We start from the raw sequence: 114,391 nt of genomic DNA on the forward strand, positions 1-114,391 counted from the left end.
AAAAATAAGATGCAAATGATTGGTCATGATACACCAAGCATGCACTTCCATTCCCTTATTGTTCTGGCAAAATTCTAAACTTTCCAATACTAAATCCTTGTACTCGCTGCGGGTAAAAACATCCAGCCACCCAACCACGGCAAAACTAACAAAATAGAGTCCTTCGGGATTATGGAATTTATAATTTCTACTCATTTTTTAATTCAAATATAATAAAAGGCATTCTTTTTTAATGACCGGATAGTAGAAAATATAGTCACCACGTGAAGGGATTCGCGCGGTAGCGGGGGTGTATAGTTGTTGTAGGATTAAAAATTAGAGTTGTATAACTATATCAGGATTTATTCATTAATCTGTATAGCTAAATTAGGACGGGACAATAGTTATTTTAGGACGGGTCACATTCCCAGATGCTCCCTATCCGAGGTATAGATAGTGCATGGCGAGTGTATGAAAACAATTATGTAAAATACAAAATCCTTCATCTAAAATCTAAAACCGCGATGGCGCGGATTTGCACCCGACGCGCCAGCCGAACTGACGAAGGACTCCGGGCCCGCAATCTTTTTAAAACAAATGCTGCATAGTGATGCGCCCGCAAAAAAAGGCTCCCGCAGGTATAAAATCTATAAATTTGAAAGACTGGTTCTTGGTTTTGGCGGATGGCCAAAAGGTAATGCCACCAGAAGGCTTACAGCAAAGAATCAAAGAGAATTTTAAAAAGGCATTTTGCCAATAAATTTGATTTAATCGTTTAATTTCCTTATTTTTATTGAAGGCTTCTCATTTTTTGGGAAGCTTTTTTTAGTTTAACATAAAAATAACCCCAATCTAGTATGCGTGCATAATATTTTTCCCTATATTTGAAATAACTAAAAACACATGAAAGACAAAACGATAGACTATATTCTGAGAGCGACCTGGCAGGCTGTCGCAAGAATGTATAACGAAGAAGCCGCTAAATATGGCGCAACAATGTCCACCGGATTCGCATTGTTGAGCCTTGACAAAGATAAAGGTTCTCCCTCCACCACCTTGGGTCCAAAAATGGGAATGGAAGCCACGAGCTTGACCAGAACCCTAAAATCAATGGAAGACAAAGGCTTGATTACCCGAAAAAAAAATCCGGTTGACGGACGGGGCGTTTTGATCAACTTGACCAAATTTGGGAAAGAGAAAAGAGAATTGTCAAAAAACACGGTTTTAAAATTCAACGAAACGATAAAAGAACACATCTCAGAAGAGAAATTACAGCATTTTATTGAAGTGGCAGAAACCATCAACAACCTGATTGCTGAAAAGAAAATCTTTTTTGAGGATGACAAATTGATACAAACAACAAACAAATAATAGAATGAAACGACTGATTAAAAAAGTTGCTGTCATTGGTTCGGGAATTATGGGGTCGGGCATTGCCTGTCATTTTGCAAATATCGGTGTAGAAGTGTTGCTTCTGGATATTGTGCCTCGTGAACTCACCGATGCCGAACAGAAAAAAGGATTGACATTAGAAAGCAAAGTGGTTCGAAACAGAGTGGTCAGCGAGCATTTGGCGAATGCCTTGAAATCGAAGCCCTCGCCTATTTACCACCCCAAATTTGCCAACCGGATTACAACAGGAAACACGACAGATGATTTGGCTGAAATTGCCAATGTCGATTGGATTATCGAAGTGGTAATCGAAAGATTGGACATCAAGAAGCAAGTCTTTGAACAGATTGAAAAATACAGGAAGCCGGGTACACTGATCACTTCCAACACCTCCGGAATCCCGATCCACTTCATGAGCGAAGGCAGAAGCGAAGACTTCCAAAAGCATTTCTGCGGCACGCACTTCTTTAATCCGGCACGTTACCTAAAATTATTCGAAATCATTCCAGGGCCAAATACGGCAACAGAAGTAGTAGATTTCTTGAATGAATACGGAGAAAAGTTCTTGGGAAAGACTTCGGTCGTAGCCAAAGATACTCCGGCATTCATCGGAAACCGCATCGGTATTTTCGGAATCATGAGTATGTTTCACCAAGTCAAGGAAATGGGCTTGACAATTGAAGAAGTCGATAAATTGACCGGACCTGTTATTGGCCGTCCAAAATCGGCTACGTTCAGGACCGTTGACGTGGTTGGATTGGATACTTTGGTACACGTTGCCAGCGGAATCTATGAAAACTGCCCAGAAGACGAAGCGCACGAATTGTTTAAGCTCCCGGATTTCATCAGCAAAATGATGGAAAACAAATGGCTGGGAAGCAAAACCGGACAAGGTTTTTATAAAAAAGTAGACAAAGACATCTTGTCGTTAGATTTAGATACATTAGAATACAGAAGCGCTAAAAAAACATCTTTTGCGACGTTAGAGCTGACAAAAACCATCGATAAACCCATCGACCGTTTCAAGGTGTTGGTAAAAGGAACAGACAAAGCGGGAGAATTCTACAGAAAAAACTTCACAGGAATGTTCGCTTATGTAGCCAACAGAGTTCCTGAAATTACTGAAGATTTATACAAGATTGACGATGCGATGAAAGCCGGTTTCGGATGGGAAAATGGCCCGTTTGAAATCTGGGATGCTATCGGTGTTGAAAAAGGAATCGAATTGATGAAAGCCGAAAATCTAGAACCTGCAACTTGGGTTACAGATATGCTGGCTTCTGGAAATAAATCTTTTTATACCATTAAAGACGGAGCGTCTTATTATTATGATATCGCATCAAAATCTCAGAAGAAAATTCCGGGACAAGATTCGTTTATCATTTTGAATAATATCCGCGAAAGCAAAAAAGTTTGGAGTAATTCTGGTGCTGTAATCACTGATTTAGGTGACGGAATCTTAAACTTAGAATTCCAATCGAAAATGAATACCATCGGAGGCGATGTATTGCAAGGCATCAACAAAGCCATCGACTTGGCCGAAAAAGAACATGCAGGTTTGGTTATCGGTAATCAAGCCGCCAATTTCTCTGTGGGAGCCAACATCGGAATGATTTTTATGATGGCAGTCGAGCAAGAGTATGACGAATTAAATATGGCCATCAAAATGTTCCAAGATACCATGATGCGTGTTCGCTATTCTGGAATTCCAGTTGTAGTCGCTCCTCACGGAATGACTTTGGGTGGCGGTTGCGAAATGAGTATGCACGCTGACAAAGTAGTAGCTGCTGCGGAAACGTATATTGGTTTGGTAGAATTTGGTGTCGGCGTTATTCCTGGTGGCGGAGGTTCTAAAGAAATGACTTTGAGAGCATCGGATCTATTCCGTAAAAATGACGTGGAATTAAATGTATTGCAAGAATATTTCTTGACTGTAGCAATGGCAAAAGTGTCGACTGCTGCACACGAAGCCTTCGATTTAGGAATTCTACAGCACGGAAAAGATATCGTGGTCATCAACAAAGACAGACAGATTGCGGAAGCTAAAAAGCAAGCATTAATCTTGGCAGAAGCTGGATATACACAGCCTATCAGAAGAAAAGATGTAAAAGTTTTAGGAAAGCAAGCCTTGGGAATGTTCTTGGTTGGAACCGACCAAATGCAAGCAGGAAGTTACATCTCTGAACACGATAAGAAAATTGCAAACAAGCTGGCGTATGTTATGGCCGGTGGCGATTTATCAGAAGCGACTTTAGTCACAGAACAATATTTATTGGATTTGGAAAGAGAAGCGTTCTTGAGTTTATGTACGGAAAGAAAGACTTTGGAGCGAATTCAATTTATGTTGACAAAAGGAAAACCACTTCGTAATTAATTATTTTAAATTATAAATGATGAATTTTAAATGGTTCACCATATCGTTTAAAAGACAGTGATTTTAATTTATAATTTATAATTCAAAATTTAAAATGATGAACAAGACAGCATACATAGTAAAAGCATACAGGACGGCCGTTGGGAAAGCGCCAAAAGGAGTATTCAGATTCAAGCGTCCCGACGAATTGGCAGCAGAAACCATTCAGTACATGATGAAGGAACTGCCTGATTTTGACAAGAAAAGAATTGACGACGTGATGGTCGGAAATGCAATGCCAGAAGCCGAACAGGGTTTGAATGTGGCGCGCTTGATTTCCTTGATGGGATTAAAAATCGATGACGTTCCGGGTGTTACCGTGAACAGATATTGTGCTTCAGGATTGGAAACTATCGCTATGGCAACCGCAAAAATCCAATCAGGAATGGCAGATTGCATTATTGCCGGCGGTGCCGAAAGCATGAGTTTTATTCCGATGGGCGGTTATAAACCTACTCCAGATTATGCCGTTGCCAAAGAAGGCCACGAAGATTATTATTGGGGAATGGGATTGACTGCCGAAGCCGTTGCCAAACAATTCAATGTTTCGCGTGAAGACCAAGATAAATTCGCTTTCCATTCGCATCAAAAAGCATTGAAAGCGCAAGCAGAAGGTAAATTCGACAAGCAGATTGTTCCGATTACGGTGGAGCAGACCTACATCGATGAAAACGGAAAAAAGGCAACAAAATCGTATGTGGTAAACAAAGACGAAGGCCCGAGAGCGGATACCAATTTAGAAGCATTGGCAAAACTAAGACCTGTTTTTGCCGCGGATGGAAGCGTTACTGCCGGAAGTTCGTCTCAAATGAGTGACGGTGCCGCTTTTGTAATGGTAATGTCGGAAGAAATGGTCAAAGAATTAAACTTGGAACCCATTGCCAGAATGGTAAGCTATGCTGCCGCAGGAGTTGAACCAAGAATTATGGGGATCGGCCCAGTGAAAGCAATTCCGAAAGCATTGAAACAAGCTGGAATGTCGCTAAATGATATGGAGTTATTCGAATTAAACGAAGCGTTTGCATCGCAATCGTTGGCGGTAATTAGAGAATTAGGAATCAATCCAGATATCGTGAATGTAAATGGCGGAGCAATTGCTTTGGGTCATCCTCTTGGTTGTACGGGAGCGAAACTTTCAGTGCAATTATTCGACGAAATGAAACGCAGGGGAAACAAATACGGAATTGTAACGATGTGTGTGGGAACAGGTCAAGGAGCCGCTGGGGTTTATGAAATTTTTTAAAATTATTTTAAATGATGAATTTTAAATTTTAAAGGTGAAGAACGATAACTTAATAGCAGTTAAGACTTTCGAATTTTCTCTTACTATAATCCAATTATTTGTGGAATTAAAAAGAGAAAACGAATATATTATTTCTAAGCAGGTTTTAAGATCATCAACAAGTATTGGAGCAAATGTGGAAGAAGCAATTGCAGCACAATCAAAGAGAGATTTTATAAATAAAATGTCCATTGCATCAAAAGAAGCAAGAGAAACGAAGTATTGGTTAAGATTATTAGACAAATCAGAACTAACAAAAATACCAATTACAACTTATTTAATAGAAATCGAACACATCATCAATATCATAACCAAAATAATAAAGACATCCCATGAGTCGATTACAAAGTAATTTAAAATTTATAATTCAAAATTTATAATTCAAAATTTAAAATAATATCAAATGGCTGATACAATCGAAAAACAGGTTACGCGAGGAGGTCAATTCCTTGTAAAAGAAACAAAAAGCGAAGACATTTTTACTCCAGAAGATTTTTCGGAGGAGCAATTGATGATGAAGCAAATGGTAAAGGAATTTGTAGACAAAGAAATCTGGCCGAACAAAAACCGCTTTGAAAACAAAGATTACGCTTTCACGGAAGAATGCATGAAAAAAGCAGGCGAATTGGGACTTCTTGGAGTTGCCGTTCCGGAAGAATATGGCGGATTGGGAATGGGATTTGTCTCCACGATGCTGGTTTGCGATTATATTTCGGGCGCGACAGGTTCGTTTTCAACCGCTTTTGGAGCACATACCGGAATCGGCACCATGCCAATTACCTTATACGGAACGGAAGAACAAAAGAAAAAATACGTACCGAAACTCGCTTCTGGCGAATGGTTCGGAGCCTATTGCTTGACAGAACCGGGAGCGGGATCGGATGCCAATTCAGGGAAAACAAAAGCCGTTTTATCAGAAGACGGAACGCATTATAAAATCACAGGACAAAAAATGTGGATTTCTAATGCCGGTTTCTGTAGCGTTTTTATTGTTTTTGCACGAATTGGTGATGATAAAAACATCACGGGCTTCATCGTAGAAAATGATCCTGCAAACGGAATTTCGATGAATGAAGAAGAACATAAATTAGGAATCCGCGCCTCTTCTACTCGTCAGGTTTTCTTTAGCGATACAAAAGTTCCTGTTGAAAACATGCTTTCTGAAAGAGGAAACGGTTTCAAAATTGCCATGAATGCATTGAATGTAGGCCGTATCAAATTAGGTGCCGCCTGTTTAGATGCACAACGACGTGTGACTTCGGGAGCTGTAAAATATGCTAATGAAAGGATCCAGTTCAATACGCCGATCGCTAATTTTGGAGCGATTCGTTCTAAGATTGCAGAAATGGCCGCTTCGTGCTATGCAGGAGAAAGCGCGGCGTATCGTGCTGCCAAAAATGTGGAAGAACGAATCGATGCACGAGTTGCAGCCGGTGAAAGCCACCAAGATGCTGAATTGAAAGGCGTTGAGGAATTTGCCATTGAGTGCTCCATCTTAAAAGTAGCGATTTCTGAAGATATTCAGAATTGTGCCGACGAAGGAATTCAAATTTTAGGAGGAATGGGATTCTCTGAAGATACCCCGATGGAAAGTGCCTGGAGAGATGCGAGAATCGCCAGAATTTATGAGGGAACAAACGAAATCAACCGCATGCTTTCTGTTGGAATGTTAGTTAAAAAAGCAATGAAAGGCCATGTCGATTTATTAGGACCTGCAATGAAAGTGCAAGAAGAATTGATGGGAATCCCTGATTTTAACACGCCTGATTATTCTGAACTGTTTGCAGAAGAAAAAGAAATCTTGGGCAAGTTGAAAAAAGTGTTCTTGATGGTAGCCGGTGGCGCTGTTCAAAAATACGGACCCGAATTAGACAGCCACCAACAGTTATTGATGGCCGCTTCTGATATCTTGATTGAAATTTATATGGCAGAATCGGTGATTTTGAGAACCGAGAAACTGGCTAAATCAAAAGGAGCTGAAAATGTAAAAGAGCAGATCGCCATGGCACAATTGTATTTATACAAAGCGGTTGACATCGTAAATTTAAAAGGAAAAGAAGGAATTGCTTCTTTTTCTGAAGGCGATGAACAGCGCATGATGCTAATGGGATTGAAACGCTTTACAAAATACACCAATCTTCCAAATGTGGTGGCTTTGAGCGAAACGATTGCTTCAAAATTAATTGAAGAAAATGAATATTGCTTTTAACCAAAAGCTTTAACCAATAAAAAACCGCTGATTTCTCAGCGGTTTTTTTGTTTTTAGTGCAATTTTATTTCTTTTTCTTATAACGGCTTTCTACCCGAAATAACTCTTAGCAATACAATGATAATTGCAATTACTAATAAAATGTGGATTAATCCTCCTGTTGCGATTCCTGCTCCAAGAACTCCGAAGAATCCTAATGCCCAAATAATGACTAGAATCACTGCGATTGTATAAAGTAAATTTCCCATAATTGTTTGTATTTAATGATTGGTTATTGGTTTATTATTTTCTTGATTTTGAAATCAAATTGTTGATCATATCAAAATGACCTTGCAAGTCGACTACTTTTTTATCCAGCCAGGCTTTCACTTCTGGATCTTTAACTTTTGAAGCTTCTCCTTGATACTTTTGAATCGCATCTCTGTGAGAAGTAATTGCTTTGTCAATATATTCAACATCAAATTCTTGACCTTTCTTTTTATCCAAGGCCTCAACTTGAGACATTCCGTCAGCTGTCAAAGTCGTCGGAACCGAAATTCCTCTTTCCTTAGTTGCTTCACTTAACTCTTTTAATGAAGCAGTATGCCCTTCAGCAATTTTCTTTGCTAAATTTTTAACGTCAGGAGAAACAGCTCTTTTTTGGGCAAGAACAGCCAATTCTTTTTGCGCCAATTCAAATTCGGCTAAATCAATGAATACTTTTGAATTGTCCTCTGCTTCGTTTAGCACTACTTTTGCATTCTCGACAGCAGTTTCGTTTTGTTCTTCTGCCACTTCTTTTGAATCTACCGTAGCAGTTTCATTTTTACAAGATGTGAATGCGATGGATGCGAATAAAGCAGTTGCTAACAATGATTTTCTGAATGGTACTTTTTTCATAATTCTGTTTTTTACTGGATTAGAATTTATTAATTGTTTAGAATTTTAAATTTACCGCTTGCCTTTAAAAAACATCTTACAGAATTAATATAAAAAATTACAGCATTTAGGAAACCTATTATTAAATCATTTTATCTAAAGTGGTTTTCTTCCTTGAATAACTCTCAAAAGCACCACTATGACTGCGATTACTAATAAAATATGAATTAAGCCACTGGCAACAAAGCCTCCTAAAAATCCGATGGCCCAAATGATAACTAAAATAACTGCGATTGTGTAAAGTAAATTTCCCATAATTAAGTTTATTTGATATTAAGTTTTATTGCCAAAGCTTCTGTTGCTTTGTGATGTTCCGTCAGCGAAGTGACTTTTCTTTCTAAAAATGCTTTTACCTCAACGTCAGCAGTCTTTTGAGCTTCTTTTGAAAATTCATCAATTGCATTTTTGTGATCTTTTAAAACCTCTCTCAAATAGTCTCTGTCAAAATTTTTAGGCGCTACTTTCTTAAGATCCTCATATTCTTTTTGTCCATCTTCAGTAATGGCGGTTGGCACTGAAATATTTCTAGTTTTTGATAATCCGGTTAGGTCTTTGTACGATTCATCGTGATGCGTTTCCATCATTTTACCTAAAGCTTTTACCTCCGAATTAATCCCATTTACTTGAGCTAATTTTCCTAATTCTCTTTGTGTCAAATCAAATTCAGAGACATCAACAAGTGTTTCGGCAATTTCTTCTGCTCTTTCAACTTCCTCAAATTTTGCTTCGTTTTCTTCTTCTGCAACCTCTTTCGGATCTACAGGTTTAGCTTCCTGCTTGCAAGAAATGCTACCTAATGAAAGAGAGACAACTCCGATTCCTAAAAGGGCTTTTCCGAATAATTGGGGCTTTTTCATAACTAATTGTTTTTGGATTGGTATACAATTTTTAGTTTTATCTAAATTACTATCTTACAACAATTTTCTTCTTACAGAATTAGCCTTTTATGTTATACGATTGACAAACAATAAATTAGTAGGTATTTTAAACTTTACCAAAAAGAAAAATTATATCTCCTTATTCTCTTCTCCTTGAACCGGATCCGAAATGATTTGTACAATAACTATGTTAAAAGGGGTTATTGACTTTATAGTAATTTAGATTTGTGATCTCTTTTTTAAGAAATTGATTCTTGTTTTAAAATTGATAATAAATAACATAGCTTTGCACCACAAATTTGAATGATGATAAACCCTTCGGCACACGGCTGGATTGCCAAGTTTTTTGCAGAACAAAAGCATCTGCAACTTCCTGTTGTGGGCTATGCGCTTGAATTTTATAGCAGTACGCGAGCAACCGGCTTTATTTATGGACATGTGGTTTCTTTTGACACGCCACTGCCCATTGACACCAAAGGCTGGATATCGGAAGAATTTTCAAAAGTCGCCTTGCTGAATACTTTGTATGGCGTTTATGGCTTAATTACCCACGAAACAAATCAGGCTGATTTTATATCAAAAGCGATTCTTTTTTACAAAGAAATGAGTCCGAAAGGATTTAATTTACTGGATAAAATGTTGCCTGGAAACGCTCCTTCCATTGAACTTGAAAAAATGATTGGAGAACGGGTGCAAACCAATGAAGGAATTATTGGCAAAAACTTCTCGCATATTTTAACCAATGCATTGCTTTTTGTAGATGTTTTAGCCTTCAGGCAATATTTAGCCAAGGGTTCTATTCCGAATAATTACTTAAAAAAATTAGAAGAAACGATTGTAAGCATTGTAAGTTTAGCTTTGAAAACCAAATCAAAAAAGTCAGATTATGATGATTTGTTGATCAAATTATTTGAAGCTTCTGTTCGCTATACCAAATTTTCAAAGGTGGAAGTTCAAGATGTAGAAGTTTTGCAGTTGGATTATTTCACCTCGCAATTGGAAAAATTATACCTCATTGACATGGCCGGAATGGCGCTTTGGAACGATCTTGAAATGGAGAAAAACGAAGCTTCCTTTTTATACCAGATGGCTAAAATAATGGATATTCCTGATCATTTTGTTACTGAAAGCATTGCTTCTACCGATGAATTTATCAATAAATATAAAAAGAGAATTCCTTATTTTAATTACTCGAATCCGGTTAAGCATTTTTATGACCAAACGACGCAAAATGTAAAAACGTTGATCTCAAGGAACAAAACACGATTGGCTAAAGAGTTAGCCAACAACGGCGATTTGGTACTTTTGCTGACGCATTCCACGCACCGAAGTTTAGATGCAAAAGAAAAGAAAAAAGTCAAAAAGCAATTATTGGAAATCTGTAAAACAATTCCGTCGCTGACAATTTTTCTTTTGCCGGGAGGAAGCTTATTGCTTCCGATATTAATCAAATTCATCCCGCAAATTTTACCTTCTACGTTTAATGAAAACCTTGAAAAAGACGAATAAAAAAAGCCTCAATTAAGAGGCTTTTTGTTTTTAGAATTTCAATTGGTAAACCGTATCTAAATCTTCGTTACTGCTAAGATTTACTTCAAGATCTTTAACCAGTCCATTATTCAATCTATAAACCCATCCGTGCAAGTTCAAATTTTGACCATTTTTCCAGGCTCCTTGTACGATCGAAGTTTTTGCCAAATCCAATACATTTTCTTTCACATTCAATTCTACAAACGCATCAAATCTTTCTTTTTCATCAATAATTGAATTCAAATAATTGTGGTGGTGCCTGTAAACGTTTTTGATATGGCGAATCCAGTTGTCAATCAACCCGATTGAAGAATTTCCCATGGCCGCTTTTACGCCGCCGCAACCGTAATGGCCGCAGACAATAACGTGCTGTACTTTTAAAACATTGACGGCATAATCCAAAACGCTCAACATATTCATATCTGAATGCACCACCATATTGGCGATGTTTCTGTGAACAAAAACTTCACCCGGCTGTGCGCCGATAACTTCATTTGCAGGAACACGGCTGTCTGAACATCCAATCCACAGCAATGGCGGTGCTTGGCCTTCGGCTAATCTTTCAAAATATTCTGGGTCATTGTCAATTTTTGATTTTACCCAATTTCTATTTCCGTCTAATATTTTTTTATAAAAATCGCTCATTTTCTTAATTTAAAATTGTCTTACGTTGAGTCGTAAAATTTGTTTATTTATTATTTCTTTTTTCTTCAATCAAACTGACACACTTGTCGTAGTCAATTTTTGTTTGTTTTCTTAATCTTGCCTCTTCATAATTTTCAAAGAAAACGTGGTTTCCGCTTTCTTCCACATCTTCTAAATCATAAGCTTTTTTAAAACCTTTTAACTTCACTTTTATATTTTCTTCTTCAGCGCGAACCGTTGCAAATTCCTGAATCAAATCTAAAACGTCGTGCGCAATATAAACGGTATCAGAAGCGTTAATAACAACTCTCGAATTCTCTGGAATTTCTGATAAAGTCGTTTTAATTGCAGCCTTGTTTAAAAATGAAACTTCTTGAGCCAAGTCAATTCGAATCACATCACCTTCTTCAAATTTTTCTTTTCTAAAACGGTAAGCTCTTTTTAAGTTTCCTCTTAAAACAAACAAGATACTTATGACGATTCCCAATGCAACTCCTTGTAACAAGTCAAGAAACACCACTGCTAATAAAGTAGCGATAAAGGGGATAAATTGATATTTTCCTTTGTGCCAAAAGTGCATAATTACAGCAGGTTTGGCTAATTTATATCCAACCAGAAGCAAAACCGCCGCTAATGTTGCCAAAGGAATTTTATTCAAAAGAAATGGAATTGAAAGAATACTAATTAATAAAAGTACCCCGTGAATTATGGCAGACATTTTGGTCTTTGCGCCAGCATTTGCATTCGCAGAAGAGCGTACAACAACTGAAGTCATTGGCAGACCGCCTAATAAGGAACTTATGATATTACCAATTCCTTGTGCTTTTAATTCGACATTTGTGTCCGTATATCTTTTTTGAACATCCATCCTGTCAGATGCTTCAATACAGAGCAATGTTTCTATAGAAGCCACAATAGCAATAGTTGCTCCGACAGTCCAAACTTTAATATTGGCAAAACCCGAAAAATTTGGCGTGACAATAATATTTTTAAAATCTTCCCAAGTTTTTGGTACTGGAAGATTTACCAGATGTTCATTTGAAATAGCTAAACTGCTTCCTGAAGAAATGAAAATTTCATTTAAAACAATTCCCACAATTACAGCAACCAAAGCTCCTGGGACTAATTTAAGCCTTTTCAAAAAACCGATCTTATCCCAAGAAATCAATATTGCTATAGAAATAAGGGTGATTAAAATCGCACCAATTTGAACATGATTAAAAGAATCTACTATCGAATCAAAAGCATTCCCATTTTTTTCTACGAAAGCTTCGTCTCCTTCAAAGTCTTTATCATACCCGACGGCATGCGGAATTTGCTTTAAAATAATTATAACGCCAATACCAGCAAGCATTCCTTCGATAACATTGGTTGGAAAATAATTGGAGATGCTTCCTGCTTTGATAAAACCTAAAATTAATTGAATAATTCCGGCAATCAAGCCAGCAGTAAGAAATATGTCAAAAGCTTTAAGGTCAGTAATTGCTGTTAAAACAATCGCCGTCAAACCTGCAGCTGGGCCAGAAACACTAATATTTGAACGACTAAGAGTCCCAACAACGATACCACCAATAATTCCTGATATAATTCCTGATAAAGGCGGTGCGCCCGAAGCGAGAGCAATTCCCAGACATAGCGGGAGTGCTACCAAAAAAACCACTAAACCAGACGGAAAGTCAGATTTAAGGTTGGCAAAAAGATTTGTTTTTTTTGTCATAATACCGATAAAATTTAATACAAAGTGTTAAGCCACATTACAATTAATGCAGACTAGGATTTTGAGCTGTTCAAAATCTAAAATTGTGTATTAAACCTGTTCGGGAGGAGGGGAGAAAATGGTTGAAGCCGCATTATCGTACTTCAAAGTGTGTTGCGAAATGATCAAGCTGGATGAACTTGCCTTATAATTTGAGAAAATTATAAAATCATTAAATTTAAATTCCGCTTGAAGTTCTTTTGCTGTATTGGTGTGTTGTTCTTCTTCTGACATGCTGTAAATCATAGAAGTGTCTACATCTTTCTTAATCAAGCCTACAACAGTGGGCGTGACAAGAAAAGTCATAAACATTACTAAAACTACTTTAACAACAAATTTCATAGGGGCAAAAATAGTTATAAACCACTTTACACAAAAATAATTGATTTTTTTTTAATCAAAATTTAACACCAAACAATAATGCACTGATTTTGACCTATAATCATTGCATTATTGCTGATCATGTTATAAAAAAAGCCCTAATTAGATTTTTTCTTCTAACCAAGCTTTCATCATCCAGATGGTTTTTTCTTGTTCTGTAATAAAATCACTCATCATCGAGTTGGTTCCTTCATCATTAATATCGCCCGCTTTTACCAAGATTTCGCGCTCAATTTTCAGTAGGTCTGACAGCGAAGTGACAATCAAATGGACCGCCTCTTCATCAACAGAAATATTTTTGCCTACTTTCAATTTATTATTTTTAATATAATCTTCAAAGGTATGCAAAGGCCTTCCTCCGATGGTAAGCACTCTTTCAGCAATCAAGTCAATTTTCAATTGGGAATCGTTATACAGTTCCTCAAACTTTACATGCAGGTCAAAAAATCTTTTTCCACGGATATTCCAGTGAATTCCTCTTAAATTTTGATAGTAAACCTGAAAGCTTGAAAGCAATACATTTAAATCATTTGCAATTTCTTCTGTTTCTTTAACGGGCAGTCCTAAAATATTAGTTTTCATTTTTGTGTTTTTTAAATAGAGATATAAAGTTATAAAATTTCAAACGGTTTGCTCATAAATAAATCTTATAATTATCTATATTTGCATCACAAAATACTATACAAATGACAATCACCCAATTATATTATGTTTTGGCCGTTGCTGAAAATAAAAACTTCACGCTTGCCGCAGAAAAATGCTTCGTTACCCAGCCCACACTGAGCATGCAGATTCAAAAATTAGAAGATGAGCTCGGAATATTGATTTTTGACCGAAGCAAAAAACCCATCCAATTAACTGAAATTGGGCATAAGATTGTCAACCAAGCAAAAAATATTGTCAATGAATCGGGACGAATTCAAGATATTGTAGACCAACAGAAAGGGTTTATTGGAGGCGAATTCAAGCTAGGAATTATTCCAACAATCATGCCCACGCTTTTACCCATGTTTTTAAGTAATTTCATAAAGAAATATCCAAAAATAAAATTGGTAATTGAAGAACACAATACCGAAGAAATGATAACGCTGTTAAAAAACGGACACTTGGATGCTGCGATTGCTGCCACGCCGTTAGAAGATGAAAAAATCAAGGAAATCGTTTTGTACTATGAACCATTTGTTGCTTATTTCCCTGAAAACCATCATAGCTTCCAAAAAGAAGAAATTGAAGTGGGAGATATTGATGTAGAAAACTTATTGCTTTTGCAAGACGGACATTGTTTTAGGGACGGAATCCTGAATCTTTGTAAAAATACTAATAATTCGGAAAGCTCTATATTTCAAATTGAAAGCGGCAGTTTTGAAATGCTGATCAAATTGGCGGATGAAGGCTTGGGAACCACGCTGCTTCCCTATCTGCATACCTTGGATTTAAAAGAGAAGGACAAAGTAAAATTACGCCATTTTAAAGACCCAAAGCCATCAAGAGAAGTCAGCTTGATTTTTCCAAAAAGCGAGCTTAAAATCCATATAATCGATGCCCTGAGACAGGTAATTGCCGGAGTGGTGAAAGGCGCCATTGTTTTTCAGAATGTTCAAATTATCAGTCCGCTTTCTAAGAAACCATAAATTCCTCCACCCCAAATTTCCAAGATTTTTTTTAAAAGTAAACGTTGCGAATGTAGCGCATTCGATTCAATGTAAAGTCTTTGGTATTTTTGTGGAACTGATTATAGCACATATTTAAAATCTGAATTTAAGACATGAAAAAGGAGCTATTTAGGCTCCTTCTTTTTTTATTTGTTAACTATAATCAAACACTGTTTTAATTCTGGTTTTTCGATAGTATAGCTCAAAAGCCATTCTGTCAACTGCTCAATTTCATAAGGAAGCAAACTTTTAAATGCTTTCTCTAACTCTTTACAAAACAATAAAGGGTCAAAACTCACTCTTTCAAGGATAGATTTTGTGAAAGCAAACATTGGTCTTGTCATAGTGATTAAATTAAATTTGGGGTTACTAATTCTTGTTGAACGTTTAGTAAATTTAGTCTTTTAATTAATACGCTTTCATAAAAAAACGTTAATAACAATACTATACTTTCTTAATTAACATTTTTACTGAAAGATACACAAATTATAACTTTCTCGCTCTCAGCATTTCACGCTTTCCAGGGGGGCCCGCTAATTTTTCAACTTCAAAACCTGCATCTTTCATTGCATTTTTGATAGAACTCCGGCAAGCGTACGTTACCAATATTCCTTGTGGCTTCAACGCTTGATGCATTATTTGGAAAATTTCTAAAGACCATAATTCAGGCTGGACCCTAAATCCGAAGGCATCGAAATAAATCAAGTCATATTTTTCATGATCGGCAATTTCTTGGAACTTCTTACTTTGTTTTTCCAAAGTAACTTGCGTGTCTAAGACCACGCTTTCATTCCATGCGGCTTCGTGCATTTTCAGAAAAACCGCAGCTTCAGAATCCGCTTCCAATTCAGAAACATAATTCATTTTCAACGCGTCTTCTTCAGAAACAGGAAAAGCTTCCACGCCTGTGTAATTGATCTTTTGTCCTGATTTTTTGGCTTCTAAATACGTTATAAAAGCGTTTAATCCGGTTCCGAAACCAATCTCTAAAATAGAAACGGACTCGCCTTGAAATAAGGAAAGTCCGTTTTTTATAAATACGTGTTTTGCTTCTTGGATAGCGCCAAATTTTGAATGATAGGTTTCATTCCAATCTGGCAACAAGATGGACGTTGAGCCATCTTTTGTTTGAATAATTTCTCTTTTCATTTATTATTTTTCAGAATAACTATTCTATAAAAAGCTTTTTAATCCTTGGAATCGGCCCCGCGCATTTCACCTGGTGGCAAGAAATGCAGGCAGCAACACCGGTATTAAAATGTTCTTTGGCATTCTTGGGATCTTCATAAATCAGCTTTTGCGAATTGATAAAAACCGCAGCCTGTTCTTTAAAAAAAGCATCGTTTTCTGATTCGTCTGTCATGGCAGACTTGTGGATTTTTAAAAAATGTGACGGAAATTGGCCAATCGTATCTCCTTTTTTAATGCGTTCCTTTAATCGCTGGTTGTCCACGTACATTTGTTCCATCAACGACGCCATTTCTGACATTTCATACATCTCAAATTCCTTTGATTCTGTCGCTTTTTCAGTTACTTCTTTTTTAGCAACGGGCACTGCTTCTTCCTTTTTATTACAACTTGAAAGTAATAATATTGAGAAAAAAGTTAAAATTAAATTTTTCATTATTTGCTGATTAAAACACCATCCGCTTGAAAGCCGTAAGTGAATTTTGGTTTGGTAATTTTATCAATTTCTGCTTGAGATTTTCCAGCATCTTTTTCATAATGTTGCAATTCAGCAACAGAAATTTCGTTTACAAAAGCTTTTCCGCTAACGATTGCTTCTGAATTGTCAGCATTTAACGGTACGAAAAAACCATAATCTTTAAATTTTACAAAAGATTCTGTATTTCCTGCTAAATCCATTTTCATCCAACATCCTTTTTTCTTGCAGACAGAATTGATTTTAGATTTGAATTTTACTGCAATCGTATCGCCTTTTTTCAATGTTTTGTATTTTGCCAACATCTGTTCTTTTGTCAATGCTTTGTCAGCCAAAATTTTATCTCCAAAAGAAGCATATGCTACTTTCAGCTCTTTTGCCGATGTAACTTCAATTTCTTTTTTATCTTCGCCCACCAATTTTACCTCTTCTGCCCTAACATCTTTTACTTCCATTCCAGTGCCGTCTTGATCTGTCAAGGCAACAGTATCTTGGGCAACTGATATCGTATCCGAAGGCATTTCGATAGTTGTTTCATCAACATTTACTTCTTTGCTTTTATCAGCGCAGCTCGCCAAAACAAGTAAGGAACAAGCTACAACATATATATTCTTCATAATTTAAAATTGGTTTTTAGATTACAAAAATAAGAGAATATTCAAAATCAGAGCCATTCTGCCTAATAAATTTTAAATTCTATTGACAATCCTATATTTTTTTTTTACTTATTTCATTAAATTTAGAAAAATGGCAATTCTTAAGAAGATATTTGGCTTTTTAAGCACATTTTTTCCAAATTTTCTTAATTTAGCAAAATCAAGGATTATTAAATACAACCAACTATTATTTTTAGTCAATTCATTGATTATAAATAAATTACAAAACCAAACTTCAAATTAAATGGATAGTATTAAGCGTAACGAAATCGATATAGTTAAAATTGGAGCTTCAAAAATAAACGAAGTCGATTTTGAAAACCTTGCCTTTGGAAATATCTTCACGGATCACATGCTGGTATGTGATTTTAAAGATGGAAACTGGCAAAAACCGACAATCAAACCTTATGAACCTTTTTTAATCGATCCTTCTGCAAAGGTTTTTCACTATGGCCAAGCTATTTTTGAAGGAATGAAGGCTTATAAAGATGAGGATGATGCTGTTTGGCTCTTTAGGCCTGATGAAAACTTTAAAAGATTCAATGCCTCTGCAAAAAGAATGGCGATGCCTGAAGTTCCTGAAGATATCTTTTTAGGAGGCTTGAATGAGATTTTGAAAATTGAAAAAGAATGGGTCAAAAAAGGAAAAGGAAACTCTTTATACATTCGTCCGTTTATGATTGCTGTTGGAACCGGCGTTGTTGCCGCTCCCTCGTCACATTACCGTTTCATGATTATCCTTTCTCCTGCAAAATCCTATTATTCAGGTGAAGTAAAAGTGGTTATCGCTGAACATTTCAGCCGTGCTGCAAATGGCGGGATTGGTGCTGCCAAAGCCGCTGGAAATTATGCTGCGCAGTTCTATCCTACAAAATTGGCAAATGAAGAAGGTTTCCAGCAGATTATCTGGACAGATGATGCTACGCATACAAAATTAGAAGAAGCAGGAACGATGAATGTTTTCTTCAGGATTAATGACACTCTATTTACTGCACCAACCAGCGAAAGAATTTTGGATGGAGTTACCCGAAAAAGCTTGATTGCTATCGCTGAAAGAGATGGAATTGATATTAAAGTACAATCTGTTTTGGTTTCTGAATTATTGGAAGCAGCCAAAAACGGAAGCTTAAAAGAGATTTTCGGAGCCGGAACGGCAGCTGTTGTCAACCCAATTGTTGGGTTTTCATATAAAGATGATTATTTTGAACTTCCTAAAATTGAAAACTCAATGGCATCACAATTAAAAGACAATTTGACAAACATTCAATACAAGTTGGCAGAAGATACTTTTGGCTGGACCGTAAAAATTTAAGGCTGAATAATTAAGATTTCACTACATAAAAAAATCCCGAAAATAAATTTTCGGGATTTTTTTATGGGCACAGATTCAGATAATTTTTTGCATTCAAAAAATCTGAAAATTTGTAGCAAAATTTATTTTAAAGTTTTCAGGAAAAAGCCTTTTTAGTTGAATACAAGGCTCTTATGAGGATAATCAAAAAAGTCAGGTAACGATTTGGTAACGGTGCTTATTGCTTTGCTTTTCAACTGGTTTCCGTTAGCTCTTAACAAAGATATAAAAATTTACATAAATATATTTGTTTAAATCTTATCTGCGTAACTCTTCTTTAAAAAGTTTATCAAATTCTTTTAGCCCCTCTTTGCAAACTTTTTCTAAATAAAGAAAAAAACTTTCATATGATTTGAAATCAATATTTAAATCTTTCATCGAAGACGGAAAAAGCTTATCAAATAACTCGATATCAAATTCTCGTGTATCTTCGTTTTTGTAGTCTAAATTTCCTGCTACAAAAACTGGGTTAAAATATTTTTTTGTTAATTCATTATATTTCTCAAGTTCATCTTTAGAAAGTCTAGAAATTTGTTCTTTAAAAAACACTATTGATCCAACACTGACGTAATCTAATAATGGTTTTGTTGCAATTGATGAAGCAATTAATTTCTTTTTTATCCATTCTGCTCTGAAAGTGTTTTCAAATTCAACCCAATTTACTAATTGAACATTCGTATTTTTAATTGCCTCAAATGTTCCGCTCTGAAAACCAATCTTTGATACTACCAGCCCGTAATTAGCTCCATAATCGTTTACAACAGTTCGAAAGGGAGTGAACAACACTTTTTGGAATAGCTTTCTTCCAAAATTTACATTCACATATGATTACACTTTTAGAAACTTGGCTATTTATTTCTGCATATACATCAACATTAACTTTTTCCCTTACTGTAATTATTTCTTTTTCTACTTCGCATTGATAGCCACATACAGTTAAAATCTCAGCAACTTTGTTTTGTAAATCTTTCCAGGTTTTCGGTTCATTTTCGTGAATAGTCATTTATATATAAGTTTCTCAAAGATTTATAAAAATCATTTTTTTGAATCGTATCAATCTAGTTTTCAAAAAAGGATATTGAATAAGCTAATTTTATGTTATAAAAGATTAGAAACGATGATCTGTCTATTCTTCCCAAACTACACTTATTATAGTTTTCATTTGCTTATAAGGAATACAATATTCAAAAAAATCACTATCATCCTCATCAGCTTTTAATTCAAACCACGTAGATTTATATATTGATTGAGCTTTATCTTTTCCTGAATATAAAAAATCATAGTCAGCATCAATATACTCTTGAGCAACAGAATCTTCAGGAGGTGATAGTTTGGTGATTTCTTTTATTTTTATCCAATAACCATCTGACTTACTCCAATATTTAACCTGACCATTATTAATAAAAACAACAAATAAGGGATATACATTTAATGATAATAACCTATAAATAATTGAGGTTAAACTGGTTTTGAATCTTTCTGATAATTCTTTTACTAAATCAGGAGAGAACTTTTTTTTAAATGTCGCTTTCCGTATTAAATCTTCGGGCATTAATAGCTCTGATGCAAAATCGTTAGCTTCCCATTCCTGAATTCCTTTTTTTGCTTGCTGCTCTGCATTGTTAAACCAGTTTAGTGTATTGGGTGTTTCATCGTGTAGTTCTAAATCTAGTTTGTCATGTAGTAAAAAATGCCCGATTTCATGGGCGACAGTAAACCTTTTTCTCTCTTCAAACTGAATATTGGAGTTTATTTTTATTAATGTCTTGGAGTTACCTCTGATAATTTTACCGTCTGAACTTGGTAATTTCTCCTCTATTAATGTTGCCCCAAGTCCGGCAACAAAAATATCCAAAGGAATATCAGTAATTTCATCGAAGCCGATTTCTTCTAATAGTGCTTTAGCTCTATTAGAACCTCTTCTATTTCTGATCATTTTCTAGTTGTTCCAATAGTTCTAATAAATTTTGATCTTTAATTATTTCTTTAATCTCGTCAATTCCTAGATTATCTAAATTTCTGTATTGTACCTGAAATTGATTATTTGCAATTAAAGATTTTAAATAACTAATTGGCTTGTCGATATTTTTCTCAATTGCACTTTGTAGTAATGCAGAAGCTTTTTCTAACAAATCATTGTCTCTTTGTTTATTAATATAACCTTTTAAGAGAAATGAATGTTTACGGAAGTTTTTAAGAGCATAATTTTCAATATCATTAATATCAAAACCTTCCTCTTTAAGAATTTCATCATAGGCATTGGAATCTCCGTCAATAATTTGGGAAATAATTGTCTCGTCTATCTTTTTGATGAAGTTATTTTTCATAATTCAACACTTTCAATTTTGCTTTTATAAATGGTAACTTGCGATCTAACCGCTTTTTAATATTTGTCAGTTCATCGATTCCGATGCCTAATAACTCTGACAAGTCGTTTCGTTTCATGCCATTAATTATATATGGTTCAAACAATAATAATTCATCATCTGTCGCTCCCATAGCTGTCAATTCATCATGGCATATAGATAATAAGGATTGGTAGTCCGAATCATCAAAAGACATTTCAACATCATTATCCAGGATTTCAAATGTTTCATTTGCTTTATCGAGTTCAGCGTTTAATGTGTTTGAAATGACACTATCTAGAGCACTTATTATCTGCTTTCGGAAATCAGGGAACTTATCAATATACCAGTTCCGTCCTCCTTCTCTTAAAAAGGCTTCGATCGTATCATTAATCATGTCTTCAATCATAATACCCCTAAAACCCTTTTGATAATTGTATTTAATTCCAAAAAAAGTCTTAAGCCTTATGATAGCATGTTTGAAAAGAATAGCATAAAAATCCGAAGTATAAACCTCCTGAAGTGCCCTGCGTTTCTCTTCAAAAGTTGCAACTTTTCTATTATCAGACTTCATTTATATAGTAATGCTTAAATTTTATAAAAAACTTCCATAGCAATGGCAATTTATGAAATTAATATAGCATTACAATGTATATAAGACGTTTAACTAAAAAAATAAATTATGAGTAAGTCAGCAAATTATTTAATCTCTGGTGTTTGGAAAGATTCAAATGACAACATTACACATGTAATGTTGCATTTGGTAAATGATGGAGATTCATGGAGTATGGGTGAAAAAACATCAGAAGCCAATGCCATAGCATTATTAAAAAAAGGAAATATTATTAAGACAGTAGTATGGGGTTATCCTGGATGGAGTATTAAATCCAAGGTAACATATATTCAGAGAGCTGGAAAAGAATATTTAAGGAGCGAGGCAAATACAACTACAAAAGATAATTTAGACAATTTAATATCAATGAAAGCAATTAAATAATTATAAATATGGATAAAAATTTACATTTAGATTCGGTAATTAAAACTCATCAAATTACCAAAGAAGAGCAGCTTTTAACTAAGCACAAAGACAAAAGCAAAGAAGTTAAAGAGGCTTTAGAGGAAAAGTACGAAAGTAATATATACTCTCCTTTTAATTCTGGTTCATATGCAAAAAATACTGCTATGAATACCAAATTTGATTTTGACATGGTATGCCCTTTTAAAAGAAATGCATTTGGCTCTAATGGCACATTAAAACAGATGTACGAAGATGTTTTTGATTTTTTATATGAGAAATATAAAGACGAGGCAAATGTTAGAAAACAAAAAGTTTCTATTGGAATTGAGTTTTTTGCCGATGAAGACGGTGATATTGTAAAGATTGATGTTGTTCCTGGAAGAGAATTAAATCAAAATCAATACAAAGATGATGAAAACCTGAATCTCTATGTCTACTATAAATATGGAAACTTTGATCAGGGCAGTGAGAGAATTAAAACCAATGTACAAGCTCAAATCAAAAATATTAAAGATAGAGCTACCAAAGAAAAAGATTCCATTAGAAAGGTCATCCGCCTGCTTAAAGTATGGAAAAACACCAAATATAATTACCCTGTAAAATCTTTCTTTTTGGAATTGATTACAATTAAAGCTTTTGACAATAAAGATGTATCAGGGAATTTATGGAGTAAACTGGAAACTGTATTGCAGTATATTCGTGACGAAGTCACTGGCGAAAGTTTTACATTGAAAGATCCAGGAAATAGTTCTAATGACTTAATTGAAACTTTAACGACATCAGAGAGACAGACCCTGTCTGATGATATGAAGAATATGCTTGAAAGAATTGAAGATAACGATGAAAATATAAAAACTTATTTCCCTGAAAATTCAAAATTTGTTGAGGAAGAAGAAAGTGATAACAAATACGAAAACAAAGGAAACGGATTCTATTCTAATCCACCAAAAAATGAAAGATTCGGTTAAGTGATGGACAAAAGACTAAATACAATCCAGCAAATTTTTTCTGAACTAAATGGGATTTCAATTGAGACCCCATTTAGTTCAGATTTAGAATTTAATATAGTTGGAAAAATTAAAGTTCCAGTCGAGTCAACAGACGATTATTTATTTTTTGATGTTAAGATTTATCCCGAGTATCCATTAAAAAGAATGGATACAGAATCTATTACTTTTTCCAACAGCGATTATCTGGAGTATGGACATGTAATGGGTGATGGTTCAATTTGTATACATACTTCTCACCATACCGATTTAAAGAAAAAAATTGAGATAGATATTAATTCACTAAAAAGATGGATCTGGAAATACTATTTAAATAAAGATAATGACAAGCATTATGAACATTTGATTTTACAGCCTAAAGAATTTAAGGGGAATCATTTTTCTTTTTTGTTTACTGAAGTCGACCACGTTTTCAGCAATCAACAATTTGGTTTTTTCGAGTATTCAAAAATAAATAACGGATTGTATCATGAAAAGATTATTAAAAATAATCTTATTCAGGAGTTCAGAGATTCTTCAAATAAAAAGCTTACAGCGTGTAATTGGAGTAGTTCAATACAACAATTAACCAACAAAGATCTTGGTATCTATATTTTTTTAGATAATCCTCCTGCTAAAATGGGTAAATTTATAATAAGCAAGTGGGAAGATTTAGAAGGTTTAGTCAACCAAAATTTTCATAGTTTTCTCTATAGTATCCAGAAAAAAAATTTGAAACTGAAAGGAAAACCAATTCCTTTTTTAATAGGTTATAGAATATCAGATAAAGAAATACACTGGCAGGTTGCTATTTTAGAGATTGGAAATTTTCCAATTGAGACCTATAAAGAGAACAAAGTTTGGAAAGGTAAATTTATCAATGAAGACATTATATGGGGTATCACTAAAAATTGCTCTTATGACTACTTCTTTGGCAAAGGTAGATTAAATGAGAAGATTACTAAAAGCAAAATACTCATTATTGGCATAGGTGCAATAGGCAGTATGGTTGCAACAACGTTGACTAGATGTGGTTGCACCAGTATTGATGTAGTTGACTATGATATTAAAGAACCTGAAAATGTATGTAGATCAGAATACTCTTTTTTGACAGGTATTTGTAATAAAGTAGATGATTTGTCCAATGAACTATTCTCAATATCTCCTTTTGTTGAAATTGGAATAATTAATCCAATTATGTTTCATCTTGATTCAAAAATAGACCATGGACTACACAATAGTAATAATGAATTGCAAAAAAAACTACTTCATTATGATATGATTATAGATTGTTCGACAGATAACGATTTGTTGTATGTTTTAAGTAAGTTAGAACTTAATAGATTTATAACACTATCAATAACCAATAATGCTAAAGAGCTTGTTTGTTCAGTTGAACCAAATAGTTATAATTGGGTAATGAATCAATATGAAAATGTTTTGGAGAATGAAATGGAAAATTTACATAACCCAACCGGATGTTGGAGTCCTACTTTTAAGGCTTCATATAATGACATCAACACATTGGTTCAATTTGCCATTAAACATATTAATATCAAATTGAGTGATGATAGTAAGAGTTTGAGAAACTTTGTTTTAAAAACGAACGAGAGCGATGTATTTTCAATAAAATTAGATGAGTTTTGATGTATAGAATTAATGAATTAGGTTTAACATTGGAAATAGAAGATAGTCTATTATGTAATTTAATAGATATTGGGATAAAACATTATCCGAATGAATTTGGTGGCTTTTTAATCGGAAATTATTCAGAGACTCAAACCCATCTAAAGATAACAGATACAATTTTGCCAAATAAATTTAAAGGAACACCTTATTTGTTTGAGAGGGATACGATAGGTATTGATGATAGATTAAAACAATTTTATGCTGAAAAACCTAAGAAATATTATCTGGGTGAGTGGCATACTCATCCAAATAATTTACCAATACCCAGCAGTACTGATTTAAATGCCATTAATTCAATTGCAAATCATCCTGAAGTTTCAACTAAAAATCCTGTAATGCTGATTATAGGTTATAAAAAGACCAAAGTTGAGCTTGGTTTTTATATCCAATTTAAAAATAAATTATATAGATATGAGTAATAAAATAAATATAGGTGACTTATTTGCTGGATTGCAGAATCAAATGGTTGCCCAACTAAATACTAACAGAGAATTCATTTTACATTCTGGGTCAAAAGGAGATTCCTTAGAAAACGTTTGGATCGAATGGCTGCGAAAATATTTACCTAATAGATATTGTGTTGACAAAGCAATTGTGATTGATAGTACAGGAAGTTTAAGCCATCAATTAGACTTAGTAATTTATGATCAGCAATACACACCTTTCGTTTTTACTCAAAATGGCATTCATTATATTCCTGCTGAGGGTGTGTATGCAGTTTTTGAAGTTAAGCCTGATTTTCAGGGCAACGTAGCGAGTGATAATTTTTTTGAATACACAGGGAAAAAAATTGAAAGTGTAAGGAAATTAAAAAGAACTTCTGTGGGTATAATTAATGCTGGAATACCTCAAAGTCCTCGGGCATTGACAAAAATAGTTGGAGGTATTTTAGCTAGCACTAATACCTACGCAAAAAATAATAATACTATTGAATCACATTTAAAAAGTTTAACAGGATTACAAAGCATTGAAATGGGGTGTGCCGTAGATTATGGTAGCTTTTATGTTAATTATGATGGAGAGGAAAACATATCAAATACAAATTTTGAGGAACGCATAACAAATTACTACCTTGAGAGGACTTTTAACAGTACTACATTTAGTAAAAAAGAAAACTCTTTAGTCACTTTTTTTCTTCAACTCACAAGATATTTGCAACAGTCTATTGGAACTGTAGCAGCTATAGACTTGAATGCGTATGCTAAGGCTGTTGGATTTGAAATTGATGAAAAGATATAAAAATAAATTGCCTTAAAAAAGTTTGGTCAAGCAATATATTAACTAAATCCTTGAAAAAAGATTCCAATTAATTGCCTTCGTCTGGATGTGGTGTTTTGTTTGAAAGTATTTTTGCAATGCCTTTGTTCGGCATTAATCCCAATTTACAGTTTTCGGCAAGTTTAAATTCTGTCATTCCCGGAACATTCAGGTCAGGATTTTTGCGGAATAGTTTGGAGTAAAATTCTGCACTTGCTTGTTGGTCATTTACGTGCAGAATGGTTTCTATGAGTTGTATGTGTTTCATTTATTGCTCAAATTTTTAATTCAGTTTTAAATATATCCTGTTTGCTAAGGTCTGTAAGTCTGCGGTATCGGTATTACAAAGGATGATTAAAATTTTATCAAAGTCTTTGTTTACGATAATTTCAGCATTAAATCCGTCAATACTTCCGCTTCTTCTGTACACATTTTCTTTGTCGTCATAGTAAAATCCAAATGTAGGTTTGCCGGAAAGCCAGTCTCCAAAATCATCGGTTTGGGTTTTTAGAAGAAATTCATTTTTTGACTTTTCGGAAATCAGTTTATTGTCTTTTAGAGCTAATAAAAATTTGTATAAATCTTCGGTAGTCGAATACATTCCACCAGCTCCGAAATAATTAGAAATATATCTTCTGTCGTTAAATAGAGGCTTTTCTTTTTCGCCTTCTCCAAATGAATAGTTATGATAGCCGTAAGCTAAGTTTTTGATGATGTCGTTTTCACTTACAAATCCTGTGTTTTCCAGTTTCAGCGGTTGGATAATCATATCTTCGATTGATTGTGAAAACGTCTTCTTTGTAATGTTTTCGATGACTTTGGAGAGTAAAACAAAATCGACATTGTTATAGTTGAATTTCAACGTATCGTTTGATGATTTCTTTACAAAGTTCCTGATGTAATCGTCTATAGAATACTTATTCACCACTGCTTTGATGGGTTCATTTTCCAATCCTGAATGATGTGTCATCAAATCCCGAATAGTTATGTCATTGCAATTTTCAGGAAGATTAGGAATGTATTTTCCAATTTTATCTTTCAAGTCAATTAGTCCTTTTTCCTGAAGCTGCAAAACGGCAATTGAGGTAAATAGTTTGGTTACGGAAGCAATCGGGAACCGTGTATTATTATCAATTGCTACATCAAACTGAATATTAGAAAATCCTTTGTTGATTTTTACGGATTGCTTTCCATCTGCATAGAAAACAGTGCCGTTGAAATGTCCTTTTTCAAATTCGCTGTTTACGATTTGCTGAATGTCGTTTTGCCCTAATACAATTAAGGGTAAGAATAAAAATATTGTAAAGTAGAATTTTATCATTTGTTGCTATAAATCATTAAATCTAATTAATTCATATTCGGGAGAACTTTCGAAAAACACTTTAAAAAAATCGGTATTGGATGAGCCAAAAAGTATCAATATTCTATCTTCTTCAGAAGTAATATTTTGGGTTATTTTGTGTAAAATCCTGATGTTTCTGCTTATTATATCTAAAGTTAAATCATCAGCACCTTCTATATTTTTATCTTTAAATGAAATTAAGAAAATACTATATAATCCTCTTTGTTGGTATATTTCAGAATTTAGGTGTTTGAAGTAATCCAATAATGAATTTTCTAACAAGTATTTGTCATCTAATTTGTACCATTCGTAATATTTAGCAAGAGTCGATGATATTTTTTTATTATTCCCTTTTTCCTTTAATGATTTAATATAATTTTTTGTGCTGTCATTTTCAAAAAGGTCGTGAGCAATCGTTTTTGTATCTACTGCATAAATTGTATCCAAATCAAACTTATCTGATAATCTGAATGCTATTTGATCGATTTCATCTGCTGTTAATTTGTACTTCCCTTTTTGATAATTTCTGTAGTTTGTCATCAGAATATTATCTTTATTGAAGTCTTCTACAAAAATTTTATTTGGTTTGAATTTAGCGATGTAATCAACAAGTTCTAATACTTCTTTTTGTCTTTCTTCGGATAAAATGTTTACTCGATTAAGCTCTTCCGTTTTATATTGATCTTGATCAAAATATGCAAAATGAAAAGTCCCTACGAGTAAAACCTTTGGTGTGACTTTGTTTTCCCTTAAAATACTGTCTGATTTATTTGTGCTTTCAGTAGAAAAGGACTTAAAAGTATTATGAAGTAAAAATATAATGATTTCATTTTTTTGTTTTTTAATTATAGTTTCTGCTTATTTCCTTTGTCATCAATTTTGTATTCCGTTCCGTTTTCAATGAGAATACCTTTTGTTTTTCCAGTGTTTTTCTCCTGTCCGTGCTTAATGTCTGTATTGATGGTTTTGCTGTTAAACTCTTTAGTGATATCATCTTTTACCGTATGTCCGAAAACGATTTTATCTGCATCATAAAATGCAAGGACTTGGTTCAGCTCTTTTTCTGTAATCTTAGGGTAATATTTATAATCCATTGCTAAGCCACGATACCAATAAATACCTTTTTTACCCGATATAAAATTTTTGACTTTATTGTTTTCTTCCTCTTCGTAAAGGTCTTTATCCCAATTATCCCTTGCAATCCTGTTGATGTCGGAAACAGAAACTTTATACTTCAAAATTTCGGGGCTTAAACCAGCGTGTACAAAAATGTAATTGCCTATTTTTTCCATCACGTTTTTGGAACGTAACCATTTACCTAATTCGGTTTCATCGGAATACATAAGCCTTACCGCCTTATCCCAATCATTTTCCTTGCTTATTGTTTGTGAAGCTTTGATGTATCTTCTATCGTTATAGCTCCATTTTCCCTGAAAATTCATTATCTCGTGATTACCTAAAATATAATGCACTTTTCCGCCCTGGCTTTCTGCCTGTTTTTCCAATTTGTAAATAAGCCAAAGAACCGGAACTACATTGTTTCCTCTGTCCACAAAATCGCCATTTAAAACCAAATGACCATTCCCAAAAATCCAGTTGTAATCGGCATCCATTATTTTATTAGCCATCAAAAAACTGCTAAAGCCGTCAAAATTTCCTTCAATATCCGAAAGGGCAACTATTTTGTCGGGCATTTCATACACATCCTGCGGTTTTGAAATTTGCCTTTCTAACAGAAAAGAAAACCTATCTTTTGAACTGTTGTTTACCTCAACTAAAATAGTATCGGAAACATTGATTTTTAGGGTTTCAATTTTGTTATCCGAAGTAACATAATACGCTGTGTCGGCAATAATATAAGGACCATCTACACCGTCAAACTCAGCTTTCATTCTATCATTGGTGCGAAAAGCAAATTCTTCATCATCTTTCCAAAGTGCTTCCAATCCCGACCAATAAAAACGGGAACCGTCAGTGTTTACTTTAGTAAAACCAAAAATAAGTATGGCTAAGAAGTAAAATGAACACACTAAAATGACTAACCATTTCAGCAATTTCAAGGTAATTTTTAAGGGTTTATTCATTTATATTTTTTTAGTTTTATTGATAATCAATTTTACAAATAACAGAAATAAAAGAGCCAGTATAATCGCTCCTAAATATCCTTCGTTTCCGAAAAGCCAATGCGTGTCAAGATTACTTTGAATGATCAGATAATTGTTGCCAAAATGCAATCCGATAGGAAGCCAGATGGTTTTGAAATAGAAATATACAATCGTTAAAAAAGCTCCTGCAAAAAACAAAGTCGGACCTGTTTTTAGCAGATTGATTTCGGGATTGAGCAAATGAACCATCATAAACAGCAATCCAATGGTTATGGATATATGGATTGCTGATAAGTTTCTGTTGCAATAATTGAGGAAAATGCCACGAAACCAAAGCTCTTCCCAAGCTACGATAGCTAAAGTTACAGCAATAGAAGAAAGCGTAAATTTTGTGTCAAATTTTAGTTCGCTGAATTGTGTTGCTCCTGTTAAAAGCCCTGCCAAAACGGGACTAATAGCAATCAATCCACCTGCAACAATTCCAACAGGTAGCAAGTATATCTTCTTTATTGACCAAAAACTTTGGATTTCAGATTTTAAGTTGAAAATTTTTGCGGTTGCAATATTTACGATGATAAACAACGCCAAAAGGATAAAAGCAGAATTAAGCCCAGCCGGAGTTTTAAAGAGTTGAGCAATTCCCATTACCAACATTCCTACAATCAGGAAGATTAGGATAGTGAGGTAGCTTTTTAGTTTTGGTGCGTGTTTCATTTATTCCTCAATATTAAATTCAGCATAAACATTGTAATTCTCTTTGGTTTGCTGAAAGTTTGATTTCAGGTAATACTTCACAATCCTGTATATTCTTGCGGTGTAATGGTTCAGGTAGATCTAAACATATACCAACCTTCTTCAATTTCTTGGATAAAAAATATTTTTTTAGGATTTATGATGGGAATTTTGATTTTGTCTGAAGTATAAAAATAGCCAACTGCTTCATAGCCATTTTCACTGATTATGAATGTAAGGCAATTGTCCAAGCCTTGAAAATGTTCAGTAATATTCGAAATACTTAATCCTGAATAATAGTTCTCTGAAAAAAATGCATTCTTTTCAGAGTTATTATACCCTGGATTGTTGGTTACAAAATTGTCAAACTGTTTTTTTAATTTCTCAAAATCTTTCTTGTTTTGTCTTAAGTAATTTACAATCTGCTCATCAGAATTTAAGGCTAAATCATATACAGATTTCATATAATTGAACTGTTCTTTTGAAGTAAATATTTTTCTTTCATCATTGCTTTTTATGATACTGTCAATCTGCTTTTTGTCAAGATTGTTCAGCATTTTTAGATAATGTTTTTCAGTGGAACCTTCATAGTGTTGCCAATCAAACAATTTCCAACGTGACTCATTTCTATGAAAATACAGGTAAAAGTTGAGGTCGTTATTTTCTTTTCCCTTAGCCGTTACGCTGACAACTTCAACATTATCTTTTATGGGAGTACTTTTAAAAGTTAGATTGTACAGTGTTCTTAATTCTTTAAAATCAAATTTTGTTTCAAAATCTTCTGCGTAAAATTCCGAATTATCGGTACTTTCAGTAAGTATTTTCCTTGCTAAGTCAATTGGTTTTGTTTGTGCTGAACAGGAATATCCAACTGCGAAAAGGAGAAATATAATTAATAATATTTTTTTCATAATCGGGTCTGTGTTTTATGTTATATATAATTAATCTGTTGTATTATTTTTTTTAAATTTTCAGGTATAACAGGTTGTGAAGTCTGGTAATAGTTTCCTACTTCAGACCAGCTAAAACCATTTAAATTATTTAAATCTGAAGATCTCCATACTCCATAATTTATGCCTCTGGTACTATTCATTTCTCTTAAAGTACCATCGTCTTTATAATCAAACAAATAATACTCATCTTCAGTGAAACTGAAATATTTTTTTATCGTATTTGGAATGGGAGTATTGGTTATTTTATCGATGTCCTGCGATAAAATAATCTTATTTTCCCCATTTTTTAGAAACCTGCTTTTGGACAGGATGTTATTGTTCATATAGCTTTCAATATACCCCATTTTATATATTCCAAAATTTTCAAAATGTGTAGTAATATGTACAGCGGTTTCAGGAGCATATTTTGAAAGAATTTCAGAAATAGTCTCGTTCTGACTTTTTTGATAATCGACTCTACTAATTATACCGTCCACATATAGTTCTTCACTCTTCAAACTATCGTCAATTTTTTCAATTTTTGTGTAGTCTTTTAATAACGGTAACTGATTTTGAGTTACTTCGTTACCAAATTCATTTTTATATTCAATTGTTGTTGCCATAATTAAATTGGTATTATTGGTTCTGCATTTTTATAATATTCAAATCCCTGCCAGGTAAATTTTATGCCAGGTTTGCCAATATCCCAGCCAAATATATCCCCTTGTGGATCTTGGTAATTATGAATTATAAAGCAACTGCCATCTTCATTATACTCAAATACATATTTCAATTCCCCGTTTTCGTAATAATTTTTATCGGTTTCGGTACTGATTTGAGATAATTGTCCATCTACTAATTTGTATTTTGTAAAGCATATACACTCGCCATTGATGTTTCTGACGAAGTAAAGGTCAATATATTAGCATCAGGATAAGCGTGGCCTTCTACTAAACATAGATCGTACATGCTATTTATTTATTCCAAGGCTGTCATAATTATCAGTAAAAGCCATGAACAACTTAAAATATCATTTATTGTTGTAAATAATCTCGCCATGCTTCAACTATAACTTTAAAATCAGATGTAGGTAGCGTAAAATCTGGCTGAATATTATTATTTTCTTCCCACTCTTCCATATCCTGATATATTTTAGTTTCTGTTGCAGTAATATGTGCTAAATACGTACTTTGTGTTTGACCACCTCCTAATGGATGAATGTGATTTAATACCTCCGTAATATCATTTAATAATTGGTTTACCTTATTTGCTGTATTTAAATCTGTTATATATGCAGACAGCATATCACTGATAGTTAATATCGATTTTACATTGGTGTTAAAAAGATTTCTAACCACAAATTTTACTTTATATTGATTTAATACGCTCATAAGTTATTCCAAACATTTTTTGCCAAGAAAGTAATATTTCTTTTTAGTTTTCAGAAGCAGTTTCAAATTCAATTTTTCGATCAAAATCAAGATTTAGGTTTAGAATCTGTGATAGCTGATCTTTATTGTTTCCTAGATTTTTGTTGATTACAATTCCCGAAATATTAAATCCCATTTTATTTTACTTTACTTTTAAGCTTTTTTCATTTCCTTTAGCTGCATACTATTTGATATGCATTTTCGATAGTTTGGGTAAATGGACTTTTAATCATTTCTCCAGTTATCTGCAGCCAGGGGTTATTGTCATTCCATTTTTTTAATTCAGTAATAGCGTTTATTATTCTGCCATTTTTTGCATCAACTTTAGGAAAATAAATTTTAATAAAGTTTTCAATATTGTCACTGATTTCCCCTTCTGTTTCCCCAATTTTTAATAGTGTTGGAATGATAGCAAAACTGTTCTCTATATTATTAATTTCTTCTTCATTGTAATTGATTGTATAAAAATCCACACATAACAGACCATGATTGAATAAGTAAATCTGATCCGAAGTCCAATTGCTTAAATCATCAGTTAATCTGCTCCAATCATCATTGTCAAATTCAAACAAAATCCGACGAATATCCTCATATCCATTTCCCTGAGTCCAAAAATCACTATCCCACTCTTCATGTGTCAATAGGAACGAGTAGAGCTTTAACACTAAATTATTTGTTGATTCAGTACGGCAATTTTCTTTATACTTCTGTTTAATTATTTCAAAATCATTTCTCAACATATTTTATTGGCTTTATTAAGTATTTTATGTATCAACGCAGTTTTTTTGTTTTTCTGTAATTTCTTTCACCCAATATTCATAAGTGGTTCTTTCGATATATCTTTTGGCAATTAGTTCATTTAGTTTGCTTTTTATCTGTAAAAGTAATTCAAATGCTATATCTTGATTTTCAAAGAAATAAAACATATCATCTAATAAAACACGAGCAGTTGACGCTGGTAACAAAACAAAAAGATAACCATAAAAATAATTATCATCTAATAAATTACCATTAGAATCACCTTTTGAAAATACTTTCGCTAAAATTTCCAACTCCTTATCGTCCCATAATATTAAGTCAAGCTTTAATTGCTCAAAATCTTCTTTTGTAAATCTTTTAATGATGTTAATTGCTTTGTCAGATAGTCCGTCAATTTCATCAAATGCTTGAAACGATATCGTTAATGAAGAGATTTCTTGCCTTAATTCACTTATTTTTTGTTTTATGATGTTATATTCAGTAGAAAGCTTTCGAGCCTCATAAATTCTAGAGCATTGAATATTGTAGTACGGCATTTTATTATGTTCATTGACTTCAATCCAATTAATAATGGAGTTTAAAAGCTCAATTGGTTTTGGCTCACCTTTCAAAATCACATCAGAGGCATTTTCCAAAATATCCAATCTTTCAGATTCATCTTTTAAATTAGCTAATAAAAAAGTCAGAAAATAGCTTTGTTTGCTAAAGGTGATTTCATCCTTAAAACCATAAATAAAACACTCAACAAGAATTTCAATTTGTTCACTATTCCATTTAAGAACTTCCGATCCAAGGTTGGCTATGTCATCGCTATCAAAATCTTTGAATATCTTCAAGACATCAATATTTCCAATTATGTACCAATACTCACTATCTCCGTATTCGGTGTTAGTAATAAAATCATAAAGGCGTTTTATTTTTGAATTTGTAATCATTTTAAAAAGTTAGATTTAGTAATTAATATGCTCCATTTACTTCATCATTAAACAGGTGTGATTGGTTCAGCATTTTGATAATAGCTTCCTACCTCTGACCAGCTAAAGCCATCTAAATCATTCAGATCATTCAGATACCAACAACCGGCATTTTTATTGTAGGTGCTGTCCATACTCTTTATTGTACCATCGCTATTGTAATCAAAAGTATAATATTCGTCTTTGTTAAAATAAAAACACTTTGAAACCGTGCCTGGAATCGGGTTTCCATTTGTTATACTTAGAGCTTGAAAAAATATTTGTCTACCAATACTGTTTTCTAAAATTTGTCCCATAAAAGCTAAATTACCATTAAAGTAATTTTGCTCTTTAATCATTTGGTAACTACCAAATGATTGTTCCAATGACATAATTTTGATAGTAATATCATTGGGAAACATTGCTAATATTTCAGGAATACTTTCATTAATTTTAAAAAAGGTAACGTATGTAAGATTTCCTGATGCTATTTCTTTTTCTATCTTAGAAAGATTACCTTCTTTGGTAATCTCTATATAATCACCTATTATTAATGCTTCTTCTTTTGTTATGCTTTCTCCATTCTTATTTTTATATTCAATTCTTGTTGCCATAATTAAATTGGTATTATTGGTTCTGCATTTTTATAATATTCAAATCCCTGCCATGTGAAATTATATGGATTATTACCGACTCCGATCTCGTTTGGTAATATAATATGATGATCAGTGTCAACAACATTGTTAGGGTCGAGCACGGTAAGTTTTTCGAAGTTTCCGGTCAAATCATCGTAGATAAATTCATATGTGATATTATTTTGTTCATCAAAATATGATTTTTCAAAATAGACTAACTGACTTGTTAATGGATCTAATGCCCTGTAATATATTGGATAAGGAGAGCCGTCATTATATACCTCAATATGCTTTTCTATTAACTCGTTCTTTAAATTATATGTTTCTTTATCATACCTTCTGTATATACCACTAATTACTTCATTTTTGAAAAATGAAATTGTGAAATTTGAGTACTTCTGTCTGATTTGATTTGGATTTTCACTATGATCTAGATAATAATTGATATGCACTAGTTTTTGTTTATCAAATACCTCCTCAAATTTCAATTTATTATTAATGAGTGTTTGTTTGATATATTCATTTATAACTGAAGCTTGGTTTGCTGTAATAGATTCAGCGAAGCCATTTAAATATTTAGTTGTTGTTGCCATAATTAAACAGGTATTATCGGTTCTGCGTTTTTATAGTATTCAAATCCTTCCCAGGTAAATTTTATGTCAGGTTTGCCAATATCCCAGCCAAATATATCCCCTTGTGGATCTTGGTAATTATGAATCATAAAGCAACTGCCATCTTCATTATACTCAAATACGTATTTCAATTCCCCGGTTTCGTAATAATTTTTATCGGTTTCGGTACTGATTTGAGATAATTGTCCGTCTACTAATTTGTATTTTGTAAAGCATATACACTCGCCATTACTGTTTTCAACACTTACATTTTTATCCGTTTCAATTCCATCTTTATGATTTTTGTACTCTGTTATTTTAAAAGAATTTTCAAAATATTCATAGACGATGGTAGCATTTATTTCATTCTTTAAAATATCCGTTATTTCATACTGACTATAAGCATAATAAAGCGTTTGATATAGTTGATCGTCCTGATAACGCTTTTCAAAAATTATTTTTTCATTAATAAAAAACAATTCTGAATGATAGTTTTCACCGTAAGGCAGTTTTTTATTTTTGACAGAAATTTCTTTGTCATTCTTTATTAAAAAATCTGGAATTCTATTCATAATAATTTGGTATGTTTTCTCAATCTGTTACTATTTCTCATAATAAATTATTATCAAATCTTTTTCGGTAATGGGTTGATAGGTATTTACTTCTGCTCCTACAATGTTTTTGTTTCGTAGCTTCTTAAATCTGAATTTCTCTTTTTTGATAATATCAACAGCCTGAACGTATTTTTCTTTTTTGTAATCAACACCAAGCAGCATAATTCCCTCCAATGCCAACAGGTTGACTTTGCTGTCATAATCAATTCCATTATTGTAATTGTTCAGATAATCAGTTACCGCTTTTTCTTTGGATGAAATTTCTATAATTTCCGGTCTTCCCAATCCGCAAGTGCCAAAGGTTTGAATGTATTTATTCTCTGTTGGATGTTTTTGGTCGTATTCAAACTTGCCCAATAGTAATTCGGTTTTGGTTTTGCTGTTTACGGAATTTGAGTTTAGTACAGCAAATAAATTGATCTGGTTTTCTATCAAATAGATTCTTTCATTTTTTGATACCTGAAAATGCTGAAACAAATCCTGCGTTTTATCTTCTGAAAAAATAGCATTCCAGATAGAATCTTTTTCCTCTTTACTTAAAACATAAGTGTTTTTATAGATTGGCGGAATAGATGATTTTGGTTCTGGGTATTTACCATTCAAAGTTGAAATGATATTGATGAAAGAATCTTTTGCAACCACAAGCGAATCCTGCCCGAAAGCGAAATTTGATAAACTATCCGAAGAAGCCTTCAGATTTAAAATAGTTTTTCCATAGTTCGGACAACAAGGACAATCTGTCTGACAACAGATATGACTGTGTGCACAATCACGTGAAGACAAACGAAATTTATCCTCAAAACTTATTGAATCATTCTGCCCGAAAGCAAAATGAGATATGAAAAGAAGAATAAAAAATGTGAATAGTTTTTGTTTCATTTGGGGGTTAATATTTGTGATATTTATTTAATGCTTTTCCTTAAAGCTGATAGAATTACTCTGTACTAATCATTTTTAATAAGCATGATAATTCAGCTCTTTCACATCAAGATTGTTTGAATTTCTGTAGAATGATATTGATTCTTCAGGAACCAAAACAGTAACAGCTTTTGTGCGTCCTGCAAAAATGCCCATTTGAATATCTACTGGTTTTATGGATAAGATTTTTAGTGTTTTCAGGGCATCGCATTGTACAAAAGCGGACATTCCAATTGTAGTTACATTTTCAGGCAAAGTAATTTCTGTTAGCTTTTTACATCTAAAAAATGCCCAAGGCTCAATTTTAGTAACGCTTTTTTCTATCATAACTTCTGATTTTGTTTCCGGACATTTTATCAAAATCGTTTTATCATAATTGTACAAAATACCATCAACAGATGAAAAATGTTGGTTGTGTTCATCTACAATGAACGACTCTATTGCATCGCAGCCATTGAATGCTGATAGTCCTATCCATTCAACATTGGCAGGAATATGAAAAACTTTGAGTGCGGAACAGTTGACAAAAGCGTGGTGAGGAATGCTATTAACAGCATCAGGTAAATCCATTTTCGTTATGTTTTTATTGCCCTCAAATGATTCGGTAACGAACGATGTAACAGAATCAGGAAATTCATAAAAAGCTCTTGTATCTGGAAGCTTGATAAGGGTTTTTATTTCCTTATCGTATAACACACCATCCAAAGAAGTAAAGTGCTGATTATTTTTATCCACTTCTATGGAAGTTAGGCGCTCACAACCTGAAAAAGCATACTGACCGATGAAAGCAACGTTTTCGGTAATATTAATTGATTTAAGTAGTTTGCAATTGGTAAAAGCAGTTGCATCTATCTGTGTTACAGATACAGGAATATTTATATCTTTTAATGCTTTACAATCTTCAAATGCTCTTTGCCGTATGGTATGAATGGTATTGGGCAGTTTAACAGAAAGAAGCCCGGAAGATTCATTGAAAGCTGCGTAACCTATTTCCTCAACAGTATATTCCTGGTTTTGGTAGGTTATCTTTTCAGGAATGCTTATATGTCCTTCATAATTCCCTTGTATTACTACAGCTTTGGCGTTTGGCATCAGTTGATAACTGATCTTATCTATTTCTATCGTCTGCCCGAAAGCAAAATGCGATAGAGAGATAAAGCAAAGGATTATGAATAGTTTAGTTTTCATTTTTATGTTCAATTTTTATGAGTTCGTTGATTGAGGTTCGGGAACCATAATAAAATCCTTTTCCTATATAATCTACTTCAAAAGCTCCGTCCTCTTTGTTTCTGTATATATGCACGTTAGGCGTATTAAAAGAGAACATAATTTTCTTATTGAAATCATATTTTATATATGGCAGTGATGATGAAACAAGATAAAACATATAAATTTTATCCTCTTTTTGAGAACTAAAAATAATTGTAGGAAAAGACGGAGCTGCCCACCATTTGTGATCCGCTTTCAATATTAAAGAATTTGAAGACGTGTCAGTTTCAAAATGTATTTCGTTGAATTTACTGCGATCCGTTTGAGAATAGAATACTTCAATATGCTCAACAGAAATATCCCTATCAAAAGTTATTTTTAGATTTATTAATCCACCATCATTAGTCTGCCCGAAAGCAAAATACGATAGAGAGACAAGAATAAGGATTATGTATAGTTTATTCTGCATTATTCATTTCAATTTTTATGAGTTCATTGATTGAGGTTCGGGAACCAAAATAAAATCCTTTTCCTATATAATCTACTTCAAAAGCTCCATCCTCCTTGTTTCTGTATATATGCACGTTAGGCGTATTAAAAGAGAATAGAATTTTCTTGTTGAATTTATCTTCTACATAAGGTGGCGAATATGATGAAACGAGATAAAACATAAAAGTTTTGTCTTTCTGCGGATAACTAAAAACAATTATTGGAAATGAAGGAGCAGCCCACCAATGATGATAACCTTTAATATTCAAAGTGTTATCGGTATTTTCTTTAGTGTAGTACATATTTTTAAAATCACTGCCATCATCTTTTACGTAGTACACGTCAATATCCTTTATTGAAATTTCCTTATCAAAAGCTATTTTGAGGTTTATTGTTCCGCTGCCGTTAGTCTGCCCGAAAGCGAAATGCGATAAGGAAATAAGGAAAAGAATTATGGATAGTTTAGTTTTCATAGCTATATGTTTTGAAAAAAGAATGAGTCCTATTGAATTTTGCTTTTTGCTTACCTGCTTTAAATTTTTTGAAAATGATTTCTGTATAAGACTCTTCTACAGGTTTTTCGGTGTGCATTAATTCAATTTCGTTCGTCTTTTTGTTTTTTCTGTAAATAATCGTTCTTAATCCGTTCTGATGAATTGCAGAACAAGGTCTGCTAAATTGTTGTGTCAAAACAAGTTTATTTCTATTGCCGATTTGAACAAACTCACTATCATTAGGAATTCCTAATAAGCTGAAATCTTGAACATAATATTCTAAATCTATTTTCACAAAATCCTAATCTTCAATAAAAAAACGATATTCATATTTTATCGTATCTACTTGTTCCAAAGCTATACGATAACGACAAACCGGTCCCTGCCCGAAAGCAAAATGCGACAGAGAAATAAGGAAAAGGATTATGTATAGTTTCAGGTTCATTATTTTGGATTGATTTTTATAAAAGTATTGTTAGCAGTAATAACTCCGAGTATTTCCGGAGATATTTGAATTAATGGTACTTGTGCTACCTTGTACACTCTTTTATTGTTTTCCCATTTAAAATCTACTTTGATAAAATAGGGATGGTTTGAGTTGGTAAAGAGAATTTCCTTATCCATATCATCCTTCAGAAATGTTTCCGTTTCGCTGATAAGATAAAACAATCGGTAGGTTTCAACTTTTTCGTTTGAACCATTTAAAGGTTTGTCTTCTTTGAATGAGAAAATTAGGGTTGGGAAATAATTTCCTGCACCTGCAATAGAATGGTTTACTCCGTTAAATATGATTTCGTTCTCCTCGTTTGTTTCATAGTTAATTGAAGTAATCCTATTGGCACTATATTCCGTATAAAAGATTTGAAGCTGCTCAACCGGTATGCTATTATCAAATTTGACTTTGAAATTAAAAGTATGACTGTCTCCTCGCTGTCCGAAAGCAAAATGCGAAAGGGAAAGGAGGAAAAGGATTATAGATAGTTTAGTTTTCATCTTGTAATTCTAATTTAACGAGTTTGTTTTTCGGTCTCGGTTCATATTCGTTTTCTCTTAGTTTGTGTATTGATTTATCTGCTTTTACTTGAATGATTTCATAAGGAGGCGTTTCTATTAAACGAACTTTACCTTCTTTTTTAAGTATTGGCACCAAGAAATGATTTAGGTCAATCAATCCCAAATCATATTGTTGTCTTCCTGCTGTTGATTGAACACATTCAAAATAAACAGGAATTAATTTTTCAGTGCCATTAAATATTACGTTTATATAAATCTCAGGGCATTTATATTTACGATAGTAATATGCTCCGAACGTCATAAAAATAGCACGAAAAGTAAATTCTTTACTAATAGTATCATAGTATATACTTACCTCTACATTTTCAGATTGAGTATATTCTTCTTCTACCAAGAAGTCTATTTTTTCAACTTTAGTGCCTGTTTTCTCAATACTGTCATTGATTTTGAATTTCACTTCACAATCATACGAAGCCAGTCTTTGCCCGAAAGCAAAATGCGAAAGGGAAAGGAGGAAAAGGAATGTGAGTAGTTTAGTTTTTATCATTTTTCAGTTTCTTTAATATAATTAATGAGTCTTTTTGATGGTTCGGTTCTGTTATAATCAAAACCCGAATCATAGTGTACATCTGGAGAAAACCGTAGTAGTTCTTTGTCATTTACTTTATATAGTAAATTCAATGCTTCGTCATTTAATCCTTTCTTGAATTTAATTTGTGCTAACCTTAGTCTTGATGCGTGGATAAACCTTAACCTATCATCTTGAATTTTTAAGTCTTCAATAAACGCAAAAATACGCTCCGCTTTTTCGGTTTCATTAATTGCCTGAAGCCACTTGGCTTCTGCGTACTTTACTTCTAAATTTTCTAATGAAATGGTATCATTCAGCTCGATATTTAATAGCTCAAAGCCTTTGGCTACCTTTTTAAAAAAATCGGGTTGCCTGGAATAGTTGAATGATCCGAGTAATTCCCATTCGTTATCCGTTTTTTTATTATAATCAGCTTGTTTCAAATTAATTGGATGTACAACAAAATCAATACTATACCTGTCAATATCTATCCCCTCTTTATCCAGATAGCCCATTGTAATTATAAGAAGTGATGCTTTGAATTTCGCAGGATCAATCTCATCTAATGTGTGATTTTCTATGTATTCGATAGCAGGATAAAATTCTACGTACATAAAATACTCCTCGGGTCCAATGCGTTGAGCATTCACGTTGAGGAAAGAGCATATCGAAATTAAAAGTATCAGATTTTTCATTGTTTTATTTTGATGGGTTAACCTTTATTAATTTATTGCTGATGGACATTTCATAAACAGGTAAAAAATAATGTGGCTTATTTGATATATCATATCGTATTTTCCCATTGACATTTTCATATCGAATGATGATGTTAGGATTTTCATTAGAAAATATCAGTTTCTCCCGAAAATCTTCATCAGCCGTACTAAATCCTGCTCTTGAAATAACTAAATAATACAAGTTCTGGATTTCTGCTTCTTCTTTTTCTATTTTTGTTAAACCCTCAAAATGGGAATCATAAATCTTTTTTCCCTTATGAGAAAATACAATAACAGGCATACCCGCTCCCACAACGTAATGATGATGTCCCGAAATTTCAATAGTATTTCTTAAACTATCCGGTTTGAAACTTATTCTTTCTACATTATTATTTAAGGCTTGGTAATAATACACTTCAATTTCTTCAACAGGAATATCATCTTCAAATGCGACACTGATGAAAAAATCACTTGAAGCAGAAGCCTGCCCGAAAGCCACACCCGAAAAGAGTATAAAGGCAATAATTATGTATAGTTTTTGTGTCATTTTTGTTATATTACTCAATGGTTTTGAACGTAAGGTTTTTATAATTGGGGTATTTCTTTTTATTGATTACAAAATCAATGGCATTTGCACAAATACCAATGCTTGGATTACACAGGGGCTCTCTTTTTTTATTATAGTTAATGTAAACGGTATCATTAATCATTTTTGCCGATACTCTTTCTGTTTCGGGAACATCTCCGCAACAATTTCCTCTCCAATAGCCAAGCCGTATGGTTGCGGTATTGTCTTTTTCCTGCCAGCCTTTTAATGCAGGCTTGTCATAGCTGTCTTTTGAGCGTTCAAAATAGAAATCAAATGAATCGAAATTTATTGTAGCGGGCAGATATATTTTAGGTGACTGGTCAAAATCTTTCAAATGGTCGTTGTCCTTAAATCGTAATGCTTCTGCTATTGCTTTTATTGCAGGCAACTTCTCTTGTAAAGGCAAAGCAGATAAGGAGTAATTCATACAACCCGAAGCGTAATAAAATCCTGTATAGATACTAAAACGTGCATTCAAACTGTCTAAAGCATCCCAGGTTTCACGGCTATGCTTCTCATCATAATGTGGAATACAATCAACATAATAATACTTTTTACTCCCTACGAGTTCTACTTTTTTGTAATTGAATTTGAACGGTTGAATTTCCAATGCCCGGCTTATACTATGTACCGTGTAACTTGCATTTTCTCTTTTTATATGATAGAATTTGTTTTGGTTGTAAGGGTCTAAACGTAGACCAGGCGTTCTTTTTTCTTCTTCACTTATTCTATCATAATACTCCCAATCACTTGTAATTAAAATGATTTCATTTTGCTCGCTCAAAAATGATTTTCTGTCAAAAAATAATTCAAGAGGAATACGCCTGTCGTGATTAACGATAACTATCGGTTCTTTTTGAGGTTTGATTAGAATATCTATCAGGAAATCTGTGCCGTCTGTGGTTACATATTGATGATGAATAGGTATCACATCATTAAACACCGTATCACGGATGCTCTGCCCGAAAGCTGTTCCCGATAAGAGTATAGTTGATATAAGTATGTATAGTTTTTGTTTCATTGTAAAATTAGTTTTCAATAAAACAGTTACATTTATTTTACTTCAATTGAAGTAACTGCTGTACTGTCTTGGTTATTTCTTTTATATAATGTTCAGTATTAAAATTTTCGGTTTTTTCATATTCTAAAGTTTGATTATTCCTAATCTGCCATTCATAAGTATTTTTTACCCAGTCAAGAAAATAAATCTTGTTATAAAAGAAGTCGGTACTTACTTCTACACGATCAGAATATCTGTCTTTTACTCTTATAGCTCTTACTTTTTCAACAAGAACGGGAGTGTTGTTTTTTAAATAAACCGATATACTTTCGTGTCCTTCCAGGTTTCCGTATGTGGATAGCTCGTTTTTCTTTTTGTCAAATACAAAATCACAATCATTGCAGTAATTTATCAATACCGTTTTTCCATTCTTTTTAAACACGGTAATTGTTACATTCTTTTCAGTAAAACCGTATTTTGCTTTTATATTGTCGGATACGATATGACTTTTTAAAGTGGAGTCACTTTTAATTTTGTATGATTCCTGTTTTATTTGCTCAACAGTTATGGGTACTTTTTGAGCATTTAAAACCACGCTCGAAAAGAATAAAAAAGAAAGTAGAATGTATAGTTTGTGAATCATTGTCCGGATTTTTTAGTTTGTTGTTTCACGTAAGCATATATTTCTTCAAAACCTATGGTCTGCCTCAATATAACAGGACAGGGATAGTGTCCTTGCGACGTTTCATTTGATGTTATTAATTCGTTGTCTTTAAAATATTGACTTCCTGTTACATACAGAGTACCACAGGAGGAATGGTTATTGTCATAAATAGAATAGCTCTTGTAAATCATTGCTCCCTTTTCAAAATAATAAGATACAGAAGAAGTATTTTCTACAGAGGTAATCATCACAACATCATCGCCGCTTAAATAGGCAACTATTTTTTGTCTGGATTTATCTTTCCTGATCTTAGTGGGGTTTACTTTCACTTTTTTGAATGAGGCATTTTTTAATCCATTCATTATGTTTAGGATTATGCCATCAATCCTTTTTATCTCCAAAGAATCAATTACCTTTTCCTGCCCGAAAACCACTCCCGATAAGAGGATAAAAGAAATCAGTATGGATAGTTTTTGCTTCATTTCTTGTTGTTTAAATTGTCAGCGTGTTTTTGTGCAATTGCATAAACCTCTTTAAAAGTATTATATAGCCAATCTGTTGCAATTGAGGAACTATAGCAAAAATCATTTGTATTGGTTCCCAATAATGTATCTTCCTTGTAATACAGTTTGTTTTCTATATCAATACAACCACAAGAACCCATTCTGCTACAATTTGTATATTTTTCATTTATATAAATCAATGAGCCTTTTATAAAAAAATCTCTAAGCCCGTTAGGCTCACTCTTTACTGTAATTCTGAAGGGGACTTCAGCTATTGACACTCTTACTATTTCTTTATCTTTTAAATAAACCTTTATGTTGTAAAGTTGCTCTTTACCAAAGTAGTTTGAAAGTGTAATACTGTCAATCGTTATTTTTTGAAGCGTACTGTCAGATAATGTTGTATTGACAGTACTTTCAATCCTCTTTATTTCCAAAGAATCAACAACCTTTTCCTGTCCGAAAGCCATTCCAGACAAGAGGATAAAAGAAATTAATATAAATAGTTTGTGCTTCATTGGTTTATATTTTAGCGGTTAAAGTAGGCAGAACCTTTTTATTTTTCGGGCACACTTGGTAAAGTATGCGTTTCACTGGGTAAACTGATTACTAAAACTTCTGGTATGATTTATTCCCTATATACATAGATGACAAAATCACATAAATGGTTGGAAATCATCGAGTTTTTCATCCTGTGCATCTCAAAAACAATACCAGAATACTGTACCTGACAGGTTCAATCAATTTTGGATATTCCTTAGACTCAAAAAGTTAAAGAAGGTAAAATGTCCTATTATACTTTCCCTACTCATTAAACCATTTCATTATTTTCTCGATAACCATTTTCCAACCGTCAATTTCGGGTTTGTCTAAAATTCTAAAAGAGTGGTCTGCATCTTCTATAAGTTCTAACTCTACGTTTCTACCTTTTGTTAGCAAACTTATATAAGCAATCGTAGCCGTTTCTGGAAAAACAGCTTTATCAGCCGTTCCTTGTACCAATAAAATTTTTCCGTTATAATTTGTTAATTCATCAATTACAGAAGTTGTCAACATACTAGACCATCTTAAATAGGTAAACCCCCAAAATTTCTTTTCAGTACTCTTAGGGTCAGCCAAAATATCTTTCCATCTGTTTGTAAGATACTGAAGACGTTGTTCGGAAGTGGGCATATTATGTTCTTTTGTATTGAAAAAAGTACCGTCTTCTGCCAGTTTATATAAACTGTAAAGTTGAGAAGCTCCTTCTCCCGCCATAATTACAACATTGGAAACTTGATCTTTCATTAAATTAGCTACTCGTGCTGCTACAATACCACCTTCTGAATGACCGGCAACTAGTATTTTAGTTTTATCTATTTTTTTATTTTCTAAGACATAGTTTATAGCATCGATAATTGAATTACTTCGACTTTCAAGAGAAAAACTTTCTTGAAACGCTTTAGTTTCTTCTGTTTGCAAGTAATTTACACCAGGTTTTTCTACTATTAGAATTCTATAGTTTGCCTTACCAACATCTGCCCAGATAGAGTGTCCGGAAGTTGGAATTATTTTTCCGTTTCTTTCATTAAATAATGAATTCCAACCAGAACCTTGGATATAAACTACTAAAGGCAAATTCTCTTTTTGTTTATTTACTGATAAATAGAATGTGAGTGTGCTGTTTGAGGTTTTTAATTCATATTTATCATAAGGCTGATTAGGTAAAGATTCAATTTTTGCTTTTTGTCCGAATGTATTTCCTGCAATAAGCAGGATAAATACGATTATTAATAGTTTTTTCATTTTACTTTGTCTTGAATTTTATTTCGTAATCCTTTATTGAAATCCCTTCAGGCGATTTGAAAGACAATCCGGTTAGGACAAATTCATAATTTTTATTTTCTTTCAATTCCCATTCGATGGTAACTGATTTTTTGTCTTCTGAATAGGTTATTTTCTTAAAATCAGGAAAAGCATCTTCATCTTCTCCGTAATTTATAGAATGTCCTTTTCCTAATAATGGTTTATCAAAGTTGATTGTAATTTTATTTAATGAGTGTTTTACTTTTTGCTCTCCATTTTTAAATTCGTTAATTGAAACGATTTTCGGTCTTTTTTTATCGAAATTTTCATTGTAAAGGTCAATTCTACTTGCGTATGTGTCATAAGTTTTTATCAAATTAGGCATATAGCTTTCTAATGTGGGATATTTATTTCTCTTTTGGTCAAAGCGTTCAAGTTCTGCAAGAAGTTCTTCAATCCATAAAAAACCACGATTGAGTTGTTTGTTTATTTCGGTTTTAATTTCTACCTCGCTGAAATTATGGTCTTTCATATATTTTATAACTGCTGTTCGTACTAAAGCCTCGTTTAGCATAGTTTCCCAATTGCCATACGCTTGGTTCTGCATTTCATTTTCAACGGCTTTGTATAAAATTTCTCCGTTTTTTCTGAAAGGTTCGGGATTTTTCTCTAACAAATAATTTACAAAAGAGTGATTAAATTCGTGAAGTAAAGTAGGAAAATAGCTATCAATCGTAAAGTCTGCCATTCCCAGACTGTCTGTTTTCCAAGTTCCCATTATTGCATAAACTTCTCTTTTTCCATTAGAAAAATCAATAGCAGGTCCGTAATTTCCTCCACCATTTCCAAGTCCGTTTATAATTACAAACTTTTCATTAGGTTCTTTTCCGTAAAATTTTGTGTACCAATTCAAATCAAGATGTTCATAAACAGGAAGAAATCTTGTACTAATGTCTGAATATAATTTTTCATTTTCTTTGAAAAATTGTTTTGAGTTAGATTCTTTGTAGAATTTCTTTAGTAATCTTACAAATTCATTTGCGTTGTCTTTTCCCCAACGTTCATCAGGAATTTTGTCTGTAAATTCGACTAATGGATTTAACTGATTGTCGAGATGAATTGCCATACTCATAACAGCATCGTATCCGACACCGTTCTCATTTCTAAGCGTTTTTATAAACTCGATAAGTTCGTGATTTTTATATGGCGTATAATGATTTTCTATTTTGTCGGTATAGAGCTTAAATCTTTTTGAACTATATTCTTCACTTTCTGCAAGACGAAAAACGATACTTAAAATTTCAATTCGTTCATCAACTTTGGGTTTGTCTAATGTATTTGTTTTTTGCCCAAATGTATTTCCTGTTACAAGCAGGATAAATACGATTATTAATAATTGTTTCATATTAGTATTTCAATTTTATATCACACACAAAGGAAATAATTTATAAACAAATAAACAATATTATTTCACTTCAATGTGATAAATTGATACATTTGTAGTGATGAATATTACATTGACTATGGCAAAAAAAAGTAAAGAAGCTACCAATACAGAGAAAACAAGAAAAGTAACTTCGGGTCCTGTAAGAGAAAAAGCCCGTACGATGAATAAGCTGATAATAGCTGTTGGCAAAGTGATACAAAAAAAGGGATATGCAGGACTGAATATTGCCAATATATGTAAAGAAGCAGGATTGGATAGACGGTTAGTATATACCTATTTCGGCAGTCTGGATAATTTGGTAGAAACTTATATCAATCAAAAAGATTACTGGAAATCAGATGCCCAAGAACAAATCAGTACTTTATTGGTAAAAGAAACACCTCTTAGTAGTGAAGAAATCACCCAATTACTACAAGGTCAATTTGAAGCTGTTTTAAAAGATAAAGCCCTACAAAAAATCATCCATTGGGAATTAGGCGAGAAAAATAAAGTACTACGAAAAATATCAGATGGTAGAGAACGTTTGGGGGAAGAACTATTCAACCTCTGCGAACCTTCTTTTAAAAAGACAGATATAGATATTCGTGCAATGTTGGCGTTGCAAATAGGTGGATTGTATTATTTATCACTTCACGCAAAATCAAACGGTAGTTTATTTTGCGGTATAGACATCAATCAGCCCGATGGAAAAGAACGCATCAGTAAAGCATTAAAAAAAGTAGTGGAATTATGTTATAAGGAAACGGAGTAACAAAAACTAACTAAATACGGTGATAAATCATCTACCGTATTCGTTTTACCTTTTAGTAAATCAAAACGGAATTAATTATTCGTAAATTACCATAATTAATTCCCTTTTTTAATTTTTAGCTTAATGAAAAAATATAAATATTTTGTAATCGTATTGGTTGTTTTATTATTCTGTACCATATCTTCATATGGGCAAAATGCAGTTAGTGCAAACCAGGGATATGTTGAACAACAAAAATATTTCACAACGATTCCTTACAAACAAATTAAAGAGAAAATTATAATAGAAGTTGTTATTGATAATAAGGTTAGAAAATTTATTTTAGACACTGGTGCATCAACAGTTATTTCTGAAAATTTATATAAAGAATTAAATCCGAAATTATTAGGAACAGTAGAAGTTATTGACCAATCAGGTTTAAAAGACAACTTAAATGTAGTGTCATTGTCTGAGATAAAACTTAACGAAATTATTTTTAAAGAGATTCCTGCTTTGGTATCAAAAGAAGCTAAAATGCTTTTTGAATGTTTTGGCGTCGATGGTCTTATAGGAAGTAATTTACTTCGTAATTCGGTAGTACAGTTTGATTCCAAAAACAAAACTATTACAATGTCTGACAACCCTAAATCATTAAATTTAAAAAAGAAAGATGCAAATGAAATGGAATTGAGCCCTAATCAGAGTAACCCTTTTGTTTGGATAAAGCTTAAAAAAGGAAAATCTTTTGCTAATGAAAAAATTTTATTTGATACGGGTGATGATGGTTTGTATCTAATGTCTATTAATGCTTACAAGCATATCATTGGTGAAAAGTTAGATGTATTTCAAACTCTTGCCGAAAGCGAAGGTGCTTTTTCAGCAGGCTTACACGGTACAGCAGAAAAAATGACCAATTATGTTGTTAACGTTCCAATGTTAGAACTAAATAACCTTATTTTAAATAATGTTACGGCAAAAACAACTTATACATATTCAAGATTTGGTTCAGAAATTCTGAAATATGGAAAAGTAACATTAGACTATAAAAATAAAAAGTTTTACATAGAATCTTATGAAAGTATCTCAGAAATAAATTTAGATAAAGGAACTTGGGCAATTGACCTTATTCTGGAAAACGAAAAAGCAGTAGTAGGAATTATTTGGGATAAAACGCTGGAAAACAAAATAAATGTTGGGGACGAAATTTTAAAGTTTGATAACATTGATTATCAAAATATGGATTTCTGTGAGATAATAAAATCTAATACTAAAGTTGATAAAAAAACAGCATTACTTGTATTGAAAGATATTAAAACAGGAGAAATCAAGAATGTTGAAATCAACAAATTGTAAAAGTGACTTTTACTTTTTCTCTGAGTTGTATAACTTACAGAAAAAAAAGAAGATGCTATATATTTTTATAGCTTTCTTCTTTTTTTTATTTTGTTTTTCTTCATCTGATTAGCAAACTTTTCCTCTTCGTAATCTTCCCCTTGTATATCAGGTAGCAGACTAAACAATCCTAAATCGGAATTAGACGAATGCTCATTTGAAAGAAACTCAAATAGGTCTTTTGTTGGCAGGTTGTCTAATTCATTTGTTTTGGAAACAGGTCTATCTTGTATGTTCAATTCGGATTTATTTCCGTTGTTCCACCAATCATTGAATACATTTGCCGACAAGTTTCTGTCTAAAGCTGAAGCGTTCCATACACTACGGCTTTTGTGGTCGATGAAAGTCATACCGTAAATTCGTCCTTCATTATTACGTCTTACAACCGTATTAATTCCTTGTTCAGTCAATTGCTTTTTAAATTCGGATTCGTTCTTTGTGGTGTGTATAGCCAATTCAATTGTATTCTTTAGGGCAAACCTCGCAGGATTGGTTTTCATTTTCTCATTTGACTGTTCAAAGTGCTTTTGCAGTTGTGCAACTCCTGCATCTTTCCCGAATAACGATGCCTTGAACGGATTGCTTACTTTGTTTCCTTTTTCGTCTAATGCAACATACACCAATCCGTTTACAGGTTGTCCGTTCCGCTCACCTTTGACTTCTTCTGCTGTGATGTTGAATAGAGAAAGCAAAGCATTGTAACCACCCATAGTTGAAAAACTATAATGATTTGGCAGATGCCGTACTATCGAAGCAATCTGACTTTTGATGTCACCATTTTTATGATTTATGGGCTTGAAAACTCTATTGTTTTGTTTCTGTTCTTGTTCGGTTGCCTTTTGTAGATTATATTTCTGTTCTAAATCCCTACAGATAGCCATTGAACGTGGGTGGTCGTAATCATCGGGGATTTTCTTTCCATCAATAGCTACACAAGTTGAAACGATATGGATGTGTGTACGGTCTATGTCTGTATGTTTGAAAACGATGTAAGGTTGATTGACATATCCCATACGCTCCATATATTCCTTTGCCATTTCCATAAACTGTTCATCATTGACCGTATCCGAAGGATCTGGGTTCAGTGATATATGCCGAACCGTCTTTTCCGTTTTATTATTTGCTGATAAATACGGCTCAAAGCACTTGTTGAAATGCGCTACGGAATACTTACCATCTACTGTGTCGGGTATCTTATTGAGCAATAGAACCGTTCCGTTTTCCTTGTCCACTTTCTGCTGATTGTATAAAATTGCACCATACATATTGCTTCCCTTTCCAATTTTTGTAATCATAACTTTAATCTTTTTTCAGATACTTCTCTTCAAATTCCTGTGTCAATCGGATGACCTCTTTAGTAACTTGTACCAATTCTATGGTTTCCTTTTCCAATCTAAAAAGATATGTTCCTGCTTTTTTCTCGGAAAAATTGCGGTATAATATCTTCACAATCTGATTATAATTTGTTCCGATTGATCGGAACTGGCTAAAAAATCGGGTCAACTTTTCGTGATATTCTATGGCATTCATATCAATTTTTACGGTCTTTACCGTCTTTTGAAAAATGCAGGCTGTAATAAAATGAGCAATTACTTTCATTTCTGACTGGTCAAAAAGGGCAAGAAATTTAGCATTATCTTCTGCATTCAGGTTGATAGAATACCGATTGACCGCAGGGTCAATCTTTGGTTTTCTTCCTGTTTTCCTAATCTGTTTTCTTTTTTTCTCTTCCATAATAATCCATTTTTAATTTTCAATAAACGAGCGACTTCGGAGCCGTTTCCAGCCCCTGCAAGGGCAAGTGCTTTTGAGATGCCGAAATTTATTTCGAGGACCTCAAGAGATAACTTGCTCTGAACAGGAGTTCAGAAAAATCCATTTTGCAAACGGATTGGAGTTAGCTGAAAAATTTAGTCGCTTCTGTTACAAATTTCGGAAAGAGTATTTGAATAACAGCTGTTTACAATCAAGCCAATGAACGCCAAATGATGCCTTTGAAAGCCACATTTTTTTAGTTGGTGCGTATCTTCTTTTATTTGTCCCGTCGATATGCAAACTGTACAGACAGCAAAAGCGTAAGAACGGTTATACGTTGCTCCCAACGGCTAGAAAATCAGTCGGCATTGCGATTCAGTGTAATTATAGCCGATACTTTGATATACAATAGCTATGGACAATAGAACTTCCGTTTGGATAATAGTATTTGAGATCAAACAATAAGATATGCAAACACATAAACATAAAAATCTATGGACAGAGAAAATAAAAAAAGAGTGACACCTGATATTGATGAGGAGAAAATGATGAACCTAATGGTGGATGGTGTGAAAATAGGTGGACTACAGGATCCTGATGAAACACCACCTGCCGAACAGCTACCCGAAAAAGAAAAAGAGGTAAAGAGAGAGCGAAGCCGTACCAAAAGAATCAGCCCGGCTGAATATGAAGAAATATTCTTCAGGGAAGTAAAAACTACGGCACGGCATGGGAAATCGGTATATATCGATCCCAACCACCATAAAAAGCTCTCACGTATCATTCAGGTTATCGGAGATGACAACATTACCATCTATGCGTACCTGTCTAATCTATTGGATCATCATTTTCAGGAATTTGAACAGCAGATAACGGAAAGCTTCAATGAAAAGAACAAGCCTATTTTTTGAGTTCCTTAAAAATTGAAAGGTCAAGCTGAAAATACAGCAAACAGCCAATGAACGCCAAACAGTGCCACTGACAGCCACTTTGGGCTAAGGCTTCGATTTCGGGAGTAAATTCCCGAAAAACGAAAATTATGCTACACAAAGAAACGGTCAGTGCAGAGATGTGGGAACTGCTCCAAAAGCTGATGAAAGATGAAAAGCTGAAAGATTATTTTTTGGTGGGTGGAACAGCTCTTGCTTTGAGGTTAGGACATCGCTTATCGGTGGACATTGACCTGTTCACAACAAAAGATTTTGACTCAAAAGAAATGTTCAAATACCTAAAGGAAGCCTATAGAGCCGAATTGATAGAAGACGGACTGTCAAATAATACTGTTTTAGCTTTTATAGGGAATATAAAGGTTGATGTTCTGACACACAATTATCCATTGGTGGCTCCTTTAGAATATAATGATGGTATCAGAATGGTATCAAACCAGGACATCGGTGCGATGAAACTCCATGCCATTCATCAGAGCGGTGAACGATATAAGGATTTTGTGGATATGGCTTTTTTACTTGAGCATGCTCCGCTAAAAAATTATCTGGATAGTTATCACCAGAAGTATAAACAAGACCCTTATTGGGCATGTATTGGTTTAAAAACCTATGACAGGATTGAATCTATTAAGGGAGTCGGTATATTAAAAGGAAAGGGAAAAAGCTTCAATGAGATAAAAGCCATTCTTGAAAAAGCCTTGAAAAATCCCTTGGAGCAGGCTACATTACAAAGACAAAAAGAGGTGCCGAAGACGAACAAAAGACGTGGTTTCAGAAGGTAATGTAATTGAAAATCAGTATATTTGTATATCTAAAAAAAACGGAATGACATGGGGGAAATTATAGTAAACAGACCTGATCTGCACCCTAAATTCTTTTGGGATTTTAAATTTGATGAAATAGAATGGGAAGCCTATAAAATGGTTATCTCACGTATTTTAGAACGTGGCGGTCAACAGGAAATTAATGAAATCATCCGTTTTTATGGTCGTGATAAAGTAGTCACGGCTATCCGTGACGAAATTTACTTTCTTCCCAATTACGCCATTGACAAAGCTTTGAAATTCTTCCCTGAACTCAAAAAGGAAGAAATGTACTGTTACCTGAACCGTAAGGACAAACCTTACCATTGGATATAAACCGGTGATTTTAAAACAATGGAATTAAAAGGTAACGTAAATATTCCAAATCTTGACCGTGTGTTTTTTGGGATTTCGATATTGATGCAATGGACTTTAACAAAGCCTATAAGACTATTATTGCCCGTATCGTGGAGCGTGGAGGTCAGCAGGAAATTGATGAAATCATCCGTTTCTACGGTTATGATAAAGTAGTCACAGCTATCCGTGACGAAATTTACTTTCTTCCCAATTACGCTATTGACAAAGCTTTAAAATTCTTTCCCGAACTCAAAAAGGAAGAAATGTACTGTTACCTGAACCGTAAGGATAAACCTTACCATTGGATATAAAAAATCCAGTCTTAAAAGCGGTGTTCTTTTTGCTTCTTTTTTCTTGCTCCGCAAACCTTACAAGAAAAAGAAGTGACGACACTAATCATCAGCGAAACAAATAGTATTTATATCACTGCCGATCGTAGATAGCCGAAAAACTTCCTTCAAAAAAATATTTTCCAAAAGAAAAAGGAAAAAAAGAAAGCAGATAAACGGAAAGGACAATGCAGAGCCAAAAGGAAACGGAATAAGTCCCGAAGGGTGAAACAGAAAAAAGAATTTGATTTAGATTTTCTTTTTTCTGTTTCATTATGCCGTAAGCTTTTTGCTGGCTAGTGCGTGGGATGTCCTTTCCAACTTAGCTGCCTTTTTATCCGTTTTTTGGAAATCTGTTCATTCCAATATTTCCGCTTATGAAAAGCGGATTAAAAGCCATTTATCAAAGAAGTGGGTTTGAAAGCCACAGAAAGGATAACAGAAAATGGGCGTAGGAAAAGGTTTGGATATTTTTTGTTATGCTTTCCCTATATCCTTACAAAACTCTTTGATTTGCATGAGCCACAAGCACAGGAAAATTAAAGTGTTTTGAGGATTAAAATCCACATATACTGCCAGTGAACGCCAAACACAGCCAAACGAAGCCAAAACTCGTGAGTGCATTTCCAAATATTCTATTTTGTGCAAAATGTATTATTATGGAACAGCAAAGAAAACCAAAACCAAGAAAAAAATGGCTTGATAAGATAATGGAACAGTTACCTATATTCGGATTTGATTCAAGGGGAAGTATTTTATCAAATTTTGCATCTAATTTCAACCGAAATTTCAAAAGAGCAAAGGGGTCAGGAGTTGTCAGGCTTTTGTCTTCAATGTTTTCTGCACAACCAGTAAAATCAACTTCCCAACCTGAAAGCATCATAGGTGCGACAAAAACGGTTATTCGTTCAGATTTTAAAAATACTGATAAAAACCAAACGGTAAAGACCAAACAAAAGCCTGCTTTAAGAATCGACAATGCAATCAAACAGGAAGCCGGTCTAAAAAATAAAAAGCCAAAGTTGGGATTATAGACGAGTATTTGGCAACTGAACGCCAAACAAAGCCAATGAAAGCAACATTGGATATGTCTATTGGAATAGCTTTTATTTTCGAGGTCTAAATTGATTAGGTATGGAAATAACGGTTTTGGACATTCAGATTTTAAAGGCATTGAATAAGGAAATAAAAGAAGTATCTCTATTGATTGCGGAAATTACAGCACCTTACAAAGCACTGCAACAGGCAACGAAATGGCTCGACCAACAGGAAGCCTGCCAATTGCTCAATATCAGTAAACGAACATTACAAACGTATAGAGCAAAGGGTATTCTTGGAGCAACGCAAATCAATCGTAAAACATATTTCAAATTATCCGAAGTGGAGTTACTGATGCAGGGAGAGCGACCATTAAAAAAGCAAAAGAAATGAAACAGATTGGAAATTCAAACGAGGATATGCTTGCCCTGCTTGAAGCTGTGGTAGGTATCAAAAATGAACTGTTGTATATCAGGGAATATTTTCATCCGCTCTTAAAAGGGGAAATTTATCTGTCAGGCGAACAGGTTTGCGAAATGTTGCATATCAGCAAACGGACGTTGCAACAGTACAGGGATGACGGACTGATACCTTTTATCAAGCTCGAACGGAAAATTCTGTTTCGTGAAAGCGATATTATTATGGTATTGGAAGATAACTATCAGCGTTAGCTGATTGTATGAAACTGTAATCGTATCGGTCAATTAAAGAAACAGCCCACTGCTTAAAGCCGTGGGCTGTGGTGTTTCGTTAAAATAATTAATACAAATTTTGTGCATTAATTCATCTTTTTTTTATTTCCAAAATTCCCACCATTTTTTATCTTTTTTTTCTTCTTTAAGTTCTTCAATATTCTGAATAAAATTTTCTTCAGTTTTTAAATGATCATTGAGCACTTTATTATAAAATTTTTCATCAGTTGGATCTATCCCAAATAACCAGTCTGTTTGTTTTGTTGTGTAGTACCTTTTAACAACTGATTCCGTTTCGGGATTTTCTAATAATATTCTTATTACACCCTGATAATTTGATTTAAATACCGTTTCAACAGGTATTATTCCTTCAGAATTACCCAGCGTCATATAGTGATATACATCAACCTTGTTTTCTAAAGCATACTGATGAAATATTTCAAATAGTCTGATTTGTTCTTCTGGGGTATAACTTGAAATTAATCTACTATCCATATATTTATAAAAATATCCGCTTCTCAAAGCATACTCAATGTCTTGCAGTAATTTCTCTGAACCTACCCATTTGAATCTGTAAAATTCTTTATCTGAAAAATCAATAAGCGAAAAACCTGTTGTCTTTTTTATCTGGGCTTCTATTAAATCTGCATAATCTTTATATAAATTCTCAATAGGTAGTGGTTCTCCAATAGAAACTTCATCATCCACTACGTCATTTTCAACTCGGAAATATCGTTGCTCAAATTTGGAATTTAAGCTCCACTTGAAACTAAAAGTCATTGTGGATTCCTGAATGACGAAAGAAAAAACTTCCATATTTTCAGAAGTTCTTCCCCATATTCCTGTTTCCAATTCGGTTAGTATTAAAGTTACGTTTTCTAAAAAACAAACATCATAAACTCCTTTTTTTTTATGCCTTTCAAATGCGGTTTCAGCAGACACTTTTTTTTGAAATTTCCACTCCAATTCAAGTTCTCTGCCCAAATCAAAACCGTCTGTATCAAATCCATTGTTTACACAAATTCCCGCTATACTTTGTCCCATTCTTTAAATTTATATTTTGTTTAAAGTATTTTCCCTTTGAGCGCTAAATTACAAAAAAGCCAACGCAAAACAGCATTGGCTTTCTTTAATCGCTTTATTAGTTTTAAAGTTCAGTAATAAAAGAGTTTTCCATGTTTTTGAAATTATTAGATACCTTCTGCATATCCTTTCCGACTTTCTCATTGAGAATTTTGGCATAAATCTGTGTGGTAGCAATGTTTTTATGCCCTAACATTTTGCTCAAACTCTCTAACGGAACGCCCTCGCTCAAAAACAGCGTGGCAAACGTATGGCGTGCTAAATGAAAGGTTACTTTCTTTTCTTTCAGGCATTCAATCTGTTGAGATATTCTCTTTAAGCTGTCATTACAAATCGTATTTGATGGTACAGGAAATACTTTTCCATCTTTTGAAAATCCTGCATATTTTTCGATAATCATTTTGGGAATATCCAACAGCATCACGTTAGATGATATAGCCGTTTTCTTTCTGCGTACAATAATCCACTGGTTGCCATCAAAGAAATCCTGAATATTACTGTTTCTAAGCCCTTTCATATCTGAATAGGAAAGACCTGTAAAGCAACTGAAAACAAACAGGTCTTTAACCAATTCGTCTTTCTTTTTCTCGCAGTTGAACGTTACAAGCTGTTCCAATTCGTTACGTAATAGATAACCTCTGTCTTTCTCCTTTTTGGTATTCTTGTACTCGCTGAACGGATTAAAAGCAAGATGCTTTCTGCTCATTGCCAATCGGCAAACCGTGGTAAAGCCAATCATATAAAGCCAAATTGTGTTATGTGTCAAGCTTTGGTCATCACGCAGGTAGTAATCAAAGTCCTGTACAAAATCAGGAGTAAGGTCATTAAAAGACACATCGGAGTAACCGTATTTTGTAAGTACAAAATTGCGAAGATGTCTTAATAGTGTTTTATACTTACTTCGTGTTCCATTTACCCGAAGTCCGCTATTGACCTTTTTCTCATAGTCGGAAAGAAACTGTTCATAGAACTTGAAAAAGGTCATTTCTCCGCTTTCTATACCGAGGAAGGCATTTTTAAGTTTAGTACTGTTTACAGTCCCCTCGTTCTTCAGAATTTTGGAATAGCATTCCTCAATACCTGAACGGATTTTGTCAAGTTTGCTGTTTATTTCTTGGGCCTCTCGGCTTTTACCTAAAACCCTGCCGTACTTCAAATCCCAATTTGTTGCGGAAATATCCAACTTGGCACTGAATGCAGATTGATTACCGTTTACGGTAATTCTGCACATAACCGTAACTTTCCCGTTCTTCTTCGGGGCATTCTTTTTAAGGTAGAAAAGAACCTTAAACGTTGATTTTTTTGTCGTTTCCATACTCACAATTCTTAATGATAAAATTAAACCTATGCGAGCTACGGAACAATATGAAAAACTATGCAGAAAGCTGAATTACAGTATTTTAAAGCGGTTTCTGCTAATGCTTGAAAGTAACGTTTTAGTAACCTTACTTTTGCCTAACCTCGCTTTTTTCTGCTTTTTACATCATTACCAAAAAATCAAAAAACGATTGTAAAGCCTTTATTTACAATCGTTTTCCCTGTTATTAATCTTTGATGTATTTTTACTGAAAATTTATTTTAAAATTACTGAAAAATCGGGCTTGAAATAATTAGGGCCTTTCATTACTTTTCCATCTTCACGGTAAATGGGTTTTCCGTCTTGGCCTAATTTACTCATATTGCTTCTTTGAATTTCGTCAAAAACTTCTTCAATTTTATGTTGCAGACCGTGTTCGATAATCGTCCCGCATAAAATATAAAGCATATCACCCAAAGCATCGGCGATTTCCACTTTATCATCGTTTTGAACAGCTTCTAAATATTCCTCATTTTCTTCTTTCATTAAATTATAACGAAGCGTATTTTTGCTTTCGCCTAAATCACCTTTTACAATTTCACTATATCCGATTCCAAATGCCTTGTGAAATTCTTTCACGGCGTCCAATTGTTTTTGCATAATTTCTAAAATTAAATGATGGTGCAAAATACTCACTTTTTGAAATCAAATAAGTACTTTTGCATAAAATTTATACACTATGTTTTCACAAGGCCAAATCGTTTTTGCTATATCCTTCATCATCGTTTTTGTGATCGCTATGATCTACACTTACAGAAAAGATTTAAAGCTCCACAAAGTTTTTTACAAGGGAAGCCTCTGGATTTTGCTGGGATTTTTAGCTTTTATCGGATTATTGTTTGTCATTAAAGTTTATTTGAGACATTAATATTTAACTCAATTTCAAAAATTTGTTGGATCAAATCTTGAAAAAATTAAAATATAAAAAACGCCTTGATTTCTCAAGGCGTTTTCTTTTAATAAACAATGGTTTGGTGGCTTGCGCGAGTTGCATACTTCGTAACCGTTATTTTTCTAAAAAGATAGAATTTGTTGCGGAAGAAATTTATGGATTTTGCAAATATTTCGCAATCTCTGCAAAGCGACGTTACCAGAAGTTTAATTTTCAATGTCAATTGTAATATCTCCATTTATTTCAACAAATTTATTCTTTTCTGGAATTTTAATAACTAATTTAATTCTATTATCATTAATTGATTTGGGTTTAAATTTATAATTAAAAAATGTTGAGTTATTATTTTCTATTTTAATTTTTTTGTTGTTTTCAATTTTGTAAATTTCATATTCAGGGAGTTTTATATCGAAAGGATGAACTAAAACAGCTATACTATCATTTCTACCAACTTTTGATATTTTGCTATGTGGAATTCCAATCAAATGTAATGAATGTAAAAAATTCTCAGCATTTCTTTTTATTGAATCTTTAAGTAATTTATTTTCTTCTTCAAGTAAAGAAATTTTTGATGTCAAATTGTTTAACTTTTTTTGTTCAATATCAATGTTATTACAACTTAATATTATGAAGCAGATTGTTAGTATTAGGATTTTTTTCATAAATTTCTGGTAACATAAAATATGTTTCTTAATTCTCTTCTGCCAAGAAACCATACGTTTTAGAATAATGCAACATTTGTTCAGCAAATGTTTTTGGCTGTGTGATTTCAAAAGAAGTAATTTCTCCCTTATCATTAGTTTTCGGAACCAAAACCGGATTTACAAAGCCACTGTAAGGCGCTGATTTGAACTGTTTGTTTCGCTCCAAAATTTCTTTGTGCAATTTTTGGTCTACTTTCACCCCATAATTTTCTACCAGCGCTTTTCCTGCCACGAAATCACCTTCTGATTTAATTCTTTGTGTTTCTTTCAAAAGCTGTCCGAATAATTCGTGTAATTTTTCATAGTTCGTGATGTTGAAGTAGGTTTTTCCGTCACGCGTAATTTTCTCAATTACATTGTCTTTCTTCCCTTTTTCAAAAACCCAAGCACTCACCCATTGGCGGTTTCTCATGTGCGCTTCTTCAATGTCTGCACCTTGCTCTAAACGAATCAATTGCGTCACCAAACCATTTCTGATATAACCGTCATAAGCGGCAGTTCCCATTTTTTTCCAGTCGTCAACCAAACCTAATTCTTGCATTTTTGGATTGTATAAATAAAATAAGCCCACCAAATCAGCGCGCCCTTCTTCTAAAGTCGAAGCGTAACTTTTCAATGTTTCTTTTGGAGTTCCTACGCCCGGATTGATTTGCCCAGATGCGTGACCCACAACTTCGTGCAGCGCCGTATGCAATTTATCAGCAGTTTCTCCGTACTTTTCTTCCAATTCAATTTCTTCTTTGTCATTGGCAAATTCTTTCAATCGATCAGAACCTCCAGCGTGACTGTAGGAATCCACAATATTCCCTAAAGAAACTGATTTTGAACCGTGTTCTGCACGAATCCAGTCGGCATTTGGAAGGTTTACGCCGATTGGCGTGCTTGGCGATGAATCTCCTGATTCACCAGCGACCACGACCACTTTATAGGAAACACCAACCACATTTTTCTTTTTGTGATCTGCCATCAAAGGCGAATTGTCTTCAAACCATTGTGCGTTTTTTGAAATCACTTCCATCTTTTTTGACATATCAAAATCCTTGATTTGAACTACTGACTCATACGAACCTCTATATCCCAAAGGATCGTTGTACACCTCAACAAATCCGTTGATGTAGTCAATATTTCCTTCTGTAGCTTCAGTCCAAGCAATGTTGTAATCATCCCAAGTTTTTAAATCTCCCGTTTTGTAATATTGAATCAACAGTCCAATTGCATCGCCTTGTTTTTTATTTTCAGCAACGCCTTGCGCCAATTCCAACCAATGAATGATTCTATCGATTGCAGGACCATACATTCCACCACTTTTCCAAACTTTTTCTTCGATTTGACCGTTAGCATTACGAACCAATTTTGAATTTAATCCAAAAGAATATGGTCGCGTCGCATCAGGACTTTTCTTTGTTTTGTAATACGCTTCCACATCTTTAGCAGTAATTCCTTCTCCATAGTAATTTACGGCAGAACCCGCTAATAAACCTTTTGACTCGTCAAGATTTACTTTTTTGGCATCTTTTGTATTGAATAAAACGTCCACAACTTCAGAAGGCAAAGTCGTTTTTGTTTCTGAAAGCAATGTTTCAAAATAAGACTTTGAAAATTCAGGCTTGATTTTGTCGCTTGAATAATGGTGGTGGATTCCGTTGGAGAACCAAACTCTTTTTAAGTAGATTTCGAAGTTTTCCCAATCAGATGAAGTCTTATCTCCGTTATAATTTTGGTAAATATTTTCTAACGCTTTTCTGATTTTTAAGTTGTGCTTGTAGTTTTGATCCCAATGAATATCGCGACCCGCCATACCCGCTTGAGTCAAATAATAAACCAGTTTCTGCTCTTTCAAAGTCAGTTTTTCCCAACCCGGAACTTGGTATCGCAACACCTTGATATCTGCAAATTGCTCTACTTCATATTGAAAATCGGATGTTTCGGCTGATGCAACTTCTTTAGATTCCTCTTTTTCTTTATTACAAGAAACAAGAAATGCCGATGCAAGAAAAATACCTGCAATGGTTTTTAATTTCATATTCTTAGATTTAGTTTAACTTTATAATAAACAAATATAAGAATTTATAAAGGGAAGTGAATACGTGGTGAATCGCTTCATTAATGCCAAGTATTTTGCTACATTTGTTTAAGGAAAAAACGCCTAAAAATTAATTTATGAGAATTCTGAAATACATTTTGCTTTTGTTTATTTTGGCTATAATTGGCCTTTCAGTATATGTGGCAACCCAACCCAGCGAGTATGAAGTAGAACGAAGCCATGTCATCAAAGCGCAAAAATCAGTGGTTTTTAGTTATGTAAATGATTATAGAAACTGGGAAGATTTTGGGTCTTGGAAAGATGAAGATCCCAATATGGAATTCACCTACCCGGGTGTGACAATTGGCCAAGATGCTACTTATTCTTGGTCAGGAATTGCGGGCGAAGGAAAAATGACCACCGTTTTTGAAAAAGAGAATGACAGTATTGCCCAAAAAGTAAATTTTTATGGAAATGAAGCAACCGCCTATTTGACTTTTAAGGATACCACAGGCGGTACAAAAGTGACTTGGCATTCAAAAGGAAAAATCGGCTTTATGGATAAAGTTTATGCCACTTTCAAAGGAGGCATTTCTAAAATTGTTGGAACGATGTATGAAAAATCATTGGCAAAATTAGACAAAGTGATTTCGTATGAAATTAATACTTATGACATTAAAGTAGAAAATGTAGTTCAAAAATCAGGAACTATTTACTTCCAACATAAAGTGACTTGCAGAATAGCCGAAGTTCAGAAAAATGTGAGCCTTGTTTTACAAAGCATGGAATTGTTTTTCAAAGAAAACGGCATCAAAATGACCGGAAGTCCGTTTGTTTTATATGATTCGTATGATGTTTCGGGCGATAAAGCGGTTTTTTCAGTTTGCCTGCCAATGCAAGAAGAAATTTTTACGGCTGACGGAAGCGATTACACCAGCGGAAAGATAGAATCCTTCCAGGCTTTAAAAACAACTTTAAAAGGAGATTATTCGCACAGCAAAGAAGCTTGGGAAAAAGCAAGAACACACATTAGAAAAAACAATTTAGGCGAAACTTTAAACGGAAAACGCATGGAAGTGTATGTGGTTTCTGCCAATCAAGTAAAAAGTCCATCGAAATGGGTTACTGAAATTTATGTTCCTGTTGGAAATTCAGGCCCTGTGGTGAGTGAAATTGGCGGTGTGGAAGGTTCTACTGATTTGGTTCCGGCTTCAACTTCGACTGCATCAAAACCTGTTGGCGCTGTTATTACTAAACCCGCAAATACAGTTGCGAAACCGGTTACTCCAAAGCCTATAGTAAAACCGGAAACAAAAGCCGAGCCAACTGAATAAATTTAGAAGCAAATTCTAATTTACTGCCATTCAGACGAAATAGGAATTACCGTTACTTTACCTTTCTTTGTACGATTCCTTTTTCGTCGGAATGACAATTTTGTTATTGTTTCTTTTTGGTTTTTCAAATAAAGCCATAGATTAAAGGATTAGAAGGGATTTTTTTCTAAAATTGTTTTGTGTATTTGCCAAGAATTACAGAATTTTCTCTTTTCTCTTTTCTCTTTTCTCTTTTTACTGATTGAACCCAATTGGCAGACTGTTCTTTACAAAAAAACGAAAATCTTTCTCCATTAGCCCCGATTGGCGGGTGTAGCCTTTTCTTCCGTTTTCGGAGAAAAGCTACTGCAGAAAGCGGGAAATGCCTTTACTGAAAATGCCGAAACTTTCGCTTCTCACAAAAAACTTACGGTTCGATTAAACCTTTTAGGCTATCTTTAGTCTTATTAAAAACGAATTAAATTGCAGGACGAATCCGCTTTCATAAAGGAATTATTGGATGCAAAAACGCAGAATAAAGCGTTTGAAGCCTTGTTGGCAACCTATCAGAAGTCACTTTACAATCATATCAGAAATATTGTCTTGAATCACGATGATGCAGATGATGTGTTGCAGAATACGTTTGTGAAAGTGTTCAGGAGCTTGAAGGATTTTAAGGGCGAGAGCAAATTATTTTCGTGGATTTACCGAATTGCAACGAACGAAGCGATTACTTTTTTAAATGCGAAAGCCAAACGCAACGGAATGACAAATGCCGATTTTCAAGAAAAAAAAATTGAAAACTTGCAGGCAGATTCGTATTTTGAGGGCGATGAAATTCAGTTAAAACTGCAGAAAGCGATTGCTTTATTGCCCGAAAAACAGCAACTTGTTTTTAAGATGCGGTATTTTGAAGAACTGAAATATGAAGAATTGTCTGATATTTTAGGCACATCAGTGGGAGCTTTAAAGGCTTCGTATCACCATGCTGTGAAGAAGATTGAAGAATATATGATTAAAAATTAAACCTTTTTAGATTTTTAAAGTCAAACGATTATGAACTCATTTAATTTAGAAAATCATCCAAAAATTAATTCAGGATTTAAGACGCCTGAGCATTATTTTGAGAATTTTTCAGAAAGTGTTCTTGCGAAAGTTAGTCTCGAAGAAAAGCCAGTGGTTTCACTTTTCCAGCGAAGAAAAAATTGGTTTTTGGCAGCTGCGGCAGTTTTGGTTTTGGGTATTATGATTCCGTTTTTAAACAAACCTTCTGATTCGCAAAATATTGATGATGCCACCATAGAAACTTATTTGGCGCAATCAAATATCAGTCAATATGAATTGGTAAATATGCTTGATAATGAAGATATTGACGCACTAGAAAGAGATTTAGCCATGGACGAATCAACGTTGAACAGTGCGATGGAGTATAATGGAAATTTAGAAAATTACCTAATTGAATAACTATGAAAAAGTACATTACCTTATTTATTCTGATGGTTTCATTGGGCGTTGCGGCGCAAGGAAAAGACAGCAAAAGAGAACGAATTAAGGCTTTAAAAACAGCCTTTATCACCACTGAATTGGATTTATCATCAGAAGAAGCAGCGAAATTTTGGCCCGTTTATAATGATTTCGATGACAAGCAATTTGAAATCAGGCACCGAAAAATGCGAGGCCTCAGCAAAAAAATAGAGGCCGTTGATTCCATGTCAGAAAAAGATGCTTTGTCTGTTTTAAATCAAATGGAAGCTCTTGATGACGAATTATTACAGAATAAAAAGAAATTGTTTTCAAATTTAAAACCAATACTTTCTGCAAAGAAGATTGTAAAATTGAAAAAAGCGGAAGATGAATTTCAGCGCAAATTATTAAAACAGTTTAAAGAAAAAGGTCCTAAAAAATAGGGCCTTATTTTTTGAATTTTATTTTGGCAATTTTATTTTTCCCGGCAGCTACAGCTGTTGCTCCATCAATAAACCGAATGGTTTGATATCCTTTATCTGGTGAGAGCTGTATCCAGGTTTTTCCCTGATCTGACGAATAATTTATACCTGAAAAACCTACGGTAACCAACTGCCTGCCACCAGAATTGGGCACAAACTGCACACAATCTGCATAACCAAATCCGGTGTTTTCAGCCATTAAAGCCCAGGTTTTCCCTCCGTTTAGAGTCAACGCTTTGTTTCCTGAATTTTGAGAAGGTCTGTCATAATTTCCTCCGACAATAAAACCGATGTTTTCATCATAAAAATCGGCTGAAAAAATTCCGGCCATGGAAAGGCCTTGTGTAATTGGCGTAGTGTAAACCTCCCACGTTTTTCCTTTATCCGGAGAATAAAATACTCTGGCTTTTGTTCCTCCAGAGACGATCCACGTATCGTTTTTATTGACTACAAGATTTGTATTGCTGGCCGCGAAAGCCGCTTCGCCTTCGGCCAATTTTGGTAGATTTTCGCAGGAAAGTTTTTTCCAAGTTTCTCCTCCATCATGGGTAATAATTATTGAAAAGCAACCTTCCACTGGATCACCAATGGCAATTCCTTCTTTATCATTACAGAATTTCATGGAATCATAAAAAATGTCTTTGTGAGTTTCTTTATAAACGAGTTTTTTGTCTCTGCCGTTTTTTGAAACTTTATAAAGCAAAGCTGGACTTCCCACATTTAATAAAAAAATGCCGTTGCCATTACTGGCAATGCTCCTGAATTCTGGCAAGGAATATTCTCCTGAAATAGTATCAAGAAATTTTTCATTAGCTGTTAGGTCATAGTAACCAAACGTCCCTTTATCAGCTCCAAACCAAACTGTATCATTTACAATTGTAAGGGCTCTGACACTGCAATTGGTTTCTATCAGCGTATCCATTTCAATTCTTGTAAAATAGCCATTTTTTGGTTGTGAAATTTTTGAATCACAGGAAACAAAAGCCAATGGCGCCAAAAATATAAACAAAATTTTTCTCATTTCTTAAACAATAAGGATGTACAAATAAACAAAAGATATTTCTTTCTACAGTAAATGCATTTTGAATGCCAATTGACTCACAAAAACTTTTGATACAGTACCATTGGATGTTTTATAATGCAATTCGTGTTAAATAATATGATCTAAAAATGGAATTATTTAAAAAAATTGCTAAACAACGTTAATCTAAAAGCAATTTTTGAATAAATATATTTTGTTCTACTGCATAATGGTACTATTTTTTATAATAATCATAATTCGACCAATGCTATTTATATTTAATCTAAATTAATAGTGCGCGAATGCTTTTTGCTATTTACCTTTGCAAAAAAAATCAAAAACTTAACAATTATTCAAAATGAATAAATTTTTAATAACAGTGTTTATCAGCGTTTTTTGCAGTGCAATTGGATTTGCCCAAAATGGCGCTGTCATCGGTAAAATTGTTTCTTCTGACAATACGCCCCTTGAATCAGTTACTGTAACGGTAAACGGCACCAAATTTGGAACTCAAACTGATTCAGAAGGAAAGTTTGAAATCAAAAACATCAAGCCCGGCGACTATACCTTAAAAATTGCTTTTGTTGGATTTACCTCAAAAGAAGTATATTTTTTAATTCGTGAAAACGAAACCACTTCTGTAGAACAAACTACTTTAAACAACAAAAACGAAACTTTAGAAGAAGTTGTCATTACCGGAAACATTAACAGGTACACCAAATCTGAAAGCAATTATGTTGCTAAAATGCCCCTAAAAAATTTAGAAAACGCACAAGTTTATAGCGTTGTAACCAAAGAATTGATGAAAGACCAATTGGTTGTCAACCAAGATGAAGCTTTAAAAAACATTCCTGGCCTTTACCAATTGTGGGCTTCAACAGGTCGCGTTGGCGATGGTGGTTCTTATTTTTCTTCTCGCGGTTTTATTACCCAAAGCTTGTTGAGAAATGGAATAGCGGGTAAAATCACAAACAATGTTGACGCTTCAAATTTAGAAAGATTGGAAGCAATTAAAGGGCCGTCGGCAACTTTATTCGGCAGTTTATTGACTTCATATGGAGGTTTAATTAATCGTGTTACTAAAAAGCCGTATGAAAATTTTGGTGGCGAAATCTCCTATCAATCGGGAAGCTATGGCTTAAACCGAATTACAGCAGACATTAATACTCCACTAAATAATGACAACACCGCGTTGCTACGGGTCAATGGAGCTTACAATAACGCCAATACTTTTCAAGATTACGGACACACCCGAAGCTACTTCTTTGCACCCTCTTTTTCGTATCAAGTGAATGAAAAACTTTCAATTTCTATTGATGCTGAATTATCGAATGTTGATGCTTCTTCAATGCCTTTAATTTATATCCCGTATGGAGAAACACCAAATAACTTGGGGCTCCACAGTGCAGATGATATTAAAATGAATTGGAAGAGATCATTTGTGGGCGATGAATTCATGATGAATACCAAAACAACAAATATTTTTGCACAGGCCAATTATCAAATCAATGACCATTTAAGTTCTCAAACTGTTTTGAGCACAAGCTCAAATCAATCGGAAGGACCTCAAACTTGGTTTTACTTATTAAGAAACAATGAGATGTCAAGAAACGTTTGGAATATTGACGGAAGAGACAACATCATTGAATTTCAACAAAACTTCAACGGAGAATTTACTATCTTCGGAATGAAAAACAAATTCTTGTTGGGCGGTGACATCTATCGTGCAGAAAGCAAAATTGGTTTTGGCTATTTGCCGACCTTCTTTTTATTTGACACCGTTAATTATGCGGGTGCCAATGCCAATTATTACAACTTTACTCCTGACGCTGCAGATGCCCTGTTTGCACAAGGAACACAATCAAGATCACACACTTCGTTGACAACATACAGCGCTTATGTTTCTGATGTATTAAATGTTACAGACCGCTTTATTCTTTCAGCATCTTTGCGTTTTGACCATTATAATAATGACGGAAATTATGACCCTGCAACCAACAGCACTTCTGGAGATTTTTCTCAAAATGCCTTGTCTCCAAAATTTGGAGCCATCTATCAAATCGTAAAAGAGCAAGTTTCTATTTTTGGAAACTACCAAAATAGTTTCAGAAACATCGGCTATCAATTGGCTGATGTAAATGGGACGCCACAATTAAGAGCTTTTGATCCAGAACAAGCGAATCAGTTGGAAGCTGGAGTAAAATTAAATGTTTTTGAAAACAAGGTAAGCGCCACTTTTAGTTATTACAACATTGAAGTTAAGGATATTGTAAGAGCGGGACAATTAGCAAACACAAATGTTCAAGACGGAAATCAAACCAGCAAAGGCTTCGAGGCTGAAGTAACGGCAAATCCAATTCCTGGTTTAAATTTCATATTTGGCTATTCCTTCAATAACAGCAAATTAAACAATGCCAATGCTGATGTTGACGGTTTAAGGCCCGAAACGGCAGGTCCTGAAAATTTAATTAATTATTGGATCAGTTATAGCCTGCAATCCACTAAAATGAAAGGCTTAGCTTTTGGTTTTGGAGGAAATTATGCCGACGAAACTTTTATTTATAACAGAAATCCTTTAGGAAGTGGCAATAAGGCCGACGTTCAAACTTTCACTTTACCCTCTTATGCTGTAGTCAATGCCGCACTTTATTATGACCAGCCCAAATACAGGCTTTCATTAAAAGTAAACAATTTGACCGACGAATTATATTTTAACGGCTACACCACAATAAACGTTCAAACGCCAAGAACGTTTATGGGAAGCGTTTCCTATAAATTCTAAATGAGCTTGAAAAAAAACATTAGGTTTATACACAAATGGCTCGGACTTACGTCTGGGCTTATTGTGCTTATCGTAAGCATCACAGGCTGTATTTATTGTTTTCATGACGAAATTAAGGACTTGACCAGAGACTATCGAAAAGTGGAAATTCAGGACAAGCCATATATTCTTCCTTCACAATTGCAACAAAATGCCCAATCCCTTTTTCCAGAAGCTACCACAGATATGGTTGTTTTTTATGGAAAAGACCGGCCCGCAATTGTTTATGCACTAATAAAAGAGAAAGCTTACAATCTATATTTTAACCCGTATTCTGGAAAATTATTAAAGCAAGAAAACATCGAAGAAGATTTTTTTGTCATCATCGAAGACCTGCACATGCACTTGTGGCTGCCGGAAAAAATCGGAAAACAAGTGGTGGGGATTGCTACCCTCATTTTTATTTTGATGCTTTTTTCGGGAATTGTTCTCTGGTGGCCTAAAAAGCGAAAAGATGTAAAGAAGAGAATCAAAATAAAATGGAATGCCAAATGGCGCCGCGTCAACTATGATTGGCACAACGTTACCGGATTTTACATTTCTCTTCTGGTACTGGTAATGGCCTTGACAGGATTGACTTTTTCGTATGAATGGATGCACAAAGCAATGTATGTGGTTGGAAACTTAGGAAGGGAATATCCCAAAGAAGTTACACCTGCAATTGATTCAACATTGACATCGAATTCAAATACAAATCCGATGGATATGGCGCTTTCGCAAGCTTTTAAAGCCAAGCCGAACGACGAAATGTTTTTTGTTTGGTACCAAGGTGAAAAATTGCCGATAATTACAGGTTCTTATCCTGATGCCTTTGGTTTTGACCACCAATCAAATTTGCATTTCCATCCCAAAACAGGAGCGCTTTTAAGTTCCCACCTGTATGAAAATAAAAATCCCGGAACGCAATTGCAAGAAATGAATTATGGCCTGCACACCGGACAGTTCTTTGGCCTGGCCGGAAAAATAATTGCCTTTACCTTAAGCCTTTTAGCGGCAGCTTTGCCAGTAACTGGTTTTATCATTTTCTGGGGAAGAAAAAATAAGAAAGCAAAAAAAGCATAAAATATTATTTTTAAACTTGTACAAAAAGGACATTTTTATTTGTAATTTTAGCAGATGGAAATGATCAGCATTTTAGATATCACGCAATTTGAATTGGATAAAAGCCAAAAAGATTTTTTTGTAAACAAAATTCCGGCACACATTTCTCAAAACCAAAGCAAGATTACAAAACCACACAAGCACAATTCTTATCTTGCCATTTTGTTTACAAAAGGTTCGGGCCGGCATGAAATTGATTTTAATTCGTATGAAATAAAACCTGGAAGCTTATTTCTTATGGCGCCCGGGCAAACCCACCATTGGGAACTTTCTGAAGATATTGACGGATATATTTTTTCACATACCGCCAATTTTTATGACTTGCATTATTCACACAATCGAATGCATCAGTTTCCATTTTTTTATTCCATCCAAAATACGCCTTTTTTAGCTTTAGGAGAAAAAAACAAAGAGCAGATCGAAAAATTATTCCACAGATTGCTGGAAGAATACTTAAATAAAAAAGCGTTTCAACAGCAATTGATCCTGAGTTATATTGACATAATTTACATAGAAATATCTCGGTTGTATTTAGAAGACAATTCGCAAAAAATCATCAAAGCCAATTCTTATTCCGAAAAATTACAGCAGTTTGAATCACTGCTCGAAAAAAATTACATCAAAGAAAAATCACCTTCGCAATATGCTTCCTGGATGAATATCAGTCCAAAGCACCTCAACAGAATTACAAAAAGCGTGCTCGACAAAACGGCTTCTGAAATGATTTCTGACCGAATTATTTTAGAAGCCAAAAGAAGCGTCTTGCACACCAAAAATAATTTTTCTGAAGTAGCCTTTTCCTTAGGTTATGAAGACTACGCTTACTTTTCAAAATTATTTAAAAAAGCTTCAGGCCTTACTCCTACTGCCTTTTTAAAAATATACAAGTAAGCTTAAATAGTTTGGCACAGCTTTTGGTTTATCATTGCCAAAGACGTCAATCAAACAATTCAAAAAACATTTTACACATAGAAATCATGAAAACGAAATTTACCATATTTGCTCTGTTTGCACTATTTTTTGGAACTAATATACAAGCGCAAGACAGAACGACCGTTCGCGCAAACAATAGCGACATCAGTGATAACTTAGACCTTAAAGCAGTGGCTTCCATCTTTGGAGATTCTGAAGATTTGGCTGATTTTGAAAGACGCTTGAATGATCCAAAAATACAGATTTCGAATCTTGACTTGAATGGAGACAGACAAGTTGATTATTTGAGAGTTATTGAAACTGTAGAAAACAATACCCACCTAATCATCATTCAATCTGTGCTTGAAAAAGATATTTTTCAAGACGTGGCGACCGTGGAAGTAGAAAGAGACTCGAACAACAATGTTCAGGTTCAGGTAGTGGGAGATGTTTATATGTATGGTTCAAATTATATTTATGAGCCAGTGTATGTTCATACGCCTCTAATTTACAATGTGTTTTGGGTAAATTCTTACAGACCTTATTATTCTCCTTATTACTGGAACTATTATCCGACGTATTATAACCCTTGGAACCCTTACCCTGTTTACAGATACCAAAGAAACGTTCACGTTCATATTAACGTAAACAATCATTATAACTATGTGAACACAAGAAGAAGTTCGAGAGCTGTGGCCATGTACAACGGAAGACGTTCTGACGGTTATGCAAGACAATATCCAAACCGATCATTTGCTCAAAGAAATAGTAACGTTTCAAACAGGCAAGAATTGGTTGCTTCTAGAAATACAGGAACCAGAGCGGCTTCAACAAGAACTAATTCAACAAGAAACACGACTTCCAATAGCGTAAGATCAACAGCGGGAACAAGAAGTACTACTTCTACAGCAACACCGACAAGGAATAATACAAATACAGTTAGATCAACAACGGGAACAAGAAGTAGTACTTCTACAGAAACACCGACAAGAAATAATACAAATACAGTTAGATCAACAACGGGAACGAGAAGCAACACATCTGTGTCGACGCCAGCAAGAAACACTTCAAGCGCATCTACGCCTGTTCGTTCTTCAAGTAATTCAACTAGATCAAACAGTTCTTCAACATCCTCAAGATCACAGTCAGCTCCAATGCAAACGGCTCCGGCAAGAACGCAAACAAGAGCACAGGCGCCAGCGCAGACTCAGACTAGAGCCCAAGCTCCTGCACCAAGCAGAACGCAATCTGCACCGCAACAGTCTCAAAGATCAAGCGGTGGCGAATCAAGAGGAAATTCTGGAGGCGGAAGAAGATAATTATTAGATGTCAATAGCTATAAAAAGGCGTTTCAATTTAGAAACGCCTTTTTTATTTAATACCTCTGCAAAGCATAACCATCAGGTTGGCAAACAATAAAAAAAATGTGATACCTTTGCACCTCAATTACAGAAAATGAGATTACACAGAAATTTAGTTTACACAACCATTGATTCATTGAATGCAATTTTCAATGATAAAGAATATGCAGATAAGGTTGTGGCAAGAGCTTTGAAAAAAGACAAACGTTGGGGAAGCGCAGATAGAAAATTTGTAGCCGAAACAATCTATGATATCGTTCGTTGGAAACGATTATATATGGAAATCGCCGAAGTGAAAGAACCGTTAACCAGAGATAATATTTGGAGAGTTTTTGCAGTTTGGGCGGTTTTGAGAGGTTACCCAATTCCGGATTGGAGACAGTTAGAAGGAACTCCAGAACGCAAAATTAAAGGCCGTTTTGATGAGCTTTCAAAAATCAGAAAATACAGAGAATCGATTCCAGATTGGATGGACGAAGTGGGAATCCAAGAGCTTGGAGAAGAACTTTGGTCAAAAGAAATTGCGGCGCAGAACCAGCCTGCAAAAGTAATTTTGAGAGTCAATACTTTAAAAACTACGAAAGAAAAACTTCGCGCCATTTTAATGGATTTGAACATTGAAACTGAATTCTTGAAAGACCAGCCAAACGCTTTGGTTTTAAAAGAAAGAGCCAATGTTTTCTTGACAGATGCTTTCAAAGAAGGATTTTTTGAAGTTCAAGATGCGAGTTCGCAGTTAGTTGCCGCTTTCTTAGACGTAAAACCAGGAATGAGAGTCGTTGATACTTGTGCTGGCGCAGGCGGAAAAACATTGCACATGGCTTCTTTAATGGAAAATAAAGGGCAATTGATTGCAATGGACTTATACGAAAGTAAGCTGAAACAATTGAAATTAAGAGCCAAAAGAAACGGTGCTTTCAATATAGAATACAGAATAATTGACACTACAAAAGTAATCAAGAAACTGCATGAAAAAGCAGATAGAGTCTTGATTGACGCACCTTGTAGTGGTTTGGGCGTTTTAAAAAGAAACCCAGATGCCAAATGGAAATTACAGCCTGAATTTATAGATAATATTAGAAAAGTACAAGCCGAAGTTTTAGAAAATTATTCTAAAATTGTAAAACCAGGCGGAAAATTGGTTTATGCCACTTGTTCTATCTTACCATCTGAAAATCAAGAACAAGTAAAAAAATTCTTAACCACAGACATAGGAAAAAGTTTTACCTTTGTAAAAGACACAAAAATCTTGGCTTCAGAGTCAGGATTCGACGGTTTTTACATGGCTTTGTTAGAAAGAAAAGAAAATTAAGATTATGAAAAAACTTTACTCGTTAATTGCGCTCTTTTCGATTGCATTAACTTTCGCACAAGCTCCCGCAAACTATTATAATTCGACGAACAACCTTACAGGATATCAATTAAAAACAGCATTGTACAATATTATTAAAGACCATAACGACCGAGGTTATGCGGGCTTGTATACGACTTACCAAACATCAGATGTGAAAACAAATGGCAAAGTTTGGGATATGTACTCAAATTGTGATTTTACTTTTGGAACAGTTGCAAATGGTGGTAATCAAGACAACGGAACAAATCCAAGCGGTGAATGCGTATTCTTCAATCGCGAGCATACAGTTCCTCAAAGTTATTTTGGGAACAATGCATTACCAATGTATGCAGATGCACATTTCGTACTTCCGACTGATAAAATTGTAAATGCAAGAAGAGATGATTATCCTTTTGGAAAAGTAGGAAGCGCTTCTTACACTTCTGCTAATGGTTCGAAATTAGGAAACAACTTAAATTCAGGATATTCAGCTGGATATTCAAGCACAGTCTTTGAACCAATTGATGAATACAAAGGTGATTTTGCTAGATTATTATTTTATTTTGCAACCAGATATGAGACACAATTAGCAGGATTTTACACAAGTTCTTCTTCAACCTCAAAAGCAATGTTCGACGGATCTTCAGGGAAAGCATTTTCAAATACGTTTTTAAATATCTTATTAACATGGAATCTTCAAGATCCAGTGAGTGCGAAAGAAATCACAAGAAACAACGCAATATACGCTCGCCAAGGAAACAGAAATCCTTTTATTGACAATAATTCTTATGTGACTTCAATTTGGGGATTGCCTCTTGGAACCGAAACATTTGATACTTTAGCTACAGTTTCTGTATATCCAAATCCATCGAACAATCACAGAATCAACATTGAAACCGAACAAATTTTAGACGAAATTCAATTAATCAGCGTAAATGGACAATTGATGCAACAAATTAAAAATCCAAACGCTCAGAACAATACTTACACTTTAGAGAATCTTCCTTCAGGATTTTATTTCTTGAAATTGACCTCTGAAAATCAATCTAGTGTGAAGAAAGTTATCATCAACTAACCTTCTTATTTAAATTTTTGAAAAATGCCTAATAATTATGTTAGGCATTTTTTTTACCTAAAGTTTTAACACACAATTCGAAAAAAGTCACAAGAAACAAATTACATTTGCCGTCCAAAATTTATTCAATGAAAAAAATTTATACAATTGTATTACTATTTGTTGCAGTAATGGCTTTTCCTCAAGCTGGAGCTCCTGCGGCTTATTATAATGGCTCCAACTGGAATCTTACCGGAACTTCATTAAAAACTGCGCTTGCAACAAAAATAACTTCAACACACACCCGAAAAATATCGTATGATAATATTTGGGATGCAAGCCAAGTGACAGACTTAGATCCAGCAGACGTAACAAATACAAATGTATTATTGCTATACGGATTTAGCAATAATATTTGCCCAGCTTCTAGTTCAGACGGTGATGACCACAGAAGAAGGAACAAAAATTCTACAGGAGGAGGCAATTCTTGTATATGGAACAGAGAACACACTTATGCGAAATCACTAGGAACGCCGGCTTTAGTAGATGGAGGTTCGGGATCTAGCAGTGACGCTGGAGAAGACGCACATCACATTCGCCCTTCAGATGTTGACAGAAATGGAAATAGAGGAAGCAAAAAATTTGCGCCAGGTTCAGGCAACTCTGGCAATGTAGCTGGAGGTTGGTATCCCGGAGATGAGTGGAAAGGTGATGTCGCCAGAATGATGATGTACATGTATTTACGTTATCCAACGCAGTGTCTTCCAAAAAATGTAGGTACAGGAACAACCGTTTCAACAGACACAAACATGATTAATTTATTTTTGCAATGGAATGCAGAAGATCCTGTTTCAGCTTATGAAGACAAAAGAAATACTTACCATGGAAACACTTCAAACAGTTATGCGCAAGGAAATAGAAATCCTTTTATCGACAATCCTTATTTGGCAACTGTAATTTGGGGCGGACCTGCTGCAGAAAACCGTTGGCCAAATGTATTCTTGTCAACTCCAGATTTCGATTTTGCGACTGTTTCTGTGTATCCAAATCCATCAAATAATCATAAAATCAATATCGAAACAGAACAAGTTTTAGACCAAATTCAATTGATCAACATCAATGGCCAATTGATGCAACAAATTAAAAATCCAAATGCTCAGAACAATACTTACACTTTAGAGAATCTTCCTTCTGGATTTTATTTCTTGAAATTGACTTCTGAAAACCATTCGACTACTAAGAAAGTTATCGTGAACTAATTTTCTTTAAATCATACAATTACCCAAAGGCTTTCTGAATTCAGAAAGCCTTTTTTTCATATATTTAGTCCCAAAAAATAATCATGGAAGAAAATTACATAGATATAAATCGAAAGACTTGGAATGAAAAAACCGAATTTCATATCCAATCTGATTTTTACAACCAAGAAGAATTTTTAAAAGGAGAAAATTCTTTAATGCCAATCGAATTAGAATTATTAGGAGATATCACAGGCAAAAGCGTTTTGCACTTGCAATGCCATTTTGGGCAAGACACGATTTCTTTTTCAAGAATGGGCGCAAAAGCTGTTGGTGTTGATTTGTCGGATAATGCGATTGAAAAAGCCAGAGAAATTGCCCAACAATTAAATACTGAAACGCGATTTATTTGTTGCGATATTTATGATCTTCCAAATCATCTTAAGGAACAATTTGATATTGTATTTACCAGTTATGGAACCATTGGATGGCTTCCTGATTTAGACAAATGGGCAAAAATAATTTCACAATTTTTGAAACCTGGAGGCAAATTTATAATGGCCGATTTTCATCCGGTAGTTTGGATGTTTGACGATAATTTTGAAAAAATTGGCTATAATTATTTCAAATCAGAGCCAATTATTGAAACCGTTGAAGGAACTTACGCTTCTAAAAATGCTCCAATAAATTCAAAAACAATTACATGGAATCACAGCACAAGCGAACTTTTAAACAGTCTTCTAAAAAATAATCTTGAGTTGCATGCTTTCAACGAATATGATTATTCGCCTTATAATTGTTTCAATGCAACAGAAGAATTTGAACCAAAAAAATTCAGGATTAAACATCTTGAAAACAAAATCCCAATGGTTTATTCGATTTTGGCAACGAAAAAATAAACCTCATTAAAGCAAAAAACTCCAATCAAAAATTTTCTGATTGGAGTTTTTTTATTGTATTTGAATTTGATATTGCTATTGCCTAATCGTTCATAGAAATCAAAAACTCTTCGTTATTTCTAGTTTTCTTGAAACGGTCGTTGATAAAATCCATCGCTTCCACCGGATTCATGTCTGCCAAATACTTGCGCATAATCCACATTCTCTGAATAGTCGCTTCATCTAAAAGCAAGTCGTCACGTCGCGTGCTTGAAGAAGTCAGGTCAATCGCAGGAAAAATACGTCTGTTAGCAATTTTTCGATCCAATTGTAATTCCATATTACCCGTTCCTTTAAATTCTTCGAAGATAACTTCATCCATTTTAGAACCAGTTTCTGTCAATGCTGTCGCGATAATACTCAAAGAACCTCCGTTTTCGATATTTCTTGCCGCTCCAAAGAAACGTTTTGGTTTTTGCAATGCATTTGCATCCACACCACCACTCAATACTTTACCAGAAGCCGGCTGAACCGTATTGTAAGCTCTTGCCAAACGCGTAATTGAATCTAATAAAATCACAACATCGTGACCACATTCCACCAATCTTTTTGCTTTTTCCAAAACGATATTAGCCACTTTCACATGTCTGTCAGCTGGTTCGTCAAAAGTCGAAGCAATTACTTCTCCCCTAACGCTTCTTTGCATGTCAGTCACCTCTTCAGGACGTTCGTCGATCAATAAAACAATCAAATAAACTTCAGGATGATTTGCTGCAATTGTATTGGCAATATCTTTTAAAAGTACCGTTTTACCAGTTTTTGGCTGTGCTACAATCATACCTCTTTGCCCTTTTCCGATTGGAGAAAACAAGTCGATAATTCTTGTAGAAATAGAACTTTGTTTTCCTGCTAAATTGAATTTCTCGTCAGGAAAAAGTGGCGTCAAGTGTTCGAAAGAAACACGATCACGAACCACTTGCGGATCATGTCCGTTGATTTTCAAAACTCTCACCAAAGGGAAATATTTTTCTCCTTCTTTTGGAGGACGGACCACACCTTTCACTGTATCTCCGGTTTTTAAACCGAATAACCTGATTTGAGAAGTTGACAGATAAATATCATCGGGTGAAGCCAAATAATTATAATCTGAAGATCTTAAAAATCCATAACCGTCAGGCATCATTTCAAGAACACCTTCACTTTCAATAATTCCGTCGAATTCAAAATCGGCATCCCTGAAGTTTGGCTTTTTATTCCCTTTGAAGTTTGGATTTACATTTCCGTTGGGACCATTTCCGTTTTGATTCTGATTTGGGTTTGGATTATTTTGGTTCCCGTTTTGATTTCTCTGGTTGGGATTCTGTTTTTGGTTTGGATTCTGATTTTGATGTTGCGGTTTTGCAGCTATTTTTTCAGAAGCTGTAGTTTTGTCTTTTGCAATTGCAGGCTCTGTAGTTTTGTCTGCAACATTCTCAGTATTTTCTTTTGGAGCAACCGCTGGTTTATCAAGAATATTTTTCTTGAATTTTATAAGCTTTCTTTCCTTTTGTTCTGGAGCTGGAGTTTCTTCTTCTGTATTTTCAGAAGCTTTAGCTTCAGGAGCCACATCTTCACTCGGTGCTTTTTCTTGAGCTTCCTTTGCCTTGGCATCAGATTCAGAAAAAGGATTTTTATTTGCGGGCTTTATAATTTTAGGCTTTTTTTCAGGAACAATCCTAGCTCTTTTTGATTTTGAATCGGGTGCCTCTGGCGTTTCTTGTTGCATTGCAGGCGCAACTGATTCAGGATTTGCAGCTTGATAATCTAATATTTGATAAATCAGAGCTTCCTTTTTAACACCATTAAATTTTATTTTTTTTGTTGCTTTCGCAATATCTTGAAGCTCAGAAAGCTTCATTTCTTTTAATACATCAATATCAAACATAAATGTTATTTGAATAAATTGTGGAAACTTTTGTGAAGTGTGTAGTGTGTGATTTTTTTGAATATGGAAAATCCGACAAATGAAGTGTTTACGAATTTCTTATGCAATATTACGAATAAATTTTTATCAAGCAATAGTATTTATAAAAAAGAAAATATATTTTTGTAGAAAGAAAACAATCAATAATGATCCAAAGAATTCAAACTATCTATCTGCTCATTGCTTTCACTATCATGGGAGTTTTGCCTTTTATTTTTCCTTTGGAAACGGATACGTCGGGCAGCAAACCTGTTTTTTTTACCGATCACACGGCTGATTTGGTTTTGTTCCTGGGAAGTGCTTTACTTTCCATAATTACTATTTTTTTATTTAAAAACAGACAGTTTCAATTTGTTCTTGGCAGATTGAATATCATATTAAATTTAATTTTATTAGGATTATTTGTATATCATTCACTAAGCATATCCGGAGAAGGGGCGCCTTCTGAGAAGGGTATTGGGATGTTTCTACCTATTTTTTCTATCGTTTTTCTAGTGCTTGCAAATAAAGCCATAAAAAAGGATGAAGATCTCGTAAAATCTGTGGATCGATTGAGATAAACCTATAAACTTAGTTTATTTAGTGTTAAAAGCCCGAACAACTCGTTTGGGCTTTTTTTTGCAGTTCATCGGTTTTTTATTGCTTTTAATCTTAATTTCTTTTTGTAATATGATTACTTCAAAAAAAAAGTTAAATTTGAATTAGTCAATCCCCCACCTATGGACTCTAAAATTAAAATTCACCTCGCCGACGACCACAAGGTACTGATAGACGGAATGTTATCAATGCTCAAGACAAATTCCAGTTTTGAAGTAGTTGGTTTTTCTTTAAATGGAGAAAATCTTTACGAAGAAATACAAAACAACAAGGCTGATATCTTAGTCATGGATATCAACATGCCCATCAAAGACGGCATCGATGTGCTTCGAGAATTTTCAGTAAAAGGGTTTTGCTGCAAGGTTATCATCCTTTCCAGCTATGATGATGTAAAGATTATTAAAGAGGTATTAAAACTTGGTGCGAGCGGTTACTTAAGCAAACAAAGTGCCGGAGAAAATATTATTGAAGCCATCAATGTGGTTGCTTCTGGAGAAGAATTTTTTTCGCAATGCATCAGAGACCGGATTTTTCAATCTTTTTCAAATATTCCGCAGCAGAGCTACATTAACGAAGCAATGCCCCTTTCCTCAATTACCGATAGAGAATTAGAAATACTTAGGCTAATTACTTTAGAATATAGCGGCACTCAAATTGGCGATGAATTGAACATTAGCACCAATACTGTTGAAACACACCGAAAAAATCTGATTAAAAAATTAAATGTAAAATCAACGATTGGATTGGTGAAGTATGCTCTAAAACACAATATCATTATATAACAAAAAAATAAAATTATGTCAACATCAGCTTATTTAAGTACTTATGGAGTGAATTGCCAATCCTCTGATTGCACAGTTACTTTTTTAATTCCTGACAATTGTACTTTTACATTATCTCAAGATTCTGAGTCGACCCACCTTATAATAGTAGAATTAGGTCCAGATGAAAAAGATCCTTCAACAATATTTGAATCCGTCAACACTACATTTAATTATGAAGTAAACGGCGAATTATCAATTGCTTTTGTACTTCCTGATGTTACTATTGCAATACCAGACGAAAACCCACATCTTCCTATAAAAAAACCAAGAATAATTATTAGTTCTTTAAAACAATAGATGCGCGTATTCTATATAATTATAGTATTAATTATAAATTTTCAGTGCTTTTCTCAGTCATTTGAGCAGAGTACTGATTCTATAAATATTTATATAAAAAAAAGAGAATACTTAAAAGCGCTTAATCTCTCTCGCAAAAAATCTAATGAATATTTAAGAAAAAAAAATCATGCAAATTTCTGCGAAATAACCTTATTAAAGTCGAAAATATATTTCTTGCTTAACGATAAAGAAAAATCTTTTGAGAACCTTTTTCAAGTTTTAAAATTAACCGAAGAGCATAATCTAACAAAACTCAAGATTCAAACTTTAGAAGAAATTGGACATCGTTATTTTTCGATTTTTGATTACGAAAAAGCAAAAGTTTACTATCACAGATCACTCTATCTTGGCAAAAAAAATAATCTTTTAGCACCCAATTCCTACATTTATCAACGAATGTATGCGCTCCATTTTACGATTGAATCTGATAGTGCTTTTTATTATCTTGAGAAAGTTAGAATTGGAACACTTCAAAAAGGAAACAATCTTGAATTCGCAGTAAATTACAATAATTATTACAGTTATTATTCTTCACAAGAAAAATATAGTATTGCTCGAAAATATTTAGACTCGGCGCTCATTTATGCTGAGAAAAGTAACAACGCAACAATTATTACTACTGTTTTAAGCAACTTTGGCTACCATTATTTAGTAGTAGAAAAAGACTACGAAAAAGCAGTCGATGAATATCAAAAAATCATTCTTTTAAACCCACAAGACACAATTTCAACAGAAATGGCCGATGTTTTTATCAACATTTCTTATGGATATGAAATGCTGGGGGATTACAAAAATGCACATGATTATTTCAATAGATACAACACACTAACCCAAAATATATATCAAGGAAATTTAAAACAAGCAATCAACGATGTGGAAACCAAATACCGCATTGAAAAAATTGAAAACGAAAACAGGGAAAAACAGCAGATTTTTGAAGAAAAGCAAAAAAACAATCACAAAATTATACTGATTTTTATCGCTCTTTTCGCTTTCAGTACCATTCTTTTCTACTTCTTTTATCAAAACTTACGTCTTAAACAAAAAAATAAATTTATAGATTTAGACAGGCAAGTGAAACAAAACATTATCAATGCCTCGATGGATGGCCAAGAAATCGAACGAAAAAACATTGCCAACATATTACACGACAGCATCAGCGCGCTTTTATCATCGTCAGGTCTTCATCTTTCCGCCTATATTGCCAATAATCCTGAAGAAAAATCTGAAGAAATACAAAAAGCAAGAGAGATCTTAAAGCAAGCACACGATAATGTGAGAGATCTTTCTCACGAATTATTACCTCCACTTTTGGCTAAGTTTGGACTCTTTCACGCTGTTCTAGATTTAAGCGAAAAAAATTCAAATTCTATCTTGCACTTTGAATATTCAAGTTACGTTGCTGACGGCCGTCGTTACTCTGAAGAATTTGAAATGCGAATCTATTTCATTATTACAGAATTATTTAACAACATCATGAAACACAGCAATGCCTCAAAAGCATTCATCACATTTGAAGAGATCGCAAACAGATTGCTCATTACCATCGAAGATGACGGAAAAGGTTTTAATTCCTCAAAAGAAAATTCGAGCGACGGTTTTGGTCTTACCCAAATTAAATCAAGAATAAAACACTTAAAAGGAACAATCAATATCAACTCAAAAATAAATGCTGGTACATCAATTACTATCAATCTTCCAGTTCCAAAATAGTTTTGAACGAAATTTAAGGCATTTTCAGCCATCGCAATTCCCGCTGACGTTTCAATCTTTTATTTTTTTCAACCTTAAATAAATTCAGGTTTTAAAAATAAAAGGATTTCCACTCACATCGGGGTTAGTGAGCCATCCAATTACCTGTCTATAAACTTCCACAAACTACGCCTTCTTGCCGATTTCAATTACCTCCAAATCCTTAATCTTGTCACCATCAATCACGAATCGAAGCATCGTTCGCACCTGATGAAATCCCGAAATGCCACAAGCACCAGGATTCATGTGCAAAAAATTATACTTTTTGTCCATCATCACTTTTAAAATGTGGGAATGCCCAGTAATAAACAGCTTAGGTGGATCTGCCACAATGTCTTTAACAATATTCGGATTGTACTTTCCGGGATAACCGCCAATATGGGTAATCCAAACATCAACACCTTCACACATAAAACGGTTGTGCAACGGAAATTCCATTCTGGCTTCATTGCTGTCTATATTTCCAAAAACAGCCCTCAAAGGTTTGTGTTTTTTAAGCGTATCCGTTACCGTCAGATCGCCAATATCTCCAGCATGCCAAACTTCATCCGCTTGGTCAACATATTTTAAAATAGTCGCGTCTAGGTGGCTGTGCGTGTCTGAAAGCAAAAGGATTTTTTTCATTGTTGTAAAAGAAGTTTCTAAGTTGCAAAGATACAACGTTGCCAATTAAATCTCTGTCATAAATAGCAATCTGCTTTTTAAAAACTAAGAAATTGGCTTTTAAAATTCAAAACTCTTATGAAAACTTTGCAATATCTATCTGTGAATCTTTGTAACTTTGCTAATCAAAAACTTTACGCATAATCTTGAGATATTTCATCGAATTCGCTTACAACGGAAAAAATTACCACGGCTGGCAGTACCAGCCCAATGCAGCTTCTGTCCAAGAAACCTTGGGCAAGGCGGTTTCAGTTTTGCTTAGAAATGAAACCGAACTTATGGGTGCGGGCCGAACTGACAGTGGCGTCCACGCCAGGCAAATGTTTGCCCATTTTGATACCGAAGCCGATTTCAATAAGAATACATTAGTCTCAAAATTAAACTCTTATTTACCAAAAGACATTGTTGTTTTTAATCTTCATCAAGTTGCCGACGAAGCCCACGCTCGTTTTGATGCAAAAAAAAGAACGTATGAATACCACATCCATACCTTTAAGGATGCTTTTGAAAACGAACAAAGCTGGTATTTGCATCAAAAATTAGATCTTGAAAAAATGAATCAAGGAGCCAAAATGCTCTTTGAATACCAAGATTTCCAATGCTTTTCAAAGGTCCATACCGATGTCATGACTTTTAATTGCAGTATTTTTGAAGCCCATTGGAAACAAGATAGAAACCGAATTGTTTTTACCATCGCTGCCGACCGGTTTTTAAGAAACATGGTACGTGCCATCGTGGGAACTTTGACAGAAATCGGTTCAGGGAAAAAAAATCTGGAAGATTTAAGAACCATTATAGAAAATAAAGATCGAAACCAAGCAGGAGCTTCTGCCCCAGCCCACGGGCTTTTTTTAACCAAAGTAGAATATCCTTATATCAAAAAAAATGAATAATAGCCCAAAAAATACGACCAAAAAAACCAATAACGTCAGTGTTTTTAAAAGGATAATGGAATACACAAAACCATACAAATCCAGGTATTACTGGGTGATCTTTTTTGCCATAACACTATCCGTTTTCGCAGCACTTCGCCCGTTTTTATTAAAGGAAACGGTGGATGAATACATTACTCCCCAAGATTCAGTTGGATTATTGTATTACATTTTACTGATGGCCGGAGCTTTAATTATGGAGGTTATTTCGCAGTTTTATTTTGTATACTTGGCCAACTGGCTGGGGCAAGATATCATTCGTGATATCCGCGTCAAGCTTTTTATCCATTTGATGAGTTTCAAGATGAAATATTTTGACAACGAACCTGTCGGAAAATTAGTAACGCGCTCGGTTTTTGATATTGAATCGATCTCAAAAATTTTTAGCCAGGGACTTTTTATGATCATCAGTGACTTGCTGAAAATGATTGTCGTGTTGCTGTTTATGTTTTACATGAATTGGAAACTGACGCTGATCGTAATGTGCGCGATGCCGATTTTGGTGATTGCAACACGCGTTTTCCAGAAAAAGATGAAAGTGGCTTTTGAAGAAGTCCGCACCCAAATTTCAAACCTGAATACTTTTGTCCAAGAACGTGTTACCGGAATGAAAATCGTACAGCTTTTCTCTAGAGAAGATATCGAATATGAAAAATTTAAAGTCATTAACGATAAACATAAAAAAGCGTGGATTAAAAACGTTTGGTACAACTCGATTTTCTTTCCAATTGCCGATATCATTTCATCGATTTCCCTTGGTTTAGTCGTTTGGTATGGTGGTATGAATATTATCGCAGAAAACGGTTCCACTTCTTTCGGAGATTTATTTTCTTACACCATGTTCATCGGCATGCTATACAATCCATTGCGACAAATTGCAGATAAATTCAATGAGATGCAAATGGGAATGATCGCTGCCAACCGTGTTTTTGAAGTTTTAGACATTAAAGAACACATTCAAGACAAAGGAAAAGAGGTCGCGCATATGTTCAACGGAAACATCGAATTTAACAACGTTCATTTCAGCTATACCGATAAAGAAGAAGTTTTAAAAGGAATCAATTTAGATGTAAAAGAAGGCGAAACTATTGCCATTGTTGGCGCTACCGGTGCTGGAAAATCCACAATTATCAACCTTTTGAACCGCTTTTATGAAATAAATTCAGGCGAAATTTTAATCGATAAAACTAATATTAAAGATTTTACCTTAGACAGTTTGAGAAACCAGATTGCCGTGGTTTTGCAAGACGTTTTTCTTTTTGCAGACACTATCCACAATAATATTACGCTTGAAAATCCTGAAATTTCAAGAGAGCAAGTCGTTAAAGCTGCAAAAAAAATTGGGGTCCATGATTTTATTATGACGCTGCCAAACGGTTATGATTACAACGTAAAAGAGCGCGGCGTAATGCTTTCATCGGGACAAAGACAGCTGATCGCTTTCTTGAGGGCTTTTGTCAGCAATCCAAGCATCTTGATTTTAGACGAAGCTACTTCTTCAATCGATTCTTATTCTGAAGACTTGATCCAACGAGCAACAGAAACAATTACCAAAGGAAGAACTTCAATTGTGATCGCACACCGACTTGCAACCATCATCAATGCAGATAAAATTATTGTAATGGAAAAAGGCCACGTTGTGGAGCAAGGATCGCATTATCAGCTGATCAATCAAGAAGAAGGATATTATAAAAACTTATATTATTCCCAATTTGCAGTTGAAAATTAAAAAATACTCAAAAGCCTTTTGTAAATTAGCAAAAGGCTTTTTTTTAAAATCCCGATTTAACTTATAGTATTTTTACCATAAATAAATATTTTTCAAAATGTCTGAAATAAGTACTATTCAAAAAACTTCATTACTAAAAAAATTATATCTGACTTTTTGGTCTACAAGCCTCATTATTTTTTTCATCGGAATTCCTTATAGAAATCAACCAGATGAAAATATAGACATTAATTTTGTAGATACTTATTACGTCATAGCTTTTTTTCAGTTAACTACCTTTTTTGCCTTGTTTTACTTTTTAATCGGTTTTGGGTATTGGCTTGTAAACAGACTAAAAGGAAGATTGAACAAAATTTTATTATTTGTCCATGCAATTATTATGTTGGGAAGTTTTATTGCTATATTAATTATATGGAATGTTATAGATGAATATGATATATTAAGAAACACAGCGTTTCTAATTAGCTTAACGCTAATGCTTTTTATCGCACAACCCATTTATGTAATCAATCTAATGCTCGGATTATTCAATTGGAGAAAAGATAGAAAAGCGAAATTTTAATTTTGTTTTAAAGAAGCAATACTTAGGTAATAAAAAACAGAAGTAAATTGTTCTACTATCATATTAACAATTTTCGCTATTACCATTTTAGTTTATTTTAATAAAAAAAGAAGACTATACAGATAGAAATTTTTGAATGAGAATAAATGAATAAAAATAAAAAAAACAAGAAACAGAACTCGATTAAACCTCTGTCTGATTACTCTCAATGTCAACAATCAAACGTTTCAAAATATTTTTCATTTCAGCTAATTCAGGAGTCCTAACTATAAAATCGGTTGTCCCTAATGATTTAAAAGCAGAAATAGTTACCTCACACATACTGTTTGAGTAAATAACGGTTCTAATAAAATCAAAATTTTGGTCTGCTCTGATTTCTTGAAATAATTCAAGCCCGCTTTTATTAGGCAGATGCATATTTAAAAAAATAAGTTTTGGTAATTCTTGAGAATTATCGTTGAGATAATCCATAAATGAAATTGAATCTTTAAAATAATGAAAATTATAATCGATTTCTAACTCATCTAAAGCAATTTGAAAAATGTATGTTTCATCTTGATCATTATCTACAAAAGCTATATTTTTTTTTTGAGGTGTCATAATTATTTAAGATTGTATAGTAAATTTAGTTCAATAAGTACAGCAATTTTAAAAAAATAGCATATTTTTATATTTCTTTTATGACATTAAAAAGCGCAACATTATAATTATATAAAGTGAATATGGAAATTTTATAACATTTAACAAGTGTTTATTTTTACATTTGCAGATGTTTCCCGTTCCAATTAATAATCTATTTTTTTCAATGAGTTTCAACTCCCAAAAAATTAATATACTCTTAGCAGACGATGATAATGAAGATCGCGAGCTTTTTGCCGAAGCGCTTCAAGAATCTGGTCTTGATTACAATTTAAAAACTTTCGAAAACGGAAAACAACTCGTCGATTATTTAAACTCTCCTGACAAAGAAATTCCAAATCTTTTGTTCTTAGATTTAAATATGCCATTGCTTTCAGGCTTAGAATCTTTAAAAATTATTCGCGCAAATGCAGCATTTGATCAAATGCCGGTGGCAATTTATTCTACTTCGTCTTCAGAAAATGATAAAAACAGCACTTTTGAAAACGGAGCTAATCTTTACATCAGCAAACCATCTGATTTTACCCAATTGAAAAAAATGCTGAAACAAGTTGTAATTATGCGTGATGATTTGGCAAATACTGAAATTGACAAAGACAAGTTTGTTTTCACCTTAGGCGTAATCGGAACACTGATTTATTTAAGCTCCATGGCTGGAAAGTTCTTCCACTAAAAATAAAACAAAACAAAAAAACCGCAAACTGAAATTCAATTTGCGGTTTTTTTATGGAGGGAATATAAAAATTGTTCCTTAACTACAGGCTTTTAATTAAAACATTTGTAGTAAAATTCAAGCTTCTGAGTGAGATTTTGTTACAATCAATAATTTAAAAATCCTATTAGATTAAATACGAAATTGAACTTTTTGAACGAATAAACAGCTAATCACTATTTTACCATTTCAAACATTTTCTTTAGGTAAAATACTTTTCAACAAAAACAACAACTATAACGTTGTAATTTGCGTTTGCCCTCCAAATCTAAAAATAACACCTGCCCCTACTGCTGATTTTGCTATTTTTACGATACATAAATAATAATGTTGTAATTATGAGTAAATTCTTTTCCACATTTTTCGTTCTGGCGGCTTGTTTTATGGTGCAAGCCCAAGAAATTTCTTCACCAGATAAAAATCTCAAGCTGAAATTCAGCGTCACAGGCAACGGTGTTCCGACTTATGAATTAAATTATAAGAACAAGGCCGTTATCAAAAACAGTAAACTGGGTATTGAAACCAAAGATGTGCCTTCCTTTTTAGAAGGTTTTACGGTTACAAAAGTTGAAAACAATACGTTTGATGAAACTTGGACTCCGGTTTGGGGTGAGCAAAAAACCATCCGAAATAATTATAATGAACTGCTTGTTACGCTTTCGCAAAAATCGGTAAAAGATCGTTTTATCCGAATTCGTTTTCGCGTTTTCAACGACGGCCTCGGTTTTAGATATGAATTTCCAGAACAAAAAGAATTGTCTTATTTCATCATAAAAGAAGAAAGAACGCAATTTGCCCTAGCTGGAGACCACAAAACATTTTGGCTTCCGGGCGATTTTGACACGCAAGAATACAGCACGGTGACTTCAAATTTATCTGAAATCAGGGGAAAAATGAAGGATGCTGTAACACCAAATGCGTCGCAACAGACTTTTTCTGATACTGGTGTCCAAACGCCTTTGATGATGAAAAGCAAAGACGGTTTGTACATCAATATACATGAAGCGGCATTGGTTGATTATTCAGCCATGTCATTGGAATTAGACGATAAAAATTTTATTCTAAATTCATTTTTGACACCTGATGCTATTGGCGACAAAGGTTATTTGCAAGCGCCAACGCAGTCACCGTGGAGAACCGTGGTGGTCAGCGATAAAGCAACTGAAATTTTGGCTTCAAAAATGATTTTAAACTTAAACGAACCTACAAAATACAAAGATGTTTCTTGGATCAAGCCTGTGAAATATGTTGGCGTTTGGTGGGAAATGATTACTGGAAAAAGCTCTTGGGCTTACAATGACCTGACAAGCGTTAAGTTAGGAGAAACGGATTACTCAAAAACAAAACCGAATGGAAAACACGCGGCCAACACAGCACATGTAAAAGAATATATTGATTTTGCATCACAACACGGATTTGATGCCGTTTTAGTCGAAGGCTGGAATGAAGGCTGGGAAGATTGGTTTGGTAAATCAAAAGATTATGTCTTTGATTTTGTAACACCTTATCCTGATTTTGACGTAAAAGAACTGCATAAATATGCGGCATCTAAAAACGTAAAAATGATGATGCACCATGAAACTTCAGGTTCGATCAGAAATTATGAAAGGCACATGGACAAAGCGTACCAATTTATGGTGGATAATGGCTATACTTCTGTAAAAAGCGGTTATGTGGGCGATATTATCCCTCGTGGCGAATACCATTACGGACAATGGGCTAACAATCATTATCTGTATGCTGTTACAAAAGCGGCAGACTATAAAATCATGGTGAATGCACACGAAGCGGTTCGCCCTACAGGATTGAGCAGAACGTATCCAAACTTGATTGGAAACGAAGCGGCGCGTGGAACGGAATATGAATCTTTTGGAGGAAATAATGCGGACCACACCACAATTCTTCCTTTTACGCGATTAATGGGCGGCCCGATGGATTACACCCCGGGGATTTTCCAAACCAAAGTAAATGTTTACAATCCGGATAATAATTCTTTCATCCACACCACTTTGGCAAAACAATTGGCTTTATATGTGACGATGTATTCTCCATTGCAAATGGCGGCTGATTTACCAGAAACGTACAACAAACATTTGGATGCATTCCAATTCATTAAAGACGTGGCGATTGACTGGGACGAAACCTATATTTTAGAAGCTGAACCAGGAGATTATATTACCATTGCAAGAAAAGCAAAGGGTAAAAACGAATGGTTTGTAGGTGGCATTACGGACGAGAACAAAAGAGTTGGCAATGTAAATTTTGATTTTCTTTCAAAAGGAAAAACCTACGAAGCAATCATTTACGCTGACGGAAAAGATGCCGATTACATCAACAATCCACAATCTTATGAAATCAAAAAGATGAAAGTAACTTCAAAGACTAAGCTGAAACAGCCAATGGCAACAAGTGGCGGTTTTGCAATCAGCATCAAGGAAGTTTCTAAATAAGAATCAAAAAAAATCCCAATCAATTGATTGGGATTTTTTTTGATTAAAAAGTCAGACTATTTTAAAACGTGATGCGCTAAAACTTTTTGCACTTCATACACGTTAACCGATTTATTAAATTGTTTTTTAATACTTGGAACTGCTTCGCTTGAAACCCATATTTTCAATTCTGCATCCAATTCAAAAGTTCCTGCGGTTTCTACACTAAAACGTGTAATCGCTTTGTAAGCAATCGATCTGTATTCTGTTTTACTTCCAGTGATACCTTGTTTTTCAACTAAAATCAATCGTTTGTTTGTAAAAATAAAAGTATCTCGAATCAATTTAAATCCCAATTCTATCACTTCTCCTTCCGTAAGAAGCATTTCATATTTTTTGTTCAATTCTTCAAGTCCAACTGAACCTGCGTTGCCTAATAATGCTGAAAACAATCCCATATCTTTTTTTTATTTATTCTTCTATTGAAAGCAAAGATTTTACAAATTTTCCGTTATTTCCAAATTCTTTTTCATAATTTTTTTTCGACTCTTCACCTTCATCAGCTATTTTTATCGAAAGCTTTTTCTCCATTTTCCAGCGAGGTGACGTATCATAAATTGCTCCTTGAAACTTTTTCGATAATTGACCATCGGTTTGAATTTCAATATTTCCAATGTAATAAACATTTGAATGTTCTGGAACAGAAATATTTGCATATCCTATCGGAAGATTTACAGAACCAAAAGGCGTATAAATCAATTTTATAAAATGATTTCCTTTTGGAACTTTCATAATCATTAATCCGTCTTGATTTAACTTATACGACAACACTCCCTTTTTATTTTCATCAAAATAAATCTTTGCGTTTTTAGTGATATCTTTCTCCTTATTCAAAATTTTAAACTGACCAATAATTACCGTTTCTGATTCTGAGACAACAGTATTTTTATCAAATTTTGAAGACTTGCAAGAAACAAGCGCGAAGGCAATTGCAAAAAAGTAATGTTTAGCTTTCATAAAAAATTTCTTTGTGTAAATTTACATTTAATCCTTTAAACTTTTGACAATAAAAAAAAACGGCTTACTTTAAAAAAGCAAGCCGTTTTTCTCACAATAATAATAAATTTAGCTTACAGCGTTCGAAGCTTTATCCTTTAAATCTGACGTAGAATTAATTGCTTTTTCTGCAATATTTTTACTTTCTTGAATTGCGTTTTCAGATACAGATACTGCTGAATCCTTAATTTTTCCAACTGAATCTTTGACCTTCCCGGCGATGTCTCCTGCTTTGTCAAGAATAGAATTTAAGGTATATCCTTTTTTATTGCAAATAATTCCTACTACTGCTAAGGCTGCAACTCCAGCTGCAATCCCTATAATTAATTTTTGGTTACTCATAGCGTTGTTTTATATATAGATTATTCTTGTTGTTCTTAAATAAATAATGGAAAACCATATTCTTCTTCGTGACCATCCAATTCGCGATCTTCCTCCTCATCATCGAAGATTTCCATCTTGTTGATAAATGTTTTTACAATGGTGGCTAAAGCAAGGCTCATGATTCCGAAAAGCAAAAGATTTTTTGTGTTCATTTCAATGTGATTTTAATGTTATAGTGGTTTTTAATTTTCCATTTGATATGAAATTACGATTAAAAAACCATTGCGAGAGCGCATTTAATATAACTTTAATAGTATTTGTAATGAGATGGGAGAATGTTGTAATGAGATTTTAGATATGGAAATTAAAAATGGATAATTCAGACTAAAAACAAATGAATGCAGTTCTTAATACACTGCTCATTTTCTACACTGCACCGCGCTCCATTCTAATTTCTAACTTCTATTTAAAAAAAAACAAAAATAATGCTTGCGCAATAAATAAATTAGACTACTTTTGCACCGAGAGACCTGGAAACAGGGTTACGCTCTTACCGCTTAAGCCGATCGCTCCAGATCGGCTTTTGCACTTTTTAGGCGGTACTGTTTTACGCAAAACCCTGATGCTAGCTTTAGTCTTAAAATTAATTACGGCAACGTTACGCCACTCCTTCCCACCATTTCTTCGTGTTTCCTAAATTTTCAAAATCTAGAATTTCTCCAATCATCGGATGCGCCAACGCCACATTCTGTAATTTCGCCTCTTTTTCCGCTCGAATTATCGGTTCATCCCAATCGTGCAGAGCCAACGGAAATTTCCCCCAATGCACCGGAAGCACTACTTTTGCATTTAAATCTTTTGAAGCTTGGATCGTTTCTTCTGGCATCATATGAATATGTTTCCAGTTTTTATTGTATTGCCCACATTCTAAAACAGCCAAATCAAATGGGCCAAATTGTTTTCCGAAAGCTTTAAAAAAGGCATCATATCCAGAATCTCCTCCTATATATATCTTTTTATTGGGCGTTTTTAAAACAAAAGAATTCCAAAGTGCTTGATTTCGCTTTAATCCACGTCCCGAAAAATGTCTTGAAGGAAGCGAATTAATCGTAAAACCATTTTTCAAATCAATTTCTTCATGCCAGTCCATTTCATGAATTTGGCTCAGGTCAAATTTCCAACGCTCAAAATGCTGTGCTGTTCCCAAGCTTGTAATCACCTTTTTCGTCTTTGATTTTAAATTGATGACAGTCTTAAAATCTAAATGATCCCAATGATCATGCGTAATTATTAAAAAATCTAATTCAGGAAAATCATCTGCGCAGTACACATTACTGCCTTTAAAGGCATTTACCGTATAAGAAAGCGGTGAAGCGCGGTTGCTAAAAACGGGATCAACTAAAAAAGTTTTACCGCTCAATTGCATGAAATAAGACGAATGTCCAAACCAGACTAAAATATCTTTTTGCGGATCTAAATTTTTCAAATCTGTTTTTACAGAAGGAATACGATCTTTTGGAGTGTTGCGTTTGCTTTTTCCAAAGAAAAATTCTTTCATAAACGTGTAATAATTCGCTCCATCGGTTAAATCAGGCGTAAAAGTGATGTTTCTGAACTGTCCATTCTTATAGTTTTCAGATTTTTTTACTCTTTCAAGCCTTGTTCCATTTGGTCTTCGTCCAAATTTTGGAAGATTAAAAAATAGAATAACGGATAGCGTCAGCAAGAGAAGCATCGTAATTGTAAAAGCCATTTTAAATACTAATTTCTACCAAAGCTATTGATAAATTAATTTCACTATTAAAAAATCTTCATAAATATTTGTGCAAAATCAACTTTTCTTTGGGTTTTTTCTAACAAAATTTCGGTTTTATAATTGTATTTTAGTGTAAATAATCTCAAAACAAACAGTTATCATGAACGATCATTTTAAAAATATAATTGACTCCTTAATAAAGAACGGTTTTATTGAATCAGAAACAAACGTGAAAGATTTGGGCCGTAAGTTAGATTTTAAGATTACGCAATATTCTTTAAATACCGACTTGAGCTTTAAATTTTTAAACAGCGACGATTTTATAAATTTCTTAAATTATTCCAGTTCTGAAGAAATTACTTCAGAAAAAATAGGCCTGATCAATTCTGCCATTTTAGAACAAGGCTTAGATCCTGGTGATTTTTTTTATGTAAATTTTTATAAAAAAGAAGTCAACGAACTTTAAAAGGTTATAAGGATTTGGGTTTATGGTTCAAAGGAATAAATTGTGAATATAAATTTTTTGTTCAAGAATAGTATCTTTGCTCAAAAGCTGAGTACTTACACCTTATGCCTAAAATCTTAAATCATCAAAAACATGCAACTTGTCTTCGCGTCCAATAACAAAAATAAAATTAAAGAGATCCAAAGTCTTTTACCAAATGATATTCAAATCTTAAGCCTGGAAGACATCGGCTGTTTTGAAGACATTGAAGAAACTGCCGAAACCATTGAAGGAAATGCGATTTTAAAAGCGAATTATGTAACCCAAAACTATGGTTACGACTGTTTTGCAGACGATTCAGGTTTGGAAGTAAATGCCTTAAATGGCGCACCTGGAGTTATCTCCGCACGTTATGCTGGGGAGCAAAAAAACGACCAAGACAATATGAACAAATTGCTTTCTGAATTAGAATCTCATTCTGACAGAAGCGCCAATTTCAAAACCGTTATCGCACTCAACCTTAACGGAAGGCAAGAATTATTTACAGGGAAAATCTTCGGAGAAATCACTTTTGAAAAAAAAGGAAGCAACGGTTTTGGGTATGATCCCATCTTTAAACCCGAAGGATTTTCTGATACTTTTGCACAACTTTCATTCGAAGAAAAGGGTTCTATTAGCCATCGAGCGAAAGCAGTCGCACAACTCATCGCTTACTTAAAAAAGTAACTTTCTGATTTTCAATATTTAATAAAAAAATAAACTTCTGTTTTGCATTAGTTTAAATGGTTTATTAAACGTACCTTTGCGCCCTATTTTAAATACATATATGAATAAATTTGAACAATTAGGATTGAATGAATCGTTACTGAAGGCGATTTTAGATCTAGGATTTGAAAATCCGTCAGAGGTACAGGAAAAGGCGATTCCCCTATTATTGGAAAAAGACACAGATATGGTTGCGTTGGCTCAAACAGGGACAGGGAAAACAGCAGCTTTCGGTTTTCCGCTAATCCAAAAAATTGATGCCAACAACAGAAACACACAAGCATTAGTTTTATCGCCTACACGCGAATTATGTTTACAGATTACTAACGAACTTAAAAACTACGCAAAATACGAAAAAAGTATTAATGTGGTAGCAGTTTATGGTGGCGCAAGTATTACAGAACAAGCAAGAGACATTAAGAGAGGCGCTCAAATCATTGTAGCAACTCCAGGAAGAATGCAAGACATGATCAACAGAGGTTTGGTTAATATTAAAAACATAGATTACTGTGTTCTTGATGAAGCTGACGAAATGTTGAACATGGGATTCTATGAAGACATCGTATCTATTTTATCTGACACTCCAGACGAAAAAAACACTTGGTTATTCTCGGCTACCATGCCGCAAGAAGTAGCTCGAATTGCAAAACAATTCATGAGCGAACCGGTAGAAATTACTGTGGGAACTAAAAATTCAGGTTCTGCAACTGTTTCTCACGAATTTTACTTAGTAAATGCTCGTGACCGTTATGAAGCTTTAAAAAGATTGGCGGATGCAAATCCAGATATCTTCTCTGTAGTTTTCTGTCGTACCAAAAGAGACACGCAAGCTGTTGCCGAAAAATTAGTAGAAGATGGTTATAGCGCCGCTGCTTTGCACGGAGATTTATCTCAAGCACAAAGAGACGGTGTAATGAAATCTTTTAGAGGAAGACAAATCCAAATGCTTGTTGCAACTGACGTTGCAGCGCGTGGAATTGACGTTGACAGCATTACACACGTTGTAAACTACCAACTTCCTGACGAAATTGAAACGTACAACCACCGTTCTGGAAGAACTGGTCGTGCTGGAAAATTAGGAACTTCTATCGTAATCGTGACTAAAAGCGAAATGCGCAAGATTTCTTCTATCGAAAGAATCATCAAGCAAAAATTTGAAGAGAAAACAATTCCATCTGGAATCGAAATCTGTGAAATCCAACTATTGCATTTAGCAAACAAGATTAAAGATACCGAAGTTGATCAGGAAATTGGCAACTACCTTCCGGCAATCACAAGCGTGCTTGAAGATTTGTCAAAAGAAGAATTGATCAAAAAAATTGTTTCTGTAGAATTCAACAGATTTATCAACTATTACAAGAAAAACAGAGATATTTCTTCTCAATCTTCTGGTGAAAGACGTGACAGCGACAGTGCTCCAAGAGAGAACAACAGCGGTGCGACTCGTTATTTCGTGAACATTGGTTCTCGCGATAATTTTGACTGGATGTCATTGAAAGATTTCTTGAAAGAAACATTAGACCTTGGTCGTGACGACGTTTTCAAGGTTGACGTAAAAGAAGGATTCTCATTCTTTAATACAGATCCAGAACACACTGATAAAGTGATGGAAGTTCTTAACGGATTTGAATTAGAAGGAAGAAGAATCAACGTTGAGATTTCTAAAAACGACGGTGGCGGAAGAAGCAACTCAAGAAGAGACCACAACGGAAGAAGTGGTGGCGGATTTGGTGGCGGAAGATCTGGTGGCGAAAGAAGCGGTGGTTTCAGAAGCGACAGAGGTGCAGCTCCAAGAAGAGAAGGTGGATTCAGAAGCGATCGCGGTGGATCATCTTCATCTGACAGACCTGCAAGAAGAGACGGTGGTTTTTCTTCTGACCGACCAAAAAGAGAAGGCGGTTTTTCTGAAAGAGCTCCGAGACGTTCTGATGCTTCAGGATCATCTGACGCACCAAGACCAAGAAGACCAAGAAGAGACTAATTTTTTTAGTTAATTTTCTTATAATTATACTGAGACTGCAAAATATCTTAAAGAGTTTTATTACTTTTAATGCCATTCAACAAGGCTATGAGATATTTTGCAGTTTTCTTTTTTTTCCTCCTCCACACTCTTGCCTTTTCGCAAGATAAAATTTCGGGTACAATTGTCAACGACAAGACTTTACTAGTGATTCCCGAGGTTAGTATCATCAACCTAAATAAAGTAAAAGGAACGACTTCTAACGGAAGCGGTGCATTCCAATTGGAAGCAACTGTAAACGATACGTTACACATTTCTTCGTTAGGCTATAAATCTATAAAAGTCAGAGTAACAAATGACTGGTTTAGAGATCAAAATACAAAAATTAAGATGACTGAAAAAGCCTATGCGCTACCAGAAGTCGTGATTAATCAATACAACCTTACCGGTTATTTAGAAGTAGATTACAAAATCATACCAATTAAAGAAAATTACCGCTACAGCATTTCTGGTCTTACGGCTGGATATGAAGTTGGTCATAATTCCCCAAATGCTTTCTCAAAAGTAATGGGATCTATTTTTAATCCCGCAGATATGCTTTATAATTTCTTTGGAAAAAAACCAACAGAATTAAAGCGTTTGAAGGAAATGAAAAAAGATGACAATGTCAAGAATCTTTTAGCTTCTAAATTTGACCGAGAAACACTAGGCGCATTATTAGGCGTTACACCAAAAGAAATTGCTGAAATTTTAGAGCGATGCAATTATTCAGAATCATTTATTAAAACAGCTAACGATCTTCAAATCATGGACGCTATTAATGAATGTTATGAGGAATATAAAATTTTGAAAGGAAAGAGATAAAAGACAATAATTACCATAAATCTAAGCATAATTTTATTTACTTATCTGAAATAGCCAAAGACAATTTATGAAAAATTTTCTACTATTATTCGTTTGCCTATTTTCCATCTCTAAAATTGTTGCTCTAAATAATCAAATTTTTACAATTAAGTCAAAGATAATAAGCTTCGAAGAATTAGTAATACTTAGAAAAAAAATTGATTCTGTCAACGAATTTAAAACATTATATGATGACGATAGATATTCTGTTAGAGATTCTTGCCGTGGAGAATTTGGAGGTTGGGTGAAATTCAAAGATAAGAAAACTAAATTTGAGTATATATTTGAGTCTACTTGTGCGCTAATGATAAACAAATTCAAAGGAAAATACATCGTCACTGGAACACTAAACCATATGGGAGGATTTACAAAAATATACGAAATAACAAATCCATTATTGCTAAAAAAAATAAATAGAGGGGAAAAAATTATTTTCCAAAAAATTGGAAATAAAGGAGCAAAAATACTTGTTAATAAATTTGGAATGACAACATTGTTTACATTTGAATACAATAAAAGATTATTTCATATTGTTTCCAATTCTTCAGAGACTTTCATCAGCGAGATTGAAAATGGAGCATTTAAAAAGATACAATCACTCTATAATAAAGAGATTCATACAATTATTCCCAGAATCTTGAATTCAGATAATTCCTCTAAAATATTTTTCAACGATTACACAGTTAAAGGACTTAAGGGTAAAGGATATTTTGAAGTCGATAAAAACAATATTACAGTCTTTACTGTTGAATAAGACGGCTTGGTCTTTCATTAAGCAAAATTTTCACTTATAAATCCTGAACCTTTCGCTTTAAAACTATACTAAATTATTAATTTCCTTATAACGCTGTTCAATTCTTTTAATATCTTTTATCGAGTTTTTTGTCCAAGCCAATCGAAGCGCAATCATTTCTTCTTCAGAAAGATGCCAATCTAAATCTGATTTGTGAAGGCGGCCCATAATATTTTGAATGATAATCGCCGCTGAAACTGAAATATTTAAACTTTCTGTAAAACCAGCCATCGGAATTTTCATAAAACCATCGGCTTCATTCATCACTTCTTCTGAAAGTCCGTCGCGTTCGGTCCCAAAAAATATAGCAGCAGGTTTTGTAATATCAAATTCATCCAGCAAACAATCGTTCTCGTGTGGCGTCGTAGCAATGATTTGATAGCCTTTTTCTTTTAATGATTTTATACATGAAACATTAGAATCATACCGATTCACATCCACCCATTTCTGGGCGCCCATTGCAATTTCTTTATCGATGCTTTTCCCGAATTTCTCTTCAATTACGTGTAAATTCTGTATCCCGAAGACTTCACAGCTTCGCATCACGGCACTGGTGTTGTGCAACTGGAACACGTCTTCCACGGCAACGGTAAAATGATTGGTTCTTTTTTCTAAAACTTTAAGGAATTTATTTTTGCGGTTTTCAGTTATAAATTCTTCTAAATAAGCAAGATATTCGACTTCAGAAGTATTTTCTTTCATATAATTAGTGATTTTCTTAAATAGTTTTCTTAATTTGGCTAAGCTAAAAATAGGCTATGACGCAAGAAGAATTATTACCGCAAATTTACAAAAAAGACGACAGAGCATTTACATTAATGTATGATATGTATTCAAAAAGTCTTTACAGTGTTATTTACAACCTCGTTCGCGACCAAGAAGAAGCAGAAGACGTGCTTCAAGAAACGTTTGTAAAAATCTGGAAAAACATTGATAGCTATAACGAAAGCAAAGGACGTTTTTACACGTGGATCCTTAATATAGCCAGAAATACAACCATCGACAAACTTCGCTCGAAAGGCTACAACAACAAGCAAAAAAACCTTAGTTCTGATAATTTCGTACATCTGTTAGACGACAGCAACAAGCTGACCAATAAGATTGATACAATTGGAATTCGCGAATTTGTAAAAAAATTAAAACCAAAATGTATCCAGATTATTGATCTTTTGTTTTTCAAAGGATATACCCAGCAGGAAGCTTCTGATGAATTGCAAATTCCGCTTGGAACTGTCAAAACCCAGAACAGAAACTGTATTAATGATTTAAGAAACTTTTTAAAAGTATAATGGATAAGCAAGAATATATAGATTCAGGTATTTTAGAACTTTATGTTTTCGGGCAGCTTGAAGAGCCAGAATTCAGTGAAGTGGTAAGGATGTCCGAAAGCGATGCAGACATAAAAGCTGAAATTGTGTCAATTGAAAAAGCGATAATCAATTTCTCAGAAAGCGTCTCGCCTTTCCTATCGTCTGAAAATTATGAAAAAATCCGTGCGGCGTTGATGCTGAAACACGGCGTGGTGGATATGGCTCCAAAAAAATCGAACATCTTTTTATACCTCGGTTATGCCGCATCGATTTTATTGCTGATCGGCGTGGGGTATCAATATCAAAAATTACAAGAAAAAGATACGCAGATTGTAAATGTTGAAAAAGAAAGAAGTGATTTGCAAAAATCAGTTGTCGACCTGACATTGCAAAATAAGGAATCGGAAACGGCGCTTTCTGTCGTTAGAGATAACAATAATGCCGTGATTGCTTTGGCCGGACAAGAAGTTTCCCCAACCTCTTTTGCAAAAGTATATTGGAACAAAAACACAAAAGCGGTTCATATTGACGCTGCCGGCCTGCCAGAACCTCCTGAAGGAATGGTATATCAGGTTTGGGCGTTGAAATTAAATCCGCTGACGCCGACGAGCATCGGTCTATTGGATGATTTCAAAGGAAATTCAAAACGTATTTTCTCTGTTGAAAATGCCAATGATGCCGAAGCATTTGGTATTACGTTAGAACCAGCTGGCGGAAGCGTTTCTCCAACATTAGAACAACTTTACACTTTAGGAAAAGCTTAATTTGTAATAAATTTATATCTTTAAGACGCCTTATATGGAATTTCATATAAGGCGTTTCTATTTTTAAACTATGAAAAAGAAATTAGTCATATTATCTGGAGCCGGAATCAGTGCTGAAAGCGGCATCAAAACATTTCGCGATTCTGACGGACTTTGGGAAGGCCACGATGTTATGGAAGTTGCATCTCCCGAAGGCTGGCAAAAAAACCAGGAGCTTGTTTTAGATTTCTATAATAAAAGAAGACAGCAGCTCAAAGAAGTAAAACCAAATCGCGCACACGAAATTTTAGCTGAAATGCAAGAGGATTATGACGTGCATATCGTTACCCAAAACGTGGACGATTTACACGAACGCGCCGGAAGCAAGAAAGTGCTACATCTTCACGGCGAATTATTAAAAGTAAGAAGCATCAAAAACCACCACTACATTTTAGATTGGAGTGAAGATGTAAATTTAGGCGATCTTGACGATAACGGCAACCAGCTTCGTCCCCACATTGTTTGGTTTGGTGAAGCAGTTCCTGCGTTAGAAGAAGCGATTCCCTTGGTGATGCAAGCTGATTATTTGGTGGTTATCGGAACTTCGTTGCAAGTTTATCCCGCCGCAGGATTGATTGATTTTGCAAAACCCGAGGCTACATTATTTTACATCGATTTGAAACCGGCTACAATTTCAAACTTAAAAAATCCACTCGAAATTATTGTAGCAACGGCTTCCGAAGGAATGAATATTTTAAAAGAAAAGCTATCTAAAAAATAAGCTGTAAATTAAATGTAAAATTTGCCCTTTTTTCAAAATCGAATTGACAAATATCTTTTATACTTCGTTCATATAAAGTATATTTGCGTTTACTTGAACAACAACACAAAATGACAACTTTAACAGAACTAAACGCTATATCGCCAATCGATGGAAGATATAGAAGCAAGACAAAATCATTATCAAATTATTTTTCAGAAGAAGCATTGATCAAATATCGTGTTTTGGTGGAAATCGAATATTTTATTTCGCTTTGCGAGATTCCGTTGCCACAACTGAAAAACATTGATGCTTCTTTATTTGAAAGTTTGAGAAATATCTACAAAAACTTCTCAACCGAAGACGCCCAGTCTATAAAAGACATTGAAAAAACAACAAACCACGATGTAAAAGCGGTGGAATATTTCATCAAAACGGCTTTTGACAATTTAGGTTTATCAGAATACAAAGAGTTCATCCACTTTGGATTAACCTCTCAAGACATCAACAATACCGCCATTCCGTTATCGACAAAAGAAGCTTTTCAAGAAGTGTATTTGAAATCTTTAATCGAGTTGACTTCAAAATTAAAAGAATTAAGTGTAGAGTGGAAAGACATTCCAATGTTGGCAAGAACACACGGACAGCCGGCTTCCCCTACTCGTTTGGGCAAAGAAATTGCGGTTTTCGTAGAACGCTTAGAAGAGCAGATGCGTTTGCTTTTCAACATTCCGTTTGCTGCTAAATTTGGTGGCGCAACCGGAAATTTCAACGCGCATCACGTTGCCTATAAAAATATTGACTGGAAAGAATTCGGAAAGAATTTTGTGGAAGGAAATCTTGGATTGCAACATTCCTTCCCGACGACACAAATTGAACATTATGACCATTTTGCAGCATTTTTTGATGCTTTAAAAAGAATAAATACTATCATCATTGACTTGGACAGAGATATTTGGACGTATGTTTCAATGGATTACTTCAAGCAAAAAATTAAAGAAGGCGAAGTAGGCTCATCTGCAATGCCACACAAAGTAAACCCGATTGATTTTGAAAATTCTGAAGGAAACTTAGGAATTGCCAATGCGGTTTTCGAACATCTTTCTGCAAAACTACCTTTGTCAAGATTGCAACGTGATTTGACTGATTCAACGGTTTTGAGAAATGTTGGCGTGCCAATCGGACATACAATCATCGGTTTTGAAGCTACGCTTAAAGGCTTGAACAAATTGCTTTTAAATGCTCCAAAATTTGCTGAAGATCTAGAAAAAAACTGGGCGGTTGTTGCCGAAGCAATCCAAACGATTTTAAGAAGAGAAGGGTATCCAAATCCGTATGAAGCTTTGAAAGGTTTGACACGAACAAATTCGGTAATGAACAAAGAATCGATTCATGAGTTTATTGGAACTTTAGATGTTTCTGACGACATCAAAAACGAGCTTTTGGTCATTACGCCAAGTAATTATTTGGGAGTTTAAAAACCTCAAAATAAATATAATAAAATCCCGAGAATGAAATTTATCTTTCATCTCGGGATTTTTTTTTGAATTTGTTATTTTTTTTTCGGAAATTTAAATACCGTAACGTCTCTTAACCTTAGATTTCTGATGCTGAACTGAAGATTTAGTGCTGGCAGAAATCGACAAAGTACACCAATAGCCCCGATTGTAGCGGAAATCCTTTTTTTTAGAAAGTGCTATTTTTTTCAAATTTAAAACAGCGCCCGAAGGAAGCTCGTTTTTAATTTAGAAAAAAAAGCGGTTTAAAAAAAGATTGTAGCGGAAAGCGGGAAATAGCTTAAAAAAAAAAATAGCAAATGCCTAATAAAATTCTGATCATTTTTGCACATCCACTTTTTGAAAAGTCTGTTGCAAACAAGGCTTTGGCGAATCACATTCCTGATTCAGAAAACATTACGTTTCACGATTTGTATGAGATGTATCCTGAATTTGATATTAATGTGAAGAAAGAGCAGGAATTGCTGAACTTGCACGATATCGTGATTTGGCACCATCCCATGTATTGGTACAGCTGTCCGCCGTTGCTGAAACAGTGGATCGATATGGTCTTGGAATATGGCTGGGCTTATGGAAAATTAGGTTTGGCGCTTCAGGATAAGATTCTTTTTCAGGTGATAACGACCGGCGGCAATCAGGAAAATTATTGCGAGGAAGGCCGTGACCAGCATACCATTGCACAACTTTTACAGCCTTTTAAGCAGACTGCAAAGGTTTGCCGGATGCATTATTTGCCTCCGTTTGTGGTTCAAGGAACGCATCGAATGGATGAAAAAATGTTTGAGAGAAAAGGAATTGAATATAGAAATTTGCTTCAATATTTGGAAAATACAACGGTGAATGTGAAGCAGACCCAAGGGTTTAATTACCTGAATGACTGGATAAAAACCTTAGAAAATAATGGAAAATAACTTTTTTCTTCAAGCGATAGTCTACTTGGCGGCGGCGGTAATTTGCGTTCCGATTGCCAAGAAAATTGGCTTGAGCTCCATTTTAGGCTATTTGTTTTCAGGAATAATTATCGGTCCTTTTGTACTGGGTTTTATCGGTTCTGAAGGCCAAGATTTGATGCATTTTGCAGAATTTGGTGTGGTAATGATGCTTTTTTTGATCGGCTTGGAATTAGATCCTTATAAGTTTTGGAAGATGCGGCGGTTCATTTTAGGAATGGGTTCGCTTCAAGTAGTCATTACTTCGCTCGTCATTTTTATTTGCTGTTCGATCATTTTTGATTGGAATTGGCAAACCGCTTTGACGATTTCACTGGCGTTGGCACTTTCTTCGACTGCCATTGTTTTGCAGACTTTAAAGGAAAAAGGGCTGTCACAGACTTCTGTCGGCCGTTCTTCTTTTGCTGTTTTGCTGTTTCAAGATATTGCCGTGATTCCAATTTTGGCGATAATTCCATTGTTAGTTTCGGGTTCGAACGTAATTCCAGATGATGATATTCACCATTCTTTAATTTCAAATTTAGACGGCTGGCTGCAGACTTTGATTGTAATTGGAACTATTGTGTCTATTTATTTTTTAGGCAAGTATATGATTGTGCCTTTGCTTCATATTGTAGCCAAAACAAGGTTGCAAGAATTGTTCACGGCTTCGGCATTGTTGCTGGTTTTATCGGTTTCTTATTTGATTCAATTGGTGGGTTTGAGTCCGGCTTTGGGCGCTTTTATGGCAGGAGTTGTTTTGGCAAACTCTGAATTCAGGCACGAATTAGAAGGCGATATTGCTCCCTTTAAAGGATTGCTTTTAGGCTTGTTTTTTATAGGAGTCGGCGCTTCGATTAACTTTAAATTGATCATTGACAATCCCGCATTTATCTTGATTTTTGGGTTTATTCTGACAATGATTAAATTTTTTGTTTTTCTTGGAATTGGAAAATTATACAAAAAAAGAATCGACCAGAATTTTCTTTTTGCCATCGGCTTGAGCCAAGCCGGAGAATTTGGTTTTGTGATCATGAGCTTTTCGATGCAATTGAATATTATTCCGAATATGCTGGCAAACCAAATTATGGCGATTATTGCGATCAGCATGATTTCTACGCCATTTTTGCTATTGATTAATGAACGGTTGATTGATCCCTTTTTTGGAATAAAGGAAAAAAACACCAATACATACGATGAGATTAATGAGAATAATGATGTGATTATTGCAGGTTTTGGAAATTTCGGAAGCACCATTGCACGGCTTTTGAAATCAAACAGAATTCCAGCTACGATTCTTGATATGGATTCTGATCGTGTGGATTCGTTGCGAAAAATGGGGTTTAAAGTATATTATGGCGATGCGACGCGACTGGAATTATTGAAAGCGGCGGGTTGTGAAAATGCCAAATTGTTCATTGCGGCAATTGATAATCCGACAGCGAATTTAATTGTAATTGAATTACTGCAGAAACATTTTCCGCACTTGAAAATTTTGGCTCGAGCCAGAAATAGGAATGACGCTTTTGAATTGGTCGATATGGGATTGGACAGCATTTATCGTGAAAACCTGTACAGCGCTGTTCATCTTGGCGTTGATGCCTTGGTTTTTATGGGACATCGCCGTTATTCTGCAACCCGACAAGGGCAACATTTTATCAAGCACGATGAAGAGGCTATTTTTAGATTGGCCAAAAAAAGACACGACAAAAAAGCATTTATGATTTCGGCTTTGGAAGAAATTGAAATGCAAGAACAATTGTTTAAAACCGATTTATTTAATCAAATTGTACCTGAAGATCACGCTTGGGAAAGTGATAATTTGAAGAAAGATAACTTGCAATAAAAAGAAAAGCCGAAATCTAAACAGACTTCGGCTTTTTATATCAATTGAAAAATTATTATCTTGAATAATTCGGAGCTTCTTTTGTAATTGTCACATTATGAGGATGGCTTTCACCGATACCGCTTGCCGTAATTCTAACAAAACGCCCTGTTTCTTGTAAAGTTGCAATGTTTTTTGAACCGCAATAACCCATTCCTGCTCTTAAACCTCCGATGAATTGAAGCATGCTTTCAAAAAGTTCTCCTTTGTAAGGAACTCTTCCTACGATTCCTTCTGGAACTAATTTTTTGATATCGTCTTCCACATCTTGAAAATAACGGTCTTTTGAACCTTCTTGCATTGCTTCCACAGAACCCATTCCTCGGTAAGATTTGAATTTTCTTCCTTCAAAAATAATTGTTTCGCCTGGAGATTCTTTCGTTCCTGCTAAAAGTGAACCTAACATTACGCAGTCAGCACCCGCAGCAATCGCTTTTGGAATATCACCTGTGTAACGAATTCCACCATCAGCAATGACAGGAACTCCCGAACCTTTAATTGCCGCAGCTACTTCAAGAACAGCAGAAAATTGAGGAAAACCAACACCTGCCACAACTCTCGTCGTACAGATAGAACCAGGTCCTATTCCAACTTTTACCCCATCAGCACCATTTTCAACTAAATATTGAGCCGCTTCTGGAGTTGCAATATTTCCGACGATTACATCTAAATCCGGAAAGCTTTTCTTTACTTCTTTTAAGACATCCACCACCCCTTTTGTATGTCCGTGAGCGGTATCAATAATTACAGCATCAACGCCGGCAGCAACCAATGCTTCCGCACGTTTTACAGCATCAGCAGTTACTCCCAAAGCTGCCGCAACGCGAAGACGGCCAAATCGGTCTTTGTTTGCGATTGGTTTTTGAGTCAATTTAGTAATATCTCTGAAAGTAATCAATCCAACTAATTTATAGTCAGCATTTACTACAGGAAGTTTTTCGATTTTATTTTTTTGTAGAATTCCTTCGGCTACTTCAAGTGTTGTTCCTTCGCCTGCCGTTACTAAATTTTCAGTTGTCATTACTTCCAAAATAGAACGAGCATTATTTTTTTCGAAACGCAAATCACGATTCGTAACGATTCCTTTCAAAGTTTGATTTTCATCTACTACCGGAATTCCACCGATGCTGAATTCTCTCATTACTTGTTTTGCATCGCCAACTGTTGCAGTCAAAGGCAAAGTTACTGGATCGATAATCATTCCAGATTCGGCTCTTTTTACTTTTCTGACTTCAGCAGCTTGCTGTTCAATCGTCATATTTTTGTGCAAAACACCGATACCGCCTTCTTGCGCCATAGCAATTGCCATTGCACTTTCAGTAACCGTATCCATTGCCGCAGAAACAATCGGAACGTTTAATGTAATATTTCGAGAAAATTTAGATTGAATGCTAACTTCGCGCGGTAAAATTTCAGAGTAGTTTGGGATGAGCAGAACGTCATCGTAAGTAAGGCCTTCTCCGATAACTTTAGTAGTATGTGCTTTCATGTTGCAATTTGTAGTTAAATTGCGTGCAAATATAATGATTTTTAAACAAAAAAGAAAATGTTTTTATTTATTTGAATTTCAAGTACTTTAAAAGCTTTTAACTTTTAATGATAGGCCGTAAAAATCTTTGTGGCTTCATTATAAGCACTTTCAAAACTCATCGGACTTGTTTCTGTCGATGCTTTTTCAGCCGTAAAATAAGATAACATTTTCTCTGTAGGCATATTTCCGGTCAAATCATCTTTTGCCATCGGACAACCTCCAAAACCTTGTATTGCGCCATCAAATCTGCGGCATCCTGCTTTGTAGGCAGCATCAATTTTTTCAAACCATTTATCTGGAGTCGTATGAAGGTGCGCTCCAAATTCTATATGTTGGTATTTAGAAATCAAATTAGAAAACAAATAATCGATGACTTCTGGCGTCGAAGAACCAACTGTATCTGAAAGTGATAAAATTTTCACGCCCATATTTGATAGTTTTTCAGTCCACTCGCCCACGATTTCAACGTTCCAAGGATCGCCATACGGATTTCCAAAACCCATCGAAAGATACGCTACGACTTCTTTGTCTGTCGCATTTGCAATGTCTAAAATCTCTTGCAAAGTCACCAAAGATTCCGCAATCGTCTTGTGCGTATTTCGCATCTGAAAATTCTCTGAAATCGAAAACGGATAGCCCAAATACTTAATTTCCTTGTGTTTTGAAGCAACTTCGGCTCCTTGCGTATTGGCAATAATCGCCAAGAGTTTGCTTCGAGTTTGCGACAAATCAAGTCTTGCCAGAACTTCGGCCGTATCCACCATTTGAGGAATGGCTTTTGGCGAAACAAAACTGCCGAAGTCAATGGTATCAAACCCAACCCGCAACAGCGATTGAATGTAATCCACTTTTTTTTCCGTCGGAATGAAGGTTTTAATTCCTTGCATTGCATCCCTTGGACATTCGATAATTTTTACGTGTTCCATAGAAATTCAAAGATAGCAAAGAAATTGAATTTACGAAATCGTTTTTTTCTTTTTATTATCTATTTTATTACCGAATTACGTAATTTAAATAAATATTACTTTTTTAAGTAATAAAATTAGTTATTACTTAATTTGGTAATATTATAAATTATTACGTTATTTGGTTACTACTTTTTTTTAAAAACTTTTGAATTTTTAATTTATATTTGAATTATGACAAGCATCATCATTGGAGATATTATCAATTCACGAAAACTGCCTGTAAAAAAATGGCTCCTTCCTTTGAAGCAATTTCTTAATAACCAAGGAAAAAGCCCCAAAGACTGGGAAATTTTTAGAGGCGATCAATTTCAGCTGGAAGTAAAAAATCCAGAAGAAGCGTTGCTGATTGCCATTCAAATAAAAGCACTGCTGAAAAACATAAAATTAGACGCCCGGATGAGTATCGGCATAGGTGAAAAAACATATAATGCGAAGAAAATTTCAGAAAGCAATGGATCTGCGTTTGTTAACTCTGGCGACTTGTTTGAAAACTTAAAGAAGGAAAAAATTACGCTAGCCATAAAATCGGGCAACGCTATTTTTGATTATGAAATTAACCTGGCACTTCGCTTGGCATTGGTAACGATGGACAGCTGGCTTCCACAATCCTCTGAATTTGTTTCAGTCGCCATCAAAAACCAATCTCTTTCACAAGAACAAATCGGAGCAATACTAAATATAAACCAAGCTGCGGTGAGCCGAAGAAAATCTAGATCACAGTTTGATTTAATAATGGAATTTGATGCCTATTATAGAGAGAAAATTAAAAAACTAAGTCTATGATTTTATTTATAAAATTGCTTTTGGCTCATCTACTGGGAGGTTTTCTCTTACAGCCCGATTCTTGGGTTTCGCAAAAAATTGATAAAAAACACAACAGTATCTTCCTGTACATTCACTCCATTTTGCATGGTTTGCTAGCTTGGATCTTCGTTTTTGAAAAACAATTTTGGCTTTTCGCCATAGTGATTACCATTTCTCACGGTCTGATCGACCTGATGAAGTTGCATTTCCAAACAGAAAGAACAAAAAGAAACTGGTTCGTTTTTGATCAAATTTTACATCTTTCAGTACTGGCCATCGTTGTGCTTTGGTATCAAAAAACGACGCTCTTTTTTCTGCCTGATTTCAAAAATAATTTATGGATTATCGGAACATCTGTGATTTTCTTGACAAAACCAACATCCATTTTAATCAAAAATATTATTTCAATTTGGACTCCAGACGAAAGCAATAAGGCAGACCATTCGTTACAAAACGCTGGAAATTACATCGGAATTTTGGAAAGGTTGTTTATTTTCTGCTTTATTTTGATCGGACATTTTGAAGCCATTGGCTTTCTTTTAGGAGCAAAATCCATCTTCAGATTTGGTGATTTGAGAATGGCGCGCGACAGAAAACTGACCGAATATGTTTTGATCGGAACTTTAATTAGTTTTGGAATCGCTATTGGGATTGGACTTTCAGCGCAGTTTCTTATCCAAAATTTTTCGGTTTATTTTCTTGATTAAAGCGGGACCTTCATAAATAAACCCGGTATATAATTGAATCAAGCTCGCTCCAGCTTCTAATTTTTCAATCGCATCATCGGCAGAATGAATTCCCCCTACTCCCACAATTGGAAACGATTTGTTGCTTTTTTCAGATAAAAAACGAATGACTTCAGTGGAACGTTTTGTCAAAGGTTTTCCTGACAAGCCACCCATTTCGGCTTTGTTTTCAGACTGCAAACCCTCTCTTGAAATCGTAGTATTTGTAGCAATTACACCCGCAATTTTAGTTTCATTTACAATATCAATAATATCCAAAAGCTGTTCGTCGGTCAAATCTGGAGCAATTTTCAGCAAGATCGGCTTTTGTTTTGGCTTTGCCACATTTTTATTTTGAAGCGTCTGCAACAATTGCGTCAACGGCTCTTTGTCTTGCAACGCTCGAAGGTTGGGCGTGTTTGGCGAGCTTACATTGACCACAAAATAATCTACGTGATCGTACAAAGCATCAAAGCAAATTTCATAATCAGAAGTCGCTTCTTCGTTAGAAGTCAATTTGTTTTTGCCAATATTTCCGCCAATTAAAACGCCGTTATTTTTTTTCAATCGTTCCACAGCTTCAAGCACGCCACCGTTGTTAAAGCCCATTCTATTGATAATCGCAGAATCTTCTTTTAATCTAAAAAGTCGTTTTTTTGGATTTCCTTCCTGGCCTTTAGGCGTTAAAGTCCCAATTTCAATAAATCCAAAACCAAGATTCGAAAGTTCTTTATATAACTTCGCGTCTTTGTCAAAACCAGCGGCCAAACCTACCGGATTTTTAAATTTGAGGCCAAAAACTTCGGTTTCTAATCTGGCATCTTTTACTTCATAAAGTGACCTAAAAATAGCAGGAAAACCCGGAATTTTATTCAGAAAACGAAGCATTGAAAACGTGAAATAGTGAATTTCTTCGGGGTCGTACTTAAAAAGAATCGGACGAATTATTGATTTATACATTGTAGTTGTGTTGTGTTTTGCAAAAATAGAATTATATGTGCGATTATTAAATGTTTCCCTCTTTTTTTACTATAAGATTTTTTTGAGTACCTTTAAATAGACTTCAACCAGAATATATGAGTTCCATTTCTTCTTCATTACATCAATCTTTTTCAGATTTGTTTCAAAAATACAATCAAGATACTTATCTGAAAGAAAATCTTTGGCTGGAAATTGAAACTTATTATACTTCTAAAAAAAGACATTACCACACTCTTTCTCATTTAAAAAATTTGTTTCAAGAATTAATTCCAATAAAAGAAAAACTCGAAGATTGGGAAACCATTCAGTTCTCTGTTTTTTATCACGACATTATTTACAATGCTTCCCGAAATGATAATGAAGAGAAAAGTGCTGTTTTGGCAATTGAAAGATTAAAAGAAATCGGACTTCCAGAAGATCAAATTTTGAAATGCAATCATCAAATTCTAATAACCAAATCACACGAAAACTCAGATTTGGATACCAATTATTTTACAGATGCTGATTTGTCAATTCTTGGTAAAAGCTGGGAAATCTATGAAGAATACTTTCTACAAATTAGAAAAGAATACCGAATTTATCCCGACTTTATTTACAATCCCGGAAGAAAAAAAGCACTGAAACATTTTTTAGAAATGCCACGGATTTTTAAAACTGATTACTTTTTTGAAAAATATGAAAAACAAGCTCAAATTAATCTAAAAAAAGAACTTGAAATTCTATCTAAATAATCGTTAAAGATTGATTTTAAAATTAGAGAAAAGTTAAATAAATCGTAACTTCGCAGTACATTTTAAACAAAAATTATGCAACATATTATTGACCGTTTTATCAGTTATGTGACGATTGATACGGAATCTGACGCAAGTTCAAATACAACGCCAAGTACTGAAAAACAATGGGATTTGGCTAATAAATTGGTTGAAGAATTGAAGCAAATCGGTTTGCAAGAAGTGACAATCGATGAGAATGCTTATATTATGGCAACGCTTCCGAGCAATGTGGATCACGAAGTTCCAACCATCGGATTTGTTTCTCACTTTGACACAACGCCTGATTTTACTGGTGCTAACATCAAACCTCAGATTATAAAAAATTATGACGGAGGCGATATTATTCTAAACAAGGAACAAAATATTGTTCTTTCTCCAAAATACTTTGAAGATTTATTGCAATACAAAGGCCAAACAATCATCACCACCGACGGAACAACGCTTCTTGGCGCTGATGACAAAGCTGGAATCACCGAAATTGTAACGGCAATGGAATTTTTGATCAATAATCCAGAAATCAAACACGGAAAAATCAGAATCGGTTTCACGCCAGATGAAGAAATTGGTCGTGGCGCGCATAAATTTGACGTAGCCAAATTTGGTGCTGATTGGGCGTATACCATGGACGGAAGCCAAATTGGCGAATTAGAATATGAAAACTTCAACGCTGCCGGAGCGAAAATTACCTTTAAAGGAAAAAGCGTTCACCCAGGTTATGCCAAAGGAAAAATGATCAACTCGATGTTGATTGCCAATAAATTTATTTCGAAATTACCGAAAGACGAAGTTCCGGAAAGAACCAAAGGTTATGAAGGATTTTTCCACGTTCACCATTTGAATGGAACGATTGAAGAAACTGTCTTGGAATTAATCATTCGTGACCACGACAAGAAAAAATTTGAAAAGAGAAAAGAATTGGTTGAAAAGATTACGAAAAAAATCAACAAAAAATTCGCAAAACAATTCGGAGAAGATATTGCAGTTGCTGAGATCAATGACCAATATTACAATATGAAAGAAAAAGTGCAACCCGTAATGCACATTGTTGACATTGCAGAAGAAGCGATGAAACAACTTGGCATTACGCCGTTAATCAAGCCAATTCGCGGTGGAACTGACGGTTGCCAATTATCATATATGGGATTGCCTTGTCCGAATATTTTTGCAGGCGGACACAATTTCCATGGAAAATATGAATATGTTCCGGTGGAAAGCATGCAGAAAGCAGTGGAAGTTATTGTGAAAATTGCAGAATTGACAGCAAAAAAGAAATAAATTTTTCTACATAAAAATTACCGCAAATTTGCATAAATTTAGATGCATATTTGCGGTTTTTTATTTTTATTATGAAAGAGAAAAAGAAAAACATTTGGGACAATAGTGAATTTTGGAATAAAGAATTGGATTTTCTAAAGTCGATTATTGTCAAAACAGAACTTATAGAAACCACAAAATGGGGCGCTCCCGTTTATACTTTGAAAAACAAAAATGTGTTGGCGATTGGCGGTTTTAAAAACTTTTTTACGATTTGGTTTTACAATGGCGTTTTCCTGAAAGATGTGGCTAAAGTTTTAATCAATGCCAATGAAGAAAATACACGCGGTTTAAGACAATGGCGATTTACTTCAAAAGATGAAATTGATGAGAAATTAGTTTTAAAATACATTTATGAAGCCATTGAAAACGAGAAAAAAGGACTTTCGATAAAACCTCAGAAAAAAGAAATGCCAACCTCAGTATTTTTTCAAGAACAACTTGATGGGAATTCTGATTTAAAAAAAGCTTTTGATGCATTCTCTCCTTACAAGCAAAAAGAATTTTTAGAACATATTGAATCTGCAAAACAAGAGAAAACAAAAATTGCAAGATTTGAAAAAATAAAACCGATGATTTTAAAAGGAACTGGCTTAAATGATAAATACAAATAAAAAAAATGCCTCAATTTCTTGAGGCATTTTTTTTTATAAAATAATTCTGCTTATTTAACAACAGCAGGTGTATTCAACTGTTTGCTTAATTCTAAAGAAATTGCAGAACGCTCCATTTTCAATTTTCCTGACATGGTTTCAAGAACGATTGTTCTTTCAGCCAATTCAGCAACTCTTCCATGAAGACCGCTTTTTGTAATTACTTTATCACCCACTTTTAGGCCAGTTTCGAATTCTTTTTCTGCTTTTGCTCTTTTTTGCTGTGGACGGATCATGAAGAAATACATCACCACGAACATCGCACCAAATAAGAGAATATTACCGTATTGTTCCATTTTAATTATTTTGTAGCTCCAACTCCACCAGCTTTTGGCGTTACTTGAGCTCTAATTGTTAATAATTCATTTCCTGAAGCTGTATTAGCAGTAATGTTTACTGATTTTTGCTGTGCTCCTGGTTTTCCGCCTGAGTCAAAAGAAACTTTCATTTCACTAGTTTCCCCTGGCTTGATCGGGTCTTTTTTGAAAACTGGAACCGTACAACCACAGCTTCCTTTAGCATCAGTGATTATCAAATCCGCTTTTCCTGTATTTGTAAAAGTAAAAACGTGCTCTACTTTATCACCTTCTTTGATTGTGCCAAAGTCAAATTCTTTTTCTGTAAAAGTCATAACCGGAATTTCACCTGTCGCTTGACCAGCGTCAGTTGAAGCTACTTGTCCAGTTGTAGCGTCTGTACTTGTTGCTTCAACAGTTGAAGCTTCTACTTTTGAAGATGCATTTTCTTTGCAAGAAACGGTCAATACTAACGATGCAATCGCTAATAAACCAACAGTTTTTTTAATCATAATAATTGTTTTTAATTTACATTAAGCCTCTACCGGCTTTATTTAACTTATTTGCTTCTTTGAAATCTTTGACAAGATTATCTAAAATTCCGTTGATAAAAATACTACTTTTTGGTGTTGAATACTCTTTTGCAATTTCTAAATATTCGTTAATAGTTACTTTTACGGGAATTGAAGGGAATTTTAAGAATTCACAAATGGCCATTTTCAAGATAATTGTGTCAATTTCCGCAATTCTATCGGAATCCCAGTTAGGTGTTTTATCAATAAATTCTTTTGCCAATGCTGCTTCGTTCAAAACTACTTTTCTGAACAGGTCTTTGGTAAAATCTTTATCTTCAGCATCTTTGTAAACTCTAGGAATCGAAAAATCTTCATCTGTAACTTTAACCGACTTCAATTGCTTGTTGATCAAAGTATTAACTAAAGGAATATCATCAATCCAAGTTAATTTATTGTCTTCAAGATATTCGTATAATTTTTCATTTGGAGCAATCAAATCTGTAAAAATGGAAACCACGAATTCTTTGTCTTCCTCAAAATTATTCTCGCGATTGCTCATATAATTCGCATACAGCACGCTCGCTTTAATTTCTTCCAGTAAAATTCTGATGTATTCATCATTAACGTGCCAGTCATTTATTTTTCGGTTTTCTAAAGCGATGCTCATGGCATTACTTTCCACCAGAAGTTTTAAAACGGCATTGTTAATGAATTTGTTGTTTGGATTGCGTTCTTCAGCAGTAACAAGATGTTTTTTGCTTGATTTATCTAAAAAATCTTCTTCTCTTTTTTGGATTTCTATCAGGGTAGATAGCATAAGAAGGTATAAATCTTGAATGTTTTCGATACTGTAAAAAAGAAATTTTTCTTCTTTTTCAAGATTATCAGAATTGTTTTGATGCATTGCGTAAACCGACTGCATTACTTTCACACGAATATGTCTTCTATTTAA

The 114,391-nt window shown here is 34.3% G+C and carries 130 protein-coding genes; 60 read left to right on the top strand and 70 right to left on the bottom strand.

What is annotated here, in order from left to right:
• The coding region (locus tag EG849_RS04465; protein WP_199732252.1) for a transposase at positions 1 to 195 on the bottom strand (195 nt) is incomplete at its 3' end.
• Positions 196 to 882: 687 nt separating this feature from the next.
• Here EG849_RS04465 and EG849_RS04470 point away from each other — a divergent pair.
• The 5 genes from EG849_RS04470 (at position 883) to EG849_RS04490 (ending at position 7,275) form a co-directional block, all read left to right on the top strand.
• Positions 883 to 1,350, top strand: a complete 468-nt coding sequence (locus EG849_RS04470; RefSeq protein ID WP_125011891.1) for a MarR family winged helix-turn-helix transcriptional regulator — start codon at positions 883 to 885, stop codon at positions 1,348 to 1,350.
• Positions 1,351 to 1,354: 4 nt separating this feature from the next.
• Entirely contained in the window at positions 1,355 to 3,745 is a 2,391-nt protein-coding gene (locus tag EG849_RS04475; protein WP_125011892.1) for a 3-hydroxyacyl-CoA dehydrogenase/enoyl-CoA hydratase family protein, read from the top strand.
• Between the two features lie 97 nt (positions 3,746 to 3,842).
• The gene (locus EG849_RS04480) at positions 3,843 to 5,027 is read left to right on the top strand and encodes an acetyl-CoA C-acyltransferase (protein WP_125012080.1); all 1,185 of its coding nucleotides are present in this window, start codon (positions 3,843 to 3,845) and stop codon (positions 5,025 to 5,027) included.
• A gap of 34 nt (positions 5,028 to 5,061) precedes the next feature.
• Entirely contained in the window at positions 5,062 to 5,418 is a 357-nt protein-coding gene (locus EG849_RS04485) for a four helix bundle protein (protein ID WP_125011893.1), read from the top strand.
• A gap of 51 nt (positions 5,419 to 5,469) precedes the next feature.
• Positions 5,470 to 7,275 (top strand): acyl-CoA dehydrogenase family protein, encoded by a 1,806-nt coding sequence (locus tag EG849_RS04490; RefSeq protein ID WP_125011894.1) that lies wholly within the window; start codon positions 5,470 to 5,472, stop codon positions 7,273 to 7,275.
• Positions 7,276 to 7,352: 77 nt separating this feature from the next.
• Here EG849_RS04490 and EG849_RS04495 read toward each other — a convergent pair whose 3' ends face one another.
• The 4 genes from EG849_RS04495 to EG849_RS04510 all read right to left on the bottom strand — a co-directional run bounded on the left by EG849_RS04495 (position 7,353) and on the right by EG849_RS04510 (position 9,050).
• The gene (locus EG849_RS04495) at positions 7,353 to 7,523 is read right to left on the bottom strand and encodes a lmo0937 family membrane protein (RefSeq protein WP_125011895.1); all 171 of its coding nucleotides are present in this window, start codon (positions 7,521 to 7,523) and stop codon (positions 7,353 to 7,355) included.
• A 34-nt stretch (positions 7,524 to 7,557) separates the two neighbouring features.
• Positions 7,558 to 8,154: a DUF4142 domain-containing protein gene (locus EG849_RS04500; RefSeq protein ID WP_125011896.1), complete on the bottom strand. Its 597-nt coding sequence runs from the start codon at positions 8,152 to 8,154 to the stop codon at positions 7,558 to 7,560.
• A gap of 135 nt (positions 8,155 to 8,289) precedes the next feature.
• The gene (locus tag EG849_RS04505; RefSeq protein WP_125011897.1) at positions 8,290 to 8,448 is read right to left on the bottom strand and encodes a lmo0937 family membrane protein; all 159 of its coding nucleotides are present in this window, start codon (positions 8,446 to 8,448) and stop codon (positions 8,290 to 8,292) included.
• Positions 8,449 to 8,456: 8 nt separating this feature from the next.
• Positions 8,457 to 9,050, bottom strand: coding sequence for a DUF4142 domain-containing protein (locus EG849_RS04510; protein ID WP_125011898.1), 594 nt, complete (start codon positions 9,048 to 9,050; stop codon positions 8,457 to 8,459).
• A gap of 327 nt (positions 9,051 to 9,377) precedes the next feature.
• Here EG849_RS04510 and EG849_RS04515 point away from each other — a divergent pair, with 327 nt between their 5' ends.
• Positions 9,378 to 10,580, top strand: coding sequence for an LETM1-related biofilm-associated protein (locus EG849_RS04515; RefSeq protein ID WP_125012081.1), 1,203 nt, complete (start codon positions 9,378 to 9,380; stop codon positions 10,578 to 10,580).
• 30 nt (positions 10,581 to 10,610) lie between these two features.
• On the opposite strand, the gene can is transcribed toward EG849_RS04515, so the two are convergent.
• The 4 genes from can to EG849_RS04535 form a co-directional block, all read right to left on the bottom strand.
• Complete coding sequence (can, locus tag EG849_RS04520; RefSeq protein WP_125011899.1) at positions 10,611 to 11,246, bottom strand: carbonate dehydratase; 636 nt, start codon at positions 11,244 to 11,246, stop codon at positions 10,611 to 10,613.
• A gap of 43 nt (positions 11,247 to 11,289) precedes the next feature.
• Entirely contained in the window at positions 11,290 to 12,963 is a 1,674-nt protein-coding gene (locus EG849_RS04525) for a SulP family inorganic anion transporter (protein ID WP_125011900.1), read from the bottom strand.
• 90 nt (positions 12,964 to 13,053) lie between these two features.
• Entirely contained in the window at positions 13,054 to 13,344 is a 291-nt protein-coding gene (locus EG849_RS04530; protein WP_125011901.1) for a hypothetical protein, read from the bottom strand.
• Positions 13,345 to 13,485: 141 nt separating this feature from the next.
• Positions 13,486 to 13,965, bottom strand: coding sequence for a Dps family protein (locus tag EG849_RS04535; protein ID WP_125011902.1), 480 nt, complete (start codon positions 13,963 to 13,965; stop codon positions 13,486 to 13,488).
• A gap of 104 nt (positions 13,966 to 14,069) precedes the next feature.
• On the opposite strand from EG849_RS04535, the gene EG849_RS04540 reads away from it, so the two are divergent.
• Positions 14,070 to 15,014, top strand: coding sequence for a LysR substrate-binding domain-containing protein (locus EG849_RS04540; RefSeq protein ID WP_125011903.1), 945 nt, complete (start codon positions 14,070 to 14,072; stop codon positions 15,012 to 15,014).
• A 167-nt stretch (positions 15,015 to 15,181) separates the two neighbouring features.
• On the opposite strand, the gene EG849_RS04545 is transcribed toward EG849_RS04540, so the two are convergent.
• The 4 genes from EG849_RS04545 to EG849_RS04560 all read right to left on the bottom strand — a co-directional run bounded on the left by EG849_RS04545 (position 15,182) and on the right by EG849_RS04560 (position 17,315).
• Positions 15,182 to 15,379, bottom strand: coding sequence for a hypothetical protein (locus tag EG849_RS04545; RefSeq protein ID WP_125011904.1), 198 nt, complete (start codon positions 15,377 to 15,379; stop codon positions 15,182 to 15,184).
• Positions 15,380 to 15,521: 142 nt separating this feature from the next.
• Positions 15,522 to 16,184 (bottom strand): tRNA (5-methylaminomethyl-2-thiouridine)(34)-methyltransferase MnmD, encoded by a 663-nt coding sequence (gene mnmD / locus EG849_RS04550; protein ID WP_125011905.1) that lies wholly within the window; start codon positions 16,182 to 16,184, stop codon positions 15,522 to 15,524.
• Between the two features lie 19 nt (positions 16,185 to 16,203).
• Positions 16,204 to 16,659 (bottom strand): hypothetical protein, encoded by a 456-nt coding sequence (locus tag EG849_RS04555; protein WP_125011906.1) that lies wholly within the window; start codon positions 16,657 to 16,659, stop codon positions 16,204 to 16,206.
• Positions 16,659 to 17,315, bottom strand: a complete 657-nt coding sequence (locus EG849_RS04560) for a DUF4920 domain-containing protein (protein WP_233581747.1) — start codon at positions 17,313 to 17,315, stop codon at positions 16,659 to 16,661. The genes EG849_RS04555 and EG849_RS04560 overlap by 1 nt, the downstream gene beginning before the upstream one ends.
• A gap of 283 nt (positions 17,316 to 17,598) precedes the next feature.
• On the opposite strand from EG849_RS04560, the gene EG849_RS04565 reads away from it, so the two are divergent.
• Positions 17,599 to 18,666 carry a branched-chain amino acid aminotransferase gene (locus EG849_RS04565; protein WP_125011907.1) on the top strand — a complete coding sequence of 356 codons (1,068 nt, stop codon included), beginning with the start codon at positions 17,599 to 17,601 and terminating at the stop codon, positions 18,664 to 18,666.
• 297 nt (positions 18,667 to 18,963) lie between these two features.
• Here EG849_RS04565 and EG849_RS04570 read toward each other — a convergent pair whose 3' ends face one another.
• From EG849_RS04570 to EG849_RS04585, 4 genes are all read right to left on the bottom strand, one after another.
• Entirely contained in the window at positions 18,964 to 19,527 is a 564-nt protein-coding gene (locus tag EG849_RS04570; protein WP_125011908.1) for a hypothetical protein, read from the bottom strand.
• 304 nt (positions 19,528 to 19,831) lie between these two features.
• Positions 19,832 to 20,641 (bottom strand): ImmA/IrrE family metallo-endopeptidase, encoded by an 810-nt coding sequence (locus tag EG849_RS04575; protein ID WP_125011909.1) that lies wholly within the window; start codon positions 20,639 to 20,641, stop codon positions 19,832 to 19,834.
• Positions 20,628 to 21,032, bottom strand: coding sequence for a hypothetical protein (locus EG849_RS04580; RefSeq protein WP_125011910.1), 405 nt, complete (start codon positions 21,030 to 21,032; stop codon positions 20,628 to 20,630). Before EG849_RS04580 ends, EG849_RS04575 begins: the two co-directional genes overlap by 14 nt.
• Entirely contained in the window at positions 21,022 to 21,624 is a 603-nt protein-coding gene (locus EG849_RS04585; protein WP_125011911.1) for a hypothetical protein, read from the bottom strand. The genes EG849_RS04580 and EG849_RS04585 overlap by 11 nt, the downstream gene beginning before the upstream one ends.
• A gap of 108 nt (positions 21,625 to 21,732) precedes the next feature.
• On the opposite strand from EG849_RS04585, the gene EG849_RS04590 reads away from it, so the two are divergent.
• From EG849_RS04590 to EG849_RS04610, 5 genes are read left to right on the top strand one after another with little or no spacing between them, the layout of a single operon-like run.
• Entirely contained in the window at positions 21,733 to 22,047 is a 315-nt protein-coding gene (locus tag EG849_RS04590) for a DUF3892 domain-containing protein (protein ID WP_125011912.1), read from the top strand.
• Between the two features lie 8 nt (positions 22,048 to 22,055).
• Positions 22,056 to 23,036 carry a nucleotidyltransferase family protein gene (locus EG849_RS04595; RefSeq protein ID WP_125011913.1) on the top strand — a complete coding sequence of 327 codons (981 nt, stop codon included), beginning with the start codon at positions 22,056 to 22,058 and terminating at the stop codon, positions 23,034 to 23,036.
• Positions 23,037 to 23,039: 3 nt separating this feature from the next.
• Positions 23,040 to 24,701, top strand: coding sequence for a ThiF family adenylyltransferase (locus EG849_RS04600; protein WP_125011914.1), 1,662 nt, complete (start codon positions 23,040 to 23,042; stop codon positions 24,699 to 24,701).
• Positions 24,701 to 25,162 (top strand): Mov34/MPN/PAD-1 family protein, encoded by a 462-nt coding sequence (locus EG849_RS04605; RefSeq protein WP_199732253.1) that lies wholly within the window; start codon positions 24,701 to 24,703, stop codon positions 25,160 to 25,162. Before EG849_RS04600 ends, EG849_RS04605 begins: the two co-directional genes overlap by 1 nt.
• Positions 25,155 to 25,982 carry a DUF6602 domain-containing protein gene (locus EG849_RS04610; RefSeq protein WP_125011916.1) on the top strand — a complete coding sequence of 276 codons (828 nt, stop codon included), beginning with the start codon at positions 25,155 to 25,157 and terminating at the stop codon, positions 25,980 to 25,982. The genes EG849_RS04605 and EG849_RS04610 overlap by 8 nt, the downstream gene beginning before the upstream one ends.
• 67 nt (positions 25,983 to 26,049) lie before the next feature.
• Here EG849_RS04610 and EG849_RS04615 read toward each other — a convergent pair whose 3' ends face one another.
• The 30 genes from EG849_RS04615 to EG849_RS04750 all read right to left on the bottom strand — a co-directional run bounded on the left by EG849_RS04615 (position 26,050) and on the right by EG849_RS04750 (position 47,470).
• Positions 26,050 to 26,268 carry a VOC family protein gene (locus EG849_RS04615; RefSeq protein WP_199732254.1) on the bottom strand — a complete coding sequence of 73 codons (219 nt, stop codon included), beginning with the start codon at positions 26,266 to 26,268 and terminating at the stop codon, positions 26,050 to 26,052.
• Between the two features lie 15 nt (positions 26,269 to 26,283).
• Entirely contained in the window at positions 26,284 to 27,321 is a 1,038-nt protein-coding gene (locus EG849_RS04620) for a serine hydrolase domain-containing protein (RefSeq protein ID WP_125011917.1), read from the bottom strand.
• Positions 27,322 to 27,327: 6 nt separating this feature from the next.
• The gene (locus EG849_RS04625) at positions 27,328 to 27,882 is read right to left on the bottom strand and encodes a DUF5694 domain-containing protein (RefSeq protein WP_125011918.1); all 555 of its coding nucleotides are present in this window, start codon (positions 27,880 to 27,882) and stop codon (positions 27,328 to 27,330) included.
• 305 nt (positions 27,883 to 28,187) lie between these two features.
• Complete coding sequence (locus EG849_RS04630) at positions 28,188 to 29,426, bottom strand: metallophosphoesterase (RefSeq protein WP_125011919.1); 1,239 nt, start codon at positions 29,424 to 29,426, stop codon at positions 28,188 to 28,190.
• A complete protein-coding gene (locus EG849_RS04635; protein WP_125011920.1) occupies positions 29,427 to 30,161 on the bottom strand; it encodes a CPBP family intramembrane glutamic endopeptidase in 735 nt (244 codons plus the stop codon).
• A 110-nt stretch (positions 30,162 to 30,271) separates the two neighbouring features.
• On the bottom strand, positions 30,272 to 31,090 hold the full coding sequence (locus tag EG849_RS04640) for a hypothetical protein (protein ID WP_125011921.1): 819 nt from the start codon (positions 31,088 to 31,090) through the stop codon (positions 30,272 to 30,274).
• Positions 31,091 to 31,110: 20 nt separating this feature from the next.
• Entirely contained in the window at positions 31,111 to 31,734 is a 624-nt protein-coding gene (locus tag EG849_RS04645; RefSeq protein ID WP_125011922.1) for a hypothetical protein, read from the bottom strand.
• A gap of 2 nt (positions 31,735 to 31,736) precedes the next feature.
• Positions 31,737 to 31,904: a hypothetical protein gene (locus tag EG849_RS15580; RefSeq protein WP_158611916.1), complete on the bottom strand. Its 168-nt coding sequence runs from the start codon at positions 31,902 to 31,904 to the stop codon at positions 31,737 to 31,739.
• Positions 31,905 to 32,145: 241 nt separating this feature from the next.
• On the bottom strand, positions 32,146 to 32,502 hold the full coding sequence (locus EG849_RS04650; protein WP_125011923.1) for a hypothetical protein: 357 nt from the start codon (positions 32,500 to 32,502) through the stop codon (positions 32,146 to 32,148).
• Positions 32,503 to 32,545: 43 nt separating this feature from the next.
• On the bottom strand, positions 32,546 to 32,677 hold the full coding sequence (locus EG849_RS15945; protein WP_262679394.1) for a hypothetical protein: 132 nt from the start codon (positions 32,675 to 32,677) through the stop codon (positions 32,546 to 32,548).
• Positions 32,678 to 32,714: 37 nt separating this feature from the next.
• Complete coding sequence (locus tag EG849_RS04655) at positions 32,715 to 33,281, bottom strand: hypothetical protein (protein WP_125011924.1); 567 nt, start codon at positions 33,279 to 33,281, stop codon at positions 32,715 to 32,717.
• Between the two features lie 24 nt (positions 33,282 to 33,305).
• Positions 33,306 to 34,235, bottom strand: coding sequence for a hypothetical protein (locus EG849_RS04660; RefSeq protein WP_125011925.1), 930 nt, complete (start codon positions 34,233 to 34,235; stop codon positions 33,306 to 33,308).
• A 47-nt stretch (positions 34,236 to 34,282) separates the two neighbouring features.
• Complete coding sequence (locus tag EG849_RS04665; RefSeq protein ID WP_125011926.1) at positions 34,283 to 34,867, bottom strand: hypothetical protein; 585 nt, start codon at positions 34,865 to 34,867, stop codon at positions 34,283 to 34,285.
• A 2-nt stretch (positions 34,868 to 34,869) separates the two neighbouring features.
• Positions 34,870 to 35,481: a hypothetical protein gene (locus tag EG849_RS04670; RefSeq protein WP_125011927.1), complete on the bottom strand. Its 612-nt coding sequence runs from the start codon at positions 35,479 to 35,481 to the stop codon at positions 34,870 to 34,872.
• A gap of 2 nt (positions 35,482 to 35,483) precedes the next feature.
• Entirely contained in the window at positions 35,484 to 36,071 is a 588-nt protein-coding gene (locus EG849_RS04675; protein ID WP_125011928.1) for a hypothetical protein, read from the bottom strand.
• Positions 36,072 to 36,101: 30 nt separating this feature from the next.
• Positions 36,102 to 36,992, bottom strand: coding sequence for a hypothetical protein (locus EG849_RS04680; protein WP_125011929.1), 891 nt, complete (start codon positions 36,990 to 36,992; stop codon positions 36,102 to 36,104).
• A gap of 75 nt (positions 36,993 to 37,067) precedes the next feature.
• Positions 37,068 to 38,219 (bottom strand): leucine-rich repeat domain-containing protein, encoded by a 1,152-nt coding sequence (locus EG849_RS04685; protein ID WP_125011930.1) that lies wholly within the window; start codon positions 38,217 to 38,219, stop codon positions 37,068 to 37,070.
• A complete protein-coding gene (locus EG849_RS04690; protein WP_125011931.1) occupies positions 38,209 to 38,709 on the bottom strand; it encodes a hypothetical protein in 501 nt (166 codons plus the stop codon). The genes EG849_RS04685 and EG849_RS04690 overlap by 11 nt, the downstream gene beginning before the upstream one ends.
• Positions 38,699 to 39,202: a hypothetical protein gene (locus EG849_RS04695; protein WP_125011932.1), complete on the bottom strand. Its 504-nt coding sequence runs from the start codon at positions 39,200 to 39,202 to the stop codon at positions 38,699 to 38,701. The genes EG849_RS04690 and EG849_RS04695 overlap by 11 nt, the downstream gene beginning before the upstream one ends.
• Positions 39,192 to 39,518, bottom strand: coding sequence for a hypothetical protein (locus EG849_RS04700; RefSeq protein ID WP_125011933.1), 327 nt, complete (start codon positions 39,516 to 39,518; stop codon positions 39,192 to 39,194). Before EG849_RS04700 ends, EG849_RS04695 begins: the two co-directional genes overlap by 11 nt.
• Before the next feature lie 149 nt (positions 39,519 to 39,667).
• On the bottom strand, positions 39,668 to 40,216 hold the full coding sequence (locus tag EG849_RS04705; RefSeq protein WP_125011934.1) for a hypothetical protein: 549 nt from the start codon (positions 40,214 to 40,216) through the stop codon (positions 39,668 to 39,670).
• The gene (locus EG849_RS04710) at positions 40,206 to 40,784 is read right to left on the bottom strand and encodes a hypothetical protein (RefSeq protein WP_125011935.1); all 579 of its coding nucleotides are present in this window, start codon (positions 40,782 to 40,784) and stop codon (positions 40,206 to 40,208) included. Before EG849_RS04710 ends, EG849_RS04705 begins: the two co-directional genes overlap by 11 nt.
• A complete protein-coding gene (locus tag EG849_RS04715; RefSeq protein WP_125011936.1) occupies positions 40,781 to 41,503 on the bottom strand; it encodes a hypothetical protein in 723 nt (240 codons plus the stop codon). Before EG849_RS04715 ends, EG849_RS04710 begins: the two co-directional genes overlap by 4 nt.
• A gap of 4 nt (positions 41,504 to 41,507) precedes the next feature.
• Positions 41,508 to 42,071 carry a hypothetical protein gene (locus tag EG849_RS04720; protein WP_125011937.1) on the bottom strand — a complete coding sequence of 188 codons (564 nt, stop codon included), beginning with the start codon at positions 42,069 to 42,071 and terminating at the stop codon, positions 41,508 to 41,510.
• A 10-nt stretch (positions 42,072 to 42,081) separates the two neighbouring features.
• Complete coding sequence (locus tag EG849_RS04725) at positions 42,082 to 43,134, bottom strand: hypothetical protein (RefSeq protein WP_125011938.1); 1,053 nt, start codon at positions 43,132 to 43,134, stop codon at positions 42,082 to 42,084.
• A 37-nt stretch (positions 43,135 to 43,171) separates the two neighbouring features.
• Entirely contained in the window at positions 43,172 to 43,756 is a 585-nt protein-coding gene (locus EG849_RS04730; RefSeq protein ID WP_125011939.1) for a hypothetical protein, read from the bottom strand.
• A complete protein-coding gene (locus EG849_RS04735; RefSeq protein WP_125011940.1) occupies positions 43,753 to 44,259 on the bottom strand; it encodes a hypothetical protein in 507 nt (168 codons plus the stop codon). Before EG849_RS04735 ends, EG849_RS04730 begins: the two co-directional genes overlap by 4 nt.
• On the bottom strand, positions 44,256 to 44,798 hold the full coding sequence (locus tag EG849_RS04740) for a hypothetical protein (RefSeq protein ID WP_125011941.1): 543 nt from the start codon (positions 44,796 to 44,798) through the stop codon (positions 44,256 to 44,258). The genes EG849_RS04735 and EG849_RS04740 overlap by 4 nt, the downstream gene beginning before the upstream one ends.
• 286 nt (positions 44,799 to 45,084) lie before the next feature.
• Positions 45,085 to 46,065 carry an alpha/beta hydrolase family protein gene (locus EG849_RS04745; protein ID WP_125011942.1) on the bottom strand — a complete coding sequence of 327 codons (981 nt, stop codon included), beginning with the start codon at positions 46,063 to 46,065 and terminating at the stop codon, positions 45,085 to 45,087.
• Position 46,066: 1 nt separating this feature from the next.
• Positions 46,067 to 47,470, bottom strand: coding sequence for a DUF4932 domain-containing protein (locus EG849_RS04750; RefSeq protein WP_125011943.1), 1,404 nt, complete (start codon positions 47,468 to 47,470; stop codon positions 46,067 to 46,069).
• A gap of 118 nt (positions 47,471 to 47,588) precedes the next feature.
• Between EG849_RS04750 and EG849_RS04755 the strand changes: the two genes are divergently transcribed.
• On the top strand, positions 47,589 to 48,263 hold the full coding sequence (locus EG849_RS04755) for a TetR/AcrR family transcriptional regulator (RefSeq protein WP_125011944.1): 675 nt from the start codon (positions 47,589 to 47,591) through the stop codon (positions 48,261 to 48,263).
• A 123-nt stretch (positions 48,264 to 48,386) separates the two neighbouring features.
• A complete protein-coding gene (locus tag EG849_RS04760) occupies positions 48,387 to 49,595 on the top strand; it encodes a retropepsin-like aspartic protease (protein ID WP_125011945.1) in 1,209 nt (402 codons plus the stop codon).
• 65 nt (positions 49,596 to 49,660) lie between these two features.
• On the opposite strand, the gene mobB is transcribed toward EG849_RS04760, so the two are convergent.
• Both mobB and mobA read right to left on the bottom strand, forming a co-directional pair.
• Positions 49,661 to 50,929: a conjugal transfer protein MobB gene (mobB, locus tag EG849_RS04765; RefSeq protein ID WP_125011946.1), complete on the bottom strand. Its 1,269-nt coding sequence runs from the start codon at positions 50,927 to 50,929 to the stop codon at positions 49,661 to 49,663.
• A 4-nt stretch (positions 50,930 to 50,933) separates the two neighbouring features.
• Positions 50,934 to 51,368, bottom strand: a complete 435-nt coding sequence (gene mobA, locus EG849_RS04770; RefSeq protein WP_125011947.1) for a conjugal transfer protein MobA — start codon at positions 51,366 to 51,368, stop codon at positions 50,934 to 50,936.
• Between the two features lie 515 nt (positions 51,369 to 51,883).
• Here mobA and EG849_RS04775 point away from each other — a divergent pair.
• The 7 genes from EG849_RS04775 to EG849_RS04805 all read left to right on the top strand — a co-directional run bounded on the left by EG849_RS04775 (position 51,884) and on the right by EG849_RS04805 (position 55,534).
• Entirely contained in the window at positions 51,884 to 52,300 is a 417-nt protein-coding gene (locus tag EG849_RS04775) for a DUF3408 domain-containing protein (protein WP_125011948.1), read from the top strand.
• Positions 52,301 to 52,428: 128 nt separating this feature from the next.
• Positions 52,429 to 53,118 carry a nucleotidyl transferase AbiEii/AbiGii toxin family protein gene (locus tag EG849_RS04780; protein ID WP_125011949.1) on the top strand — a complete coding sequence of 230 codons (690 nt, stop codon included), beginning with the start codon at positions 52,429 to 52,431 and terminating at the stop codon, positions 53,116 to 53,118.
• A gap of 48 nt (positions 53,119 to 53,166) precedes the next feature.
• Entirely contained in the window at positions 53,167 to 53,475 is a 309-nt protein-coding gene (locus EG849_RS04785; protein WP_125011950.1) for a DUF6922 domain-containing protein, read from the top strand.
• 89 nt (positions 53,476 to 53,564) lie between these two features.
• Entirely contained in the window at positions 53,565 to 53,807 is a 243-nt protein-coding gene (locus EG849_RS04790) for a DUF6922 domain-containing protein (protein ID WP_125011951.1), read from the top strand.
• A 677-nt stretch (positions 53,808 to 54,484) separates the two neighbouring features.
• The gene (locus EG849_RS04795) at positions 54,485 to 54,859 is read left to right on the top strand and encodes a hypothetical protein (protein ID WP_125011952.1); all 375 of its coding nucleotides are present in this window, start codon (positions 54,485 to 54,487) and stop codon (positions 54,857 to 54,859) included.
• 100 nt (positions 54,860 to 54,959) lie between these two features.
• The gene (locus tag EG849_RS04800) at positions 54,960 to 55,256 is read left to right on the top strand and encodes a helix-turn-helix domain-containing protein (RefSeq protein ID WP_125011953.1); all 297 of its coding nucleotides are present in this window, start codon (positions 54,960 to 54,962) and stop codon (positions 55,254 to 55,256) included.
• The gene (locus EG849_RS04805; RefSeq protein ID WP_125011954.1) at positions 55,253 to 55,534 is read left to right on the top strand and encodes a helix-turn-helix domain-containing protein; all 282 of its coding nucleotides are present in this window, start codon (positions 55,253 to 55,255) and stop codon (positions 55,532 to 55,534) included. Before EG849_RS04800 ends, EG849_RS04805 begins: the two co-directional genes overlap by 4 nt.
• A 123-nt stretch (positions 55,535 to 55,657) precedes the next feature.
• On the opposite strand, the gene EG849_RS04810 is transcribed toward EG849_RS04805, so the two are convergent.
• From EG849_RS04810 to EG849_RS04820, 3 genes are all read right to left on the bottom strand, one after another.
• Entirely contained in the window at positions 55,658 to 56,599 is a 942-nt protein-coding gene (locus tag EG849_RS04810; RefSeq protein WP_125011955.1) for a hypothetical protein, read from the bottom strand.
• Between the two features lie 103 nt (positions 56,600 to 56,702).
• A complete protein-coding gene (locus EG849_RS04815) occupies positions 56,703 to 57,953 on the bottom strand; it encodes a site-specific integrase (RefSeq protein ID WP_125011956.1) in 1,251 nt (416 codons plus the stop codon).
• Between the two features lie 258 nt (positions 57,954 to 58,211).
• Positions 58,212 to 58,595, bottom strand: a complete 384-nt coding sequence (locus EG849_RS04820) for a pyrophosphohydrolase domain-containing protein (protein ID WP_125011957.1) — start codon at positions 58,593 to 58,595, stop codon at positions 58,212 to 58,214.
• A gap of 79 nt (positions 58,596 to 58,674) precedes the next feature.
• Here EG849_RS04820 and EG849_RS04825 point away from each other — a divergent pair, with 79 nt between their 5' ends.
• Positions 58,675 to 58,863: a hypothetical protein gene (locus tag EG849_RS04825; RefSeq protein ID WP_125011958.1), complete on the top strand. Its 189-nt coding sequence runs from the start codon at positions 58,675 to 58,677 to the stop codon at positions 58,861 to 58,863.
• A 230-nt stretch (positions 58,864 to 59,093) separates the two neighbouring features.
• Here the strand turns inward: EG849_RS04825 and EG849_RS04830 are convergent, their stop codons facing one another.
• Complete coding sequence (locus EG849_RS04830) at positions 59,094 to 59,465, bottom strand: hypothetical protein (RefSeq protein ID WP_125011959.1); 372 nt, start codon at positions 59,463 to 59,465, stop codon at positions 59,094 to 59,096.
• 112 nt (positions 59,466 to 59,577) lie between these two features.
• Entirely contained in the window at positions 59,578 to 61,614 is a 2,037-nt protein-coding gene (locus EG849_RS04835) for a dipeptidyl-peptidase 3 family protein (protein WP_125011960.1), read from the bottom strand.
• 137 nt (positions 61,615 to 61,751) lie between these two features.
• Here EG849_RS04835 and EG849_RS04840 point away from each other — a divergent pair, with 137 nt between their 5' ends.
• The 4 genes from EG849_RS04840 (at position 61,752) to EG849_RS04855 (ending at position 64,834) form a co-directional block, all read left to right on the top strand.
• Complete coding sequence (locus EG849_RS04840; protein ID WP_125011961.1) at positions 61,752 to 62,948, top strand: SRPBCC family protein; 1,197 nt, start codon at positions 61,752 to 61,754, stop codon at positions 62,946 to 62,948.
• 462 nt (positions 62,949 to 63,410) lie between these two features.
• A complete protein-coding gene (locus tag EG849_RS04845) occupies positions 63,411 to 63,953 on the top strand; it encodes an RNA polymerase sigma factor (protein ID WP_125011962.1) in 543 nt (180 codons plus the stop codon).
• Positions 63,954 to 63,983: 30 nt separating this feature from the next.
• The gene (locus tag EG849_RS04850) at positions 63,984 to 64,391 is read left to right on the top strand and encodes a hypothetical protein (protein ID WP_125011963.1); all 408 of its coding nucleotides are present in this window, start codon (positions 63,984 to 63,986) and stop codon (positions 64,389 to 64,391) included.
• A 2-nt stretch (positions 64,392 to 64,393) separates the two neighbouring features.
• Entirely contained in the window at positions 64,394 to 64,834 is a 441-nt protein-coding gene (locus EG849_RS04855) for a sensor of ECF-type sigma factor (protein ID WP_233581748.1), read from the top strand.
• 4 nt (positions 64,835 to 64,838) lie between these two features.
• Here the strand turns inward: EG849_RS04855 and EG849_RS04860 are convergent, their stop codons facing one another.
• Positions 64,839 to 65,894: a sialidase family protein gene (locus EG849_RS04860; RefSeq protein WP_125011964.1), complete on the bottom strand. Its 1,056-nt coding sequence runs from the start codon at positions 65,892 to 65,894 to the stop codon at positions 64,839 to 64,841.
• A gap of 358 nt (positions 65,895 to 66,252) precedes the next feature.
• On the opposite strand from EG849_RS04860, the gene EG849_RS04865 reads away from it, so the two are divergent.
• The 8 genes from EG849_RS04865 (at position 66,253) to EG849_RS04900 (ending at position 76,613) form a co-directional block, all read left to right on the top strand.
• The gene (locus EG849_RS04865) at positions 66,253 to 68,676 is read left to right on the top strand and encodes a TonB-dependent receptor (RefSeq protein ID WP_125011965.1); all 2,424 of its coding nucleotides are present in this window, start codon (positions 66,253 to 66,255) and stop codon (positions 68,674 to 68,676) included.
• Entirely contained in the window at positions 68,677 to 69,777 is a 1,101-nt protein-coding gene (locus tag EG849_RS04870) for a PepSY-associated TM helix domain-containing protein (RefSeq protein WP_125011966.1), read from the top strand.
• Between the two features lie 54 nt (positions 69,778 to 69,831).
• Entirely contained in the window at positions 69,832 to 70,707 is an 876-nt protein-coding gene (locus EG849_RS04875; RefSeq protein WP_125011967.1) for an AraC family transcriptional regulator, read from the top strand.
• Positions 70,708 to 70,793: 86 nt separating this feature from the next.
• Positions 70,794 to 72,047, top strand: coding sequence for a hypothetical protein (locus EG849_RS04880; protein ID WP_125011968.1), 1,254 nt, complete (start codon positions 70,794 to 70,796; stop codon positions 72,045 to 72,047).
• Between the two features lie 136 nt (positions 72,048 to 72,183).
• A complete protein-coding gene (locus EG849_RS04885; RefSeq protein WP_125011969.1) occupies positions 72,184 to 73,401 on the top strand; it encodes an RsmB/NOP family class I SAM-dependent RNA methyltransferase in 1,218 nt (405 codons plus the stop codon).
• Between the two features lie 4 nt (positions 73,402 to 73,405).
• The gene (locus EG849_RS04890; RefSeq protein ID WP_125011970.1) at positions 73,406 to 74,497 is read left to right on the top strand and encodes an endonuclease; all 1,092 of its coding nucleotides are present in this window, start codon (positions 73,406 to 73,408) and stop codon (positions 74,495 to 74,497) included.
• Positions 74,498 to 74,625: 128 nt separating this feature from the next.
• Positions 74,626 to 75,735 (top strand): endonuclease, encoded by a 1,110-nt coding sequence (locus tag EG849_RS04895; protein ID WP_158611917.1) that lies wholly within the window; start codon positions 74,626 to 74,628, stop codon positions 75,733 to 75,735.
• Positions 75,736 to 75,818: 83 nt separating this feature from the next.
• Entirely contained in the window at positions 75,819 to 76,613 is a 795-nt protein-coding gene (locus tag EG849_RS04900; RefSeq protein ID WP_199732255.1) for a class I SAM-dependent methyltransferase, read from the top strand.
• Positions 76,614 to 76,695: 82 nt separating this feature from the next.
• On the opposite strand, the gene rho is transcribed toward EG849_RS04900, so the two are convergent.
• Positions 76,696 to 78,516 (bottom strand): transcription termination factor Rho, encoded by a 1,821-nt coding sequence (gene rho / locus EG849_RS04905; protein WP_125011972.1) that lies wholly within the window; start codon positions 78,514 to 78,516, stop codon positions 76,696 to 76,698.
• Positions 78,517 to 78,701: 185 nt separating this feature from the next.
• On the opposite strand from rho, the gene EG849_RS04910 reads away from it, so the two are divergent.
• From EG849_RS04910 to EG849_RS04925, 4 genes are all read left to right on the top strand, one after another.
• The gene (locus EG849_RS04910; protein ID WP_125011973.1) at positions 78,702 to 79,115 is read left to right on the top strand and encodes a DUF4293 domain-containing protein; all 414 of its coding nucleotides are present in this window, start codon (positions 78,702 to 78,704) and stop codon (positions 79,113 to 79,115) included.
• 159 nt (positions 79,116 to 79,274) lie between these two features.
• Entirely contained in the window at positions 79,275 to 79,934 is a 660-nt protein-coding gene (locus EG849_RS04915; RefSeq protein WP_125011974.1) for a response regulator, read from the top strand.
• Positions 79,935 to 79,949: 15 nt separating this feature from the next.
• On the top strand, positions 79,950 to 80,273 hold the full coding sequence (locus EG849_RS04920) for a hypothetical protein (protein WP_125011975.1): 324 nt from the start codon (positions 79,950 to 79,952) through the stop codon (positions 80,271 to 80,273).
• Between the two features lie 216 nt (positions 80,274 to 80,489).
• On the top strand, positions 80,490 to 82,028 hold the full coding sequence (locus tag EG849_RS04925; RefSeq protein ID WP_158611918.1) for a tetratricopeptide repeat-containing sensor histidine kinase: 1,539 nt from the start codon (positions 80,490 to 80,492) through the stop codon (positions 82,026 to 82,028).
• A gap of 165 nt (positions 82,029 to 82,193) precedes the next feature.
• Here EG849_RS04925 and EG849_RS04930 read toward each other — a convergent pair whose 3' ends face one another.
• A complete protein-coding gene (locus EG849_RS04930) occupies positions 82,194 to 82,691 on the bottom strand; it encodes a metallophosphoesterase family protein (RefSeq protein WP_125011977.1) in 498 nt (165 codons plus the stop codon).
• A 185-nt stretch (positions 82,692 to 82,876) separates the two neighbouring features.
• Between EG849_RS04930 and truA the strand changes: the two genes are divergently transcribed.
• The 3 genes from truA (at position 82,877) to EG849_RS04945 (ending at position 85,953) form a co-directional block, all read left to right on the top strand.
• Positions 82,877 to 83,623 (top strand): tRNA pseudouridine(38-40) synthase TruA, encoded by a 747-nt coding sequence (truA, locus tag EG849_RS04935; protein ID WP_125011978.1) that lies wholly within the window; start codon positions 82,877 to 82,879, stop codon positions 83,621 to 83,623.
• Positions 83,624 to 83,678: 55 nt separating this feature from the next.
• Complete coding sequence (locus tag EG849_RS04940; RefSeq protein ID WP_233581749.1) at positions 83,679 to 85,391, top strand: ABC transporter ATP-binding protein; 1,713 nt, start codon at positions 83,679 to 83,681, stop codon at positions 85,389 to 85,391.
• A gap of 97 nt (positions 85,392 to 85,488) precedes the next feature.
• Positions 85,489 to 85,953: a hypothetical protein gene (locus tag EG849_RS04945; protein ID WP_125011980.1), complete on the top strand. Its 465-nt coding sequence runs from the start codon at positions 85,489 to 85,491 to the stop codon at positions 85,951 to 85,953.
• Positions 85,954 to 86,136: 183 nt separating this feature from the next.
• On the opposite strand, the gene EG849_RS04950 is transcribed toward EG849_RS04945, so the two are convergent.
• The gene (locus tag EG849_RS04950; RefSeq protein ID WP_125011981.1) at positions 86,137 to 86,553 is read right to left on the bottom strand and encodes a response regulator; all 417 of its coding nucleotides are present in this window, start codon (positions 86,551 to 86,553) and stop codon (positions 86,137 to 86,139) included.
• 205 nt (positions 86,554 to 86,758) lie between these two features.
• On the opposite strand from EG849_RS04950, the gene EG849_RS04955 reads away from it, so the two are divergent.
• Together EG849_RS04955 and EG849_RS04960 are read left to right on the top strand one after the other, a co-directional pair.
• A complete protein-coding gene (locus tag EG849_RS04955; protein ID WP_125011982.1) occupies positions 86,759 to 87,265 on the top strand; it encodes a response regulator in 507 nt (168 codons plus the stop codon).
• 377 nt (positions 87,266 to 87,642) lie between these two features.
• Positions 87,643 to 89,754, top strand: coding sequence for a glycoside hydrolase family 97 protein (locus EG849_RS04960; protein WP_125011983.1), 2,112 nt, complete (start codon positions 87,643 to 87,645; stop codon positions 89,752 to 89,754).
• A gap of 56 nt (positions 89,755 to 89,810) precedes the next feature.
• Here EG849_RS04960 and EG849_RS04965 read toward each other — a convergent pair whose 3' ends face one another.
• The 5 genes from EG849_RS04965 to EG849_RS04980 form a co-directional block, all read right to left on the bottom strand.
• The gene (locus EG849_RS04965; RefSeq protein ID WP_125011984.1) at positions 89,811 to 90,191 is read right to left on the bottom strand and encodes a PH domain-containing protein; all 381 of its coding nucleotides are present in this window, start codon (positions 90,189 to 90,191) and stop codon (positions 89,811 to 89,813) included.
• Between the two features lie 13 nt (positions 90,192 to 90,204).
• Positions 90,205 to 90,750 (bottom strand): hypothetical protein, encoded by a 546-nt coding sequence (locus tag EG849_RS04970; RefSeq protein ID WP_125011985.1) that lies wholly within the window; start codon positions 90,748 to 90,750, stop codon positions 90,205 to 90,207.
• 108 nt (positions 90,751 to 90,858) lie between these two features.
• Positions 90,859 to 91,131 carry a hypothetical protein gene (locus EG849_RS04975; RefSeq protein WP_125011986.1) on the bottom strand — a complete coding sequence of 91 codons (273 nt, stop codon included), beginning with the start codon at positions 91,129 to 91,131 and terminating at the stop codon, positions 90,859 to 90,861.
• 35 nt (positions 91,132 to 91,166) lie between these two features.
• Entirely contained in the window at positions 91,167 to 91,325 is a 159-nt protein-coding gene (locus tag EG849_RS15585; protein WP_158611919.1) for a hypothetical protein, read from the bottom strand.
• 446 nt (positions 91,326 to 91,771) lie between these two features.
• Complete coding sequence (locus tag EG849_RS04980; protein ID WP_125011987.1) at positions 91,772 to 92,866, bottom strand: MBL fold metallo-hydrolase; 1,095 nt, start codon at positions 92,864 to 92,866, stop codon at positions 91,772 to 91,774.
• Between the two features lie 163 nt (positions 92,867 to 93,029).
• Between EG849_RS04980 and EG849_RS04985 the strand changes: the two genes are divergently transcribed.
• From EG849_RS04985 to EG849_RS05005, 5 genes are all read left to right on the top strand, one after another.
• Complete coding sequence (locus EG849_RS04985; RefSeq protein WP_125011988.1) at positions 93,030 to 93,335, top strand: hypothetical protein; 306 nt, start codon at positions 93,030 to 93,032, stop codon at positions 93,333 to 93,335.
• Between the two features lie 132 nt (positions 93,336 to 93,467).
• Entirely contained in the window at positions 93,468 to 94,040 is a 573-nt protein-coding gene (locus tag EG849_RS04990; RefSeq protein ID WP_125011989.1) for a non-canonical purine NTP diphosphatase, read from the top strand.
• A 100-nt stretch (positions 94,041 to 94,140) separates the two neighbouring features.
• Positions 94,141 to 96,060 (top strand): DEAD/DEAH box helicase, encoded by a 1,920-nt coding sequence (locus EG849_RS04995; protein ID WP_125011990.1) that lies wholly within the window; start codon positions 94,141 to 94,143, stop codon positions 96,058 to 96,060.
• Positions 96,061 to 96,147: 87 nt separating this feature from the next.
• Positions 96,148 to 96,903, top strand: coding sequence for a carboxypeptidase-like regulatory domain-containing protein (locus tag EG849_RS05000; RefSeq protein WP_125011991.1), 756 nt, complete (start codon positions 96,148 to 96,150; stop codon positions 96,901 to 96,903).
• Positions 96,904 to 96,970: 67 nt separating this feature from the next.
• Entirely contained in the window at positions 96,971 to 97,696 is a 726-nt protein-coding gene (locus EG849_RS05005; RefSeq protein ID WP_125011992.1) for a hypothetical protein, read from the top strand.
• A 63-nt stretch (positions 97,697 to 97,759) separates the two neighbouring features.
• Here the strand turns inward: EG849_RS05005 and EG849_RS05010 are convergent, their stop codons facing one another.
• Entirely contained in the window at positions 97,760 to 98,437 is a 678-nt protein-coding gene (locus EG849_RS05010) for a TrmH family RNA methyltransferase (protein WP_125011993.1), read from the bottom strand.
• Positions 98,438 to 98,493: 56 nt separating this feature from the next.
• Here EG849_RS05010 and EG849_RS05015 point away from each other — a divergent pair, with 56 nt between their 5' ends.
• The 6 genes from EG849_RS05015 (at position 98,494) to EG849_RS05040 (ending at position 104,840) form a co-directional block, all read left to right on the top strand.
• Positions 98,494 to 99,024: an RNA polymerase sigma factor gene (locus EG849_RS05015; RefSeq protein ID WP_125011994.1), complete on the top strand. Its 531-nt coding sequence runs from the start codon at positions 98,494 to 98,496 to the stop codon at positions 99,022 to 99,024.
• Positions 99,024 to 99,809: an anti-sigma factor gene (locus EG849_RS05020; RefSeq protein ID WP_125011995.1), complete on the top strand. Its 786-nt coding sequence runs from the start codon at positions 99,024 to 99,026 to the stop codon at positions 99,807 to 99,809. Before EG849_RS05015 ends, EG849_RS05020 begins: the two co-directional genes overlap by 1 nt.
• Positions 99,810 to 99,879: 70 nt before the next feature.
• The gene (locus tag EG849_RS05025; RefSeq protein ID WP_125011996.1) at positions 99,880 to 100,569 is read left to right on the top strand and encodes an SIR2 family NAD-dependent protein deacylase; all 690 of its coding nucleotides are present in this window, start codon (positions 99,880 to 99,882) and stop codon (positions 100,567 to 100,569) included.
• A gap of 110 nt (positions 100,570 to 100,679) precedes the next feature.
• Positions 100,680 to 102,026: an adenylosuccinate lyase gene (purB, locus tag EG849_RS05030; protein WP_125011997.1), complete on the top strand. Its 1,347-nt coding sequence runs from the start codon at positions 100,680 to 100,682 to the stop codon at positions 102,024 to 102,026.
• Between the two features lie 338 nt (positions 102,027 to 102,364).
• Positions 102,365 to 102,976, top strand: a complete 612-nt coding sequence (locus EG849_RS05035) for an NAD(P)H-dependent oxidoreductase (RefSeq protein ID WP_125011998.1) — start codon at positions 102,365 to 102,367, stop codon at positions 102,974 to 102,976.
• Complete coding sequence (locus tag EG849_RS05040; RefSeq protein WP_125011999.1) at positions 102,966 to 104,840, top strand: monovalent cation:proton antiporter-2 (CPA2) family protein; 1,875 nt, start codon at positions 102,966 to 102,968, stop codon at positions 104,838 to 104,840. The genes EG849_RS05035 and EG849_RS05040 overlap by 11 nt, the downstream gene beginning before the upstream one ends.
• 55 nt (positions 104,841 to 104,895) lie before the next feature.
• Here the strand turns inward: EG849_RS05040 and guaB are convergent, their stop codons facing one another.
• On the bottom strand, positions 104,896 to 106,368 hold the full coding sequence (gene guaB, locus EG849_RS05045; RefSeq protein ID WP_125012000.1) for an IMP dehydrogenase: 1,473 nt from the start codon (positions 106,366 to 106,368) through the stop codon (positions 104,896 to 104,898).
• A gap of 104 nt (positions 106,369 to 106,472) precedes the next feature.
• Entirely contained in the window at positions 106,473 to 107,336 is an 864-nt protein-coding gene (locus EG849_RS05050) for a hydroxymethylglutaryl-CoA lyase (protein WP_125012001.1), read from the bottom strand.
• 213 nt (positions 107,337 to 107,549) lie between these two features.
• On the opposite strand from EG849_RS05050, the gene EG849_RS05055 reads away from it, so the two are divergent.
• Complete coding sequence (locus EG849_RS05055; RefSeq protein WP_125012002.1) at positions 107,550 to 108,161, top strand: hypothetical protein; 612 nt, start codon at positions 107,550 to 107,552, stop codon at positions 108,159 to 108,161.
• The gene (locus EG849_RS05060; RefSeq protein ID WP_125012003.1) at positions 108,158 to 108,889 is read left to right on the top strand and encodes a DUF3307 domain-containing protein; all 732 of its coding nucleotides are present in this window, start codon (positions 108,158 to 108,160) and stop codon (positions 108,887 to 108,889) included. Before EG849_RS05055 ends, EG849_RS05060 begins: the two co-directional genes overlap by 4 nt.
• Here EG849_RS05060 and EG849_RS05065 read toward each other — a convergent pair.
• Entirely contained in the window at positions 108,842 to 109,867 is a 1,026-nt protein-coding gene (locus EG849_RS05065) for a quinone-dependent dihydroorotate dehydrogenase (protein WP_125012004.1), read from the bottom strand. The genes EG849_RS05060 and EG849_RS05065 overlap by 48 nt on opposite strands.
• A 116-nt stretch (positions 109,868 to 109,983) precedes the next feature.
• Between EG849_RS05065 and EG849_RS05070 the strand changes: the two genes are divergently transcribed.
• From EG849_RS05070 to EG849_RS05080, 3 genes are all read left to right on the top strand, one after another.
• A complete protein-coding gene (locus tag EG849_RS05070; RefSeq protein ID WP_233581750.1) occupies positions 109,984 to 110,619 on the top strand; it encodes an HD domain-containing protein in 636 nt (211 codons plus the stop codon).
• Between the two features lie 75 nt (positions 110,620 to 110,694).
• Complete coding sequence (pepT, locus tag EG849_RS05075; protein WP_125012005.1) at positions 110,695 to 111,936, top strand: peptidase T; 1,242 nt, start codon at positions 110,695 to 110,697, stop codon at positions 111,934 to 111,936.
• Positions 111,937 to 112,007: 71 nt separating this feature from the next.
• On the top strand, positions 112,008 to 112,589 hold the full coding sequence (locus EG849_RS05080; protein ID WP_125012006.1) for a YdeI/OmpD-associated family protein: 582 nt from the start codon (positions 112,008 to 112,010) through the stop codon (positions 112,587 to 112,589).
• A gap of 50 nt (positions 112,590 to 112,639) precedes the next feature.
• Here the strand turns inward: EG849_RS05080 and yajC are convergent, their stop codons facing one another.
• The 3 genes from yajC to nusB are packed head-to-tail and all read right to left on the bottom strand — an operon-like array spanning position 112,640 to position 114,361.
• Positions 112,640 to 112,924: a preprotein translocase subunit YajC gene (yajC, locus tag EG849_RS05085; protein WP_125012007.1), complete on the bottom strand. Its 285-nt coding sequence runs from the start codon at positions 112,922 to 112,924 to the stop codon at positions 112,640 to 112,642.
• A 5-nt stretch (positions 112,925 to 112,929) separates the two neighbouring features.
• Positions 112,930 to 113,436 carry a DUF1573 domain-containing protein gene (locus EG849_RS05090; RefSeq protein WP_125012008.1) on the bottom strand — a complete coding sequence of 169 codons (507 nt, stop codon included), beginning with the start codon at positions 113,434 to 113,436 and terminating at the stop codon, positions 112,930 to 112,932.
• A 16-nt stretch (positions 113,437 to 113,452) separates the two neighbouring features.
• On the bottom strand, positions 113,453 to 114,361 hold the full coding sequence (gene nusB / locus EG849_RS05095; RefSeq protein ID WP_125012085.1) for a transcription antitermination factor NusB: 909 nt from the start codon (positions 114,359 to 114,361) through the stop codon (positions 113,453 to 113,455).
• Positions 114,362 to 114,391 lie beyond the last annotated feature (30 nt).

Origin of the sequence: Flavobacterium macacae (genome assembly GCF_003865365.1) — a bacterium.
Classification (GTDB): domain Bacteria; phylum Bacteroidota; class Bacteroidia; order Flavobacteriales; family Flavobacteriaceae; genus Flavobacterium; species Flavobacterium macacae.

Coding starts and splice junctions, on each gene's coding strand:
- EG849_RS04470 (WP_125011891.1), top strand. CDS start 883: ATGAAAGACAAAACGATAGACTATATTCTGAGAGCGACCTGGCAGGCT.
- EG849_RS04475 (WP_125011892.1), top strand. CDS start 1,355: ATGAAACGACTGATTAAAAAAGTTGCTGTCATTGGTTCGGGAATTATG.
- EG849_RS04480 (WP_125012080.1), top strand. CDS start 3,843: ATGAACAAGACAGCATACATAGTAAAAGCATACAGGACGGCCGTTGGG.
- EG849_RS04490 (WP_125011894.1), top strand. CDS start 5,470: ATGGCTGATACAATCGAAAAACAGGTTACGCGAGGAGGTCAATTCCTT.
- EG849_RS04495 (WP_125011895.1), bottom strand. CDS start 7,523: ATGGGAAATTTACTTTATACAATCGCAGTGATTCTAGTCATTATTTGG.
- EG849_RS04500 (WP_125011896.1), bottom strand. CDS start 8,154: ATGAAAAAAGTACCATTCAGAAAATCATTGTTAGCAACTGCTTTATTC.
- EG849_RS04505 (WP_125011897.1), bottom strand. CDS start 8,448: ATGGGAAATTTACTTTACACAATCGCAGTTATTTTAGTTATCATTTGG.
- EG849_RS04510 (WP_125011898.1), bottom strand. CDS start 9,050: ATGAAAAAGCCCCAATTATTCGGAAAAGCCCTTTTAGGAATCGGAGTT.
- EG849_RS04515 (WP_125012081.1), top strand. CDS start 9,378: ATGATAAACCCTTCGGCACACGGCTGGATTGCCAAGTTTTTTGCAGAA.
- can (WP_125011899.1), bottom strand. CDS start 11,246: ATGAGCGATTTTTATAAAAAAATATTAGACGGAAATAGAAATTGGGTA.
- EG849_RS04525 (WP_125011900.1), bottom strand. CDS start 12,963: ATGACAAAAAAAACAAATCTTTTTGCCAACCTTAAATCTGACTTTCCG.
- EG849_RS04530 (WP_125011901.1), bottom strand. CDS start 13,344: ATGAAATTTGTTGTTAAAGTAGTTTTAGTAATGTTTATGACTTTTCTT.
- EG849_RS04535 (WP_125011902.1), bottom strand. CDS start 13,965: ATGAAAACTAATATTTTAGGACTGCCCGTTAAAGAAACAGAAGAAATT.
- EG849_RS04540 (WP_125011903.1), top strand. CDS start 14,070: ATGACAATCACCCAATTATATTATGTTTTGGCCGTTGCTGAAAATAAA.
- EG849_RS04545 (WP_125011904.1), bottom strand. CDS start 15,379: ATGACAAGACCAATGTTTGCTTTCACAAAATCTATCCTTGAAAGAGTG.
- mnmD (WP_125011905.1), bottom strand. CDS start 16,184: ATGAAAAGAGAAATTATTCAAACAAAAGATGGCTCAACGTCCATCTTG.
- EG849_RS04555 (WP_125011906.1), bottom strand. CDS start 16,659: ATGAAAAATTTAATTTTAACTTTTTTCTCAATATTATTACTTTCAAGT.
- EG849_RS04560 (WP_233581747.1), bottom strand. CDS start 17,315: ATGAAGAATATATATGTTGTAGCTTGTTCCTTACTTGTTTTGGCGAGC.
- EG849_RS04565 (WP_125011907.1), top strand. CDS start 17,599: ATGGATAGTATTAAGCGTAACGAAATCGATATAGTTAAAATTGGAGCT.
- EG849_RS04575 (WP_125011909.1), bottom strand. CDS start 20,641: ATGATCAGAAATAGAAGAGGTTCTAATAGAGCTAAAGCACTATTAGAA.
- EG849_RS04580 (WP_125011910.1), bottom strand. CDS start 21,032: ATGAAAAATAACTTCATCAAAAAGATAGACGAGACAATTATTTCCCAA.
- EG849_RS04585 (WP_125011911.1), bottom strand. CDS start 21,624: ATGAAGTCTGATAATAGAAAAGTTGCAACTTTTGAAGAGAAACGCAGG.
- EG849_RS04590 (WP_125011912.1), top strand. CDS start 21,733: ATGAGTAAGTCAGCAAATTATTTAATCTCTGGTGTTTGGAAAGATTCA.
- EG849_RS04595 (WP_125011913.1), top strand. CDS start 22,056: ATGGATAAAAATTTACATTTAGATTCGGTAATTAAAACTCATCAAATT.
- EG849_RS04600 (WP_125011914.1), top strand. CDS start 23,040: ATGGACAAAAGACTAAATACAATCCAGCAAATTTTTTCTGAACTAAAT.
- EG849_RS04605 (WP_199732253.1), top strand. CDS start 24,701: ATGTATAGAATTAATGAATTAGGTTTAACATTGGAAATAGAAGATAGT.
- EG849_RS04610 (WP_125011916.1), top strand. CDS start 25,155: ATGAGTAATAAAATAAATATAGGTGACTTATTTGCTGGATTGCAGAAT.
- EG849_RS04615 (WP_199732254.1), bottom strand. CDS start 26,268: ATGAAACACATACAACTCATAGAAACCATTCTGCACGTAAATGACCAA.
- EG849_RS04620 (WP_125011917.1), bottom strand. CDS start 27,321: ATGATAAAATTCTACTTTACAATATTTTTATTCTTACCCTTAATTGTA.
- EG849_RS04625 (WP_125011918.1), bottom strand. CDS start 27,882: ATGACAAACTACAGAAATTATCAAAAAGGGAAGTACAAATTAACAGCA.
- EG849_RS04630 (WP_125011919.1), bottom strand. CDS start 29,426: ATGAATAAACCCTTAAAAATTACCTTGAAATTGCTGAAATGGTTAGTC.
- EG849_RS04635 (WP_125011920.1), bottom strand. CDS start 30,161: ATGAAACACGCACCAAAACTAAAAAGCTACCTCACTATCCTAATCTTC.
- EG849_RS04640 (WP_125011921.1), bottom strand. CDS start 31,090: ATGAAAAAAATATTATTAATTATATTTCTCCTTTTCGCAGTTGGATAT.
- EG849_RS04645 (WP_125011922.1), bottom strand. CDS start 31,734: ATGGCAACAACAATTGAATATAAAAATGAATTTGGTAACGAAGTAACT.
- EG849_RS04650 (WP_125011923.1), bottom strand. CDS start 32,502: ATGAGCGTATTAAATCAATATAAAGTAAAATTTGTGGTTAGAAATCTT.
- EG849_RS15945 (WP_262679394.1), bottom strand. CDS start 32,677: ATGGGATTTAATATTTCGGGAATTGTAATCAACAAAAATCTAGGAAAC.
- EG849_RS04655 (WP_125011924.1), bottom strand. CDS start 33,281: ATGTTGAGAAATGATTTTGAAATAATTAAACAGAAGTATAAAGAAAAT.
- EG849_RS04660 (WP_125011925.1), bottom strand. CDS start 34,235: ATGATTACAAATTCAAAAATAAAACGCCTTTATGATTTTATTACTAAC.
- EG849_RS04665 (WP_125011926.1), bottom strand. CDS start 34,867: ATGGCAACAAGAATTGAATATAAAAATAAGAATGGAGAAAGCATAACA.
- EG849_RS04670 (WP_125011927.1), bottom strand. CDS start 35,481: ATGGCAACAACAACTAAATATTTAAATGGCTTCGCTGAATCTATTACA.
- EG849_RS04675 (WP_125011928.1), bottom strand. CDS start 36,071: ATGAATAGAATTCCAGATTTTTTAATAAAGAATGACAAAGAAATTTCT.
- EG849_RS04680 (WP_125011929.1), bottom strand. CDS start 36,992: ATGAAACAAAAACTATTCACATTTTTTATTCTTCTTTTCATATCTCAT.
- EG849_RS04685 (WP_125011930.1), bottom strand. CDS start 38,219: ATGAAAACTAAACTATTCATAATCCTTTGCTTTATCTCTCTATCGCAT.
- EG849_RS04690 (WP_125011931.1), bottom strand. CDS start 38,709: ATGCAGAATAAACTATACATAATCCTTATTCTTGTCTCTCTATCGTAT.
- EG849_RS04695 (WP_125011932.1), bottom strand. CDS start 39,202: ATGAAAACTAAACTATCCATAATTCTTTTCCTTATTTCCTTATCGCAT.
- EG849_RS04705 (WP_125011934.1), bottom strand. CDS start 40,216: ATGAAAACTAAACTATCTATAATCCTTTTCCTCCTTTCCCTTTCGCAT.
- EG849_RS04710 (WP_125011935.1), bottom strand. CDS start 40,784: ATGATAAAAACTAAACTACTCACATTCCTTTTCCTCCTTTCCCTTTCG.
- EG849_RS04715 (WP_125011936.1), bottom strand. CDS start 41,503: ATGAAAAATCTGATACTTTTAATTTCGATATGCTCTTTCCTCAACGTG.
- EG849_RS04720 (WP_125011937.1), bottom strand. CDS start 42,071: ATGACACAAAAACTATACATAATTATTGCCTTTATACTCTTTTCGGGT.
- EG849_RS04725 (WP_125011938.1), bottom strand. CDS start 43,134: ATGAAACAAAAACTATACATACTTATATCAACTATACTCTTATCGGGA.
- EG849_RS04730 (WP_125011939.1), bottom strand. CDS start 43,756: ATGATTCACAAACTATACATTCTACTTTCTTTTTTATTCTTTTCGAGC.
- EG849_RS04735 (WP_125011940.1), bottom strand. CDS start 44,259: ATGAAGCAAAAACTATCCATACTGATTTCTTTTATCCTCTTATCGGGA.
- EG849_RS04740 (WP_125011941.1), bottom strand. CDS start 44,798: ATGAAGCACAAACTATTTATATTAATTTCTTTTATCCTCTTGTCTGGA.
- EG849_RS04745 (WP_125011942.1), bottom strand. CDS start 46,065: ATGAAAAAACTATTAATAATCGTATTTATCCTGCTTATTGCAGGAAAT.
- EG849_RS04750 (WP_125011943.1), bottom strand. CDS start 47,470: ATGAAACAATTATTAATAATCGTATTTATCCTGCTTGTAACAGGAAAT.
- EG849_RS04755 (WP_125011944.1), top strand. CDS start 47,589: ATGGCAAAAAAAAGTAAAGAAGCTACCAATACAGAGAAAACAAGAAAA.
- EG849_RS04760 (WP_125011945.1), top strand. CDS start 48,387: ATGAAAAAATATAAATATTTTGTAATCGTATTGGTTGTTTTATTATTC.
- mobB (WP_125011946.1), bottom strand. CDS start 50,929: ATGATTACAAAAATTGGAAAGGGAAGCAATATGTATGGTGCAATTTTA.
- mobA (WP_125011947.1), bottom strand. CDS start 51,368: ATGGAAGAGAAAAAAAGAAAACAGATTAGGAAAACAGGAAGAAAACCA.
- EG849_RS04775 (WP_125011948.1), top strand. CDS start 51,884: ATGGACAGAGAAAATAAAAAAAGAGTGACACCTGATATTGATGAGGAG.
- EG849_RS04780 (WP_125011949.1), top strand. CDS start 52,429: ATGCTACACAAAGAAACGGTCAGTGCAGAGATGTGGGAACTGCTCCAA.
- EG849_RS04785 (WP_125011950.1), top strand. CDS start 53,167: ATGGGGGAAATTATAGTAAACAGACCTGATCTGCACCCTAAATTCTTT.
- EG849_RS04790 (WP_125011951.1), top strand. CDS start 53,565: ATGGACTTTAACAAAGCCTATAAGACTATTATTGCCCGTATCGTGGAG.
- EG849_RS04795 (WP_125011952.1), top strand. CDS start 54,485: ATGGAACAGCAAAGAAAACCAAAACCAAGAAAAAAATGGCTTGATAAG.
- EG849_RS04800 (WP_125011953.1), top strand. CDS start 54,960: ATGGAAATAACGGTTTTGGACATTCAGATTTTAAAGGCATTGAATAAG.
- EG849_RS04805 (WP_125011954.1), top strand. CDS start 55,253: ATGAAACAGATTGGAAATTCAAACGAGGATATGCTTGCCCTGCTTGAA.
- EG849_RS04810 (WP_125011955.1), bottom strand. CDS start 56,599: ATGGGACAAAGTATAGCGGGAATTTGTGTAAACAATGGATTTGATACA.
- EG849_RS04815 (WP_125011956.1), bottom strand. CDS start 57,953: ATGGAAACGACAAAAAAATCAACGTTTAAGGTTCTTTTCTACCTTAAA.
- EG849_RS04820 (WP_125011957.1), bottom strand. CDS start 58,595: ATGCAAAAACAATTGGACGCCGTGAAAGAATTTCACAAGGCATTTGGA.
- EG849_RS04825 (WP_125011958.1), top strand. CDS start 58,675: ATGTTTTCACAAGGCCAAATCGTTTTTGCTATATCCTTCATCATCGTT.
- EG849_RS04835 (WP_125011960.1), bottom strand. CDS start 61,614: ATGAAATTAAAAACCATTGCAGGTATTTTTCTTGCATCGGCATTTCTT.
- EG849_RS04840 (WP_125011961.1), top strand. CDS start 61,752: ATGAGAATTCTGAAATACATTTTGCTTTTGTTTATTTTGGCTATAATT.
- EG849_RS04850 (WP_125011963.1), top strand. CDS start 63,984: ATGAACTCATTTAATTTAGAAAATCATCCAAAAATTAATTCAGGATTT.
- EG849_RS04855 (WP_233581748.1), top strand. CDS start 64,394: ATGAAAAAGTACATTACCTTATTTATTCTGATGGTTTCATTGGGCGTT.
- EG849_RS04860 (WP_125011964.1), bottom strand. CDS start 65,894: ATGAGAAAAATTTTGTTTATATTTTTGGCGCCATTGGCTTTTGTTTCC.
- EG849_RS04865 (WP_125011965.1), top strand. CDS start 66,253: ATGAATAAATTTTTAATAACAGTGTTTATCAGCGTTTTTTGCAGTGCA.
- EG849_RS04870 (WP_125011966.1), top strand. CDS start 68,677: ATGAGCTTGAAAAAAAACATTAGGTTTATACACAAATGGCTCGGACTT.
- EG849_RS04875 (WP_125011967.1), top strand. CDS start 69,832: ATGGAAATGATCAGCATTTTAGATATCACGCAATTTGAATTGGATAAA.
- EG849_RS04880 (WP_125011968.1), top strand. CDS start 70,794: ATGAAAACGAAATTTACCATATTTGCTCTGTTTGCACTATTTTTTGGA.
- EG849_RS04885 (WP_125011969.1), top strand. CDS start 72,184: ATGAGATTACACAGAAATTTAGTTTACACAACCATTGATTCATTGAAT.
- EG849_RS04890 (WP_125011970.1), top strand. CDS start 73,406: ATGAAAAAACTTTACTCGTTAATTGCGCTCTTTTCGATTGCATTAACT.
- EG849_RS04895 (WP_158611917.1), top strand. CDS start 74,626: ATGAAAAAAATTTATACAATTGTATTACTATTTGTTGCAGTAATGGCT.
- EG849_RS04900 (WP_199732255.1), top strand. CDS start 75,819: ATGGAAGAAAATTACATAGATATAAATCGAAAGACTTGGAATGAAAAA.
- rho (WP_125011972.1), bottom strand. CDS start 78,516: ATGTTTGATATTGATGTATTAAAAGAAATGAAGCTTTCTGAGCTTCAA.
- EG849_RS04910 (WP_125011973.1), top strand. CDS start 78,702: ATGATCCAAAGAATTCAAACTATCTATCTGCTCATTGCTTTCACTATC.
- EG849_RS04915 (WP_125011974.1), top strand. CDS start 79,275: ATGGACTCTAAAATTAAAATTCACCTCGCCGACGACCACAAGGTACTG.
- EG849_RS04920 (WP_125011975.1), top strand. CDS start 79,950: ATGTCAACATCAGCTTATTTAAGTACTTATGGAGTGAATTGCCAATCC.
- EG849_RS04930 (WP_125011977.1), bottom strand. CDS start 82,691: ATGAAAAAAATCCTTTTGCTTTCAGACACGCACAGCCACCTAGACGCG.
- EG849_RS04940 (WP_233581749.1), top strand. CDS start 83,679: ATGGAATACACAAAACCATACAAATCCAGGTATTACTGGGTGATCTTT.
- EG849_RS04945 (WP_125011980.1), top strand. CDS start 85,489: ATGTCTGAAATAAGTACTATTCAAAAAACTTCATTACTAAAAAAATTA.
- EG849_RS04950 (WP_125011981.1), bottom strand. CDS start 86,553: ATGACACCTCAAAAAAAAAATATAGCTTTTGTAGATAATGATCAAGAT.
- EG849_RS04955 (WP_125011982.1), top strand. CDS start 86,759: ATGAGTTTCAACTCCCAAAAAATTAATATACTCTTAGCAGACGATGAT.
- EG849_RS04960 (WP_125011983.1), top strand. CDS start 87,643: ATGAGTAAATTCTTTTCCACATTTTTCGTTCTGGCGGCTTGTTTTATG.
- EG849_RS04965 (WP_125011984.1), bottom strand. CDS start 90,191: ATGGGATTGTTTTCAGCATTATTAGGCAACGCAGGTTCAGTTGGACTT.
- EG849_RS04970 (WP_125011985.1), bottom strand. CDS start 90,750: ATGAAAGCTAAACATTACTTTTTTGCAATTGCCTTCGCGCTTGTTTCT.
- EG849_RS04975 (WP_125011986.1), bottom strand. CDS start 91,131: ATGAGTAACCAAAAATTAATTATAGGGATTGCAGCTGGAGTTGCAGCC.
- EG849_RS15585 (WP_158611919.1), bottom strand. CDS start 91,325: ATGAACACAAAAAATCTTTTGCTTTTCGGAATCATGAGCCTTGCTTTA.
- EG849_RS04980 (WP_125011987.1), bottom strand. CDS start 92,866: ATGGCTTTTACAATTACGATGCTTCTCTTGCTGACGCTATCCGTTATT.
- EG849_RS04985 (WP_125011988.1), top strand. CDS start 93,030: ATGAACGATCATTTTAAAAATATAATTGACTCCTTAATAAAGAACGGT.
- EG849_RS04990 (WP_125011989.1), top strand. CDS start 93,468: ATGCAACTTGTCTTCGCGTCCAATAACAAAAATAAAATTAAAGAGATC.
- EG849_RS04995 (WP_125011990.1), top strand. CDS start 94,141: ATGAATAAATTTGAACAATTAGGATTGAATGAATCGTTACTGAAGGCG.
- EG849_RS05000 (WP_125011991.1), top strand. CDS start 96,148: ATGAGATATTTTGCAGTTTTCTTTTTTTTCCTCCTCCACACTCTTGCC.
- EG849_RS05005 (WP_125011992.1), top strand. CDS start 96,971: ATGAAAAATTTTCTACTATTATTCGTTTGCCTATTTTCCATCTCTAAA.
- EG849_RS05010 (WP_125011993.1), bottom strand. CDS start 98,437: ATGAAAGAAAATACTTCTGAAGTCGAATATCTTGCTTATTTAGAAGAA.
- EG849_RS05015 (WP_125011994.1), top strand. CDS start 98,494: ATGACGCAAGAAGAATTATTACCGCAAATTTACAAAAAAGACGACAGA.
- EG849_RS05020 (WP_125011995.1), top strand. CDS start 99,024: ATGGATAAGCAAGAATATATAGATTCAGGTATTTTAGAACTTTATGTT.
- EG849_RS05025 (WP_125011996.1), top strand. CDS start 99,880: ATGAAAAAGAAATTAGTCATATTATCTGGAGCCGGAATCAGTGCTGAA.
- purB (WP_125011997.1), top strand. CDS start 100,680: ATGACAACTTTAACAGAACTAAACGCTATATCGCCAATCGATGGAAGA.
- EG849_RS05035 (WP_125011998.1), top strand. CDS start 102,365: ATGCCTAATAAAATTCTGATCATTTTTGCACATCCACTTTTTGAAAAG.
- EG849_RS05040 (WP_125011999.1), top strand. CDS start 102,966: ATGGAAAATAACTTTTTTCTTCAAGCGATAGTCTACTTGGCGGCGGCG.
- guaB (WP_125012000.1), bottom strand. CDS start 106,368: ATGAAAGCACATACTACTAAAGTTATCGGAGAAGGCCTTACTTACGAT.
- EG849_RS05050 (WP_125012001.1), bottom strand. CDS start 107,336: ATGGAACACGTAAAAATTATCGAATGTCCAAGGGATGCAATGCAAGGA.
- EG849_RS05055 (WP_125012002.1), top strand. CDS start 107,550: ATGACAAGCATCATCATTGGAGATATTATCAATTCACGAAAACTGCCT.
- EG849_RS05060 (WP_125012003.1), top strand. CDS start 108,158: ATGATTTTATTTATAAAATTGCTTTTGGCTCATCTACTGGGAGGTTTT.
- EG849_RS05065 (WP_125012004.1), bottom strand. CDS start 109,867: ATGTATAAATCAATAATTCGTCCGATTCTTTTTAAGTACGACCCCGAA.
- EG849_RS05070 (WP_233581750.1), top strand. CDS start 109,984: ATGAGTTCCATTTCTTCTTCATTACATCAATCTTTTTCAGATTTGTTT.
- pepT (WP_125012005.1), top strand. CDS start 110,695: ATGCAACATATTATTGACCGTTTTATCAGTTATGTGACGATTGATACG.
- EG849_RS05080 (WP_125012006.1), top strand. CDS start 112,008: ATGAAAGAGAAAAAGAAAAACATTTGGGACAATAGTGAATTTTGGAAT.
- yajC (WP_125012007.1), bottom strand. CDS start 112,924: ATGGAACAATACGGTAATATTCTCTTATTTGGTGCGATGTTCGTGGTG.
- EG849_RS05090 (WP_125012008.1), bottom strand. CDS start 113,436: ATGATTAAAAAAACTGTTGGTTTATTAGCGATTGCATCGTTAGTATTG.
- nusB (WP_125012085.1), bottom strand. CDS start 114,361: ATGCAGTCGGTTTACGCAATGCATCAAAACAATTCTGATAATCTTGAA.